General features: G+C 52.7%; 118 protein-coding genes and 1 pseudogene (2 of these 119 cut by a window edge). 49 read left to right on the top strand and 70 right to left on the bottom strand.

The genetic code is table 11. The features are described from left to right. From ACOCF6_RS23055 to ACOCF6_RS23105, 11 genes are all read left to right on the top strand, one after another. A protein-coding gene (locus ACOCF6_RS23055; RefSeq protein WP_482462713.1) for a glycoside hydrolase family 94 protein crosses the window boundary here: on the top strand, positions 1-1,994 show its 3' end. The gene continues 7,180 nt to the left of window position 1, outside the view; the window shows 1,994 of its 9,174 coding nt (coding positions 7,181-9,174); its start codon lies beyond the left edge, outside the window; the stop codon is at positions 1,992-1,994. A 20-nt stretch (positions 1,995-2,014) separates the two neighbouring features. Beyond that, positions 2,015-2,515 carry a hypothetical protein gene (locus ACOCF6_RS23060; protein WP_482462715.1) on the top strand — a complete coding sequence of 167 codons (501 nt, stop codon included), beginning with the start codon at positions 2,015-2,017 and terminating at the stop codon, positions 2,513-2,515. A gap of 196 nt (positions 2,516-2,711) precedes the next feature. Next, positions 2,712-2,915 (top strand): hypothetical protein, encoded by a 204-nt coding sequence (locus ACOCF6_RS23065; protein WP_482462717.1) that lies wholly within the window; start codon positions 2,712-2,714, stop codon positions 2,913-2,915. Continuing rightward, positions 2,912-3,361, top strand: coding sequence for a DUF2147 domain-containing protein (locus ACOCF6_RS23070; RefSeq protein ID WP_482462719.1), 450 nt, complete (start codon positions 2,912-2,914; stop codon positions 3,359-3,361). Before ACOCF6_RS23065 ends, ACOCF6_RS23070 begins: the two co-directional genes overlap by 4 nt. 242 nt (positions 3,362-3,603) lie before the next feature. Next, positions 3,604-3,783, top strand: coding sequence for a CsbD family protein (locus ACOCF6_RS23075; protein ID WP_482462721.1), 180 nt, complete (start codon positions 3,604-3,606; stop codon positions 3,781-3,783). A 186-nt stretch (positions 3,784-3,969) separates the two neighbouring features. Next, positions 3,970-4,593 (top strand): YajG family lipoprotein, encoded by a 624-nt coding sequence (locus ACOCF6_RS23080; protein ID WP_482462723.1) that lies wholly within the window; start codon positions 3,970-3,972, stop codon positions 4,591-4,593. 80 nt (positions 4,594-4,673) lie between these two features. Then, positions 4,674-5,243 (top strand): OmpA family protein, encoded by a 570-nt coding sequence (locus ACOCF6_RS23085; RefSeq protein WP_482462725.1) that lies wholly within the window; start codon positions 4,674-4,676, stop codon positions 5,241-5,243. Between the two features lie 103 nt (positions 5,244-5,346). Beyond that, positions 5,347-7,074 (top strand): SulP family inorganic anion transporter, encoded by a 1,728-nt coding sequence (locus tag ACOCF6_RS23090; protein WP_482462727.1) that lies wholly within the window; start codon positions 5,347-5,349, stop codon positions 7,072-7,074. Between the two features lie 14 nt (positions 7,075-7,088). Then, a complete protein-coding gene (locus ACOCF6_RS23095) occupies positions 7,089-8,156 on the top strand; it encodes an AI-2E family transporter (protein ID WP_482462728.1) in 1,068 nt (355 codons plus the stop codon). Between the two features lie 104 nt (positions 8,157-8,260). Further along, positions 8,261-9,652, top strand: coding sequence for a cardiolipin synthase (gene cls / locus ACOCF6_RS23100; RefSeq protein WP_482462730.1), 1,392 nt, complete (start codon positions 8,261-8,263; stop codon positions 9,650-9,652). A gap of 31 nt (positions 9,653-9,683) precedes the next feature. Then, positions 9,684-10,619 carry a hypothetical protein gene (locus ACOCF6_RS23105; protein ID WP_482462732.1) on the top strand — a complete coding sequence of 312 codons (936 nt, stop codon included), beginning with the start codon at positions 9,684-9,686 and terminating at the stop codon, positions 10,617-10,619. A gap of 579 nt (positions 10,620-11,198) precedes the next feature. Here the strand turns inward: ACOCF6_RS23105 and ACOCF6_RS23110 are convergent. The 7 genes from ACOCF6_RS23110 to ACOCF6_RS23140 all read right to left on the bottom strand — a co-directional run bounded on the left by ACOCF6_RS23110 (position 11,199) and on the right by ACOCF6_RS23140 (position 16,038). Next, complete coding sequence (locus ACOCF6_RS23110) at positions 11,199-11,363, bottom strand: hypothetical protein (protein WP_482462734.1); 165 nt, start codon at positions 11,361-11,363, stop codon at positions 11,199-11,201. Between the two features lie 53 nt (positions 11,364-11,416). Then, complete coding sequence (locus tag ACOCF6_RS23115; RefSeq protein WP_482462736.1) at positions 11,417-11,728, bottom strand: hypothetical protein; 312 nt, start codon at positions 11,726-11,728, stop codon at positions 11,417-11,419. Positions 11,729-11,806: 78 nt separating this feature from the next. Continuing rightward, a complete protein-coding gene (locus ACOCF6_RS23120) occupies positions 11,807-12,442 on the bottom strand; it encodes a hypothetical protein (RefSeq protein WP_482462738.1) in 636 nt (211 codons plus the stop codon). Positions 12,443-12,696: 254 nt separating this feature from the next. Further along, entirely contained in the window at positions 12,697-13,752 is a 1,056-nt protein-coding gene (locus ACOCF6_RS23125) for an iron-containing alcohol dehydrogenase family protein (RefSeq protein WP_482462739.1), read from the bottom strand. Further along, positions 13,749-14,402, bottom strand: coding sequence for an HAD-IB family phosphatase (locus ACOCF6_RS23130; RefSeq protein WP_482462741.1), 654 nt, complete (start codon positions 14,400-14,402; stop codon positions 13,749-13,751). Before ACOCF6_RS23130 ends, ACOCF6_RS23125 begins: the two co-directional genes overlap by 4 nt. Beyond that, positions 14,399-15,529 carry a M20 family metallopeptidase gene (locus tag ACOCF6_RS23135; RefSeq protein WP_482462743.1) on the bottom strand — a complete coding sequence of 377 codons (1,131 nt, stop codon included), beginning with the start codon at positions 15,527-15,529 and terminating at the stop codon, positions 14,399-14,401. The genes ACOCF6_RS23130 and ACOCF6_RS23135 overlap by 4 nt, the downstream gene beginning before the upstream one ends. Next, entirely contained in the window at positions 15,526-16,038 is a 513-nt protein-coding gene (locus ACOCF6_RS23140; protein WP_482462745.1) for a GNAT family N-acetyltransferase, read from the bottom strand. Before ACOCF6_RS23140 ends, ACOCF6_RS23135 begins: the two co-directional genes overlap by 4 nt. Positions 16,039-16,361: 323 nt before the next feature. Here ACOCF6_RS23140 and ACOCF6_RS23145 point away from each other — a divergent pair, with 323 nt between their 5' ends. The 20 genes from ACOCF6_RS23145 (at position 16,362) to ACOCF6_RS23240 (ending at position 40,561) form a co-directional block, all read left to right on the top strand. Further along, positions 16,362-18,401 (top strand): sigma 54-interacting transcriptional regulator, encoded by a 2,040-nt coding sequence (locus ACOCF6_RS23145; RefSeq protein ID WP_482462747.1) that lies wholly within the window; start codon positions 16,362-16,364, stop codon positions 18,399-18,401. 436 nt (positions 18,402-18,837) lie between these two features. Continuing rightward, entirely contained in the window at positions 18,838-19,317 is a 480-nt protein-coding gene (locus ACOCF6_RS23150) for a Spy/CpxP family protein refolding chaperone (protein WP_482462749.1), read from the top strand. A gap of 74 nt (positions 19,318-19,391) precedes the next feature. Next, a complete protein-coding gene (locus ACOCF6_RS23155) occupies positions 19,392-19,730 on the top strand; it encodes a hypothetical protein (RefSeq protein ID WP_482462750.1) in 339 nt (112 codons plus the stop codon). 120 nt (positions 19,731-19,850) lie between these two features. After that, the gene (locus tag ACOCF6_RS23160) at positions 19,851-21,107 is read left to right on the top strand and encodes an AI-2E family transporter (RefSeq protein ID WP_482462752.1); all 1,257 of its coding nucleotides are present in this window, start codon (positions 19,851-19,853) and stop codon (positions 21,105-21,107) included. Positions 21,108-21,126: 19 nt separating this feature from the next. Continuing rightward, positions 21,127-21,753 (top strand): CDP-diacylglycerol--serine O-phosphatidyltransferase, encoded by a 627-nt coding sequence (gene pssA, locus ACOCF6_RS23165; protein ID WP_482462754.1) that lies wholly within the window; start codon positions 21,127-21,129, stop codon positions 21,751-21,753. A 44-nt stretch (positions 21,754-21,797) separates the two neighbouring features. Then, complete coding sequence (locus ACOCF6_RS23170) at positions 21,798-22,646, top strand: sulfide/dihydroorotate dehydrogenase-like FAD/NAD-binding protein (protein ID WP_482462756.1); 849 nt, start codon at positions 21,798-21,800, stop codon at positions 22,644-22,646. Positions 22,647-22,745: 99 nt separating this feature from the next. Next, a complete protein-coding gene (locus ACOCF6_RS23175; RefSeq protein ID WP_482462758.1) occupies positions 22,746-23,390 on the top strand; it encodes a hypothetical protein in 645 nt (214 codons plus the stop codon). 211 nt (positions 23,391-23,601) lie between these two features. Continuing rightward, positions 23,602-25,014, top strand: a complete 1,413-nt coding sequence (gene gltA, locus ACOCF6_RS23180; RefSeq protein WP_482462759.1) for an NADPH-dependent glutamate synthase — start codon at positions 23,602-23,604, stop codon at positions 25,012-25,014. 137 nt (positions 25,015-25,151) lie between these two features. Further along, on the top strand, positions 25,152-27,548 hold the full coding sequence (locus tag ACOCF6_RS23185) for a mechanosensitive ion channel family protein (RefSeq protein ID WP_482462761.1): 2,397 nt from the start codon (positions 25,152-25,154) through the stop codon (positions 27,546-27,548). Positions 27,549-27,615: 67 nt separating this feature from the next. Further along, a complete protein-coding gene (locus ACOCF6_RS23190) occupies positions 27,616-27,798 on the top strand; it encodes a hypothetical protein (protein ID WP_482462763.1) in 183 nt (60 codons plus the stop codon). Between the two features lie 491 nt (positions 27,799-28,289). Continuing rightward, positions 28,290-28,529 carry a hypothetical protein gene (locus ACOCF6_RS23195; protein WP_482462765.1) on the top strand — a complete coding sequence of 80 codons (240 nt, stop codon included), beginning with the start codon at positions 28,290-28,292 and terminating at the stop codon, positions 28,527-28,529. A gap of 175 nt (positions 28,530-28,704) precedes the next feature. Then, positions 28,705-29,991, top strand: coding sequence for a two-component system sensor histidine kinase NtrB (locus tag ACOCF6_RS23200; protein ID WP_482462767.1), 1,287 nt, complete (start codon positions 28,705-28,707; stop codon positions 29,989-29,991). Continuing rightward, positions 29,988-30,380: a response regulator gene (locus ACOCF6_RS23205; RefSeq protein ID WP_482462772.1), complete on the top strand. Its 393-nt coding sequence runs from the start codon at positions 29,988-29,990 to the stop codon at positions 30,378-30,380. Before ACOCF6_RS23200 ends, ACOCF6_RS23205 begins: the two co-directional genes overlap by 4 nt. A 55-nt stretch (positions 30,381-30,435) precedes the next feature. Next, complete coding sequence (locus ACOCF6_RS23210; protein ID WP_482462774.1) at positions 30,436-30,723, top strand: sll1863 family stress response protein; 288 nt, start codon at positions 30,436-30,438, stop codon at positions 30,721-30,723. A 288-nt stretch (positions 30,724-31,011) separates the two neighbouring features. Beyond that, positions 31,012-31,299: a sll1863 family stress response protein gene (locus tag ACOCF6_RS23215; protein ID WP_482462776.1), complete on the top strand. Its 288-nt coding sequence runs from the start codon at positions 31,012-31,014 to the stop codon at positions 31,297-31,299. A gap of 57 nt (positions 31,300-31,356) precedes the next feature. Continuing rightward, complete coding sequence (locus ACOCF6_RS23220; protein WP_482462778.1) at positions 31,357-32,358, top strand: Lnb N-terminal periplasmic domain-containing protein; 1,002 nt, start codon at positions 31,357-31,359, stop codon at positions 32,356-32,358. A gap of 549 nt (positions 32,359-32,907) precedes the next feature. Continuing rightward, positions 32,908-34,044, top strand: coding sequence for an OmpA family protein (locus ACOCF6_RS23225; protein WP_482462780.1), 1,137 nt, complete (start codon positions 32,908-32,910; stop codon positions 34,042-34,044). A gap of 65 nt (positions 34,045-34,109) precedes the next feature. Next, positions 34,110-35,912 carry an autotransporter assembly complex protein TamA gene (locus ACOCF6_RS23230; RefSeq protein ID WP_482462782.1) on the top strand — a complete coding sequence of 601 codons (1,803 nt, stop codon included), beginning with the start codon at positions 34,110-34,112 and terminating at the stop codon, positions 35,910-35,912. Beyond that, positions 35,909-39,901, top strand: a complete 3,993-nt coding sequence (locus ACOCF6_RS23235; RefSeq protein WP_482462784.1) for a translocation/assembly module TamB domain-containing protein — start codon at positions 35,909-35,911, stop codon at positions 39,899-39,901. Before ACOCF6_RS23230 ends, ACOCF6_RS23235 begins: the two co-directional genes overlap by 4 nt. Before the next feature lie 309 nt (positions 39,902-40,210). Next, entirely contained in the window at positions 40,211-40,561 is a 351-nt protein-coding gene (locus ACOCF6_RS23240; protein ID WP_482462786.1) for a hypothetical protein, read from the top strand. Between the two features lie 335 nt (positions 40,562-40,896). Here ACOCF6_RS23240 and ACOCF6_RS23245 read toward each other — a convergent pair whose 3' ends face one another. Then, positions 40,897-41,985, bottom strand: coding sequence for an IS5 family transposase (locus ACOCF6_RS23245; RefSeq protein WP_482459040.1), 1,089 nt, complete (start codon positions 41,983-41,985; stop codon positions 40,897-40,899). Between the two features lie 144 nt (positions 41,986-42,129). Here ACOCF6_RS23245 and ACOCF6_RS23250 point away from each other — a divergent pair, with 144 nt between their 5' ends. Continuing rightward, complete coding sequence (locus ACOCF6_RS23250) at positions 42,130-42,582, top strand: hypothetical protein (RefSeq protein ID WP_482462788.1); 453 nt, start codon at positions 42,130-42,132, stop codon at positions 42,580-42,582. Between the two features lie 289 nt (positions 42,583-42,871). On the opposite strand, the gene ACOCF6_RS23255 is transcribed toward ACOCF6_RS23250, so the two are convergent. Together ACOCF6_RS23255 and ACOCF6_RS23260 are read right to left on the bottom strand one after the other, a co-directional pair. Further along, the gene (locus ACOCF6_RS23255; RefSeq protein WP_482462790.1) at positions 42,872-43,183 is read right to left on the bottom strand and encodes a helix-turn-helix domain-containing protein; all 312 of its coding nucleotides are present in this window, start codon (positions 43,181-43,183) and stop codon (positions 42,872-42,874) included. Further along, complete coding sequence (locus tag ACOCF6_RS23260; protein WP_482462792.1) at positions 43,170-43,490, bottom strand: transcriptional regulator; 321 nt, start codon at positions 43,488-43,490, stop codon at positions 43,170-43,172. Before ACOCF6_RS23260 ends, ACOCF6_RS23255 begins: the two co-directional genes overlap by 14 nt. Before the next feature lie 500 nt (positions 43,491-43,990). Between ACOCF6_RS23260 and ACOCF6_RS23265 the strand changes: the two genes are divergently transcribed. From ACOCF6_RS23265 to ACOCF6_RS23300, 8 genes are all read left to right on the top strand, one after another. After that, positions 43,991-44,317: a type II toxin-antitoxin system RelE/ParE family toxin gene (locus tag ACOCF6_RS23265; protein ID WP_482462794.1), complete on the top strand. Its 327-nt coding sequence runs from the start codon at positions 43,991-43,993 to the stop codon at positions 44,315-44,317. Next, positions 44,310-44,636: a helix-turn-helix transcriptional regulator gene (locus ACOCF6_RS23270; protein WP_482462796.1), complete on the top strand. Its 327-nt coding sequence runs from the start codon at positions 44,310-44,312 to the stop codon at positions 44,634-44,636. The genes ACOCF6_RS23265 and ACOCF6_RS23270 overlap by 8 nt, the downstream gene beginning before the upstream one ends. Positions 44,637-44,690: 54 nt before the next feature. Next, a complete protein-coding gene (locus ACOCF6_RS23275) occupies positions 44,691-44,828 on the top strand; it encodes a cold-shock protein (protein WP_482462798.1) in 138 nt (45 codons plus the stop codon). Continuing rightward, positions 44,825-45,103, top strand: a complete 279-nt coding sequence (locus ACOCF6_RS23280) for a hypothetical protein (protein WP_482462800.1) — start codon at positions 44,825-44,827, stop codon at positions 45,101-45,103. The genes ACOCF6_RS23275 and ACOCF6_RS23280 overlap by 4 nt, the downstream gene beginning before the upstream one ends. Before the next feature lie 100 nt (positions 45,104-45,203). Then, positions 45,204-45,485: a BrnT family toxin gene (locus ACOCF6_RS23285; RefSeq protein WP_482462802.1), complete on the top strand. Its 282-nt coding sequence runs from the start codon at positions 45,204-45,206 to the stop codon at positions 45,483-45,485. After that, positions 45,454-45,774: a BrnA antitoxin family protein gene (locus ACOCF6_RS23290; protein WP_482462804.1), complete on the top strand. Its 321-nt coding sequence runs from the start codon at positions 45,454-45,456 to the stop codon at positions 45,772-45,774. The genes ACOCF6_RS23285 and ACOCF6_RS23290 overlap by 32 nt, the downstream gene beginning before the upstream one ends. 454 nt (positions 45,775-46,228) lie before the next feature. Next, positions 46,229-46,696, top strand: coding sequence for a DUF4124 domain-containing protein (locus ACOCF6_RS23295; protein WP_482462806.1), 468 nt, complete (start codon positions 46,229-46,231; stop codon positions 46,694-46,696). Between the two features lie 137 nt (positions 46,697-46,833). Then, the gene (locus tag ACOCF6_RS23300; protein ID WP_482462807.1) at positions 46,834-47,049 is read left to right on the top strand and encodes a hypothetical protein; all 216 of its coding nucleotides are present in this window, start codon (positions 46,834-46,836) and stop codon (positions 47,047-47,049) included. On the opposite strand, the gene ACOCF6_RS23305 is transcribed toward ACOCF6_RS23300, so the two are convergent. From ACOCF6_RS23305 to ACOCF6_RS23545, 49 genes and pseudogenes are all read right to left on the bottom strand, one after another. Then, a complete protein-coding gene (locus ACOCF6_RS23305) occupies positions 46,982-48,901 on the bottom strand; it encodes a hybrid sensor histidine kinase/response regulator (protein ID WP_482462809.1) in 1,920 nt (639 codons plus the stop codon). The genes ACOCF6_RS23300 and ACOCF6_RS23305 overlap by 68 nt on opposite strands. A 7-nt stretch (positions 48,902-48,908) precedes the next feature. Continuing rightward, complete coding sequence (locus ACOCF6_RS23310) at positions 48,909-49,349, bottom strand: response regulator (protein ID WP_482462811.1); 441 nt, start codon at positions 49,347-49,349, stop codon at positions 48,909-48,911. Beyond that, complete coding sequence (locus ACOCF6_RS23315; protein ID WP_482462813.1) at positions 49,346-50,884, bottom strand: sensor histidine kinase; 1,539 nt, start codon at positions 50,882-50,884, stop codon at positions 49,346-49,348. The genes ACOCF6_RS23310 and ACOCF6_RS23315 overlap by 4 nt, the downstream gene beginning before the upstream one ends. A 122-nt stretch (positions 50,885-51,006) precedes the next feature. Further along, positions 51,007-51,651, bottom strand: a complete 645-nt coding sequence (locus ACOCF6_RS23320) for a response regulator (RefSeq protein WP_482462815.1) — start codon at positions 51,649-51,651, stop codon at positions 51,007-51,009. Then, entirely contained in the window at positions 51,652-52,857 is a 1,206-nt protein-coding gene (locus tag ACOCF6_RS23325) for a PAS domain-containing sensor histidine kinase (RefSeq protein ID WP_482462817.1), read from the bottom strand. It abuts the gene before it with no gap. 117 nt (positions 52,858-52,974) lie between these two features. After that, positions 52,975-53,124 (bottom strand): lmo0937 family membrane protein, encoded by a 150-nt coding sequence (locus ACOCF6_RS23330; RefSeq protein WP_482462819.1) that lies wholly within the window; start codon positions 53,122-53,124, stop codon positions 52,975-52,977. A 126-nt stretch (positions 53,125-53,250) separates the two neighbouring features. After that, entirely contained in the window at positions 53,251-53,568 is a 318-nt protein-coding gene (locus ACOCF6_RS23335; protein ID WP_482462821.1) for a BON domain-containing protein, read from the bottom strand. A gap of 44 nt (positions 53,569-53,612) precedes the next feature. Then, positions 53,613-54,260 (bottom strand): DUF2959 family protein, encoded by a 648-nt coding sequence (locus ACOCF6_RS23340; RefSeq protein WP_482462823.1) that lies wholly within the window; start codon positions 54,258-54,260, stop codon positions 53,613-53,615. A gap of 343 nt (positions 54,261-54,603) precedes the next feature. After that, positions 54,604-56,484 (bottom strand): type I DNA topoisomerase, encoded by a 1,881-nt coding sequence (gene topA, locus ACOCF6_RS23345; protein ID WP_482462824.1) that lies wholly within the window; start codon positions 56,482-56,484, stop codon positions 54,604-54,606. 21 nt (positions 56,485-56,505) lie between these two features. Next, complete coding sequence (locus tag ACOCF6_RS23350) at positions 56,506-57,045, bottom strand: DUF3750 domain-containing protein (RefSeq protein WP_482462826.1); 540 nt, start codon at positions 57,043-57,045, stop codon at positions 56,506-56,508. 53 nt (positions 57,046-57,098) lie between these two features. Next, positions 57,099-58,226, bottom strand: a complete 1,128-nt coding sequence (locus ACOCF6_RS23355; RefSeq protein WP_482462828.1) for a glycosyltransferase family 9 protein — start codon at positions 58,224-58,226, stop codon at positions 57,099-57,101. A 23-nt stretch (positions 58,227-58,249) separates the two neighbouring features. Then, positions 58,250-59,167 carry a class I SAM-dependent methyltransferase gene (locus ACOCF6_RS23360; protein ID WP_482462830.1) on the bottom strand — a complete coding sequence of 306 codons (918 nt, stop codon included), beginning with the start codon at positions 59,165-59,167 and terminating at the stop codon, positions 58,250-58,252. Positions 59,168-59,178: 11 nt separating this feature from the next. Further along, positions 59,179-59,991 carry a class I SAM-dependent methyltransferase gene (locus tag ACOCF6_RS23365; protein ID WP_482462832.1) on the bottom strand — a complete coding sequence of 271 codons (813 nt, stop codon included), beginning with the start codon at positions 59,989-59,991 and terminating at the stop codon, positions 59,179-59,181. 120 nt (positions 59,992-60,111) lie between these two features. Further along, positions 60,112-60,900, bottom strand: coding sequence for a TylF/MycF/NovP-related O-methyltransferase (locus ACOCF6_RS23370; protein ID WP_482462833.1), 789 nt, complete (start codon positions 60,898-60,900; stop codon positions 60,112-60,114). Continuing rightward, positions 60,897-62,177: a glycosyltransferase gene (locus ACOCF6_RS23375; protein ID WP_482462835.1), complete on the bottom strand. Its 1,281-nt coding sequence runs from the start codon at positions 62,175-62,177 to the stop codon at positions 60,897-60,899. Before ACOCF6_RS23375 ends, ACOCF6_RS23370 begins: the two co-directional genes overlap by 4 nt. Before the next feature lie 18 nt (positions 62,178-62,195). After that, positions 62,196-63,419, bottom strand: a complete 1,224-nt coding sequence (locus ACOCF6_RS23380; protein ID WP_482462837.1) for a CgeB family protein — start codon at positions 63,417-63,419, stop codon at positions 62,196-62,198. 31 nt (positions 63,420-63,450) lie between these two features. Further along, positions 63,451-64,302: a glycosyltransferase family 2 protein gene (locus tag ACOCF6_RS23385; RefSeq protein WP_482462839.1), complete on the bottom strand. Its 852-nt coding sequence runs from the start codon at positions 64,300-64,302 to the stop codon at positions 63,451-63,453. Continuing rightward, positions 64,299-65,249, bottom strand: a complete 951-nt coding sequence (locus ACOCF6_RS23390) for a class I SAM-dependent methyltransferase (protein ID WP_482462841.1) — start codon at positions 65,247-65,249, stop codon at positions 64,299-64,301. Before ACOCF6_RS23390 ends, ACOCF6_RS23385 begins: the two co-directional genes overlap by 4 nt. 11 nt (positions 65,250-65,260) lie before the next feature. Beyond that, positions 65,261-66,574: a glycosyltransferase gene (locus ACOCF6_RS23395; RefSeq protein WP_482462843.1), complete on the bottom strand. Its 1,314-nt coding sequence runs from the start codon at positions 66,572-66,574 to the stop codon at positions 65,261-65,263. Beyond that, complete coding sequence (locus tag ACOCF6_RS23400) at positions 66,534-67,298, bottom strand: class I SAM-dependent DNA methyltransferase (protein WP_482462845.1); 765 nt, start codon at positions 67,296-67,298, stop codon at positions 66,534-66,536. Before ACOCF6_RS23400 ends, ACOCF6_RS23395 begins: the two co-directional genes overlap by 41 nt. Beyond that, complete coding sequence (locus ACOCF6_RS23405) at positions 67,295-68,422, bottom strand: DegT/DnrJ/EryC1/StrS family aminotransferase (RefSeq protein ID WP_482462847.1); 1,128 nt, start codon at positions 68,420-68,422, stop codon at positions 67,295-67,297. The genes ACOCF6_RS23400 and ACOCF6_RS23405 overlap by 4 nt, the downstream gene beginning before the upstream one ends. Continuing rightward, positions 68,415-68,852: a cupin domain-containing protein gene (locus tag ACOCF6_RS23410; protein WP_482462849.1), complete on the bottom strand. Its 438-nt coding sequence runs from the start codon at positions 68,850-68,852 to the stop codon at positions 68,415-68,417. The genes ACOCF6_RS23405 and ACOCF6_RS23410 overlap by 8 nt, the downstream gene beginning before the upstream one ends. Then, entirely contained in the window at positions 68,849-69,736 is an 888-nt protein-coding gene (locus tag ACOCF6_RS23415; RefSeq protein WP_482462851.1) for a methyltransferase domain-containing protein, read from the bottom strand. Before ACOCF6_RS23415 ends, ACOCF6_RS23410 begins: the two co-directional genes overlap by 4 nt. An 11-nt stretch (positions 69,737-69,747) precedes the next feature. Continuing rightward, on the bottom strand, positions 69,748-71,022 hold the full coding sequence (locus tag ACOCF6_RS23420) for a glycosyltransferase family 4 protein (RefSeq protein WP_482462853.1): 1,275 nt from the start codon (positions 71,020-71,022) through the stop codon (positions 69,748-69,750). Beyond that, the gene (locus ACOCF6_RS23425) at positions 70,997-72,661 is read right to left on the bottom strand and encodes a hypothetical protein (protein ID WP_482462855.1); all 1,665 of its coding nucleotides are present in this window, start codon (positions 72,659-72,661) and stop codon (positions 70,997-70,999) included. The genes ACOCF6_RS23420 and ACOCF6_RS23425 overlap by 26 nt, the downstream gene beginning before the upstream one ends. 5 nt (positions 72,662-72,666) lie before the next feature. Beyond that, a complete protein-coding gene (locus ACOCF6_RS23430) occupies positions 72,667-73,512 on the bottom strand; it encodes an FkbM family methyltransferase (protein WP_482462857.1) in 846 nt (281 codons plus the stop codon). 20 nt (positions 73,513-73,532) lie between these two features. Beyond that, positions 73,533-74,264 carry an acylneuraminate cytidylyltransferase family protein gene (locus tag ACOCF6_RS23435; RefSeq protein ID WP_482462859.1) on the bottom strand — a complete coding sequence of 244 codons (732 nt, stop codon included), beginning with the start codon at positions 74,262-74,264 and terminating at the stop codon, positions 73,533-73,535. A gap of 10 nt (positions 74,265-74,274) precedes the next feature. Continuing rightward, positions 74,275-75,789, bottom strand: a complete 1,515-nt coding sequence (locus ACOCF6_RS23440) for a B12-binding domain-containing radical SAM protein (RefSeq protein ID WP_482462861.1) — start codon at positions 75,787-75,789, stop codon at positions 74,275-74,277. Next, complete coding sequence (locus ACOCF6_RS23445) at positions 75,767-77,248, bottom strand: aminotransferase class I/II-fold pyridoxal phosphate-dependent enzyme (RefSeq protein ID WP_482462863.1); 1,482 nt, start codon at positions 77,246-77,248, stop codon at positions 75,767-75,769. The genes ACOCF6_RS23440 and ACOCF6_RS23445 overlap by 23 nt, the downstream gene beginning before the upstream one ends. 29 nt (positions 77,249-77,277) lie before the next feature. After that, positions 77,278-78,147, bottom strand: coding sequence for a sugar phosphate isomerase/epimerase family protein (locus ACOCF6_RS23450; RefSeq protein WP_482462865.1), 870 nt, complete (start codon positions 78,145-78,147; stop codon positions 77,278-77,280). Continuing rightward, entirely contained in the window at positions 78,144-78,620 is a 477-nt protein-coding gene (locus ACOCF6_RS23455) for a GNAT family N-acetyltransferase (protein WP_482462867.1), read from the bottom strand. The genes ACOCF6_RS23450 and ACOCF6_RS23455 overlap by 4 nt, the downstream gene beginning before the upstream one ends. Continuing rightward, complete coding sequence (neuB, locus tag ACOCF6_RS23460) at positions 78,617-79,654, bottom strand: N-acetylneuraminate synthase (protein ID WP_482462869.1); 1,038 nt, start codon at positions 79,652-79,654, stop codon at positions 78,617-78,619. Before neuB ends, ACOCF6_RS23455 begins: the two co-directional genes overlap by 4 nt. 39 nt (positions 79,655-79,693) lie before the next feature. Continuing rightward, positions 79,694-80,992 (bottom strand): ABC transporter ATP-binding protein, encoded by a 1,299-nt coding sequence (locus ACOCF6_RS23465; protein WP_482462871.1) that lies wholly within the window; start codon positions 80,990-80,992, stop codon positions 79,694-79,696. After that, positions 80,993-81,850 (bottom strand): ABC transporter permease, encoded by an 858-nt coding sequence (locus ACOCF6_RS23470; protein WP_482462873.1) that lies wholly within the window; start codon positions 81,848-81,850, stop codon positions 80,993-80,995. Then, positions 81,811-82,593, bottom strand: a complete 783-nt coding sequence (locus ACOCF6_RS23475; RefSeq protein ID WP_482462875.1) for a glycosyltransferase family 2 protein — start codon at positions 82,591-82,593, stop codon at positions 81,811-81,813. The genes ACOCF6_RS23470 and ACOCF6_RS23475 overlap by 40 nt, the downstream gene beginning before the upstream one ends. An 81-nt stretch (positions 82,594-82,674) precedes the next feature. After that, positions 82,675-83,460: a glycosyltransferase family 2 protein gene (locus tag ACOCF6_RS23480; RefSeq protein ID WP_482462877.1), complete on the bottom strand. Its 786-nt coding sequence runs from the start codon at positions 83,458-83,460 to the stop codon at positions 82,675-82,677. Continuing rightward, positions 83,457-84,434 (bottom strand): glycosyltransferase family 2 protein, encoded by a 978-nt coding sequence (locus ACOCF6_RS23485; protein ID WP_482463428.1) that lies wholly within the window; start codon positions 84,432-84,434, stop codon positions 83,457-83,459. Before ACOCF6_RS23485 ends, ACOCF6_RS23480 begins: the two co-directional genes overlap by 4 nt. A 2-nt stretch (positions 84,435-84,436) precedes the next feature. After that, entirely contained in the window at positions 84,437-85,285 is an 849-nt protein-coding gene (locus ACOCF6_RS23490) for a decaprenyl-phosphate phosphoribosyltransferase (RefSeq protein WP_482462879.1), read from the bottom strand. Then, the gene (locus tag ACOCF6_RS23495) at positions 85,282-87,003 is read right to left on the bottom strand and encodes an ArnT family glycosyltransferase (protein WP_482462881.1); all 1,722 of its coding nucleotides are present in this window, start codon (positions 87,001-87,003) and stop codon (positions 85,282-85,284) included. The genes ACOCF6_RS23490 and ACOCF6_RS23495 overlap by 4 nt, the downstream gene beginning before the upstream one ends. Further along, positions 87,000-87,866, bottom strand: a complete 867-nt coding sequence (locus tag ACOCF6_RS23500; RefSeq protein WP_482462883.1) for an ABC transporter ATP-binding protein — start codon at positions 87,864-87,866, stop codon at positions 87,000-87,002. The genes ACOCF6_RS23495 and ACOCF6_RS23500 overlap by 4 nt, the downstream gene beginning before the upstream one ends. A gap of 3 nt (positions 87,867-87,869) precedes the next feature. Beyond that, positions 87,870-88,712: a hypothetical protein gene (locus tag ACOCF6_RS23505; protein ID WP_482462885.1), complete on the bottom strand. Its 843-nt coding sequence runs from the start codon at positions 88,710-88,712 to the stop codon at positions 87,870-87,872. Next, positions 88,709-89,512, bottom strand: coding sequence for an ABC transporter permease (locus ACOCF6_RS23510; protein ID WP_482462887.1), 804 nt, complete (start codon positions 89,510-89,512; stop codon positions 88,709-88,711). The genes ACOCF6_RS23505 and ACOCF6_RS23510 overlap by 4 nt, the downstream gene beginning before the upstream one ends. A gap of 84 nt (positions 89,513-89,596) precedes the next feature. Continuing rightward, positions 89,597-90,010: a hypothetical protein gene (locus ACOCF6_RS23515; RefSeq protein WP_482462889.1), complete on the bottom strand. Its 414-nt coding sequence runs from the start codon at positions 90,008-90,010 to the stop codon at positions 89,597-89,599. 32 nt (positions 90,011-90,042) lie between these two features. Further along, complete coding sequence (locus ACOCF6_RS23520; protein WP_482462891.1) at positions 90,043-90,252, bottom strand: type IV pilin protein; 210 nt, start codon at positions 90,250-90,252, stop codon at positions 90,043-90,045. Between the two features lie 235 nt (positions 90,253-90,487). Continuing rightward, a complete protein-coding gene (locus tag ACOCF6_RS23525; RefSeq protein WP_482462893.1) occupies positions 90,488-90,697 on the bottom strand; it encodes a type IV pilin protein in 210 nt (69 codons plus the stop codon). A gap of 123 nt (positions 90,698-90,820) precedes the next feature. Continuing rightward, positions 90,821-92,065 carry a histidine--tRNA ligase gene (hisS, locus tag ACOCF6_RS23530; RefSeq protein ID WP_482462895.1) on the bottom strand — a complete coding sequence of 415 codons (1,245 nt, stop codon included), beginning with the start codon at positions 92,063-92,065 and terminating at the stop codon, positions 90,821-90,823. Between the two features lie 96 nt (positions 92,066-92,161). Next, on the bottom strand, positions 92,162-93,187 hold the full coding sequence (locus ACOCF6_RS23535) for a diguanylate cyclase (protein WP_482463430.1): 1,026 nt from the start codon (positions 93,185-93,187) through the stop codon (positions 92,162-92,164). Between the two features lie 21 nt (positions 93,188-93,208). Beyond that, positions 93,209-93,535, bottom strand: a pseudogene (locus tag ACOCF6_RS23540) (response regulator); the annotation flags it as partial. Positions 93,536-93,639: 104 nt separating this feature from the next. Then, positions 93,640-96,048, bottom strand: coding sequence for a DNA internalization-related competence protein ComEC/Rec2 (locus tag ACOCF6_RS23545; protein ID WP_482462897.1), 2,409 nt, complete (start codon positions 96,046-96,048; stop codon positions 93,640-93,642). A 242-nt stretch (positions 96,049-96,290) separates the two neighbouring features. Between ACOCF6_RS23545 and ACOCF6_RS23550 the strand changes: the two genes are divergently transcribed. The 3 genes from ACOCF6_RS23550 to ACOCF6_RS23560 all read left to right on the top strand — a co-directional run bounded on the left by ACOCF6_RS23550 (position 96,291) and on the right by ACOCF6_RS23560 (position 100,350). Continuing rightward, positions 96,291-98,120 carry an ATP-binding protein gene (locus ACOCF6_RS23550; protein WP_482462899.1) on the top strand — a complete coding sequence of 610 codons (1,830 nt, stop codon included), beginning with the start codon at positions 96,291-96,293 and terminating at the stop codon, positions 98,118-98,120. Beyond that, positions 98,113-99,159: an HD-GYP domain-containing protein gene (locus ACOCF6_RS23555; RefSeq protein ID WP_482462901.1), complete on the top strand. Its 1,047-nt coding sequence runs from the start codon at positions 98,113-98,115 to the stop codon at positions 99,157-99,159. Before ACOCF6_RS23550 ends, ACOCF6_RS23555 begins: the two co-directional genes overlap by 8 nt. 114 nt (positions 99,160-99,273) lie before the next feature. Next, positions 99,274-100,350 (top strand): IS110 family RNA-guided transposase, encoded by a 1,077-nt coding sequence (locus ACOCF6_RS23560; RefSeq protein ID WP_482460223.1) that lies wholly within the window; start codon positions 99,274-99,276, stop codon positions 100,348-100,350. Positions 100,351-100,708: 358 nt separating this feature from the next. Here ACOCF6_RS23560 and ACOCF6_RS23565 read toward each other — a convergent pair whose 3' ends face one another. The 5 genes from ACOCF6_RS23565 to mutM all read right to left on the bottom strand — a co-directional run bounded on the left by ACOCF6_RS23565 (position 100,709) and on the right by mutM (position 104,597). Then, positions 100,709-101,008, bottom strand: a complete 300-nt coding sequence (locus tag ACOCF6_RS23565; protein WP_482462903.1) for a hypothetical protein — start codon at positions 101,006-101,008, stop codon at positions 100,709-100,711. A gap of 2 nt (positions 101,009-101,010) precedes the next feature. After that, a complete protein-coding gene (locus tag ACOCF6_RS23570) occupies positions 101,011-101,955 on the bottom strand; it encodes a class 1 fructose-bisphosphatase (RefSeq protein WP_482462905.1) in 945 nt (314 codons plus the stop codon). Positions 101,956-102,098: 143 nt separating this feature from the next. Beyond that, positions 102,099-102,878 carry an ABC transporter permease gene (locus ACOCF6_RS23575; RefSeq protein ID WP_482462907.1) on the bottom strand — a complete coding sequence of 260 codons (780 nt, stop codon included), beginning with the start codon at positions 102,876-102,878 and terminating at the stop codon, positions 102,099-102,101. 17 nt (positions 102,879-102,895) lie between these two features. Then, a complete protein-coding gene (locus ACOCF6_RS23580) occupies positions 102,896-103,654 on the bottom strand; it encodes a 3',5'-cyclic-nucleotide phosphodiesterase (protein WP_482462909.1) in 759 nt (252 codons plus the stop codon). 112 nt (positions 103,655-103,766) lie between these two features. Beyond that, entirely contained in the window at positions 103,767-104,597 is an 831-nt protein-coding gene (mutM, locus tag ACOCF6_RS23585; RefSeq protein ID WP_482462911.1) for a DNA-formamidopyrimidine glycosylase, read from the bottom strand. 194 nt (positions 104,598-104,791) lie between these two features. On the opposite strand from mutM, the gene ACOCF6_RS23590 reads away from it, so the two are divergent. Continuing rightward, positions 104,792-107,098 (top strand): GspE/PulE family protein, encoded by a 2,307-nt coding sequence (locus ACOCF6_RS23590; protein WP_482462913.1) that lies wholly within the window; start codon positions 104,792-104,794, stop codon positions 107,096-107,098. Between the two features lie 8 nt (positions 107,099-107,106). Here the strand turns inward: ACOCF6_RS23590 and ACOCF6_RS23595 are convergent, their stop codons facing one another. Continuing rightward, positions 107,107-107,295 (bottom strand): hypothetical protein, encoded by a 189-nt coding sequence (locus ACOCF6_RS23595; RefSeq protein ID WP_482462915.1) that lies wholly within the window; start codon positions 107,293-107,295, stop codon positions 107,107-107,109. Between the two features lie 96 nt (positions 107,296-107,391). On the opposite strand from ACOCF6_RS23595, the gene ACOCF6_RS23600 reads away from it, so the two are divergent. Then, on the top strand, positions 107,392-107,496 hold the full coding sequence (locus ACOCF6_RS23600) for an RCKP-type rubredoxin-like domain-containing protein (RefSeq protein WP_309362070.1): 105 nt from the start codon (positions 107,392-107,394) through the stop codon (positions 107,494-107,496). Between the two features lie 84 nt (positions 107,497-107,580). On the opposite strand, the gene ACOCF6_RS23605 is transcribed toward ACOCF6_RS23600, so the two are convergent. Next, the gene (locus ACOCF6_RS23605) at positions 107,581-108,474 is read right to left on the bottom strand and encodes a selenium metabolism-associated LysR family transcriptional regulator (protein WP_482462917.1); all 894 of its coding nucleotides are present in this window, start codon (positions 108,472-108,474) and stop codon (positions 107,581-107,583) included. 108 nt (positions 108,475-108,582) lie between these two features. Between ACOCF6_RS23605 and ACOCF6_RS23610 the strand changes: the two genes are divergently transcribed. Beyond that, the gene (locus ACOCF6_RS23610; protein WP_482462919.1) at positions 108,583-109,224 is read left to right on the top strand and encodes a DUF3047 domain-containing protein; all 642 of its coding nucleotides are present in this window, start codon (positions 108,583-108,585) and stop codon (positions 109,222-109,224) included. Positions 109,225-109,251: 27 nt separating this feature from the next. On the opposite strand, the gene ACOCF6_RS23615 is transcribed toward ACOCF6_RS23610, so the two are convergent. The 4 genes from ACOCF6_RS23615 to rimI are packed head-to-tail and all read right to left on the bottom strand — an operon-like array spanning position 109,252 to position 112,142. Beyond that, a complete protein-coding gene (locus tag ACOCF6_RS23615; protein ID WP_482462921.1) occupies positions 109,252-109,941 on the bottom strand; it encodes a sulfite exporter TauE/SafE family protein in 690 nt (229 codons plus the stop codon). 4 nt (positions 109,942-109,945) lie between these two features. Beyond that, a complete protein-coding gene (locus tag ACOCF6_RS23620; protein WP_482462923.1) occupies positions 109,946-110,860 on the bottom strand; it encodes a dihydroorotate dehydrogenase in 915 nt (304 codons plus the stop codon). A gap of 2 nt (positions 110,861-110,862) precedes the next feature. Beyond that, positions 110,863-111,681, bottom strand: a complete 819-nt coding sequence (locus tag ACOCF6_RS23625) for a dihydroorotate dehydrogenase electron transfer subunit (protein WP_482462925.1) — start codon at positions 111,679-111,681, stop codon at positions 110,863-110,865. Then, on the bottom strand, positions 111,663-112,142 hold the full coding sequence (rimI, locus tag ACOCF6_RS23630; protein WP_482462927.1) for a ribosomal protein S18-alanine N-acetyltransferase: 480 nt from the start codon (positions 112,140-112,142) through the stop codon (positions 111,663-111,665). The genes ACOCF6_RS23625 and rimI overlap by 19 nt, the downstream gene beginning before the upstream one ends. A gap of 116 nt (positions 112,143-112,258) precedes the next feature. Between rimI and ACOCF6_RS23635 the strand changes: the two genes are divergently transcribed. The 3 genes in view from ACOCF6_RS23635 to ACOCF6_RS23645 are tightly spaced (at most 17 nt apart) and all read left to right on the top strand, a layout consistent with a single transcriptional unit that may run on beyond the window. Next, entirely contained in the window at positions 112,259-112,702 is a 444-nt protein-coding gene (locus ACOCF6_RS23635; protein ID WP_482462929.1) for a MarR family winged helix-turn-helix transcriptional regulator, read from the top strand. Then, a complete protein-coding gene (locus ACOCF6_RS23640; protein ID WP_482462931.1) occupies positions 112,683-113,960 on the top strand; it encodes a TolC family protein in 1,278 nt (425 codons plus the stop codon). Before ACOCF6_RS23635 ends, ACOCF6_RS23640 begins: the two co-directional genes overlap by 20 nt. Before the next feature lie 17 nt (positions 113,961-113,977). Then, positions 113,978-114,587, top strand: the 5' portion of a protein-coding gene (locus ACOCF6_RS23645) for an HlyD family secretion protein (RefSeq protein WP_482462933.1). It continues 497 nt past the right edge of the window; 610 of the gene's 1,107 nt are visible here — the first part of the coding sequence; the start codon lies at positions 113,978-113,980; its stop codon lies off the right edge, out of view.

Genomic DNA, 114,587 nt, shown 5'->3' on the forward strand with positions numbered 1-114,587 from the left:
CCTCCGCACGGAGGCGACGGCTTTCCGTTACCTACTATGTGGAACTGACACTGGGCGAGAATCGTGAAAGCAGCCAGATGCACGTCATGACCAACTGGGACAGGGAATCCCGGGCCATGCTGGCCCACAACCACTACCACCCCGAGTACGGAGAGCGGGTCGCCTTCGTGGCCATGACCCCGCAGGCCGACTCCTACGGCGGTGACCGCACCTCCTTCATCGGCCGCAACCGTACGCTGGGCAATCCGGTTGCCATGGAGCTGACCCGTCTGTCAAAACGCGCCGGGGCCGGACTGGATCCGTGCGGGGTACTCCGAACCGCCATAGAAATTGCTCCGGGCGAAAGTCGCGATATTATCTGCATGCTCGGCCAGGCCGGCTCCGAAGCAGCGGCCCGACAACTGCTGCTGAGCTATCAGACGGACCTGGCATTCGAGGAGGCGCTCCTTCAATCCATGGCCTGGTGGGATGGATTGCTCGGCACAATTGTCGTACAGACCCCCGAGCTGGCCGCCGACCTGCTGATCAACCGCTGGCTGCAGTACCAGACCTTGAGCTGCCGCATCTGGGGGCGCTCCGCCTTTTACCAGTCAGGCGGCGCCTTCGGCTTCCGCGATCAGCTGCAGGACATCATGGCCTTCCTGTACACCAGCCCCGGGATTGCCCGCGACCAGATCCTGCTGGCGGCCAGCCGGCAGTTCAAAGAGGGTGACGTCCAGCATTGGTGGCATGAACCTGCCGGCGCCGGAATCCGCTCGCGCATTTCCGACGACCTGCTCTGGCTGCCCTATGTGGTCGCACAATACGTCCGGGCCACTGGTGATGTGGAGATCCTGAAAACAGAACTGACCTTTCTGAACGCCCCCCTGCTGGCGGCCGATCAGCATGAACTGTTTTCCATACCGGAGGTCACCTTTGAACGGGCCACGCTCTTCGAGCACTGCCGGCGCGCGACCGGGCGCGGACTGACGATCGGCCCCCATGGACTGCCCCTGATGGGAACCGGAGACTGGAACGACGGCATGAATCTGGTGGGTGCCGGAGGCAAGGGAGAAAGCGTCTGGCTGGCCTGGTTCCTGTGCGAACTGCTGCAGGGGATGGCGGAGCTTTCCAGCCTGCTGCATGAGCCGGATCTCAGCCGGAACTATCAGGATGACCGGTCGGCCCTGATCCAGCGTGTCGAGAAGGCCGGCTGGGACGGCGAGTGGTATCTGAGGGGGACGTTCGATGATGGCTCCCTGCTCGGCTCTTCGACCAGCAGTGAGGCCAGGATCGACTCTCTGCCCCAATCCTGGGCCTGGCTGTCCGGCGCAGCCGACCCGAAACGCGCCGATCAGGCCCTGGAATCGGCCTGGCGGCTGCTTGTCCGCCAGGATGAAGGGCTGGTGCAGCTGTTCGACCCGCCCTTCGACACATCGGAACCTTCACCCGGCTACATCAAGGGCTATCCACCCGGTGTACGGGAGAACGGCGGCCAGTACACCCACGCCGCTCTCTGGATGGCGATGGCCTTTGCCCGCAAAGGGGATGGGGAACGGGCAGTGCAGCTGCTGCGCCTGCTCAATCCGATCGAGCATGCCCGTGATGCCGAAGCGGTCTGGCACTACCGGGTGGAGCCGTATGTGGTGGCAGCCGACGTTTACCGCCTGCCCGGCCATACCGGCCAGGGGGGCTGGTCCTGGTATACCGGTTCAGCAGCCTGGATGTACCGGGCCTGGATTGAAGAGGTGCTCGGTCTGCAGGTGCGGGGCGAAACTGTGCGGCTTGACCCGGTCATCCCCGGCTCGTGGCCGGGCTTCAGTCTCAGTTATCGGCACGGTGAAGCGGTCTACGCCATCCAGGTGGAAAATCCGCACGGTTTACAGCGTGGTGTCGCCTGGGTTGAGTTGGACGGTCAGCGCGTGGCTGACGGCCTGATCACCCTGGAACGGGACCTGGTGAAGCACCAGGTGCTGGTGATGATGGGGAACAGGGAACAGAAAGTTGAACATTGAAATGACAAAAAGGAACCATCATGGATCGAGTAAGAATCGGCTGCAACTATGTCAAACAACCCTTGTGGAAAGTGATCTTCGGAGTGCCGCTGATCTACCTGCCGATTATTACGACCGTACCCTTCGTAATCGTCGGCGTACTGCTGGTCAGAACACATCTGAAATATGTCGGCGGCATGGATATCAAATCCTATTGGGATTTCGTTCCCGCCTGGCAATCCCATCGCTACCGCAATCAGGATCAACCGGTCATCAACATCCCCTGGTTTCACCTGGCGCACTACAGGTTCTTCTGGATCCTGAACTGCAAGCACTATTGCCCGTTGAGTGTCGCACTCTTCAGGTACGCGGCCTATCTGGTGGAAATCGTGGAAAACTGGTGGTGCCCGTTTAACCATGGCAAAAAGCAGGAATACAGGGGTGCGATCGACAAATCTTTTTGGCACGTGGACCCGGTGGAGCTCGCAAAACTGCATCCCGATGACCGCCAGAATCCGCTCTGGAATGAGAAGGCTGAATAATCCTAAAACCGGCAGTTAACCACAGATACATAGAATGAACACGGATAATACCTAAAGATTATAAATAAATGGTCCTTCACCTTTTTGGCTTACAATCTTTGCTTTTAATTATCTAATTTATCTGTGTTTATCCCATTCATCCCAGTTTCAAATGCTTTTTATTAGATACTAATTCTGTACCAAAAAGGAGACACTCATGCACAAACTTTCACATGAAGCAAAGATGATCATCGCATCAAATCTGACAATCGCAGCCGCCATCAGAGATGCGGCCATGGCCATGAAAAGCGGTCCGCAGCCGACCGATTCCCGGGATATGGTCACGCAGACGTTTGCTGCCATCTTCGCCAACCTGGAGAAGCAGACGCTTGCCCCCCAGGAAACCGGTACGATTGCATGAAGATCTGTGCACTTTTAGCAACATTGCTGCTGACGGCAACCACCGCCTTCGGCGCAGTTCCGGCCAACATCCTCGGTTCATGGAAAACCGATGGGGGGGATTCCAAGCTGGAGTTTTTCAAATGCGGAGAAAAGATTTGCGGAAAAATCATCTGGCTGAAGGTGCCCAAATACATCGACAGCAACGATGGACCGGTCGGCACAACCAAAGTTGACCGAAAAAGCCCTGATCCGGCGCTGCGCAATCGCCCGATCCTCGGTCTGCAGGTCATGAAAGGGCTGACCGCCAGGGGTGCCAACCTGTGGGATGGCGGGATCTGCTACGACCCTGAAACCGGCAAGAGCTATAAATGCAGAATGCGCCTGTCAGCACCCGGCCGTCTGGAACTGCGCGGCTATATCGGCATTTCTCTGATCGGTCGTACCTTCGCACTGACCCGTCAGTAACAACCGGATCATGACGAGTTCCCGCCCGCTATATTTGGCGGTTATGTTACACATGACGGTTTCAACTGACGGATTCTCCTTCCACCGGAACGTTCTCCAGTTGCTTTCTGCGGCATAATCAGCCACTTGCGCACCAACAGCCCTCTTCCCGGCTCTGGCACGTTAGTTGCCTCATATATGCCTGTCAGAACATGGGCAGCATCATGCGTTCTGTACAATCCACGTCACCACAGGAGTCCACCATGAAATCGAGCATCAGGGACAAAGTCGAAGGAACATTGCACGAAGTGAAGGGCAAGCTCAAGGAAGCCGCCGGAAAACTCAGCGACAACCCCAAGCTGCAGGCCAAAGGTACTGTCGAGAAGCTAGCCGGGCAGGTTCAGGAAAAGATCGGGCAGGTCAAGCAGGTATTCGGGAAATAGCCAAATCCGGAGAGTATGCACCTCAACGCCAGTATGCCCTGTATTTAAAGACCCGCTGCTGCGGGTCTTTTCAATTCAGTCCGTGCCCTGATAAACAGGATAAGTGCGTTAACGAAGTGATTTTCTGCCTGAAATGCGCAGAATATCACTTCTAACTTACTAAAAACACAACAAAGGAGTCGGGTTATGAGAACCATTGTTAAGAAGTACAATCTGACAGCACTGTTCTTGTGTATCACCTGTTTCTGCCTGCTGCTGGCAAGCGGGTGTGCCCGCTATTCACGCACGGTGAATACGCTCTATCAGCCGACCGCAAGCGTTCGCGGCGGCTCCGGCGATATCTATATCGTCATTCCGGAAAACCGTCCGGCACATCCATCCGATATCAAATGGGTGCTCGGAAAGGTTAAGGATGACGACAACAATATCATAGACGAGGTATTCAGCCCGCGCGCTCCCGCGGAAATAATCCAGGAAGCCTTTGCCCAGGAGTTCAGGAATGCGGGCTACACCGTTTTGACGGTTACGACACGACCCGCTGCAAAAGAACGGGTACTTGACCTCTCTAAAACAGTCATCGATCTGGACCAGATTTCAGATCTGGCGGATCTCAAGGCAACCTGCCGGATAGTGGTCGGGGTAGATGTGTACAAGGATGGACAGCAGATCAAACGGCTGCAGTATGAATCAATGTCCACCAAAACCGATATCAGGGATCGTGACATGATCGCCAGGAACGTGCTGGAAGATGCCCTGCGGTCTATCATGCGGGAAGCCATGCCTGACCTGCACAACCTGCTCAAACGTTAATTCAGAAGCAACATTGCCCGGAAGAATACTGCCGGATTTTATTGTTGAAACTCAACGTACCGACTAAAGGAGTCGCCCAGATGAATCGTAGAACAATGGTAAACATGCTGCTGATCACCGTCATGCTGTCAGCAATGGGATGTGCCAACAACGATGTTGTCAAGAAGGATGAAGGCCTGGTTCAGTCAGCACCCCAAAAGACAGTGGAAACAAAAAAAGCTCCACCAGTGCAACCCGCACCTGTCTCCGCTGCAACAACAGACGCTAACTCCACGCAAATAGTGCCTGCCGATAACAGCCAAAAAGCCGCAACACAAGACACCGCTCCGGCGGGTGTCGTATATTTCGGCTTCGACTCCTACGTACTGAGCGCCGAATCAGGAAATACCCTGCAGGCGAACTACAATAAACTTGCCGGCAGACCCACCATCCGGATTGAAGGGCACTGCGATGAGCAGGGATCCAGCGAATACAATCTGTCGCTTGGTGAAAAGCGTGCCAAAGCGGCCCAGAACTATCTTGTAACCCTCGGCTACCCTGTTGCCAAAATATCAACCATCAGCTACGGCAAGGAACACCCGGCCGATGCAGGTCATGATGAAGCCGCATGGGCAAAAAACCGTCGTGACGAATTGAAAATAGTCAAGTAGGACATGCTTCTTTACCGTTACCGGACTGGCACTCTGTTCCTGTTCCGCAGCTGTACAGCTTAGTCAGTCCGGCAAACGCCATTATCATGAAAAGGCAGTTTACATGAAAAACCGCATCAAAACAGCTCTTTCAAAGTGGCTTCCCAAATCCGTACTCGCCTTGAAATCATACAGCCGCCAGGATTTTTTTGCCGACCTGGTCGCCGGAATTACCGTTGGTCTGGTGGCTCTGCCGCTGGCCATGGCCTTCGGCATCTCTTCCGGCGTGACGCCCCAGGCCGGTATCTATACCGCTGTAATTGCCGGTTTTCTGATCTCGGCCCTGGGAGGGTCGCGGACCCAGATCGGCGGGCCAACCGGAGCGTTTGTGGTTGTTATTGCCGCAATCATTGCCAAGCATGGTCTCTCCGGACTGATAATGGTAACGATGATGTCGGGTGTCATCCTGCTGTTCCTTGGCCTTACCGGACTCGGCAATGCGGTCAAGTTTATTCCCAGACCGGTTGTGATCGGCTTTACCAACGGCATTGCCGTATTGATCGCCTCGACCCAGATCAAGGATTTTCTCGGAATCACAAGCACTGACAAGGTGCCGAGCGAGTTTCTTGAGCGGATGCGCTATCTCGCTGAGAACATTTCTACCACCGACCTTTTGACCGTGATTCTGGCACTGGTGTCACTGGCCATCATCCTGCTGATGCCGCTGCTGACCAAGCGGATCCCCGGATCGATCGTTGCGCTGCTGGGAGCCACGGCCTGCGTCGGCCTTTTCGGCATACCGGTCGAGACCATCGGCAGCCGCTTCGGCGGCATACCCACCGGGTTTCCCCAGCTCCAGATGCCGGAGTTCCATGCCGCCCTGATCATGCCGCTGCTTCCGGCAGCTCTGACGGTCGCCCTGCTGGCGGCACTCGAAAGCCTGCTCTCGGCTGTTGTGGCCGACTCCATGAGCGGCGACCGGCATAACTCCAACGTAGAACTGGTCGCACAGGGCGTGGCAAATATTACGGTACCGTTCTTCGGCGGCATCCCGGTCACCGGCGCTATCGCCCGGACTGCCACCAATATCCGGGCCGGCGCCCGCACACCGTTTTCCGGCATCATCCATGCCCTGACGCTGCTCTGCATCCTGCTGTTCGCCGCACCGCTGGCAAAATACATTCCCCTGGGAACATTGGCGGCAGTGCTGTTTGTAGTGGCCTACAACATGGGCGAGTGGCAGGAAATTCCGATCATCCTGCGACTGAACCGCAAGGAAATTTCCGTCTGGTTGATCACCTTCGTGCTGACCGTCGTAGCCGACCTGACCATTGCCGTCGAGATCGGCATGATGCTGGCCGCACTGCTCTATATCTACCAGGTTTCACGGACGACCGTCGTGGCACCACTGACAAATGAAAGCATCGGTAATGCGCAACATCATTTTGTTCAAAACCAGTCAATTCCAGATTATCTCAGCATGTTCCACATCCAGGGTCCGCTCCTGTTCGGGGCTGCCGAAAAGCTCAAACAGATCGCCTTTGATATTGACGGCCTGCAGTCGATCGTAGTCCTGCGGCTGCGCTATATGACCGCCATTGACGCTACCGGCCTGTATGCCATCGAACAGTTCTACGAGCAGCTGCATGCCTCCGGGCGGGTACTTCTGTTGTGCGGAATCCGGGGACAACCCAAACGGCTGATCTACACATCCAAACTTCCTCATCTGATGGGAGCCCGCAACATCCTGCCCAATATTCGTTCCGCCATGAGCAGGTCCCGAAAGATCCATGAGAAACCGGGCGGACCAGGCAGTTTTGCAACAGTACATATCGCCCACGCAACGGCCTAGCAGGAGGACAGCAGATGAACAAGAATGTATACCTGAGCATACTGGCGGCCCTTGCCACGGCCGCCGCTGTCTGCCTGATCGCCCTGCTGGCAGCCCCTATCGCCAAGCCGCTGGCCTGGTCGTTGATCATCGGCATCGCCACCCTGCCCCACCATGACCGGCTGGCCAAACGGTTTCCCGGACACCCTGACCGCGCCGCCGGATTGATGGTGCTTGCTATAACCGTCTGCTTCATTCTGCCGGTTGCGGCCCTGATCTTCACGGTCGTTGAAAACGCCGCTGACTGGTACAAGGAAGGTGAACGGCTGGTTCAGGCATTCCGGACAATCGGTGCCGATACCCTCAGCCATCTTCCTTTTGCATCACAGATAATTTCTCTGGGAGAGCGCTTCGGCATCGAACTTTCCGGCGTTGGTGCAAAACTGGCTGCCGGTGCTTCCGGATTTCTCCTGGATGTGACCACCAATACCGCCAAGAACCTTGGCGAGCTCTTCTTCACCCTGGTTGTAGCGCTGTTCATGCTCTTTTTCATCTACCGTGATGGCGACCGGATTGTGTCGACTGCTATTGCCCGTTTTGCCACCAACCAAACCAAAGCCCGACATTATTATTCCGAAATTTGTGCCACAACAACTGCCGTGGCTGTCGGAACCATTCTGACCTGTCTCGTACAGGGCGTAACCGCCTGGATCGGATACTATGTCGCCGGAGTCCCCGCACCGATTCTATGCGCTGCGCTGACGGCACTTGTTGCGCTTGTTCCGGTGGTCGGCACGGCCATTGTCTGGGTTCCGCTGGCTGCACTGGTCGCCATCAACGGTGCCTATCTCAAGGCAATTCTCCTGACAATCTGGTGCATCATTTTTGTGGGCCTGGCCGATAACGCCATACGACCGCTCGCCATGGGAGCAACAGGCAAAATCCCGGTCATAGCGGTTGTACTGGGAGCGACCTGCGGAGTTATGACGCTGGGGGTGCTCGGCCTGATACTGGGACCGGTACTCTTTGCCATTCTCATCACAGTCTGGAAAGACGTAACCGGTGACACGCCGGCAGCTACAGCGGAACAGGATCACTCCTGATTTTACGGGCACGAGGAACTGCGCAGGCAACCAATTCGGCAGCAACTCTTTTGGTAAGGGTATATAATGGTGAAAGATGATATGACGCGAGGTAAAGAAACCTGATGAAACACATCAAGACATTCCTGTTGTTTTTTCTGTCCCTGTCCACCCTGAGTCTCAGCAATGGCTGTGCGGCTTTGCCGGATGTCACCAAGGTGATCGATGAGGCCCCGTCTGCGCAGGGTCACCGCCCGATAGTTTCGTCCAAAGGACTCCTGTCTCCACAAAAAAGCACGGCTATCAGGGAGCGGCTGAAGCAATCGGTCGCCCCGACGGATGTCCTGGGACGCCACACGGTCGTGGTGGAATCGGTTACTGACAGCCCGCTGACCAAGGGCAACAAGGTCACGTTGCTCAGCGATGGTCCGGCTACCTATGCCGCCATGTTCAAGATCATTCAACAGGCCAAAGACCATATCAACATGGAAAGCTACATCTTTGAGGATGATGAAACCGGCCGGAAATTTGCAGAACTTCTGCTGCGAAAACAGGCGGAAGGTGTCCAGGTAAATCTGATCTATGACAGCCTGGGCAGTATGAAATCCCCTGAGGCCTTTTTCCAGCGCATGCGCGATGGCGGGATCCGGATCACTGAATTCAATCCGCTAAATCCGCTGAAGTCCGTCGGCAACTGGGGACTGACACACCGCGACCACCGCAAGATCCTGATTGTCGACGGTAGGTTTGCCATTATCGGCGGCATCAACATCAGCAAAGTATATTCGAGCAGTCCCTTCAAACGTAGACAAAAGAAAACGGCACCTATTCACTGGCGTGACACGGACATCCAGATTGAAGGACCGGCAGTGGCCGAGTTCCAGAAACTCTTTCTTGATACCTGGATGAAGCAGAATGGTGCAAAACCCGCAGCACGCACCTATTTCCCTAAACAGGCAGAAGCCGGTAAAGCCCTGGTACGGGTGATCGGCAGCATGCCAGGACAGACCAACAGGATTCCGTTTATCGTCTACGTGTCGGCCATCTCTTTTGCCGAGCATTCGATACACATGACGAATTCCTATTTCATCCCTGACGACCAGATCATAAAGGCCCTCAGCGAAGCTGCCGGACGCGGCGTTGATGTCAGGATCATCCTCCCCGGGGTCACCGATTCCCAGTTGGCCCTGTATGCACAGAGATATTACTATTCCGACCTGTTGAAATCAGGGGTCAAAGTATATGAGCACAGCACATCCCTGCTGCATGCCAAGACCGCAGTGATTGATAAGGTCTGGTCAACTGTCGGGTCTACCAACATGGATTTTCTGAGTATGTCTAAAAACGATGAAGTGAATGCCGTTATCCTGAGCCCGGATTTTGCAGGAGAAATGGAGCGGATGTTTGCCAGGGACCTTACCAATTCAAAGCAGATTCTATTGGAAGAGTGGGAAAAAAGGCCAATGCTTCCCAAGGCCAGGGAGTGGTTTGTGAATCTGTTCAGCCGATGGCTGTGATCGTTTGTCTACATAATAAGGAGTAAATCACGTGAATCGTACGTATACCATCAGAAGTCTTCCGATAATCTTCAAATCCATTGTCGCTGCAGTGCTGCTGTTTTCAGCCGCTTCAGTGTCATCTGCCGCCTCCCCCGGACAGGGCGAGGCGGCCCTGCTCGACACCTATCACAGGAACACCGCCAGACTGGAGGCAAGCAGTTTCGGTCTTCCTCTCTTCCTGGAGTCTTCCGAGCGAAACGACCGGGTACATGTGGATGTCTACGGGATCTTTGATTACTCCTTCAGCAGTGTAGCCAACGTGCTCAGGGAACCGGCAAACTGGTGCGATATCGTGTCCCTCCATCCAAATGTCAAGGCCTGCACCTACGGCAAACAGCCGGGCGACGGACTATTGACCTTTTACATCGGCAAGAAGGAATACCAGGCACCGGAGGATTCGCGTCCGGTAGTCTACCATTACCGGAATCTCGTTCAGCAGAAGGGCTATCTGGACATCATCCTCAGCGCCAATGAAGGACCGTTCGGCACAAAGGATCACACCATGAGATTCGAAGCCCTGCCGCTGAAGGGAGGAAAAACCTTTGTCCACGTCAGTTATGAATACAGCGACAGCATGGCCCTGCGCCTGGCAGGAAAGGCCTATTTTGCAACACTCGGCCGGAACAAGGTTGGATTCACGGTGACCGGCACAGACGGAAACGACAAGCCGGTCTATATCGGCGGTCCACGCGGGGCAGTGGAACGCAACGCCGTCCGCTACTATTTCGCCATTCAGTCCTTTATGATTGCGCTGCACTCCCCGGAAAGCAGTCTTCTCAGCACGAGAACCAGCCAGTGGTATGATCTTACGACCCGTTACCGGCAGCAGCTTTTCGATCTGAACAGGAAGGACTACCTGGCATTCAAATCCGCAGAGCATAAGAACCAGATGACATTGCAGCAGATGGTCGGGAAAGGCATTTGATAATCGGGCGGGCAATTCAGAGAGGAATTACAATTTGTGAGTATACTCCGAAAAAAAATAAATCAATAGACTGTTATTTTCAATGAGCGATGGTATTATCAACTCAAGTCAAAGGAACTAAATCTTGTAAGTAAGGAGTTGCCGTTATGGAAGATACTCCACCTGAGTGTAACCGATGACAGGAGGCTGTAGCGCTCCGCAGGAACATGCATCTGTAGATAATCATAGTAAAAGGGAGCCGTTTTTTATCACAGATACAGCAACCTACAATAAAATACAGCTTCAAGCAGCATCACTCCGGACGTAACTGGAGCCGGATCACTCCTTGAAAATGGAATCGAATAAGAACAAAAAACAGAAGCCCACCGAACTACCTGGTGGGCTTTTCATTTGTGCCTGTTTTATTCTATAAACGGCAGTTAACCAAAGATACATCGGATGAACACGGATAAAACCTAATGATTCTGACAAATAGTCCCTCACCATTTTGGTTTACAAACTTTTGCATTTAATTATCTGATTTATCTGTGTTTATCCTATCCATCCCAGTTTCAATGTTTTTTTCAGGTTTAATCCTTGTTAGTCCCTGCCGCGGGTGCGGGTCACCCCGGTCAGGATCGCAATACCGATAAGTATGACGACCGCGATCATGATGTAGACGGCGCTCACCTTGGCAACAACAAGGCCCCAGGCCAGGCCTCCAATAACAAAAGCAAAACCGATGAGATAAATTATTAACGACATGTGGCGCCTCCCGGCTGATCAGAATTACTATGTGTAGGTTATTGCATTCACGTTCAGGGTATCGCTGTTTCAACAAGCAGCTCTTCCAAAAGCACGGTTTCCCGCGTAGGCAGCAACTCCTGGAGCAGATCAACCGCTGGAAGCTTGCCATGGGTATGCCTGCTATCCCGCAAGTGCACATGACGGTTGTTTTTCAGCCGTAACGCATCTTTTTGGACGCAGCAATCACGGGACAGCTCCCACCCAATATTCCATAGCTGTTCCGGATCCTGATCACGTTCAAGAGCAGCCGCCGGCCTGTTGAGCGGCGAGCAGGCGAGCAGGAGCTGCAGTGCCAGTACGATTACAATTATGCGTTTCACCATGGAATCCTTTTTCACAGAACATCACAACAGCTTGTTTCCTGAATACACCGGCAGTTCGAAACGGACTTGTCAGCCCGCCTACTCGTGACAGAACTGCAGTGACTGATCCGGTTGACGGAACGACTTCTTGTACAGTTCGGGCTTGGCCCTTCGTTCACAGCCCGGCCACCTGGAGCTCTGGGAAAGCGGCATGCCGTCAATAACCGCGGTCAGATACAGAGACTCAAGGTCATCGCGCGTGTTTATGATTATTTTTCCCAACATGTCCGGAAGATAGCAGCCTATATACAGTGCCTTAGCTCTTTTGAAGTTCTCAAGTGCATCAGCATGATTTTCAAGGGCAAACAATCTGAGTCCTCCGGCAGCAGCGCTGTGGAATTCAAGGGCATCCAGGCTGATCCGCTCCTGATCGAATCTCAAACCATCATCACCCGTGATGAGAGGATCGAAGCCAAGCTCACTGACAAGGAAACTTCTGAGAGGTCCTACAAAGGTCTCCTCCATGCGGAGATTGCTGTCGGTTGTCGCGGGTATATCCCACATGGACCGGCAGATCCGGTCCCAGGAGATGTACAGGTCCAGCGGCGACAGCAGAGAGCAGAACAGCTCTTTCAGTGTTTCACTTGGCCACTCTGTCACGACAGATTTTCCATCAATTGAAAGACTGAAGCGCCCCAGGGTCAGGATGGTCAGCTTGGTATCAGATGCGTTCACGGGACACCTCCTGTAGTGAAAACAAGACTGGTAGTTTCTGCAATGGGCATATCAATGCCCCCATGCTATGCAATGCTAAGTCGCAACTAACATGCCAGAGATGATTTAAGGCTCACTTTCACTGCAACAGCATGATTATAAAAGGGAAAGTTGTTGTATCGGGGGGAGGTAAAACGTAAGGCCGCACTTGGCAACCGTCATGCATAACATAAACTGTCAAATATGACGGGACTTACTGCAGCAGCGGGTAGACGTCAGACAGTGAAACATCCCGCCAGGGCGGAATCGTGTTCCAGCATCGCACGGATCTCTTCCACGCAATCCCGTGTGGAAAGTACCGTATAGAAGCCCTCCTTGATGTCAGGAGCCAAGCGGAGCGCCTCAATCCATTCAGCACTGCTGAAGGGATCGCTCCTGATCATCTCCCAGAAACCGGTCGCAGCGAACAGGCTGCCGATGATGTCCGTATGTTCCCCGCCCTGCAGCCTGCTGACCAGATATGCAGCCACGCCGACCTGGAGACCATGCAGGCGGGGTCTTGCAGAGTTCCGGTCCAGCGCATGGGAGATGAGGTGTTCGCTGCCGCTGGCCGGGCGCGATGAATTGCAGACCTCCATTGCGATGCCGTTCAGCATCAGGGAGGTTCCCAGCAGCCGGACGCCCTCCAGATCCCTGACCGGGCGGGAAATGAACTGAAAGACCGTAGCGTCGGACAGCAGGGCCGCGAAATCATTGAACGGTTCAGCGCTGGCGTGGAAGGCTAGCTTCCAGTCCCGCACAGCGGTCAATTTTGCGGCCAGATCTCCGACCCCGGACAACCAGAGTTGTTGGGGGGCGGCCAGGCAGGCAGCCGTGTCGATGACCACGCCGTAGGGCATGGCTGCCGGAAGTGAACGTTTGCGGCCCGCAACCGTAAGGCTGACACCCGGGCTGCAGAATCCGTCATTGGAAAGCGACGTCGGCACGGCAATATTGGGAATCCGGGCCAGGAAGGCCACATATTTGGCCACATCCAGCGCCCTACCCCCGCCCAGCCCGATAACCGCCGAAACATCGGACGGCAGGGATGTAAAAAGACTCTGCGCCTGTTCAAAGCTGGCTTCAGCACAGGACAGCCAATGTTCGACCTGGATATTCGCTGCCGCCAGCGCAGTTCTTACTGACGCGGCCAGACCGTCCGGCATATCGCTGCTGGCAACGACCGCCACACTGCGGAATCCGCCGCGACTGCAGTAGCTGCCGAGCTTTTCCAGCGCCCCGCTCTTGATCCTGACCAGCTCCGGAATGGCAATGCTCATTCGTGCAGTCATTGAGCCCCCTCCGACAAGCGTTCTGGAATCTCGCACCAGCGGTCGAAACGCACGAATGGTTCGCGAAGTCGTTCCAGTTCATCGGCCAGCCACCCCTTTGCGAAGCGGAACCCTGACGGCACCAGCAGCGCCGGTGCCAGATCCGGGCGGCCGTCTCCGGCAAAAGCGACTTCAATGCCCTGCTGCAGGTAATAGCGGACGACGGCAGCCTTGTCGATCCCGGTTGCAGCCGTATAAAACGGCGACTGCAGGGGCGGTTCCATGAACAGCCCCTGGCCGGGGATAAAGCTCCCCGGATTGGCGTGGACGATCGCCCTAACACCTGTTTGGCGAAGCATCCGCTGTATATAGAACTCACAACCGGCCGAGGCGATCACCAGCGACCAGCCCGACAACCGCAATCGCTCAACCCTCTCGGCCAGGCCGCTATCGAGCTGCATTTCCGCCAGAATCGCATCCAGTTCCTGCCCATCGATCCGCAGCCCGGCAAAAATCTCCGCCAGAGCGGCAAAGTGGCTGTTCAGACCCTGCTCATAACGCTCCCACGGCTCTATTGTGCCGGCCGGCATGCGGTCCAGGGCCACCCAGAAAAAATCGCGTTCGGTCATGGTGCCGTCGAAATCGCTTATCAAAATCCTCTGTTCAATCATAATGTTCCGAGACAGAGGGCCGCATAGATGCGGGCGGCGGCTGAGACTTCGTCAAAGGCCACCCGTTCATCAGGGGTATGGGCGGTTTCCAGGGAGCCGGGACCGAGGATCAGCGGCTTTACCCCGGCCGCAAAAAAGAGATTGCCATCGGAATGGGAGCGGAAGGCATTGATCTGCAGCGGCAGATCAAGCCGCGGATAGACCTCCTGTAAGGTCTGCGCCAGATGGTTCTCAGTGCCGAGACTGTAGCCGGTGGAGGCAAAGTCAAAGGCAACGTCCAGATCCAGTCCGGGTATTTGCTGGTCAAGGTTCGCCACGCACAGACGGATCGCATCCTGGAGCTCGGCCGGGTCATGCCCGGGCGGCAGATGCAGATCAATCCAGGCTTCACAGCGATCCGGAACGACAAAACCGGCCTGTGAGGACCGCATCTCCCTGATGGAATAGACAATCTCCGTTTTGGCCCGGTCAAACAGCGGGTCATTCCCCAGATGCAGCAGCACGCGCAGCATCGATTCAACCGCATTATGTCCCAGTTCGGGCAGCGAGGAATGGCTGCGCAGACCGCGCGTCACGAAACCGGCCTCCAGGTAGCCGTAATGGGCGAAACCGGCCGCCAGGCTGGTCGGTTCGCCGATGACCACCCAGGACGGGCGGCAGGTTGCGAGGAAGACCGCACTGCCATCGCCGTTTTCTTCCTCGCCCACTACCAGCAGCAGCCCGATCGATGGCCGCTCATCCGGTTCCAGCGCTTCGGCCAGTGCCAGCCAGGCCTCGACCATGGCAGCGCAGCCCCCCTTCATATCGGCGCTCCCCAGGCCACAGATGAGACCGTCCTCCTGTTGCGGTCCCGAGTCATCCAGATCCCAGGCCGGAACCGTATCCACATGTCCCACCAGATAGAGCTGCGGCTCTTCCGGCCCCATGGTACAGCGCAGGTTATAGCGGTCCTCGTCCACCTCCTGCCGTTCCACGCTGAAACCGGCCCGGGTCAGGAGCTCTTCCAGATAGAGCTGGATATCCTCCTCCTTGCCTGACGGTGAATAGATGTCCAGCAGTTCAAGGAAGGTTGTGCGCAGCCGCTCCGGGTTGATGGCCTGCCAGACTTTTTCCAGGCGGGCGCTCATGATTTTTTTACCGTTTTTTTTCTGCTCTTGCGGGTCAGGTTCAGGGACATGTAGACATGCTCCTGCACATCGTCAAAGCCCTGCTTTTTGAAGAAGCTGACCGCCGGCAGGTTGTCGGCGGATGTGTCGATAATCATCATCCTTACACCCTGTTCCTTCATGCGATGCTTGATCTCCTTGAACAGACCGCTGCCCACCCCGCCCTGCTGAATGTCCTTGCGGACCCCCAGCCAGACCAGATAGCCGTATTTCCAGGGTGAGTTGTGCTTCGTGACCGTGGTACCCAGCACGAAGCCGAGGATATCATCCCCGGCCTCCGCCACCAGACAGAGTTCGCTGTCCGAATTGAAGAGCGTGGTGATTTCATATTCATCCCAGGTGCGGTAGAGACTCTGGGAATATTCGACGGTAAAGACCTGCTCGCCGATATGAAAGACCTTGGAAAAATCATCGATGGCCATCTCGCGGATGCGGAACATATCTTTGACTGCGGGCACTGATTCTGGCATGAGGCACCTCGTAACTATTAGTAATTAAAGCTGTTCTACTTATCATGGTCAGGGTTTTCGGATTGACATTTGTGATATCGGGTTTTTCAAGGTATAACCATACCCCCTGAACTGACTGTCGTCAAAACTATTCAGGCAGATTTTCGGGGGGCGGTGAAGTCTGTCCTCCGACAAGCAGACGTGATGATTGCACCATAAATAATATATTGCATCCTCTGACAGAATCCTGATACAACTTCTAATGAGAATACAAAACAACGGGCTGTGACACAGAAATGACATACATTCCCCACACTGCCGTTGGGTAAGAAAGAGAGTTCACATTGGATCGTACCGGCAGAGACACGAGCATTTCCACAGCCGCCGCTGAGCTGCGCCATCAGGCGGAAGAGCAATTGCAGGTGAAAGCCGCTGAAGTGCATCCACCGCGCACCAAGCAGGAGACGCAGCGGGTCGTCCATGAGCTTGAGGTCCACCAGATCGAACTGGAGATGCAGAACACGGAACTCCGTCACGCCAGGGATGCGGTCGAGCAAGCCCTTGAAAACTATACCGAACTCTATGACTTCGCCCCGATCGGTTATTTCACCCTCAGCCACGAAGGGACCGTAGAGTCCGCCAACCTGACTGCTGCCAGCCTCCTCAGGATTGAACGTTCCCGGCTGATCGGCCGCCGTTTCGGTCAGTTCGTCTCCGCCGAAAACCAGCGGCAGTTCACTGAATTTCTCAGTGATACCTTACAGAGCCATAGCAGGGAATCTTGCGAGCTGATGCTTGCTTCCGAAGGGAACTCACCGGTATTTGCTCGGATCGAGGCCATCGCCGATCCGTCCGGGCGCGAATGCCGCATGGCGCTCATCGATATAACTGAACGTAAACAGCTGGAGAATCGGACAGCGCATCTCGCATCGTTCCCTCAAATGAGTCCGAATCCGATCCTGGAGGTGGATACCACCGGCCGGATTACCTACTTCAACCTGGCCGCGGTCAACAGCCTGGAAGCCCTGGGTCTGAGTGAAGCGGATATGCTGCTCTTCCTGCCACCGGATTTGAATAACATATTAGAAAATTGGGACATAACACAGCTGGTGGAACTCAGCAGCCAGGTCATCATCATGGAGCGGGTCTTCGGAGAAAAAATCATCCTGACACCTCACTGCAATTGTGCTCGCATGTATATCTACGATATCACCGATCGCAAGCGTGCTGAAGACGAACTGCAGCAGTCTCACGAAGTGATGGAGCTGAAGATCAGGGAACAGACCGGAGACCTGCTCAAAGCGAATCTGCAACTCACCCAGGAAATAGAGGAGCGCAAGAAGGCTGAGAAGTCGCTTCAGGGTACCTTTGCGGAAATCAAAGTGCTGAAGGACCGGCTCCAGGCTGAGAACATCTACCTGCAGTACGAGGTTGACCGTCGCTACAACTTCGGCGAGATTGTCGGCCAAAGCAATGCCCTCACCTGCGTATTCACCCAGGTCGAGCAGGTGGCCCCCATGAATGCCACTGTCCTGCTGCTGGGCGAAACCGGCACCGGCAAGGGGGTGGTGGCGCGCGCCATCCACAGCAGCAGTACCCGCAAGGGGCGGCCCTTGATCACCGTCGATTGTACGACACTGCCGGCGACCCTGGTGGAAAGCGAACTCTTCGGACGGGAACGGGGGGCCTTCACCGGCTCCGATGCCCGCCAGATCGGGCGCTTCGAGCTGGCCGACGGCGGCACGATCTTCCTGGACGAAATCGGCGAGATGCCGCTGGAGCTGCAATGCAAACTGCTGCGGGTCATCCAGGACGGCGAGTTTGAACGCCTGGGCAGTCCCCGCACCATCAAGACCGATGTACGCATCATCGCCGCCACCAACCGCAATCTGGCAGACGAGGTCAAAAACGGCAAGTTCCGCGAAGACCTGTTCTACCGGCTGAATGTCTTTCCCATCACCATGCCGCCGCTCCGTAAGCGCAAGGAAGACATCCCGCTGCTGGTCAATCACTTTGTCAATAAATTCAATCTCAAAATCGGCAAACGGATCGAGACCGTCACAAAAGAGACCCTGAACGCCCTCCAGGAATACCACTGGCCCGGCAACGTGCGCGAGCTGGAAAGCGTCATCGAGCGGGCGGTCATCATCAGCCGGGGCACTGCACTGCAGGTCCTGGACCGTTTCGACACATTCCGCAAGACCGAGGAAGCGGATGGGCAGGACATCAAAGCCCTGGCCGAGTTGGAACACGACCACGTCCTGCAGGTGTTGCAGAAAACCGGTTGGCGCATCGAGGGTAAAAACGGCGCGGCGGTGCTCCTGGGTCTCAACGCCAGCACGTTGCGCGCCCGGATGCGGAAATACGGAATCGTCCGGCAGTAAATATAAATTCCTGATTTGCGATGATCATTCTTACGTCTTTTCACAGTCCCCTCTCCCTCGGGGAGAGGGCCAGGGTGACGGAAACACGTTGATTTCAAACCCGTAATCTCCCTCATCCGGCCTTCGTTCAATCCTTCTCCCACAGGGAGAAGGATTGAACGGAAGATCAGCACTCCTGAGCAAAATTCCACATAGCATCCACATCACAAACAACAATAGACTTTGTCCGTCATATATTGCAGTTATGTCAAACATGACGGATTTCACTGACGGTTTTCCCTTCCCCACGCAGACAGCAGTTCCACCTTTCCCTGTATAATCATTCAGTTGCACTCCAGGCACGCACATATCTCCAGTGGCATGCAAGTTGCGCTGTTCCTGGTAAGGTTGGTCAGCGAGCAATCAGAGACCAGACCATAACAAAAGGAGACAGATCATGAATCGAAGTGCTTTTAAAATTGCTGTACCAGCTACACTTGTTGTGATGGTTGCTTTTCTATCGGCTATCTTTTTCGCCAGTCCGAATGCGGCCTCTGCAGCCACAGCCAAAAAGAAAGCGCCGGAAGTTGCCAGAATGTCTGCGGTCGAGCATACCGAGGCCCGCATCAAACTGCTGCAGGACGCTCTGAAGATCACCGACAGCCAGACAGCATCATGGAATGCCCTTACCCAGGTCATGCGGGAAAATGCGAAGGTCATGGATGCCTTGAGAAAAGACAGGAAAGAAGTCACTGCCAACCTCAATGCTATCGAGCGTTTGAAATTCCACAGCCAGATTTCAGAAATCCAGCTGGACCAGTTGAAGAAACTCATCCCACCTTTCGAATCGCTGTATGTCATCATGTCGGATGATCAGAAGGCCAGCACCGATGCCATCATGCAGACCGGAAGACATGGTAAAAAGAAGATTAAATGAGACCTGACACAGACACTACGACAAGATTGACGCCGATCAGGCGATTGGAATCGACCCAAAAATGGAGCGACGTTATGAAAACAGCAGGCTCATGGAATGTTAGATCCATAGCGGGCAAGGTTATGTTGACGCTTGTGCTGACCACTATGATAGGCGCTATTGGTGTGTTACCTGCCCACTGCAGAGATCACGAAGAGCGATTTGAAAGAAACGACAACGAACGTTACGAACATAGAGAACGAGAGTATGACCGCGGTCGACGTAGTCATGGCCGCTATAATCAAGGTAGACGGTATTACCAGGCTCCTCCTGTGTACCGGGAACGTGTGTATGTCGAACCGCAGGTCATCTATGCACCACCCCGTCCAACGGGACTCAGCATCTTTTTACCACCGTTGTTTTTTGGTAACTGAGCTGTCTGTTTCGCTCGGTCTATGAACCGGTTGTAAATACAACAAGACCATATTCGAGTCGGATTCCCAGCAATGAAGTCCGCCTCGAATTTGGCCCATGCCGGAACGGAGACTACCGAGATGCCTTATCAAGAAAACGTTGAATCCTCCCCCAAAACAATCCGTCCCCGCGTAATTCGTATTGAACCGTCTCCCGGCGCCATCATCGCACTGCTGCTCGTCATCGGAGGCCTATGGGTGCTGAACCGGCTTCTGCCGGTAGTATTGGTACTCGTAGCGGCGCTCGTTATTGTCGGCACCATGAGCCCGGCGGTCAGGTGGCTCGAAGAGCGGCGCATGCGTCGGGGGATAGGCATTGCATTGGTATTCACCGCGCTCATGGTGACAACGGCGCTGATCATCACCATGACAATTCCTTCACTCCTGGCCCAGGCCACGGACCTGATGGACCAGGAACCGGCCCTGCGGTCGCTGCTGGCAAAATGGCTGGCGGGCTCCCACCTGACCAACCCCCTGGCGGAACTGCTGCGCAAGGTGCACTCCGGCGACCTGGTCAGGATGGCCGCCTCGAATGCCTACGAGTACTCTGCCCGCGCCATCGCGATCTTCGCCTATGTCCTGAGCTCCATCTTTCTGGCGCTGTACATCATGATCGACCGGGACCGCTTGCGGGGCGGCCTCTTTCTGGTAGTTCCCCGTTCCCACCATATCCGGCTTTCCCGGATCATGCTGAACCTGGAAACCATCGTCGGCGGCTACATCCGCGGGCAGGTGATCACCTCGGCCTTCATGGCTATCTTCGTGTTCATCCTTCTGAAGTCCTGCGGTGTTGCAAACGCCCTGGCCATAGCGGTGTTTGCCGGCGTTGTCGATGTCCTGCCCTACATCGGCGCCCTGCTTTCGGTCGGGGCAGCAGTGGTGGCAGCACTGCCGCGCGGTCCTGACATCATCATCATCGTGCTTGTTCTGATGCTGGCCTACGAAACATTCGAAAGCCGTCTGCTGATCCCCAGGATCTATGGGCGCGCCTTGCGTCTGCCATCGTCCATCATTCTCTTTTCGCTGTTGGCGGGCAGCGTGTTATCGGGCGTTGTCGGGGCACTTCTGGCCCTGCCGGTAGCTGCAGCGGTTTTGATGTTTATCGAAGAGCTGCGCGTCGAGCTGCCCGGTCAGCAGGAACAGGCTGAAGACGTGGAGATCAGGGAACGGGACGATCGCGGTGAAGAGGAGTATGAGCGCCGGGCCGAAGGCATGCCCGCCGAACAGGCCGCTGCCATCGCCGTCGAGATCGCTACGGATCGCCATAAGGAAGAAAAAAGTCTGCCGACAAAAACCGAAGCAGACGAATGCGAAGAAAACGCCCAACCCCGGATATGAGCAGGAGAACCTGAAGACCATGACGATACCTACACGCAACAAGCCCTTTTCCATGATTCGGGAATTCCAGTTGGCCGACTGGTTCACCCTGGCCAATGCGGTCTGCGGCACCGGGGCACTGTTTTCCATGCTGACCTACCTGCAAACCTACGCGGTCAGGCATGTCTACTTTGCCTGCGGTATGGTTGTCGCCGCCCTGGTCTTCGATGTCCTGGATGGCCGGATTGCCCGGTGGCGGCAGAAGAATTCCGTCATGGGCCGCGAGCTCGACTCCCTGGCCGATGTCATCTCCTTCGGTGTCGCCCCGGCCGTGATTGCCTATGGCTGCGGCATGCAGGGCCTCTACGACCGGATCATCCTGACCTGTTTTGTGGCCTGCGGTGTGTCCCGCCTGGCGCGCTACAATGTGACGGCCGATGAGCTGTCCGGGGATGCGGGCAAGGTAAAATACTTCGAAGGCACACCCATCCCGACCTCACTGCTGCTGGTTCTGGTGTTGTGCTTTGCGGCTTGGCAGGGCGCAGTCCGCGACACTCTCTGGTTCGGTCAGGTCACGATCGCCGGTTTTATTCTGCATCCGCTGGTGCTGATCTTCGCAGTTTCCGGCTCACTGATGGTCAGCCGCATACGGTTCCCAAAGCTTTGAGCTGATGTGCACGCACAAAAGCATCTCTATTTTCTGGAGTCAGCATGTTCAACGTAGTCAGTAACGAAATCCTCGCCGAGAACCTCCACAGGATGGTGGTGTCGGCCCCGCGCATAGCACGCGCCCGCAAGCCCGGGCAGTTCGTCATGGTCAGGCTGGACCAGGGTGCAGAACGGATACCGCTCACCATCAGCGATGCGGACCCGGCAGCCGGAACGATCACCCTCTTCATCCAGGCCATCGGCGCCTCGACCAGAAAGATCGTCGCTACACCGGCTGGCGGAAGCATCCGGGATGTGGCAGGTCCGCTCGGCAAGGGTACCCGCATCATCAACTGGGGGCGCGTGTGCTGCATCGGCGGCGGTGTCGGGACAGCGGTGCTCTTCCCGATGGTGAAGGCGCTGGCAAAGGCCGGGAACCAGGTCACCACAATCATCGGCGGGCGTTCCAGCCGCTTCATCCTGCTCGCCGACGAACTCACCCCGCTCTCTCATACCTTTCTGGTCACCACGGAGGACGGCAGCCTGGGAACCAAGGGCTTCGTTACCGGTCCCCTGGCCAACATGCTGGCCGATCCGGAGCGCATCCCCCAGGCGGTCTTTGCCGTCGGTCCGGTGCCGATGATGAAGGCGGTTGCCGAACTGACCCGCCCGCAGGGGATAGAAACCATCGTCAGCCTCAACCCGATCATGATTGACGGTACCGGCATGTGCGGCGGCTGCCGGGTGCAGATCGGCTCCGAAACAAAGTTCGCCTGCGTGGACGGGCCGGAATTCGATGCCCATCTGGTTGATTTTGACGGCCTGAGCGACCGTTTGAGCAGTTACCGCATCGAAGAGTCCGGTGCACACGCACCCGCAGAGTGCAAAATCGGCCGGGAGGTGGCGCCATGAGCAGCACACTGACAGCAAAAGAACGGATGGCCATTGAACGGGTAGTCATGAATCAGGCAAGATGAGAATCTTGTAAATTGAAAGAAAAGGGAGATTGCTATGAAAAAGTTACTTGTTGCGGCTTTGATGATGTACACAATACTGATGCTGTCCGGGTGCGGAGATGGAGGCAGCAGCCCAGCTCCTGTGGTTGTGACGCAGGTTGTAACGTCGATCCCCAGTACCCTGGCGTACGACGGAGATATCCTGAACGGTATCACGGTATCACCGCTCAATGCCTCAAGTGTGTTTGCCGGCATTGATCCTTTCACACTAAATGAATACCGTGCTTTCCTGGTATTCCCATTGACAGGTACAGGCGGAGTTCCCGGCAGCGCCATCATTGATGCAGCGACTCTCGATATCTTCATCAACAGCATTATTTTACATCCCTCGGCAAGTTCAATCCCAATTCGTATCGAGCTTGTCTCCTACCCCCCCCAGACATTGCAGCCCTCGGATTATTCTCGCATCAGCCTGCCGCCTCTGGCCTTTACGACGATTATACCTCCCATATCCAGTGCCGACGTTCTACGCAACGTCAGGATAGATGTAACCTCATTGATGGCAGAAGCCCAGCGACGTGGATTGAGCAACTTTCAGATCCGCATTTTGGAGGATGATGGGTTCGTTTTCCGGGGTCTTATCGAAATAGACGACACAACAATCAACCGGGCACCTTTGCTGACGGTCACTTATCACTGATGTTTTCTGAGAATTATCCGGCTTGGTTCATGCGGATGCCATAAAAGTCCCCCCTCCCCTGCGGGAGGGGAGGCTAAAAGCAAAAACCGGAAGTCACTGACGTTTTCTGAGCTTGCTGACTTAGACAAAACTGCGGTTATTAAATAGAGGCCTATATGTATGTAAATGCTACAGACTACTCAGAGTGCAGGATCAGCCGGGAGGTGGCAGCATGAGCAACACACTGACGGCAAAAGAACGGATGGCCATAGAACGGGTAGTCATGCCCCAGCTGCCGGCTGACACCAGGAGCCGGAACTTCGAAGAAGTGAACCGTGGGCTCAGCGACAACCAGGCGCTCACCGAGGCGCACCGCTGCCTGCAGTGCACGAACCGGGCCTGTGTTGCCGGCTGCCCGGTCGGAGTCTCAATACCCGAATTCATCAAGGCGCTGGCCGAGGAAGACCTGCCCCGCTCCGCCCGGATCCTGCGGGGCGATAACGCCCTGCCCGCGGTCTGCGGCCGGGTCTGTCCCCAGGAAACCCAGTGCGAGAAACTTTGCATTCGCGGCATCAAGGGCGCAGCGGTCGCCATCGGCTACCTGGAACGCTACGTGGCCGACTGGGCGCAACAGCACCCGGAACAACTGCTGAAAGATCCGACACCCACTGCATCCGGCACATCGGTTGTCGTAGTCGGCTGTGGTCCGGCCGGCCTGACCGCCGCAGGTGAACTGGCCCGGCTCGGCCATGCCGTAACAATCTTCGAGGCCCTGCACGATACCGGCGGGGTGCTGCGCTACGGCATCCCGGAATTCCGCCTGCCCAAGCAGATCATCGACCGCGAGGTAGCCCTGCTGAGCGAGCTGGGGGTTGTCATCGAATGCAATGTCATCATCGGAAAAACCCTTACCATCGCTGAACTGCGCAGTCAGTTTGATGCGGTTTTCATCGCCAACGGCGCCGGGCTGCCGGCCATGCTGAACATTCCGGGAGAAAACCTGAAAGGGGTCTATGCGGCCAACGAGTTCCTAACCCGCGTTAATCTGATGGAAGCCGGACGCAGGGACGACAGCTCGACACCGATCATCAAACGGCGCGAGGTGGCTGTCATCGGCGGCGGAAATACCGCCATCGACTGCGTCAGAACGGCCCGCAGGCTGGGTGCCGAACGGGCCATGCTCGTGTACCGGCGCGGCGAGTCTGAGATGCCCGCCAGGCTTGAAGAAATAAAGCACGCCAGGGAAGAAGGGGTGGAATTTATCATGCTGACCGCCCCGACAGAGGTCCTCGGGACACAGGACGGCTGGGTCTCGGCCCTGCGCTGCCAGAAGATGGAGCTCGGCGAGCCGGACGCATCCGGACGCCGCTCTCCCCGGGCGATTGCAGGTTCCGAGTTCGAACTGCCGGCAGGCGTCGTCATCGACGCAGTCGGCACCAGTGCCAACCCGCTGCTGACCGCATCCGCTCCCGATCTCACCCTCGACAAGCGGGGCAATATCCTGATCAATACAGACAGTGAGACCAGCATTCCAGGGGTCTTTGCCGGCGGAGACATCGTCAGGGGCGGTGCAACCGTTATCCTGGCCATGGGTGACGGCAAGCGCGCTGCTGGAACGATTAACGCCTACCTGAAGCGGGCATGATGTAACGAAGAGGTCTCTGCTTAACATTACATCTAAAGAAAGCATCTACCGTAGAGGAAGCGGCCAAAAGCAGGCACTTCTAAGCGAGAAACGCTGAGGATAATCAGGTGCTTAAGACTCAAAAACGATGCACCATAATGGTGTCAAAATCTTTTTCAATAATTTTGCGGTGCAACTGCCGTTTACTGGCGCTACTACTGCTGGTAAGCCCGATCTTCAGTCCATCTGCCTATGCCCAGATCCCCAAACTGGCAAACATCATGAAGACCGATAAAGCCGGGACCGAAGCGCAAGAAAAACCGGCCAGCCCGGAGCAGCAGCTCGAAATTACGAAAGCTGCGCTGACGAAGGCCCAGGCGGAGCGAGCACTTGCTAACGTCCCTGGAAATGCCCGGCAGGATCTGAAAGAAAAATATCGTCTCCTCGATGGACTGGTTACCCGGCTCAATTCCCAACTCAACCTGATTGCCGAACGGGAAGAATTGCGCTCCTCCCGCACAGTTGCCGAGCAGAAAGCAAAGAGCTGGGCCGGTTTCCCCGAACCTCCCCCCTATTCGATTCTGAAGGTTGATGAACTGATGGGCTCTGTGCTGACAGCCCGTGCCAAGGCACGCGGGCTCAACACGAACCAGGAACTTCTTGCCCGACAGGTTTCGCACTACCGGGAAGCGGCCAAACAATCTCAGGAGATGGGACGCAAGGCGGTCGATGTACTTGAACGCGCCCGGAATGCCGAAGAGCAATCGACTGCTGCCCTGCAAAAGGAGCTGACAGGGCTGCGGACACGTAACGCCGACGCCATGGCTGCCCTGATAGCCCTGCGTTACGAGGTGCTTGGTGAGCGCTGCGGAATTGCAAAAATAGAACTGGAACTGTTGGAACGGCACCTGGCGGAAGCCGGAAAGCGGATGCAGTTCAGCCGGGCAGATCTGGACAAGGCACAGGCCCGTCTGAAGGCCAGCCTGCTAAGCCTCGAACAGGAACTGGAGGCCTCACTGGCTCGCGACACGCGCAGCAGGAGTGCGCAGGCACTGACGCAGCAGGCGTTGGAAGCCTTTGCGCTCAGCAACGCCAAAGAGGACGTCTCATCAACGACAGTAGCGAAACGAGAAGTCCTGGACGCACAAAACCGTGCGGCCCTGGCCTGGGTGGAAAGCACACGCTTTGAGAGCGAAGTTGTCTCGGCGCTGGTTGCAATAAACAAGTCTGACGTGACCGCCTGGGAACAGCGCTTTATCGCTGTCACCGGAACAGATACACAAAAACGGCTCGCCATCTTGGCCGAATTCCGCACAAGCCAGGAAAGCATCAAACCATGGCTGGAGTCCGCCAAACTTCAACTGGAAATGTATCGGGCCGCCGAACATGAGCAGGAGACGCGGCTGGCCAAAATGACTGAGCCCACCCCGCTCCGAACGGCAGAGAGCAATCTGCTGGCGGCAAAATTGTTCCAGAGGGAACTGGCCGAACGCCAGATAGCCGCGATTGAACAGGTTGACAGGGAAAGAGTATCGTGGCTGGAAGATGGTGAACGGGTCCAGAAGTCACGCAGTATTTCGGACAAGGGGCGCGACTGGATGGCTGCCTTTCCGAACATACTCCGCAGCGTCTGGCGCTTCGAACTGTTCTCGATCGAGGACAGCGTTGAGGTTGCCGGGCAGAAAGTCGTCACCTCGCGGGGCGTGACGGTCGGCAAGAGTGTCGGCGCGCTCATACTGTTTCTGTTAGGCTACTCAATAGCGGCATTTATCGGCCGCCGCGTTCAGCAGGTTTTGATAGCCCGCTTCGATATCAGTTCACATCAGGCCAATGTCATACGCCGCTGGCTGATGGCGCTGACCATCTTCACCCTGTTTATCATCACACTGAACCTGGCGCGCATCCCGCTGACCGTCTTCGCCTTTCTGGGCGGCGCTTTGGCCATCGGCATCGGATTCGGCACCCAGACCATTATCAAGAACTTCATCAGCGGGATCCTGATCCTGCTGGAGCGCAATATGAAGGTCGGGGATACCATCGATGTGGATGGCGTTGTCGGCAGGATCGTCACGGTGGACATGCGGGCTTCGACCATCCTCGGTTTCGACGGCGTGGAAACGGTGATCCCGAACTCGACCTTTCTGGAAAACAAGGTCACCAACTGGACCCACACCAACGCCAAACTGCGGCGAATCGTGCGGGTCGGGGTCAACTACGGCGCCCTGACAACCCAGGTGCGTGATGTCCTGGCCGAGTGCGGCAGCAAACACAGCCAGATTCTGAAAGATCCGGCACCTGAGGTGTTTTTTGAGGATTTCGGTGACAGTTCACTGGTCTTTGCCCTCTACTTCTGGATCGATTACGGCCCCAAAGTAAATCCGCTGCAGGTAGCCAGCGACCTCCGTTTCATGATCTATCAGCGTTTCGCCGAAGAGGGCATCGTCCTGGCATTTCCGCAGCGTGACGTGCATCTCGACACCCTGCAGCCGCTTCGCATAGAGGTGCTGCCCCAGTCAACAGCGATCAACAACTTAAAACAATCTGAAACAAATTGAATCAAATTGATTCAATACAAAAGGCGTTTAACTCATTTTTTTCACACCACTTGAAAAGGAGATTCACATGACGAAGATCAGCAGGAATATTATTGCAGTACTGGTGTTGGGCTTACTGATAGCCGGAGTGACCGGCTGTAAAAAAGAAGGGCCCATGGAACGAACCGGCAAGGAGATAGACAAGGCAGCAGAAAAGACCGGTGACAAGATCGAACAGGCCGGGGATAAAATCAAGGACGCGGTAAAATGATCTGAACGAAGGCATCACCATCCAGCATAACTAAAGAGAGAAAGGGCTATCACTGACACATCCGGTGGTGGCCCTTTATGATTTGATACAAAAGCATTCTCCAGCAAAACCCGTCACATGTAACGGTTACGTCAAACGCGACGGGCAATATTGACGGCCTCCCCCCGACCCTCCAGAAGCACATTCCGCAATTACCTGTAAATCAAGCCAGTTGCATCTCTATTATATCACATCATCTCTGGCACTCTAGTTGCTTTGTGCCTACATAGCGGATATGAAGAGTCGCCTGTACATGGGTACTCGGAAAGGGTGATCACCATGCTTAACAATGAAAAGGGAAAAGTCGGCTGGATTTTGCTGTGGCTCCTGGGAATCCCGGTCCCGATCCTCGTGGTGCTGTATTTTCTGCGTGGCTGCACCTGAGATGAACAGTTTGCACAGCTGTGCGCAATCCCGCGCTCAGTATTTTATTAATACCAAGGAGAATCAACATGAGAGTTTTACTTGTAGTTGCAGCAGCAGTAGTTTCCGCACTGGCATTGAGCGCATGTGAAAAACAGCAGGCAGCTCCGCCGGCGCCCCCGGTCGTTATTACCGTTCCCGGCCCGGCCGGACCGCCGGGACCTGCGGGCGCACCAGCAGAAAAGGGTGCTACCGGAGCCCAGGGTGCCAAGGGCGATCAGGGTGAAGGCACGATCGTGGTTGTTCCTGCACCCGTTCAGCAGCGCTGATTGGTACGTTAATTCAGATTGGGTTGCTTCGAAGTCTTGTTGATCATTCAGGATCACGTTGATTGTTTGCATAAATTCAACAATGGGTGCTTCACATTGCATCCATTGTTGAAATTAACTCGATAGCCGGCATTACCACGGTGTTAGCACATTTCAGGTCAAGAAGGCCGTATCAATGGAAATAGAATCAGAAAACAGCTCACCACTTGCCGCCACCGAACTGCACCTCCACGCGGAAGAACGATCGAGTATCAACTGGTCTACAGCGCAACCACTTGCCAGCAGGGAAATCCCTTCCCAGCTTGGCCATGAGCTGGAGATCCACCGGATCGAGCTGGAGATGCAGAATGCCGAGCTCCGCCAAGTCAGAGATGCGCTGGAAACAGCGCTGGAAAAATACACCGACCTCTACGATTTTGCGCCGGTCGGCTACTTCACCCTCCACAACGACGGAACCATCAATTCCGTGAACCTGTGCGGCGCCAGCCTCATTGGCAGCAGTCGTTCACAACTGCTCGGTCGGCGCTTCGGACAATTTGTCACAGAGAAATCGCGTCCGGACTTCAATGCCTTTCTCGCTGCCGTCTTTACCGACCCGGGCAGGAAAAGCAGCGAGATAATGCTTCAGAACAAGGATAATGTAGATATCTATGTGCACTTAGAGGCCGTATCCGTCACATCGGGGCAGGAGTGCAGTCTGGCTCTGATCGACATAACCGGACTCAGACAGGCGGAGAAAAGACAGCTCCGGTCGGGAAAACTTGAAACCATTGGCCAAATTGCCGGCGGGGTTGCCCATGAAGTCCGCAACCCGCTCCATGCCATCCTTTCCATCAGCGAGGCGCTGTTCAAGGAACAGGTGATTGCAGACAATCCGGAATTTGATCCGTACATAAAGCATATCCGGATACAGATCAATCGACTGTCTTTCCTCATGAATTCACTTCTGGACCTGGGAAAAACGGTTCCTTCCGCCAGCTTGCTTCCCGTACCGCTGTATGAGGTCTGCCAGGAAAGCATTGATCTCTGGCAATCATCCGGTTCGGCGCATAAAATCCCCGTGAAACTGACAGTGGACTCCGCAACCTTGAAGACCTGCGTTTTGGCGAACCGGGGACGTTTGATACAGATAATCTTTAATCTTCTGGAAAATGCCGCCCAGCACAGCCTGGTCAGTGACAAGATTATGTTTCGCCTCATCGATAACGATTCATCCAGCCACACCGTTCCCACGGCGATCATCCGGATCACCGACTCCGGTAGCGGCATCTTGCCTGAAAACCTGTCCCGGCTTTTTGATCCGTTTTATACCGAAAGGCCGGAAGGTATCGGACTTGGGCTGGCATTGGTTAAGAGCTTTGTTGAAGAGATTGGTGGCACTGTACGGCTTTTCAACAATGTTCCTCCCCCTGGTTCTTCGGCCGAGGTGCATATCCCCATAGCCTTGGAGAAAAACGCGTGAGACCCAGAATTCTTTTAATCGAAGACAATGAAGGAAGCCGGTTTGGTTTTGTCCGTTACTTTGCAAACAAAGGCTACGACGTCAGCGAAGCAGCTACTCTGGCAGCAGCCGGCAAGTCCCTGAAGCAGCAAACGTTTGTTGCCATTGTTCTGGATATAAACCTGCCGGATGGAAACGGCATTGATTTCATTCCGACAATCCGGGCGCACGCCCCTAGCATACTGATTTTCGTTATTACCGGTGCCGGTGATGACCGGCTTTTAGAAAAGGCTTTGCAGAACGGGGCCGATAACTTTTTCATCAAGCCATTCGACAATGCCGTTCTGTTGGATTTAATTCAAAACATCCCGGAGTGCAGCAAATTCGAGTCTTGCAAATCAACTTTTTAACCACATAACGTACATGGATTACGGGCACATACTATTACCAACGAGGTCGGCCGACATGGACAAGCGAACAGAATACGTCGAGAGACTCTCTGCACATATGGTCGAATGGGATTCACAGATCATGCTTCTCAGGGCCAAGTCAGAACACTCACTGCCCGATACAAAGATGGAATATTCCAACACGATCGCTGAGTTGCAACATAAACGAGATATGCTGGCTCGGAAACTGGACAGTATCTCGGGCTCAAGCGATGACACATGGGAAGAACTCAAAACAGGGACGGAGAATGCCCTGGGTGATATCAGGGCCATTTTTTTCAACGCTGTTACGAAGCTTATTTAACTGCAGCAGAAGCAAAACCGTTGCAAATCCGGATTTGGAATGAACCCGGATTCATACCTGTGGTTACAGGATAAGAAACCTGGAAGTCACTGCGAAACAAAAGGATCTTTATGATGAATCAGGCATTTGGATGGATGGGTGAAGGGATGGGGATGTGGGCGGTGCTGGCTGTTCTGGTGGTCGTTGTCGTTGTGGTTAAGAGCCTGACCAGAAAGAGACGCGGCTGAATCTAACGTCCGCTCAGCAAAAGCAACTCTATTTTGCACAACAAACTACGAGGTGGCCGTCATGAACAAGCAAACAGAATACGTTGAAAGCCTTTCGGCCCTGTTGGTTGCATTGGATGCGCAGATCGACCAGCTCAAGGACAAGGCAAAAAGCGGTGCCTACGAGGTGACGTCCGAAAATTCTCACGCCATTTCCGCCTTGCAGCTCAAACGTGATGAGGCTGCGCTGAAACTGCAGGGGATCGCACCCACCACAGATGATGAATGGGGCGATGTCAAAGCTGGCTCGGAAGATGTTTTGGACGAGGTCAGAAGCATGGTTCAGGACGCTATCACGAAGATCAACTGAAGTGACCGGAACACGCATGCAGCCCGGCGCTAACAACTGGTCCAGCAGGACAACCGTATGACTCCATGGCTCATAGGGTTCGGAACTATCCTGATTCGCATCTGCCTCCTGCTCATGACGGGGTGGGCCACCCTTGCCCTTCTGTATTCAAATCTGCCCGGTTACCTGCGTCCCTGGATCGCCGCTATCTTCGCCATCGGCTCTATGGCAGCCCTGGTCGGCAGGTATAGCAATGGAAAGACGCGGCTGGGATTTCTGATCGCATGTGCCGTCATACTCGTCATGTGGCTGCGCATGCCGCCATCCAACACCAGGAACTGGCAGCCGGATGTGGCTCTGCTGCCCTGGGCTGAAATCCAGGGTACCAGGGTAACGATCCACAACATCCGCAATTGCGCGTACCGCACTGAAAGCGACTACACGGTCCGCCACTACGACCGGACCTATGACCTCACCACACTGAAAACCATTGACCTCTCCCTGGTCTACTGGGGATCACCCCGCATCGCCCACACCATGCTGAGCTTCGGCTTCGAAGGCAGCGGCAAGCTGTGCTTCTCTGCTGAAACCCGCAAACAGGTCGGCGAGGAATACTCGTCCATCAAGGGATTTTTCAGGAACTACGAACTGACCTATGTGATTGGTGACGAACGCGACCTGATCGGTCTGCGGACCAATTACCGGGGTGAGCAGGTCTACCTGTATCGGCTGAAGGAATCAACGGACCTTGTCAGGAAGGTGTTTCTGGACTACCTGCGCAGGGTAAACCACCTGTCGGATCACCCCCAGTGGTACAACGCCCTCACCGCCAACTGCATGACCAGCTTCCGCATCAACACCGCACCTTACAACCCGGATGCCCGCCTCGACTGGCGGCTGATCGTCAATGGCTACCTCGATGAAATGCTTTATGAGCGGAAGGCAATTGATACCAGCCTGCCCTTCCCGGAACTGAAACAGCGCAGTCTCATCAACCAGCGGGCCAAAGGTCTGGATACATCCCCTGATTTTTCGGCTCTGATCCGCGTGGGACTGCCCGGTGCGGAATTGAACCGTTAAGATCGCCCCATGCATTCCGTCATATATGACAGTTATGTTACACCTGACGGATTTCGTTGATGGACTTTCCGGAACCATGCAGCACCCATCCAATTTTACCTCGTATAATCGGGCTGTTGCGCGTACATATCGCTTCCTCTTTACTGGCATGCAAGTTGCGATAGAAAGTCGTACACGCTCAATAACAGGTAGAAGAAAACCATCAACATTCAAGGGAGGAATAACAGATGAAAAAATCACTTTTGGTAAAACTGGCATTTCTGTTTCTGATAGCTTCGTCAGTTTCGGGTTGTTTATGGGTAGCAGAAGATGACGGATATAGTCACAGAGGCGGCAGAGGAGACGGTGGAGGCGACCACGGCGGGGGACATCGCGGTGAAGGGCATGACCGTCGCTAGGATGATGACGAAGAGCATCGACCGGGATCAGGTTTCACATCGTGAGACCATACGGTTACGGCTGAATAGATATACGTAACACACCAAAATTGCATGATTTAACACACAAGACAGACAAGCACTTACTACATTACCAACAAAAGGAGTACCTATGAATGCCTTACCTGCAACAAGAGTACTGTTATCCGCCACTGCCCTGTTATCAATCGGCATGCTGACAGGATGCGCCAATTTAGAGGTGAATACGAAACGTGGCGATATTCCGGGTTACTATATCCGTCATGAAATGCAGGAATCCGACCGGGCCGTGGAAGCTGCCCGCCAGGCCGGAAAAGACAAGACCTGTCCGGCTGAATTTAAAGCGGCTGAGGACGCCAGGAACCATGCCTATGATGTGTTCAGGGCCTGCCACACCGAGGAAGGCGCGGCACTGGCAAAAAAGGCGACAGATCAGGCCAATGCCCTCTGCCCGCCGCAACCGGCCGCAGTCGTAGTGGCACCGGTTGTGGAAGCCCCGCTTGAACCGATCCCGGCCGCAGAACCAGCCGCGAAAAGGATGAAATACTGTGTAACCCTGGACATCGAGTTCGACATCAACAAGGCCGACATCCGCTCCCAGTACCACGTTGAAGTGGCCAAGGTCGGCGACTTCATGATAAAATACCCTACCACCACCGCTGTCATCGAAGGCTATGCCGATGAAGTCGGCAGTGAGGAGTATAACCAGAAGCTCTCCCAGCAGCGCGCCGAGAGCGTGGTAAATACGCTGGTGTCAAAATTCGGTATTGACCGTTCACGCCTCTCTGCCAAAGGATATGGCAAGTCGCGGCCGATTGCTTCCAACGCCACCGATGCCGGCAAACAGAAAAACCGTCGCATCGATGCCATCATCGACTGCGCACTGGATGCCAAGGAACTCACTGCCCCTCCCGAAAGGCTCTGCATGAACCTGAATGTGGAATTCGCTACGGACAGTGCCGTAATCAACGCCAGCTATTATAACGAAGTCAACAAGGTCGGCGAATATATGAAGAAGTACCCGACCACCACCGCCGCTATCGAAGGACACACCGACAATGTCGGCGGCGCTGAGCTGAATATGCGACTCTCCCAGAAGCGGGCCGAAAACGTTGTCAATTACCTGGTGGAAAACTTCGGAATCGAACGCAGCCGTCTATCTGCCAAGGGATACGGCTCCACCCGGCGTATCGCCTACAACAATACTCCCGAAGGACGACAGGCAAACCGCAGGATCACTGCTGTCATCGATTGCGTACTCAACAAGTAACGTGTAGTATCACGTGAAAAAGGGCGCAGATGATGCGCCCTTTTTTTATGTAACGAGGCAGGATCATGACTGATTCCAGATCACAATTCACCCAGTATCAAGCCGAACCTGGCCATGCAGCCATGCTTGCCGCACTGGCATGCTTGCTGTTCTGGCTTTGCCTTGCTCTGCCTGCGCATGCGGCTGACCCGCTGAAAATCGTCGTGAGCGGCATAAAGGGTGATGCGCTGAAAAATGTGCAGGAGTCACTGGCGCTCCCCGCAGGTCTGGTGCGCGAAGGAACCGTTGATCAGCTCTGGCTGGAACGCTTTGCCAAGCAGGCGGTCGATAAGGCCCGGACAGCCCTGGAGCCGTACGGCTATTACAACGCCCAGGTCACGGTTGCGGTTGAACCGGCCGGGAAAGGGTATCGCCTGCTGATCGCGGTAGTTCCGGGAGAGCCGGTGCAGTTGACGGACGTTACCGTAACCCTGGCCGGACCGGGCCGCGAGGAAAAGCGTCTGCAGCGACTGATCGCAGCATTCCCCCTGAAAAAGGGAGACGTGCTGCTGCAGCCGCAGTATGAAGAGGCCAAGTCAGCCATCACATCACGGGCCCGGGATCTGGGCTACCTGGATGCGGATTTCTCACGGCACGAAATCCGTATCGCACGCACCGCCACAACCGCCACCATTGAACTGGTCTTGGAGACAGGGGAACAGTATTCGTTCGGCGAGACCGCCATCCTGGGTGCCCCCAACTATCCGGACGGTTTCCTGGGGCGCCATCTGACCTACAAACCGGGCCAGGTTTTCTCCTATCCCCGTCTCGGCGAAACCCAGCGAAACTTCAGCAACTCGGAGCGTTTCTCGGAAGTCCTCATCACGCCGGAAAAACAGGATGCCGAGGCATTGCGGGTGCCGGTCACGGTGCAGCTGAAAGAAGGTCCGCGCATCACCGTGCGGCCGGGGGTCGGCTACGGCACGGATACGGGGGCGCGTTTCACCGTCCGCTACCGCGATCTGAACATGTTCCACCTGGGACATGAACTGTTTTCGAATCTGTACGTTGCCGAGCGGCTCCAGGGTCTGGTGACCGGCTACATCTTCCCCAGCTCGATAGATGTCCGAACCTCCACGTCCCTGCAGCTGAATCTGCAGCAGGAAGACACCTCGTCCTATAACAGCCGGATACTGGCCCTGGAACTGGCCCGCAACCGGAGTTTCGGCCGCGGCAAGCTGGGCACCGCCTATATCAAGGCCCAATACGAAGACTATACCGTAGGCCTCCAGAATTCCACCGCACGGCTGCTGCTGCCGGGTGTGCGTTTTTCCGATGACCGCTACGACAACCCGCTGCGTCCCCGCCGCGGATTCCGCTATGCCCTGGAGACGCGCGCGACACACCAGTTTATCGGCTCGGATACGGCCCTGGTCCAGTTCCTGGCAGAGGGGAGTCATCTCCAGCCGCTGCCCTGGCGCCTTTCCCTGCATACGCGCGCCAAGGCCGGAACAACCGTGCTGAACGACCCGCTCCGCGACATCCCCCCTTCCCTGCGCTTCTTTACCGGCGGCGACCAGAGCGTGCGCGGATATTCCTACAAATCCCTCGGCCCGCGCGATGCCGGAGGCCGGGTCGTGGGGGGCACGCAGCTGCTGACCGGCAGCATTGAACTGGAGCGGGCGCTCTTCAAGGATTGGGGCGTTTCGGTCTTTTACGATGTCGGCAACACCTTCAACTCGTGGTCTGCGGCCAACCTGGCCCAGGGTGCCGGCGTCGGCCTGCACTACTACACCTCCGTCGGGGCCTTGAACCTTTCCGTGGCCCGTCCGCTCTTTGTGGACAACCCGTCGTTCCATTTCCACTTCACCGTGGGGTTTGAGCTATGACGCCGCTGGCCAAAAGAAGTATTGTTGCGGCGGCGGTTATTGTCCTGACAGGAGCCGTACTAGCGGCCGGTGTCTGGACCGTTGCCACGACGCAGGGCGCCCGCTGGCTGCTGACGACGGCGGTTCCCCTGAGCGGGGTCAGCTTCTCGGCACAGAAGATTCAGGGCAGCATCAGCGACCACCTGCTCCTCACGGGTGTGCGGGTGGGCCTGGCACAGCAGAATATCGAGCTGGATCGCCTTGAACTGCGCTGGAAGCCGCTGCTGCTGCTGTCCGGCACAGTTGCCGTCCAGGATCTGATCCTCAACGGTGTGCGGGTCCAGGATGATGCCCCGCCCGACAACAAGCCGATCAACCTGGCCTGGCCGCGGGTGTCCAATAGCGGACAACTGTTTGACGGCAGGATCGCGCGCCTGCAGGTAACCAGCCTGAGCTATAGCAGCCTGCAGGCACAGCCGCTGCTGGTAACCTCCATTGCCGGTGCACTCACCTGGCAGGACAGCATCCTGTCCGTTAAAGATCTGACAGTGCTGTCTCCATCCACCCAGGTCCAGGGCAGCATCGCGGCCGGCTTCAAGCAGCCCTCCCTCACCTCGGACCTGGCGATTACCTTGACCCAGCCTCTGGCAGAGATGGACCACTTCACGCTGCAGGCCCGGCAAGGCACGACAGCCGGGAAAGAGCCGTTTGTCGGGTATCTCGCAATTGCCGGCAGTGCCGGGACACGGAAACTACTGGAGTTGAGCGGCGATGTGGGGATGGCCAGGGATGCCATCAACCTGCGCCGGCTGACCCTGACCCGGCCGGGCCAAAAGGGACGCATCACGGCCGATGGCGCGCTCTCATTCAAAACAGTGGAGTCGCTGCTGTCGCTGCAGGTCAAAGCGGAGGGCCTCGACCTGGCCCACGAGCTGAATGTGCCAACCGACCTGTCCGGCACCCTCAGGTTCGCGGGTACCCTGAACAGCTATCGCGGTGATTTCTCTTTCGCCAACCGGGCCAAGAATTGGCAGGCGGCCACTGTTTCCGCCTCCTATCAGGGCACCCGTGAAGGGCTGAAACTGGCCCCGCTGAACGCCAAACTCCTCGACGGCACCCTGGCGGGCAACCTGGATATGGACTGGAGCAAAGGCATTGCACTGCAGGGAGTGCTCAGCGGCACGGGCCTCAACCCTGCCAGGCTCGACCCGGCCTGGAAAGGTGTGGCCAATTTCAAGATCAAAGGCTCACTGGCCAGGATCGGCACGGCCCCCCTCAGCGGGAACCTCAGCGGCGCACTCCTGGAAAGCCGTCTGCACGGCCAGGCGCTGACCGGCGATGTCCAGGCAGACTTTAAGGGCGACAACATCTCCCTGGCCCGGCTGGCTCTGCAGGGCAAAGGCTTTGACCTGTATGCCTCCGGGGAGCTGGATCAGCGCATCACACTGGCCGCCAACGTCAGCGACTTTTCCCTGTTGATCCCCGGATCAGCAGGCACACTCCGGACAGATGGCTGGCTGCGCTGGCGCGACAAGCAGCTGAGCGGCGCCGTCACCGGCAGCGGCAGCAGGCTGGCCTATGCCGGCAGCCGGGTTGCAGCCGTCAACCTGACCGCCCGTCTTGAACAGGGCCCGGGTTACCCCCTGCATGTCAACGCTGCTCTCAAGGATGTGATCTATGACGCTTATACGCTGGATGCCGTGACACTTGAGGCGGACGGTACGCTGCAGCGTCACACCGTAAGCGCAACAGTCCAATCGGGCAAAAGCGACGCGCGTCTGGCCCTGAACGCCGGCTACACAAGCGGGCTCTGGAAGGGTGAAATCAGCCGTCTGGCCGGCCGTGACATCAACGGACCCTGGCGGCTGACGGCCCCGGCAACATTTAGCGTCAGTGCCGACACATTCAACCTTGCCACTCTGACCCTTTCTGCCGGTGCTGCGGAGCGGCTCGAAGTTGCCGCGGATCTGTCCCTGAATCCCCTGAGCGGTCAGGTTCGGACGCAATGGTCCGGCCTGAACCTGGCCCGGGCCAATGCATATCTGAAAGACATTCAGCTCACGGGAAGCAGCAGCGGTTCGGCCCGGATAGGCCTTACATCCGGCAAGCTGAGCTCCCTGGCAGGCAACGCCAGCGGCAGCGGGACGTTCACCGGTCAGGGGGGCAGCATGACCCTTCAGAAAAGTACAGTAACCTTTGACGGCAGCCAGCAAGGCCTGCAGATCGGGGTTGATCTGGCCACAGCAGACAGCGGCAGGTTGAAAGGGACCTTTTCCTCACCCGCCCCGCTCAGCCTGAGCATGCCTGAAAAAGGAGAACTGACGCTGGATTTGATCGGGGTTGACCCGGCGCTGCTCAAGCCCTGGCTCCCTCCTGAGACCAGGATTGAAGGACGCATCAGCGGTCACGCCACGGGGATTTTGCTGCCGGGTAAACGCTTTGAACTGGATGGCACTGCCCGGCTTGCCGGTGGAACACTGCACCAGTCACGGCCGGACGGGGAGCTGAACCTGGCCTTCACATCGGCAACAGCTGCCTGGGCCTGGCGGGGGGAAACGCTCTCCGGGAACCTGGCCCTGGCCATGACCCGCTACGGTCAGGCCCGGGGTACCTTTCAGCTGCCGCTGGCCGCACGTTTTCCGCTGGCCTTCAATCCCCAGGGACCTCTGCGGGGGACGCTGGTCGGGCAGGCGCAGGAACAGGGTCTTATTACCACGCTGTTTCCGGGGCTGGTTCAGGAAAGCTCCGGTCTGCTTGACGCAGATCTTACAGTCAACGGAACCTGGGCAGTGCCGCAGGTCGGAGGTAAGCTTCATCTGACCAAGGCCGGCGCCTACCTGTCCACTGCCGGCATCCGCCTCAAGGACGTCCAGCTGGCGGCACGCCTGGAGAAGAACCTCATCCTGATAGACTCTTTTAGAGCCGATTCCGGACCGGGTCATATCGAAGGGACCGCGCAGATCACCCTGGATGGATGGCGGGTGACGGGCTACAAAGGGACCATCAGCGGTGATAGATTCCAAACTGTCAATTTCCCGGAACTCCAGATACTGAGCACACCGAAACTCAGCTTTACAGGGACCCCACAAAAACTCACCCTGCGCGGCGACCTGCAGTTGCCGGAACTGAACATCATCGGCAGCCAGTCCCGCACCGTCGCTCCCAGTAGTGATGTGGTCCGCGAGGGTGTTGTCGTTCCGGTCTCGAAGGGCGCTCCCCTGGCCATGGATGTTCAGGTCCGGGTGCTGCTGGGCGACAAGGTCCATGTCAAGGTTTCCGGCATCAACGCCCAGCTGGGCGGGGCCATTGATCTGTCCATGAGCCGTCTCGACCGGATCTACAGCAAAGGGGAGATCAAGGTCATCAAAGGACAGTACCGGACCTACGGGGTCAATCTGGAAATCGTCCGCGGACGCCTGTTCTTCGCCGGAGGCACCATTGACCGCCCCAGCCTCGATGTACTGGCCCTGCGCACAATCGGCAACGTTCGGGCCGGTGTAACGGTCAGCGGTACCCTCCAGAGACCGATCACCAGACTCTACTCCGAGCCCGCCATGCCGGATGTGGATGTCCTGGCCTATATCGTCCTCGGCCATCCCCTCGGCAGCAGCGGTGAACAGGCCGGCCTCCTGACCCAGGCGGCCGGTGCCCTGCTCACATCCGGCCAGGCCGCGGCTTTGCAGGAAAAGATCAAAAACCAGCTGGGATTGAGTACGCTGGAGATTCAGGGGGGGGTCGGGAAGGGCAATGGTTCCATGGGGTACAAGCCGCTCCAGGTTACCGCTCCCGGAGCCATACCGGCCGATCAGCAGGCCGGCGTCACCGAGACCGTACTTACCGTGGGCAAGTACCTGACCCCGCAGCTCTATATCAGCTATGGGAGGTCACTATTTACCGGAAGCAACCTGTTCCGGCTGCGCTACGATATCTTCAAGAACTGGCAGATCGAAACCCAGACCGGCGGTGGCGAAAGCGGAGCCGACCTGTACTACAAACTGGAGTTCAAGTAGGCGCATACTGCACACAGCAATGCCTGAACCAAAAGCATTTCCACTCAAACCGTGCGAGAATTGTTGACACAGTTGGCTCTGACATGCAATAGGATCTCATTAATTATACGGCGACAACAGTTGCTATGATGAATTAAATGAAATGGTTTGATTGCGCATTAGGAGGATATGATGGTTGCCGCTATATGGGGTCATGTGAGGTAAGGTAAAGCCGCTTCAATCAGCTTATGTCTGATGGGGCGGCTTTTTTGCGTTCTGTCACGAGAATGATCAGTGTGAGGTCATGTGCGGGATAATGAAGAGATAATCATGCTTAAGGAGTTGAAGGCGTATGGCCACCTGAAGCCTGGACAGAAGGGGACACAGCGACTTGTGGACCGGTTTGGAGCTGCGCTGGTCTGTGTCCGATACAGGTATGATGAGCGGACTGGTGACAACCTGACGACGGCTGAGATTATTGTGGACAGAAGGCCCAGGGGGGCGCCCCGCTACCGGGATGCAGACATGGTTGCAGTTGCCGTAGCGTACACCGAAACAACGATACGGGAAAAGCTGAAAGCCGCCGGAGGGCGGTGGAATCCGGATGAACGGGTCTGGAGAGTCAGTTTTGGTTCGATTCGGGGTGATGCTGAACTGGTGAAGCGAATAATGAGAGAGTAGGTAGCAGGTGTTATTGTGATCAAGTCGGCAAGTCGGTATAAAGAGTACAAGTCACCTATACCGGTTACCAGCGCTTGCCATAGAAACAGAGAGAAACCACTTATATATAACTTTAAGGTCACTTATATACGGCACCGTTCACGTATATAGGTGACAAGTCACTTATATCAGGTCTTTGAAATACTCACCGATTCAAGTGATATATCCTGAGCTTGAGTTTTCTCGGAGAGAATCAGCTTCATTTTTTCATTTATTCAACTATGTTATTGCTCTTTGAAGCCATTTTGGCCACTTAATCGGCCCGGATTTCGCCTTTTGGGCGGTTTCCTCCCGCTTTATGTGGCACAGATCCCCAAGTTTCGCATTCGGACCAGGTTGTAAGCCGTTACTGCCAGGGTAAAGTGCCAATCGATCTTCTTGATACCTCGATAGCGAGTCTTGCGGAACAGGCCAACAGTCTTCAGCCAGCCGAAGACCTCCTCAATGCGTTTGCGAAACTTCTGGCTCGCTGCATAGCTGATGTGGCGGGTGGTGCGGCCATCAATTGATGAACGACGTCCCTTCTTAGTGGTGTTTTGCGTAACATGAGGCGTTACGTTCAACTCTCGCATGGCTGCGACGAATCCACGAGTGTCGTAGTTCCTGTCGGCCGCTATGCTGATTCGTCGCTTTCGTGGAGCTACCTTGGCAACCATGGCCTTGGCGGTTTCACGCTCGGCAAAGCCATCAGCGATGGTAACAGCACTCGTCATGACCAGCCCATTCTGGTTCTCAGTCAAAAGATGGGCGGCAAACGACAACCTGGGTTCATGGTTGACACCTTTGCGGTAGAGCCTTGCTTCCGGGTCTGTGCTGGATGCGTGAGTATCGTTGGTCAGTTTCTCACCCTGGTAATCACGAGTCGGGTTCTTGCCGCTTGGGGGCTCATGCTCGTCGTTCTTTGGCTTGAAACTTTTGAGAGAAGCCCATGACTGGATCAGGGTGCCATCAACACTGAAATGATCCTTGGATAGCAGCTTGCCGCGCCTGGCCTGCTCAAGCACTTCCGCAAGGAACTTGGCGGCAATATCGGTCTGAATAAGACGATCCTGGTTCGTAGTGAAGCTGGAATTATCCCAGACCGGCTCATCGAGCCCCATCCCGAGGAACCAGCGGAACAGAAGACTGAAGTGGATCTGCTCAACAAGTTTGACGTTGCTGGGAATTGAGTACAAAACCTGAAGCAGCATGGCTTTAAGCAACCGCTCCGGCGGAATCGAAGGCCGACCGGTATGGGAATACATCTGGCAGAACACCGGTGAAAGATTCTCAAGTGCAGCATCTACCATCTGTCGGATAGGACGAAGTGGATGATCCTTGGGGACAAAGGACTCCGGCGAGAGATAAACGAACAATGCATCAGATGGTAGATCGAAACCGCGCATACTTATTCTCCTGAAATATCAGCAAGATATGCGCGAAATCTTAGCATAAATTGGTGCCAAAATCACCGTAAATACAACGAGTTTTTCAAAGACCTGATATACGGATACCGGTGATTAACGAGTTGGACTGAAAAGGAGATGAAAATGAAACGACCCTTCGGAGTATATTTGATAGCGTTTTGGTTCTTTGTAGGTTTTGGGTCTTTCACTTGGACACCAATCAGCCGAACAGTTTTAGCAAAGATGATCAACAATCCATCGATCATGCAACTTGTATCAATTGCTGGGCTTATATTTATTGTTTACACGATAATTGGGATTATTCAGTTGAAAACAACGCAAGTGTGGATTGCAGTAGCTATGTTTACGATGTCTGCAAATTTCCACTTTATTACTGCGTTAAACTTGTTTGAAGGAGCACTTGCGGACAAATTTACTGCCATTTTATTGTACAAAATATTCGTGGTATTGCCGTCTGTTGGCTGTGTATATTACTTACTTCGATCAGACTTCAGATCATTTCAAGCAAAATACCTTGAGATCAGAAGGCAAGAATCACATGCAAAGTGGGTGCAGAAGAATGCCTCAAAGATCTGACTTTTGATTTTCCCACGGATGTGCAACCAAAGAGGTGTCCAACCAGGTAGAAGCAGCGGCCTAAAACCGCCGCTGTTCTCCCAAACCGTTGGACTACAAAATTGAACTAACAAGAAAACTGCTTATTATTTCAGGATTTCTAGGAGTTGGATTTGTGGCTTTTGCCCTGAGGATGTGGGTATTGGGTGATCGGTCGAATTCCTTAAAGGATGAGCTCAGAAGTAGCCTGATAGCTCTCCTTGTTTTTGCAGTAATTGCCACCATAGTTATTTACATCAATTACTGATATTCAAGCAGCGAGCAGTTCTTTCAAAACATCAGGCTTCTTGATAGCAATGGTGATAAGGGACTTTGCCGCGCCCGACGGCGCACGGCGCCCCTGCTCCCACTCCTGAAGGGTGCGGAGCGACACACCGAGCAGTTTGGCGAACTCGCTCTGAGAGAGACCTATCCTGAGACGGGACGCTGCCAGAGGAGAGACTTCCACCTTAGTTACGCGTCCGACCCTGCCAGCCTTGAGATCCCGCACGGCCTGGAGCAGTTCCTCGCCGATATTGCGCTTTGCATCACGTTCGAGCAGTTCTTTTTCATCTAGTGGCATGTTCCATCTCCTCTTTGAGGGCTTTGAGAATGTGACCGGGAATACTGTCAACGGCACTCTTGGCATAAATCAGAAGCAACCAGATTTGCCCGGCCTCTGTCCGGACAAAATAGAGTACCCTGACACCGCCGCTCTTGCCGGTTCCCCGACGATTCCAGCGTATCTTGCGAACCCCACCCGAGCCGCGCACCACGTCACCCATATCGGGGTTGGCGGCAAGATATTCCTGAAAGAAGCCGTATTCGGTATCTGTCAGGTAATCATGAACCTGTTTCGAGAACAGTGGCGATTCGACAAAGGTGACCATGCGTCAAATATACGGCATTGACGTATAAAGTCAACCGGTAAATTTATATAGAGAGATGAAATGTCCAACCAGACAGAAACAGCGGTGAACCCGCTGTTCTGCCGAACCGTTGAGCTGGAACAAAACATGAAAATGACAATCTATCGCCTTCTCTCAATCGTCTTAATCATGGACCTCATTGCCATCGTTTATTTCTTGTCGGTAAAATATATGAGCGGCGCTTACGCCGCATTCACTCTCGTTGCAACGATTCTCCTAGCCCAAATTTACCTGATCAGATGCAAATGTGGATGTAGACCGGGATTGCGTGTTCTAGTGATTTGGACACTGTTGCTGGACTTTGAACTTTATATTGCCGACTCACTGTTACTCAGACGATGCCCAAACTGCAAGAGAGATTTACAATAGCCACCCTGTAAAATTTAGCCCGCCACTTTCTCAAACAGAAGAAGCAATTGACCTGAGTTAGCAAATATGCTAACATACATAAGACATGAACTATGAACTACACCATCGAATATTTTCATAAGCGAGTCAAAGCAGAGATCGAAGACTGGCCTGTCGGTATAGTTGCTGACTTCGCTCGCATTACAGAACTCCTGATGGAGTTCGGGCCAAACCTCCGCATGCCCCACTCCCGAGCAATGGGAGATGGCCTCTTCGAGGTGCGGCCACGCGGGCGGGAAGGAATCGGCCGAGCATTTTATTGTTTTGTTATCGGACAGCGGATCATAATTCTGCACGCATTCATAAAAAAAACACAAGTCACCCCGGAGCAGGATCTGAAAATTGCCCGGAAAAGATTGAAGGAGGTTCAAAATGGCTGATTTGAAATATCAACCGGTTACTCATGACCATACTGCATTTCTTGATAAAGCCAAGAGACGTGAAGGATTCAAAAAGGTATACGAAGACTTGGAAGAAGAATATGCTTTGGCAAAAGAGATGCTTGCAGCTCGTGCGCGTCTAGGTCTTTCGCAGGAAGCCGTCGCTGAGATCATGGGAACAACAAAGAGCGCGATATCAAGGCTGGAAGCAGCCGGTAAACATGCCCCTTCCTTAACCACCCTCAAAAAGTATGCTCACGCTGTCGGTTGCCACCTAGAAATTAAATTTGTTCCAGAGCATGCCCAACAAGGAAGTTAGACCGGGCCGAACCCCGCCCGGTCAACTCCCATACCGTTGGGCAAAAAGAGATTTATGATCAAACAAGGCAAAATTTCATCGTGGAATGATGACAAGGGGTACGGTTTCATCACCCCAAGCTCTGGCGAAGGTCAAGTATTCGCCCACATAAAGGCGTTTAAGTATAAGGCTCGCCGACCTGAGGTTAGATGATGCCCATAGTAATCTATCCAAAGAAGTCACCATCAGAGAAACTTGCATGTCTCTGTGATGACTGCTGGGAACTTCCCGATCAGGTACCGGTACTTGAAGACTGGCTCTGTGAGAACAAGATGAAGGTTAATTCTGGCGAGTATGTTGTAGACATTGGATTTAAACCTAGAAATGACGCCAGTGGAGGAGGATCGGCCATATCACCCGAATCAATGCGTACCATGGCAGAGCTTGGGATGTGGTTATTTTTCTCGGAGTACTCTGAAATCTCTTGAAGCACGGACGTCCAACAATTCGGCAACAAAGAAACGTACCTCGACTGGATTCGCTACTTTATTCTTTGACGTATTGCTAATTATCGTATATACAATAATTATGATCTGGGACGAAACAAAACGGCATATAAACCTTGAAAAACATCATCTTGACTTTGTTGATGCCGGTCTTGTCCTGTCGAACCGCTACAGGCTGGAGTTTGAAAGTGTACGTAATGGAGAAGTCAGGCGGCAGACGTTTGCATATGTCGCCGAGGTATTGACAGTACTTACGGTTATCTGGGTGCCTGGCGTAAAACGAAGAATCATCAGTTTCCGTAGAGCCCACAAAAATGAAAGGGAGGCTTACCATGCCTGGCTTGAAAAAGAATTCAAAGACTGACTGGGAAAAAGTACAGCATGATGCTGCAACCGACGCCCCTATCACATACGATCCAGATACAGACCTGTATGATCCTAACGATCCGGCACAGGTGCAAAATTTCTTCACATCGGCAAAGATTGTTCGCAAACCCGGCAGGCCGAAGGCAGAAACTACCAAAATACCAACAGCCATCCGTTTATCAACTGATGTAGTTGAATACTTCAAATCAACCGGAGCAGGCTGGCAGTCACGGATTGACGCAGCCCTGCGCGACTGGATGGCCGGACACCCGCTCAAACGGGCATAACAGAATTTTTAATGACAGAGTGCGTAAAACAAAAGGGCCGCGTTTCAACTTCAGAAAATACGAGAGTTGTTATGCGGCCCTTCTGCTTACCAGAGTGAGAATGTCCAACTCTCGGCGGCAGACGGTTGGCGTGACGAACCTGCGCCGCCGCTGCGCCTCATTACCGTTGAACGGAATACAAATATGACACTGCAAACAAAAAAAATTTGGCTGTGGTTGTTTAATGGCCTTGTATGCTGTTTCTGTTCGTCGGCTCATAGCTTTGCGCTTAGGCTTCCTCCAGCCCCCTCCTCGCGGAGACGCCCATGACGGGCGTACACCATCGGCGGCAGACAGACGCTGACGCGCTGGTGCGCCCCCACGACGTTATCAAGAAAACAGAGACTTTGAAAATTTGCCGCAAACATCTGACCCACCCTGGCACTGCCCGGAGTAGCTTTTGAGGAGGCTTGTCATGTATCTTTCCATCCGATTACTTGTTGTTTCTTCTATCCTTTTCTGTTTGGCAGTGCCTCTAACGGTTGGCGCGGAGACGTACCACTGGGTCGATGAACAGGGCATTATGCATTTTTCCGACAACCCACCCAGCCAATCGCGCGCAAAGCGAAACAAGGTTCAAGTGCGGGAGGATATCACCATCAGTAATCCAGGTGTTCGGGAAGCCGTAAAGGAGTCACAAAGCCGGGTCAGCGGGACGGCGCGAGATGAACAGGAGAAGGCGGCACACCAGCGACGATCAAGGGAGGCAGGCGAGGAGCAGGAACGTAAGATCTACCAAGCCCGAGACAAGCGCCTGAAGGAGGAACAAATCAAACGGGAACAGCAGGAGGCTCGGGAGTTGAAGCGGCGCCTGGACACAACGCCGGTGCAGAGGTCAGCAGAAGAACTCGGTGGGTTCTCGCTCAGCAGAGGTTCTACCTGACGCACCCGCCGCCGCTGATCCCGTGCGGATCAAAGAACAGGTTTTCAATCAGGCAGAAGACTAAAAAAGCGAAGTCCCAACCAGCCGGTTAGACGCGGCCTGATGGCCAGTCAACCGTACACTCCGTTATTGTCCCCTTGTTCACCGGAAGCAACCAGTTCCGGCTGCGCTACGATATCTTCAAGAACTGGCAGATCGAAACCCAGACCGGCGGTGGCGAAAGCGGAGCCGACCTGTACTACAAACTGGAGTTCAAACAGGCTCGTTGCGCCCAGCAATTAATGATTATATTCTATCCAGCATCTCCCGAACCTTTGCTAACAGTGTATCGGGTAACACCGGCTTCTGGATGAACACTGTATTTCCGTCAAACGCTTCGCCCCCCACAAAGATGTCCTTAGAGTACCCGCTGACAAAGAGCACCTGCAGTTGCGGGCACACTATTCTCATCTCATCGCACGCCAGCCGGCCGTTTTTAATCGGCATGATCGCGTCCATGATAACGAGATCGATGCTGTCACCAAATTCAGCAAATTTGTTCACCACATCCTGTCCGTCCACCGCCTCGATGACGTTATAGCCGTAGAAGCTCAGCACATTTTTCGACAGACTTCGCAGGGTTTCATCGTCTTCGCCCACCAGTATGGTCTCGGTCCCGCCACGCACAGGGGCCGCCTCAGGTACATCTGTCCTTCCTGCGATAACCAGGGCCTGTACAACAGGCAGATAGATCTTGAAGATCGTACCTGTTCCGGGTTCACTGTAAACCGTGATGAAGCCGTCATGTTTCTTGACGATGCCGTACGCCATCGAAAGTCCGAGACCTGTGCCCTCACCCTGTTCTTTGGTGGTAAAAAACGGCTCAAAAATGTGCGACTGCGTTTCCTTGCTCATGCCAATGCCGCTGTCTGAAACCGAGAATGAAGCGTAAAGGCCGGCGATGCCGTATCCGTGTTTTTCAATAAATTTCGGATCCAGAGTTGCTAGCTGCGTTTCAATGGAGAGCCTGCCGCCGTTCGGCATGGCGTCGCGGCCATTGGCAACGAGATTCATGAGCACCAGTTCTACCTGCCCTTGATCGGCCAGCACAATAAGCGGCTGCTCCGTGCAGGTTATCTTTAGCTCGATATCTTCCCTGATCAGTCTGCGGAGAAAGGTCTCATTTCCCTGTATAATCGAGTTGATATTGATAGCAGCCAGAGATACGGGCTGCTTCCTGCTGAACGCCAAAAGCCCCTTGGTAAGATCCGCAGCTCTTTTGGATGCCTTTACAATCTCATTGGCATATTTATGTATGGGTTCGTTTTCCTTCACTATGTCCAGAATAAGATGAGAATAGCCGAAAATCGCCTGCAGGATGTTATTGAAGTCATGGGCCACGCCTCCGGCCAGCTGACCGACCGCTTCCATCTTCTGAGACTGGCGGATCTGCTCCTCCAGCCTCTTCCGTTCCGTGATGTCACGAATGATCATGCTCGTTTTCTGGATACCATCACATTCAGAAAATACTGCCGATGAAACTTCCGCGGGGAACGTGCTGCCATCTCCCCGCTTCATGGAAATTACACCACGAAACCGCCCGGTCCGCTTACGCTCTTCCAGCAGGATGATAAATTTTGCATCTTCAGCATCCACGAGACCGGAGCGCCCGACCCGGCAGATCTCCGTCTCGCTCATCCCGAATACGCGACAGGCCTCCGGATTTGCCGCAAGCACAGAACCGTCCGTACTGGTCAGCAAAATAGCATCGATACTGTGTTCGTAAATCATGCGGAAGCGTTCGTTGCATTCGCGCAATTCCTCCTCAGCCGCACGTTTTTCCGTGCGATCCGAACAATCCCTGAGGCTGCGCTTTATGGCCGGCACCAGACGGGCCAGATTTCCCTTGAGTACGAAGTCACAGACACCCAGCTTGAGTAGTTCCACCGCCCTTTCTTCGCCCACAGTACCCGTAACCATGATCACCGGCAGACCGGGAAGCCTTGCCTGCAACAGAATCAGGCTTTCCTGGAAATTGATCTGGGGGACATGGTAGTCAGACAGCACCAGATCCCAGCCTCCTCTGTCAATAGCCGCTTCCAGACTGTCAGGAGTATCCACACGGCTGCAGCGGGCTGACAGATCATTCTGTTTGAGATGGCGCTCGACCAACAGGAAGTCGGCATGGCTGTCCTCAATAATCAGGATTTTCAGCGGTTCAGACATATTGTATTCACTCCTGAGGCGGCTTATTGACCGCCAGCCAGTAGATACCGAGTCGCGCCACCGTTTCGGCGAATTCGCTAAAGTCGAGCGGTTTGCAGACGAAACTGTTGGCGCCGTCCTCATAGCTTGCCAGACGGTCGCGTTCCTCATCGGAGGAGGTCAGGATCACCACCGGCTGCAAACGGGTCCTCGGGTCGTTGCGCAGCCTATTGAGGACTTCCAGACCACTGACTCGCGGCAGGCCAATGTCAAGCAGGACAATGGTGGGACTGTCATTCCCTTCGCGGCCAGCGAATTCACCCTCACGAAACAGGTAATCGAGGGCCTGTTGCCCGTCGCGTGCCACATCCACCCGATTGGCCAGATTGACCTTGCGCAGGGCGCGCAGGATCAGTTTTTCATCCTGGGCGTTATCTTCCACCAGCAGTATGGACTTGTCGATGTTCATGGTTCTTCCCGATACAGTTCTTCTCCGTACGGCAGGGAAAAACTGAATGTCGCCCCCTGAAGTGGCGCACCGGTTGCGAAGATTGTGCCGCCATGGCGGTGCACGATGCGCTCGGCCGTGGCCAGTCCGATACCGATGCCGGGGAACTCCTCTTGCCGGTGCAGGCGCTGGAACGGCAGAAAGAGTTTCTCGGAGTGGGCCATGTCGAAACCGGCGCCGTTATCGGCAACACACAGAAACTGATGGTTCCACTGCTGTACGGCATATATACGTATCAGCGGCTTTGCCGTACGGTCGGTGTACTTCCAGGCATTGTCGAGCAGGTTCCTCATAACCACCTCGATCATTCGCTCATCCCCTCCAACAATCAAGCCGGGCTCGATCAGCCATTCCACCCGGCGCTGCGGATCCAGACGCTCCAGTTGACAGAGAATGCGATCCGTCATGGCGGAGATGTCCACCCGGTCGTGATGTAATTCTCCGCGAGTACTGCGCGAAAGTGTCAGCAGTCCGTCTATCAATTGCCCCATATGCCGACTGCCGATAACAATCTCGTCGAGGTAGCCGCGCGCCTCAACTGCCAGCGTGTCGCCATAATCCTCTACCAGGGCCTCACTGAAACCGCTCATGGCCCGCAGCGGCGCCCGCAGGTCATGGGAAACCGAGTAGGCAAAGGCCTCCAGCTCCTGGTTGGCGCCCTGGAGCTGTGAGACGGTCTGGTTCAGTTCCTGGTTCAGCCCCTCAATCTCATCGGCGGCCAGCTTTCGTGCGACAACATCCCGTTCCAGAGCTGCATGGGATTCTGCGAGCTTGCCGGTCATTGTGTTGAAGGCCACCGCCACTGTGGCGAACTCGTTGCTACCTTCGAGCGGGATCGTATAATGAAGATCTCCCGAGCCGATAGCGGCGGCGCCCTGCTGCAGATTCTCTAAGCCTTTGCTGATAATGCGGCTTAGGGACCAGGCAACAGCGATCACAAACAGCGAAACGGAGACGATAATCGAGAGCGAGACCCGCGCGGCAGTCCTTTGGGTGGACACAATCAGCAGGGTGCTGGTCTCCTGCAGCCTGCGTGCATCGGCGATGGTATCCAGGAATTTCAGCAGCAGCTGTGCTACCAGTCTGATTTCAGTCTCATTCGCCTGGGGATGATGACCAGCTGAATCTCTGGTGGTCTCCCGGTTGTCCAGGATCTGCCGAAAAACTGCTGAACTTGCATCAAGGCTTTTCTGTATGTCATCAATGATTATTCTGTCGCTGATGGACTCTAACTGGGAAGGCGCGATCTTCAAAAGGTCGCTAAGCTGGTTCTGTTTCGAAAACCATTGCTGCTTGGCCCGCTGGTTGTCGTTATTGAGATAGTCGTTTCTCAACGTATTGCGTTCGAAGACGCTGCTGACGATCTCGTCCGCCAGGTTTTTGGCTTTGTTGGCTGTCGCAAGCCTCTGTTGCGACCAGTAGAACAGGAGCGCCATAATAACAACCAGGGCAGCCGCAGCCGCGGTCAGGATATGGAGACGGGTCCGGATTTTCATCGCTATATTGTCCCCCGACCAGATTCAACGAAACAGGATACGTATGATTACTCTACGGGATTTTACAGTATGATGTTTCATTGATGATCTGTCTGTCAGGTAAACATTACAGGAACAAATATTTATTGGAGGGAGGTGACACCATGCTGGAGTGCAAATTTAACCAGGTCGGCAACGTTGCAGACGCCAAGTTTCAGCATCAGTCTGCTGCGGTAGGTTTCAACGCTTTTGGGAGAGATATTTAATAACTCAGCAATAGTTGTATTTGAATTGCCTTCTGCCACTAACTGCAGGGTCTCGCGTTCACGGCGGCTGAGACTGTCGAGGGGGCTTTGGGTGAGAACATTGTAAACGGATTTCAGCTTGATTGGTGCCTCAACCCCTTCACCAAAGTAGTGTTGTCCTCTCATGACAGCGCGAACCGCAGCGACAACACTGAAGCCGGCCGACTCCTTGAGCAGGTAGGCCCGGGCTCCGGCCTGCAGTGCCCGAAAGACATGTTCATTGGTCTGATGCATGGAGAGTATGATGACCCGGACCCGCGGCAAACTCTCGCAGATCATGCGCGTTGCCTCTATCCCGTTCAATTCGGGCATGGCAATGTCCATGATGATGACATCTGGTCTCAGCGCCTCGGCTTGTGCCTGTGCGTCGTGGCCATTGCGTGATTCACCGACAACCGACAGATCACTGTGCGACTCGAGTATCATCTTGAGGCCATCCCGTACGACGGCATGGTCATCGGCAATCAGGATACGGATAATCATCTAAACGTCCTCCAGTGGTACTTCGACAGATATTGTGGTGCCTTTTCCCGGTACAGAATCCACCTGAAAATTTCCGCCGATCAATTCTGCCCGTTCACGCATACTGTTCATGCCCCAGCCGGAAACGGTCTGAGTGTGTTTGTATGATGCGGGAGTGAAACCTTTGCCATGATCGCAAACCACGAAATAGAGCAGGCCGTTGTCGCTGCTGACCGTGATCGTCACCGACGCAGCAGCCGCATGTTTTGAGGCATTCATCAGCGCCTCCTGGGCGATGCGGAACAGGGCCATTTCTATCTCGACCATCAGGCTGGGCAGGGGCTCATCAGCCTGAATAATGACCGCTATGCCGGTGCGCTTTGTAAAAAGTTCAGCATGCCAGCGCAGAGCGGCTAACAGGCCATAGTCATCCAATACCGGAGGCCGAAGCATGACCATGATCCCCCTGACAGTGCGGCTTATGCCTTCGATCAGGCGGGACGAATCCGTGAGCCGCGCAATGAGATTCAGCGGCGCAACGTTTATCATGTTTTGACTGACAAATGCCTGATTCATGCCGAGTACGGTCAGATCCCGGCCGATCTCGTCATGAAGCTCCGAGGCTATCTTTTTTCTGAGTCCCTCTTCCATCTCGACCAGACGACGAGCATAACTGCGCAGATCATCTGCGGCTTTCTTGCGCTCACTGATGTCGATCAGGGCCAGGCGGCACTCCTGCCCTGTAGCATTGTCCATGGCTTCCACCTGAACATACAGCGGGTACTCGCCCACTGTAAGGAGCGCTACTTCGCAGACCACCTTGCCCAGGCTAGTATAGACCGTGTCAAGAAAGGCAGAAAAGGCGGGACGATATTCTTCCATGACCAGCAACCCGAAACTCTTCCCTATTAATCGGGAGCGTTCGCCCCCCAGCAGTCGGGCGCCGCAAAGGTTTGCTGCTGTGATGTCCCCGTTGCGGTCGAGGGTAAAGTAGCTGACCGGGGCGAAATCGTAGAGGTCGGTGTACTTTCCCAGGGTTTTTTCCACTTCATTCCTGGCCTGCCGAAGCTCCGCATTCTGCATCTCCAACTCGATCCGGTGTACCTGCAGTTCGTGCAGTAGTCGCTGCGTCTCATCGGCGTTGCGAGGGTACCCTTCGTTTGACTCGAGTTTATGCAGACTCTCTTCCGCCAGGATGCGAAGTTCAGCAGTTGCGGTACTAATCATGTCTGTGACGACCCCCATAGCTACTCATTTCTTGACAATTTTATCTGGACGCGAAAAAGGGCGCATCGTCGTGCGCCCAGATTTCTTAACGGAACTGCTCTATGCGGTTGTAGTTGATTAAAGAACTCTTCGTCCTTGAATAACACGAACCAGCACAACTATTATAGCAATAACTAGCAGTATATGGATCAGACCGCCCATGGTGTATGCGGTAACCATACCCAACAACCACAGCACTATCAGGATCACGCAGATTGTCCACAACATAAAACCTCCTCTAAAAAGTTCTTAATATCAGTAGCATTAGCCACTGTTCTTGCAGCACTCCGGTAACAATCAGAAGTGTTAACTAACCCGCCGGAGCGGGTCTTTGATTTAAACCAGGCTGCACCGCTATTTTTTTACAACCAGGGCGTTTTCCACCAATGCAACGCCAGTTACCCGTCGTGCAACCTCTGCGGCCTTTGCAATATTCTGCGCCGAATCAACGGTTCCTTCCAAGTGCACTACCGCTTTCTTCGTCGTGACATTGATCTGCAAGGTTTTCAGATTCTCTTCTTTAAAGATGGCGGCCTTTACCTTGGTGGTGATGACGGAGTCATCGACATATTGACCGGTGCTTTCGTGTTTTTGTGTGGCTGCGCATCCCATGAAAGAGGCCAGCATCCCGATACAGACAGCTACCTGCAACAAGCGACTAATTTTCACCATAATAATTTCTCCTTTTTATATTCAGCTGCGTAGATTCAGACTTCCTATTTCTTACCGCTGTACATCTCAGCCTTGATCTCATCCAGAGCGGCAACTACCGGGGTAAGCGACGCCTTCAATGAATTCAGGTCCTGAACAGACCGGTTGGCAACGGGTGTTACTGCCTGAACCCCTTTAGGAGTCAGGTCATTGGACAGGTATTTCTGGATTTCCTTCAGGTCGGTCAGGTAGGCGTGATACGAGCCCTTGATCCCTGATCCGGCAGCAGGTACGCGTGCATAGGTTTCTGCCAGTTTGCTGCGGCGCTGTTCACTGAGCTCGCGAATCTCTGAATTTGTAAAGGAGTCACCCTCTTTTTCCCACTCGCTAAAGTATTGATTATTGCGCAGCTTCATTTCATCCAGGCGTTTGAGCACTTTTTTGCCCTCTTTATCAAGCTTTTCTACATTGTCCGTATAGCTGTCGAAGCGTTTTTTCAGGTCACCCTTATCTGCCGCAACCAGGGTATCAAGAGATACTGCCGTTACATCTATCTGGACATTCATTTTCCTGATCTCACTGTCTACGTCCTTGATTGAATTGGAGGCCTTGACGGATCGATCCATGCCGGTGGTGGCGCAGCCGCCCATGACGCTGACAGTTCCGAATAGAAGCATGGCAAACAAGGCTAGTGAGTGACTTCTGAGTTTCATGTTGATCTCCTTTGGTTACACGTGAGTGGTTAATTTCAATAAATGACATGCCTCTTTGCCGCTGACCCATGAAGACGACCACCACGCCGGTCTTCATGTTTACAGGCTTTTATAGCAAATCACCGGCCAATAACAGCCACGCTATCAGCAAGCTGCTTTTACCTTATTAATTACAGCGCGTTAGACGTAAGGAATATACAGCAGGAGATGTCTGAATCGATGTATTCCGCCACGGCATGTGGTGGAACCTCAATATATGAAGGGTATGTATGGTGGGGGGGTGACGGTTTATACAAATGTGCGGATATTCAGAGGCTACAGCCTGTTCAAACGATAATCTGAACTAGGCAGGTTTGGATTTCTTTTTGACCGGCGCCCCGGCAACCGTTGCAGCGGCCTTGGGTGCATCCGGGGCCGGGACCTTGGGAGCGACAAGATCCTGAATCCAGAGGGAAAGCGCCTTGCCGCTCTTCAAGGTCTCTTCGGGGATAACCAGACCGTTTTTTCGGGCCAGGTCGGCTGCGTACTTGAGCTGTCCTTCACTGGGCCCACCACCGGCAGCACGCGCCGCCGGGATGGAGAAGCCCATCTTGTTGTGCACACCCTTGCAGAAGCGCTGCCAGGTTTCCTTGTTCTCCACCACCAGGTCCAGGAAGTTTTCCATCTTGCTGGTCAGCTCATAATCGATCACCCAGGGGTGTTTATCCCGCAGAAAATCGATCAGCGTTTCCCCGGGGGACTGGGGAACCACCCTGCCCATCTCTTCCTTGACGTAGCCCCGGTCGACAATGTTCTTGGTGATGGAGGCGTAGGTGGACGGGCGTCCGATGTCGAGCCGTTCCAGTTCCTTTACCAGGGAGCCCAGGGTGAACCGTCCCGGCGGCTTGCTCTTTTTCTCTTCCAGGGTCTCCCCCAGCTTCGGCACCAGCTCGCCAACCTCTACCGGTGGCAGCAGCTGCAGCTTGTCCTTATCCTCATCACCCTTCTTGTCCTTTTCCTCGTCCACCTCAGCGTAGACCTTGAGAAAACCGTCAAAGATCAGTATGCGGCCGGCGGCCTTGAAGCGCTCTCCGGCCACCTCAAAGATCATGACCGTGGAGTCATAGCGGGCCGCCGCCATCTGGCTGGCGATTGCCCGCTTGAAAATCATCTCGTAGAGCCTGGCATGGTCGGGGGTCAGCCCTTCTTTCCTGATGATGGCAGGAATGTCTGCCAGCGAATGCATATGGGTGGGGCGGATGCCTTCGTGGGCCTCGGCCTGGGAGTTCTTCGACTTGTGCTGATTCGGTTGTGCCGGCAGATAGGAGCTGCCGAGAGTCTTGCCGAGGAACTCACGGATCTCGGCGATAAAGGCCTCACCCATACGGACGGAGTCAGTACGGTGATAGGTGGTGACGCCATGGTCAAACAGCCCCTGGGCCAGCTTCATGGTCTGTTCCGGGGTGAATTTCAGCCGGGCGGCGGCAGCCTGCAGATCGACGGTTGTGAAGGGCGGTTTGGGTGACTGCCTGACCTCTTTCTTTTCGACCTTTTCCGCCCGGGCATGGGTCTGCGCGTGGATGGCATCAACAATAGCCTGGGCGTCCGACTGCTGGGCAAACTTGCCATTGACATGACGGGCCAGGAAGCTCGCACCGTCTTTGTCCAGCTGGATATCCAGCATCCAGTACTTGGCAGAGGAAAAGGCGCGGATCTCCCGTTCACGGTCGACCACCAGGCGCACCGCCGGGGATTGGACCCGCCCGACACTGTAGCTGCTGCGCAGGCTCTTGCTGGCGATCGGGGAAAGAATATAGCCCACCAGGCGGTCGCCGATCCTGCGTCCCAGGAAGGCGTTGTAGAGACCGGTGTTGGTCTGCTCGAACGGTACCGCCTTGGCCAGTGATTCCTTCAAGCCCTTCTCGGTAACCTCAAAGATCTCCATCCGCAGGCATTCCTTGGCGACGGATTTGACCTCTTCGTAGATATGGCAGCTGATGGCATAGCCTTCCCGATCCGGGTCACCGGCCAGCATGACGGTCTCGCCCTGTGCCGCTGCCCGCAGCTCTTTGGGCAGGTTGGCTTTCTTCTCGTGATAGACGAAGGTTGGCTCATAAGTAGCCAGATCTACGCCGATTTGGGCGTCGGGCAGGTCTTTGAAATGCCCCACCGTGGACATGACTTTCACCTTGAGGATTGACTGTATTTTTTTCGCCTTGGTGGGGGATTCAACAATTATGAGCATAGATCCTGCTGTTTTTTTTGATTATCGGGCTGCTGAATGGACATAGCCGCTGCCAATGGCTGAAAGGGGGAGCTCCAGGCCAAGCTCAGGCACCTGTGTGGCGATCCAAACGGTGAAGGTATTGCTGTTCGGTCCCGGAAAGGCCTTGTAGGTGTCCGGCCAGGGGTAGCTCTTGGCTGCCTTGTCAACGGCAGCGATCAGTCTGTCCACCCCGTCTCCCCGGAATTCCTTGAGCAATCTCGGGCGCTCCCCGAACCAGTAACGGTCAGGCAGGTCCTTTTCTATCCGGACAACCGGCAGGCCGCGCCGCTGCCGCCAGCCGATGACTTCGTAAACCGTATAGGCGGTTTCGCCCGTCGGTTTGGCGGCAACCCAGGTATGTACGGCGAACCAGCCGCGCCACACCCAGGCAGAGGCACCGTACACCTGCAGCACCGCCTCCCGCTTGACGGCCGGGTCGGGCGCTATTCCGGCAGACTCGCGACTGGCCGTGCGCCAGTCTCTTGCAGTGCAGCCTGTCAAGCCAAGCAGTATCAAAGGAATCAGTATCAATTTACGCATCTATATTTTGTTACCCTTTTATGCAAAAAATCCATGAGATGTCCGATTCCGGACTATTTGGCTGTTTCAATCCAATCCCGCTTGCAACAGCTGGACGGCATAGCACCCAGACTAGTCAACAGCATGGTAGCGGCATTGACCACTTCATCAACGGAGATTTCCTGCATGCAGCGGGCGTTAATCGGACAGGGGGGTGTCGTGCCGAAAGTCGTACAGGGGGAGCAGGACAGGTCCCTGTTTATCACAATATGGCGATCACCCTGTGGTGCCCATTTTGACACACTGCTTGGCCCGAATAACGATACCGTAGGAATATTCAGCCCAACAGCAAGATGCAGCACTCCCGAATCACCACTGAGCACCAGACTGGAACGGGCTATCACCGCAGCGGTTTCAGGCAGTGTAGTCATACAGGCAAGGCTTATCCCCCCACTCCCAACAATCAGATCACCATCAACGCGGTCCTCGCGACCTCCCACTACAACAACATTAATACCTAATTCGGCCAACTGCTTTGATACCAGGCTGAAGCGCTCAGCCCCCCAACGTTTTTCCGGAATTGATGCTCCGGGAAAAATAACAACAAATGAATCAGAATTGAGCGGTTGAAGCAATTGACTTGCTCTGGAGATGGACTGATGCGGCAACGACAGTGCGACAGCTCCGACCTGCTGCTGGCAATCAATTCCCAGAGGTTTCAGCAAAGCCAAGAAATTATCAGGTTCATAGGCACCTTGATCATATTGTATGACATGCGTGAACATCCGTCGTCGTTCATTTGTGTCAAATCCAATCTTCATCGGAGCCTGTACCATTCGAGCGACCACAGCCGAGAGACGGTACCACTGTTCCGTGTCAATCACGACATCATATAGACCCTGTAGAGCCTGGTAAAATCCGCGGGGATGATCATAGCATAGCGCCACGTCCACGCTGGGAAGTAGTGAGAATACACCGATATTACGCTTTTCGGCCAGGATAGTGATATGACAATCGGGATAGACCTTTTTCAGGGAATTGATCGCCGGGGTAAGCAACACCGCATCGCCGATACCTCCGGGACGGATAAAAATAATTCTTAAAACATTGTCATTCTTACCAACTCGGGGCCGAGGAAACAAGCTGCATAGACACCGGCCCACGATCTTGTCGATTGACTTCAATGAGAATATTTTAGTCACCGACTTTTCTCCAAATAATTGTATTAAAGATAATGGTGGGGTACAGAAAATTTAACAATTCCCTTAATAGATACTTTATTTGAATCCATTTTTTCTTTATGACAATCTTTATTTTTCAATATCACGAAAATATTAGTCTGATGCGATTGAAATATCATACAGAAATAACGATCTAACCAAATTATGAATTCAGCTGTTCTTTCTCCGAATACTATTTTTGTTAACACAATCAACTTATTATAAATTTGCGTAACTATCCTTGGATGCCGCCAATTTTCGTTATGTACGCGTGTCTGGGCATCTATCAGACAAGCAGGAACTACAAGTAAACTATTTGATATTTTTTGTACAAAGACAGAGTGCCCTTCTGATTTAAGATAATCAAAACTGTCTGAATCAAAATGATGGATGTGTGCATGTATTTCTTTAGTTTCCTTATTCCGCTCAATCAATTTATTACTATCTTGTGGAATTGTGATAACAACTGCTTTTCTTGCAACTCGCAATAATTCTGAAGCGGCATGCTTCCAATCGGTAACATGTTCTAAGGTCTCGCTACACATAACAACATCGAACTTGCCATTTTCAAATTTCAAGTTATGTATATCTGATTGACAAGATTCTATGCCAAAAATCTCGGAAGCGCGTTTACACGCTTCCTCAGACAAATCTGTTGATTGTACCGAAACGCCGAGAAATTTCTGTGCAAGATATGCCTTGTAACCTTCAGCACCACCCACATCAAGTAACGATTTGAAATAAAGACGACTCAATGATTCAAGTAACCTGTATGTAATAATGTACCTGCATATATGTCCAGGTTCACTTGGATTTTTCCTGAACCCGTAAATTGGTTGATGGGCAATATAAATCCCTTTATCGTCAGTTGAACTGAAACGTTTATTCAGCCAATCTTTTACTTCTTCAGTATATCGGTCCAATCTGCACTCCATCAATAATTGTTATCTTTAATGGCAAACCATGCTGTTTGACGAAAACCTGAGGCACAATCCAACTTCTTGACGACATTGAAAGGGGAAAGCAGCCGACGTACGAAGCTGTCGCAATGATAAGCACCAAAGTTCTTTTTACCTTCTATGATCTTATCCCGAATAACCAGTTCTCCTGAGTCAAATCGACACTGTTCCTCATCTGTCAAATCATCTCTATAGTGTTCTCCATGGAAAGTTCCGATAAAAAGCCCCCCTGGTTTTAGCAATCTGATAATTTCTGCAACCCACTGATAATGACGTTGTTGTGAAAGATGTGTAAAAACTGAAATGCAGTAAATCACATCAAAGAATTCATTTTCTGCAGGCAAGGGAGGTTCAAGATCATTGTGCAAAAAATGTGTGTCCAAAAACCGCTGCTGACACCAGTATATTGTTTTTTTGTTGTAGTCAGATCCCCAAAGTTCCCAATCACTGTTATCGCGAGATGCCATATGCCGCAGAACACGTGCCGGGCCACATCCCCACTCTAATATTTTAAGTGTTTGATCAGGGCGTTCCGAAGTTATAATTCGGGAAATCTCGTGCGCATGTCCCCGACCACTAGAGTAAAAACCAGAGTAGTCACAATTACCCTGAATATCGTACAGCATCATTGGAGGAGGTATTTTCTCGTTGGGATGCTCCTTGAAAAATTGAACATTTGATTTGTGGTTCATCAAGTAGTCCCGAATGAACCAGAAAAAGTCTGCCAGTTGTAACAGATGAAATTTACGAAGTATGTTAGCAAGTTGTTGGCGAGGTGTTAGGCTCATTTCGTATCCTGGCAATGTATTTGGTGTTATGCTTTTGACGTTAGTGCCGATGATTCAATATCCCAATAAAAACAAGTGCCAACTCAGAGCTCATGTTGAGAATGCCCTTGCCCAGGTTGATCAGTTTTTTATCCAGTATCTAGCTTCACTATCTATATGATTAAAAAAAGAGGAAATTCCTTGTTTCAGCATGAACTCATCCACCGCTTTTCTGCATCCATCATATGCTCCGTAGTCGTCGATTATTACAAATCCTCCTGGCACCACCTTGTCATACAAATATTCCAGACAGATCTTTGTTGACGCATACCAGTCGCCATCAAGTCTTAATATAGCTATATCACCAATGTCGTTAGAGTCTCTCGGCAGGGTATCCTGAAACCAGCCTTTGTGATAATGCAATAAATGGGGATTATATCCGACTAGCATTTCCAAAAGATCCCTGTTTCCCTCTAATGATCCCGGCCCACCAAATGAATCATAAAAACCCTTTACCGGTTCCAGTTTTCCGCTCGAACCGCCGTTTGCCCATTTTTTCACTTCGCTTATTGCTCTTTCACCGTCAACAGAGGCATCCGGCTCACAAATTTCCTGGAAAGCGTCAAACAGGTGGAAAACCCTTGGAGTCTCACCATGTGTCATATTGGCAAGTGCCATCAGGGCTACTGCCCCACCTTTCCATACGCCGCACTCAACAAAGCAACCCGGTATTTTTTGTTGTTCACAAAAAACCACCTGTTGATAGAGTGATAACAGTCTTTGTTTCGGAAGCATCGTATATGGTCGCACTTTGCGTATAAGTTCAACTGCTTCGTTTTCCAGGTCATATCCCAGAAATGCGAGTTCATCAACCTTTCTGATTTCCAATCCAACACAGCCCAGTAATGATTGAATGTATTTTTTAATCACGGGGATACCTTAAGAAGCGAATCAAATAGCGTCCTAAAAGAATCAGCCTGAACTATTGGATGGCACAGCAGCAAACCCAGATTCCGGCACTCTTCTGACATTTTTTCAGCCTTGTCCACCTCGAGATTCAGAATATAGTAGATACCCTTCGCCAGATCAGAGCTGTTTTTCAGTTCCGCACGATATCCTGTTATTCCTGTATGCACAAGGTCGCGGGCTACGCCCATGTCAAAAGATACAACTGGCGTGCCACACAGTATCGATTCATTAATCATCATCGGACCTGAATCCTCAACAGAAGGACAGACAAACAGGTCTGCCGCCTGAAATGCAGCTGCAGTCTGTACATCAGAACCAAGAAAACCGAGGGGCTTGCAGTTAAAAAGCTTACGTATCTCCGGCTCAACTTCAGAAGAATGTCCAGCCATTGTAACCACAATATCGTCGTGAGCGACATTATAGCTTTCTTTTAGGATTTTAAGAGCTTCAATCAGATATTTAATGCCTTTTCGCCTGTCCCAGAAGTAGAGCGCACCGAAATGGAGTATTTTTATATCAGGTGGTAAATCCAGCGATGCGCGAGCGGCGCTTTTACCCTCCTGTTTAAAAACGGTAGAATCAATGCCCAGCATAATTTGCTCTATTCTTTTACCTCGGAAAACGGTAGCGTTTTTTGCCTGTTCAGTGAGCCAGGATGTACAAGCTACAATGGTTAACTTGCTATCCTTTATGCTCTGAATCTTATTTTGAAGCTGAATATATGAATCGTCACGTGGGTTTTTCGAATACAACGCGGGACAATTACCACATTCTTCAGTATAACCCTTGCAGTCCCAAGCATAGTGGCATCCGCCGGTAAGTGGGGCCATGTCCAGCAGGTACCAGATCAACGGGGCATTACATATTCGGCCAAGTTCAAAGAGCGTTTTTGCGGAAATAAAATCAGATATCCAGTGCGCTACTATGATATCAGGTTTGAATGGTAATTTTTTGTAAAGGTCTTCAGCGTTAGTCACGTCAACCTGATTGGAGGGTTTAAACAGGTAGTCAGGATCAGAATTATTAATTTGATGTGAATTTATTATACTCCTTATTTTTTGGCGTATTTGAAGAAGAAAGAAGTTTTTGCAATAAGAAAATGCTTTTGTTTGCTTGTTAATTTTTGCCAGAACTAACATCTCTGAATTCAACCCGGCTTCAAGCATGTTATTGTGAAGCCTGAAAGCTGCTTTTGCAGCACCTCCAATATCATAACTATTAATATGTAGAATGTTCATAAATCCCGATGCCTCGTGTTAACTAAATGAATTAATGGCCCTGTGGATAATATCATTAAGTATTATCGCACGATTTGCAAATGTATGGTCCTTCAATACTCGTTGCTGCCCTGCTTTCGCGATTTCCTCACGTTCAGCCGGGTGGTCCAGTAGCCAGCGTGTTTTTTCTACGCATTCATCCAAGTTTCTGTAGGTTACCACTTCGACTTCCGGCACAAAAAGATCACTAAGATTGTCCCGCCAGTCGGTCATCAAACAGGTACCGACGCCGGTTGCCTCGAAAAGACGCATATTGGATGCAAATAAGGGGGATGAATCCGCATGTATGTTGAGCGATACGCAGGAGTCGCTCAGCACTTGGTACATAGCCAGTCCATAGACATCGTTTTGCAGATATCTACGTAACCCAGGATGGACAGCAAAAAGAGAAGGGGGGCTGGAACTGGCCAGCATGCCGATGCGAGGCAGCGATGTCAGGAACCGCTCATCTACTCCTAAAAGTTTGAGAGCTGCTAAAACCCGATGAATGACGGCAAAAACCGCAGATCGGACATCGGCTATATATCCCAGTCGAGCGCTAGATGAAAAAATAGTTACGTTTGTTGCTCCTGCCAGTTCCAGCAATAGCTGTTCGCGCAACAAATGAAATTGACTGTGTCTAAATAGCTGGCCGATGAACGTAAAATCAAATCGTTTCTGGCGCTGCTCGAGTCGGTAAATGATTCGCGGATCAAATCCGTGGTGCAACTGCTCGGCTCGACATCCCTGTTTCCGCAAACGATCAACGGACTCCTGGGCGCATGAAAGCACAAGATCTATCTGTTTCCAATGGCATGAAGGCGGTATGGCACTTCCAACCCACCCAAGCACCAGCCTGAGGCTGGAGATATCGGCCTTGATCTCCGCCAGAAGTTTTTCATCATAATCGTTAAACCAGAGAATATCTGGTTGAAAACTACGTGCCTGAATCAGGGCGATCTGCGCGAAATTGAGCGTTTGCCACTGCGATATCGAGTGTTCCTTGGCCCATGCCCTCTGCATCGGTTCGATATTGATGGCTATTTCCATAACTTCATAGCCAATATGAGTAAGGGAGTGCGACCAGTGATCGGCCCAACCGCAGGCATCAAAATCAAGTGCCGCTTTTTGTTCCGCATACGACTTCGCAGCCAGGTCTGACTTAGCAGCATATAATGCTGTTACATACTCAGGGGGGAGTTTTGAAATTTTAAGGAGTTTCATGCATTACGCTTTCTCAGCCAGGCTTTCGCCGTTATTTTCCGGCCCCCCTATGCAACGATGAGGAGAAAAGTGCATGTACCGCCACCAGCCAAACCCTTGCGATATTGTACGGTTTCCAGGGCCAGGGAGAGCTTAGTATAATGTACATCGTACCGAACAAGGGGTTCAATGGGGACCGCTTTGAAAATATCTTACGCAGTCTCCCAATAAAAGAATCCGAAGACATCTCATGAAAACCGGTTGTCTCTGCATCAAGTCGTAATCTTACTGTCGGGGCCGTCAGCAGGGTCATCCCCTTACGATGTGCACGAATGGTGAATTCATAGTCCGAGCCATAGTGAGGCAGAAGTCTTGGATGGAATCCGCCAATTTCAAGAAAATCCGAGATTCGCAAAAAGAGTCCTCTAGTCGAAAGGCAGTTGATTCGGGCAGGAGTTCCCGCCTGTTCATAAGACAGGTTGCGCCAGTCTACATGCACCCCCGAATCCATCAAACTTTCAGTCCGGCGACTGTAACTCCATGCCAGTAAAAGAGTCCGGGATCGCTGCCTAAGATACTTTATCCCCTGTTCAAGAAAGTCTGCTTCAAACTCGGTATCATCATTGATTATCAGAACAAGATCGGTGGCGGAACTGTCCTGTTTCTTCAGCCAATGGAATCCTTGCTGTAACGACCCTGCCCACCACCAATTTCCCTTACCTCTGATCACACTCAAACTACTTATGTGCTCACTCACCATCTCTGCCGTACCATCGCTGGAACCGTCGTCGATGAGAACAAGATGGAAATTTCGAAATGTTTGCACTTTGAGGCATTCAATAAACCGTCGGGTAACTTCACAGCGGTTGTGGACAGGAAGCAGTATGTAAATCTTCTCACTCACGGCTTCCTCAGGAAGAAGATGTGGTTATCTCCAACACAAAGCGCATCGAACAGTCGCGTCACAATATGGTTGAACCTGGTGCGGTGCATCTGTGACAGAATCCCAATAACCAGCTTATCACACGTTGCCCGTACAGCATTAGGCGACCAGAACGGAGACGGTTCACCCAATTTCGGAAAAGTCAGCACATGAATCCATTGGTAGTGGAGCCATTCAGAACATGTCATAGTTCTAACACTCTCAATGAGCAACCCAGACTTTTCCGCTGCAATCCGCATTGATGACGGGGAAAAGTGCTGCAGATGGTAAGGTGCGTGCCAATTGATCCAGCGGCGGCCGAACAGCTTTGCCCCCCAACCGTTCGGATTGGGCGTGCTCAGGACAACCATCCCTCCCGGCTTCAGAACCCGGGCAACGCCCCGCAGTACTGCCAGTGGGTCAGTGACATGTTCGACAACCTGATCAAGTGTCACATAATCGAAGAAATTTTGCTCGTAGCGGTCCGAATCAAACAATCCGACGTGTACGTTGAAGTTATATTTATCGGCTACCCGCCGGATATTTTCATCTGCTTCAACACCGTACACATCACATCCACGGGACTTGTGATAGCCGAGCGATTCGCCGAAACCGCAACCGATGTCGAGAATTCGAACGTTATGGGGAACCCAGAGGTATGCAGAGCGGTAAGCACCATTAAGCCATGCAATAAAACCATGAGCACCTTGAAGCGGCCTGTAGCTCGACACATCACGCGTCGAGCGCGGATAGTAGTCGGTGTATTGCCTGACGAGCTGATCTTTTGAAAACTCAATATTAAGGAATCTATGCCCACAACAACGACATTTGAAAAGATCAAAACAACCTTGGTAACCATACCTGTCGTCATAAATCTTATTTTCAAAGTTGATATTACCGCCACATATTCGACAGCACTGAAAAGACATTTAATAGTCCTTCATAATTGGTCAATTCTGTCAATTACCTTGGTAAAATGGCGAGAGAATCTATAATTTTCTTCATAACAACGATAAGCACCAGATTGCATGTGCTGATAATTTTCGAATATTTTACATATTGCATCATACAACTGGTCGGGGCTGTCAATCCCTATTCCGCAAGAGTATTTATCAACAAGCCTGGAAATTCCGGGGTAGGAATTTACCACGACAGGTAATCCGCTTTTAAGATAATGGGCTAATTTTCCGGATGCAGAGCTTATAAGTGTGAAATTTACTCCCAAATCCCTGTAAAGAGCGATGCCAATGTCTGCAGAAGCCAAAAATGCCGATAGCTCTTCATATGGCACCGGCAACATGGAAAATCGTACATTTCTGCACTCAAATCTTCTAATTTTGTTTATATAGTCCTCATTGTTATACCCATGCGTGTGAAAAACCATTACCCAATTTTCCGGCCACAACTGTGCAGATTCCGCAATCTCAAGACACATGGCCCAATCAGCAATGAAACCTGCATACAAAACTATGCGCGTATTCGCCGCCAGCCCAAACATGTCGTGCAGATAACTCGTTTTCTCCTTGAAGGGTTCGCCTTCGGCACACACCGGGACAGTAAGTATAGAATGTTCCTGTATTCCGTTTTCATCTGCAATCAGCCGACCTCGCTCAGCATCCTGAGTTATTGTGAATGATGCGAATCTGTTCAGCTTTTTCTCAATTTTCTTAACGACAAAATCACTTAGGATTTTTTTATCACAATCAATATGAAGTTCCATATTATAATAAACAAATGGAGTGTCAGTTTGTGAACTCAGATGATACGCAGCCATCATACCAAGTGGTTCAACTCCTATATAGCAACTGTATTTTGTAGTATTTATTATTGATTTAACAGATTCAACAAAAGAGACAATTGATTTATAAATAGATTTTTCTTCATTATTTAATCGTATTTCCCATGGCAATTTTCTCGATAAAAGCTTGATTCTGTAATATACAGCCTTTTTTACCTTTGAAAAAAAACCCGAGTTGCCTGATCTATTGTCAGGGTCCGGAATGTTATGAATATTTATGCAGCTATCATCGAATTGTACATTGCCTAGAAAGGTACAACAGGTGAAAAAATCAACATCATACCCATGGCTGGCAAACATTTTTGCTGCATTTATCAGAGAAGGAGAATTGCCAAGACCATAACCGTTCATGACAAAGGCTATTTTCTTCCTGACTTCGTGTTGCATAATTGTATCGTGCATAACCGTCTGATTGCTACATGCTTGACAAGCCAATGCAGATCCCCCAAGTATCACAGTCAGGCTCCCGGCCCGTTCCCCATTCGCAGGTGAATATTTTGTCCATATTGTTGCAGGTACTCAATGCATCCAGCTCCGGCATAAACAGATATCGCATTTGGTGCGTTTCAAGCAGGGTTTCTACTTTGCCGGTCGCCTTTTCGGTTACAGTCAGCTGATAATTCACATCAACAACATTCTGATTGAAATGCATGACCGGCTCGGCAATGCGCAGCACCTCGACAAACTCATCCTCAAGCCGTTTGACTCGAACAACGGGAAGATTTGTAAGAACGGCCGGGCCATACCAGCAATCAAACAGAAACAAACCGCCAGGATTTAGATGGGTTTTCGCTGTTGTAAAGACCGCTTGAAGGTCTGAGTTTGTCGTTTGATAACTCATTACATGAAAGAGCGAGATGACAACATCGAAGGTCCGATTGACTTGAACCGAGCGGATATCACCCTGAAGAAAATTCAAACGAGCGGCGTAGGGGCGAGATGAGAGTTGAGTGGCAGCCGCGGTCAGCATCTCATCCGACTTGTCGACACCAGTGATCTCATACCTAAGCTTTTCAAGTTCAAAGTCGTGCCGGCCTGTGCCGCAGCCCAAGTCAAGGATGCTCTTCGCGCCGGGAGCGTGCTTCTGAATGAGTTCATGGATATAGCGAGCCTCGCCGGCATAGTCCTTATCTTTATAGAGCAGATTGTAGTATTTTGAATAGGCTCCAAAAACAATCATCCTTCATCCCTCATCAGACTAATCATTGCCTCGACAACCTTCTCTATCTGTTTATCTACCAATGCCATGCCGCTGGGTATGTAGAATCCTCGTCGTGCAAGACGTTCTGCTACGGGATAGGTCTCATCTGTAAAGAGGCCCAGTTTGTGAAAGACGGGCTGTTCGTGCATTGGCCAGAAGAAGGGGCGGGTACCGACACCAAGGGCGCCAAGCCGCTTCATTGCCACTTCAGCGTCAAACGGCACCTCATCGTTTAAGACCACACCATACACCCAATAGATGTTCTCAGCATACGGAGTCTTTGGCGGCATCAACACCAATCCTGCAATCCTCAGCAGCTGCTCCGTATATTTCCAGCCCATGGTCCGCTTTCGGGCTGTAAACTCGTCCAATCGTTCAAGCTGCGCAAGCCCCAAGGCCGCCTGCATATTTGTCATGCGATAGTTCCAGCCAAGCTCTTCATGAACAAACCTTTTCCCCCCCTGAAAGCAGAGATTTCGCAAACTGCGACACCGTTCTGCAAGATTGGGGTCATCACAAACCAACATTCCCCCTTCACCGGTCGTAATATGCTTGTTTGGGTAAAAACTGAATGTGCTGATATCACCAAAACTGCCGCACGGTTTCCCTTCGTAGGTCTGACCATGCATTTCAGCAGCGTCTTCGATAATCTTAAGATCATGTGTTCTTGCCAGTTCAATTATCGGGGCCATATCAACCGGCAGACCATAGATATGAACCACCATGATCGCTTTAGTACGGGGAGTAATCCGCTCGGCCACCTGTGTTGCAGCCATGTTCCAGGTAACAGGGTCAGCATCAACCAGTACCGGCACTGCACCAGAACGTATAACAGAAGCCGCACAGGAGATAATCGTAAAAGTTGGCAGGATAACCTCATCCCCTGGTCCAAGCCGCAACGCCTGCACAGCGATATCCAGGGCTCCGGAACCGTTGGCAACAGCAATTCCATGCAATCGCCCTACCCGACTGGCAAACCGCTCCTCAAACTGCCGCACAAAAGGGCCTTCCGATGAAATCCAACCGGAATCGATGCATTCCAATAGATACTTCTTTTCATTGCCGTCCAGCAGAGGTTCATTAACAGGAATGAAATCATTCATTATGCTTTACCACAGCACCAGCAGCAGTTATCCCTGCAAACCTCGTCTTATCGGCCTCACCGGCATATGGTCCTTGTTTCACTTCAATCATCTCAATCTCTTCCAACACTTCAAAACCATGCCCACCGGAAGCGAGTAGAATTGTATCACCTGCATCAAGAATCCTGCTTTCCAGATAGTTGCGGTCATCATCATAAAAATCAACCCGTAACTTTCCACGCTTGAGAAACAACACTTCCAAAGTATAGAAGACTTCTCGTTGGACAGGATTATGAACGTGTGGCGGAATAAGTTTGCCGGTCGGGTGATTCATGTAGGCAAGTTGTTGGGAAAAATCATCCGGAGTAAAAAAGTGTATCCCGGATTTGCTGTAATCATGCCGGATTATGACGGCAAGAAGGCTGTTATTGTGTGTTAATTGCTCCATCATTGACAAACCTCTTTAACTGATGGAATTATTTGTTCATCAGAGGACAACTTTTCAAACACACCAATCCACGACAAATAAACATTGCTGCCAACAGATTCCGCATTGATAATTTTGTAAAGATTAAACAGCATATTTCCTTTTACATTTGCAAGAATACGCTTACAAAAAGCATCCACACTGTAAAAGCGAGCAAATGCAACGCCCCAAAAGTCCTTTCTATAAATCAAAACAGAACCTTCATCTATATCGGGCTGATTTCTTCTTGTATTTTTGGGGTCTCGTAACACGTGATGAATTTCATTCATATATAAAGGGATGATTACCACCTTACCTCCTGATTTTAAAACTCGGGTGGCCTCTTTTACCAAGTTTATGTCATCATTACCCTCAAACATCTCAAGAGCACAGTGAATGGTTATTAGGTCAACTGACGCATCTTTTATGGGGAGACTGCAGGCATTACACCCTATACGAGTGTGCCAGCTTTCCACGACAAACTCCCCTGGTGCGAAAGCAAGGTCATTACTGATAACCCTGCATCTAAACAGATCATAAATAATTCCAGGGAAAGATGAACCTGCATTCGCGACATCGACGACCAGCGAATGCTTATTCAAATCGGAAAACTGGAATGAGAGAAAATGTTCCAGCGATTTCTCGCTAAAGTAATCTCCGTATGCGCCGGTCCTGTAACGCGCCTTTCCCACAAACTGCCTGTACGCATCTACGTTGATGGAATACGGGGCCGGGGTAATCCCTTGTTCGATGAAGGCACGTTCAACTCTTTCCTTTTGGTAAGGAAGATCTCCATGAATGGCTTGCGCACCCGACAGAAGATAATGGGTAAAGTTTATTGCGGAGAATAATTTTTCAGAAACTATCATGGGCTGAGTCGCTACTCCCTTGTGATCAGATAATCAAGAACAGCTTGCCCTTCACCGGCCAAAACATCGATTGAAAATCTTCTGGAGACAAGCTCCTTCAGATTCAATCCCAAATTTTCGGCCAACTGACGATCACGGATGACCTTGATGATTGCTTGTGAAAAATCTTCCGGAGTATCGGCTATGAGAATATCCCTGCCATTTGTTGCAGGGATGCCCTCGGCCCCGAGTGTCGTTGAAACAACTGGAATACCGCAGACCCCGGCTTCGAGTATCTTGAAACGAGTACCGGATTCAAACCGCAGCGGAACAACCGTTACCGTGGCATTGGTGAGATAGGGGAGCACAGAGGACAATTCTCCAGCTATTGTCACTGCACTATCATGTATGTCGGCAAGAACTTTAGCAGAACCACGGCCGGCAATATAAAAATGGATCTCCGGAACTTCCCGTTTTAGAGTTGGCAGAACATGCTCCAGCAACCAACGGGCTGAATCCTCCATTGGGCTACCGGCCCAAAAGGTCCCCGCAAGGTAAATGCAGGGGGTGGTAAATTCTCTCGGAGAAGGGACACATTTATAGGAGTTGAGGTCTATCACATTTGAGAAGATGTGAACACTTCCAGGATTGTCGGTCAAGCCGCGATAATATTCTGCATCCACTTCAGACACCGACGTCGTGACATCGGCAAGGCATGTCCCCCAGCGTTCTTCCTCCTTTTTAACCTCACCTTCCTTCTCTATCCGTTGGCGCTCGATTTCATCCTTTGCATACGGAGCTCCCCGCAGGACAAACCGCGACCAGACACTATCCGTGTCAACCACGACAGGTATGCTGGAATGTGCCTTGATATACTTGAGCAACGGATAAGAGATATTACCGTAACCAAGCCAGATAACATCTGCTCCAACTTCAAGTGCAGTCTCGACAACATTTCGATAGTCATTTCCACTTTCCACAATGGTAGAACTACGACCGAGAAATTTACTCAATAACAGATTGCGAATGCGTGCAATAAGAATAGAGGGGGTTTGTCGGCAAAACGGAGCAAAGCGGATTGTATCGACATACTGCATAAGGTACTCAAATGCTTCACTCCCACCCATTTTGGCGAGTGATGTCCGGCAATACAATGTAACGCTAGAAATCCGTGCAAGCGCCTTTATTGAATTTTCTATCCGCAGTTCAGGTCCTCCTTTGGGCGGGTAACCGAGAACCGGGGTGACAAATAGAATTTTTGGGGAGTTATGCACTGTTCCCTCAACTTTCCTCAGGCCAACGGTCATCAGATACGATCGGAAGTCCTGCCATAACACTGTCAGCTATATAGTCCAGATGCCTGTTAATACCCGCTCTAATTTCATCAAGTGATTTCACCTTGAGCCGTGGCGTTTCACCCCATTTGTAATCCATGATATCAATCTTTGTATAGTAATGGAAATGTTGAAAAAGGATAAATTTGTATGCCAATTCAATCTGTTTTTCCCGATCCAGCAATTTCTCACCGTTCAGAACGCGATCGAGGGTTTCAAAGTAATCAACCCTGGTGGCGGCGTCTAACGTGAAACCGAAAGCACGGTACGGCGAGCGGGCTGTCGTAATAACCGGAATCCCTCGTGCCGACATCTCTAAGCCGACGGTTGTGGTATGCATGAGGCCCACGTTCACCAAAGGAAAAAGCTGATAGATCGTCACAGCGGATTTCGGCGTAAGCATTGCGACATTTTCGGGAATTACCACGCCTCGCTGTTTGAGAGCTGTAATCACTCTCTCTTCAGTCTCGGGAATTGAGGGGTTCTGTTCCGCGGGATGCGGTTTGACGATAAGCTGATACTCCGGATGTTTGCCAAACCAGGCAATAGTTTCGACGATCCATTCGATCATGTCATTAAATACGACCTGTTTGTTCAGAGCTGCCAGATCCCAGATAACGTTTGCCGCAAGTAATGCTGTCGGTTTCCCTTCCTTGATCTTTGTCAGATCTATCTCATCGGTACAATGGGCAGCAAGTGAAGCCGTATCGAGAATCATATCCTTGCCGGAGAGTCTTCCAGCCAGCCAGCCATCAACTGTGGATTTTTGCTTGTTGTTCAGTACCGGTGCAGAGAAGTTCGGCCATGCCGGGCGATAGTCCAGGTTCATTGAGGCATCATTGTACGCATAGCACCAAGCACTTGGCCGATTGCCGCTCCAATGTGAATAAAATGGTATCCCCCTGCGTTCGCACAAATGCTGCAGGATGGCCCACATTCCATAATAACTGTCATTGGCGACGACACGGTCAGGACAGACAACATCTAAAATCCGTTCATATGCAGCGTGTACGACCAGCAGGTTGCGCAGGTGTGAGCGCCCCAGTTGCTCGTAGCCCTTAATCAGGCGATAGTCCCCGACAACATAATTGTTGACCAGTATATCCTTTGCCCATTGACCGAACGGGAGGTCATAGGCGGAATATGACAGCCAGGCGTCATCCGGCAGGGCGGAGACAACACTGTCTATCTGCTGCACCTGATTGCTGTCGAGGTGCGCTGAGAACGTCAGAGGTGAAAGACCTACCCCTGTCCACATATCGTGTGAAGTTGTGCAACAATTTCGACAAATTGTCTTGAATTTAGCCCCTCCACCCCAAACACCGCCAAAAAAATTGCATTCAGTATGCTGTACGCTGTCGCAATACATCGGAACGATTTCAGCCCCTCGAATTTTAAGAGCCGCTGAAAATATGATGTCATGGGCATGGCAGGGTTGATAAACGCTGAAACTTGGTCCGTAGAGAATTTTAATGCGTTTTGTTCCCTGTTCATTACCCGTTATTCTGAAAGCCTCCAGGCCGATCTTTATCAAGGTGCGGGCAAACACCGCGTCGCCGGACCTCTTGCTTCCGCTTAGTATTGCCAATATTTTTTCAAAGATCATAATCATCGATATCACCAGGCAAAGATCATATATGGCCGCGGCGGACTAAACCAACCGTACATTCCACGGAATTCTATTGTATAAGATGGATTTGCTGCCTGGATAATCTGTGCACACAGGGTGGCATTATCATAGCCGTGGTAGACGGAAACAGCAAGTTTAGGCTTGTACTCTTGCAATAGTCGCGTGGCGCCGCGCAGGGCATCCATCTCCGCTCCTTCGATATCCATCTTTATTATCCCGCCCACTTCAAGGCTGTATCGTTCTCCCAACTCGTCGAGCGTGGTCAATGTGACCAGCTGTCCGGTGTTTGTCGTGACAACGGTCGCATCGCAGGCATGCAGGTGGTCAAGGCTGAGGTGTGCAGTGCCGGACGCCATTCCAAGCGCCCCTTCGAAAAGTGTAAAACGGCCGGTAGCGCTATGCTCAGCAAAGGTATTGTGCAGAGCTGGCCACAGCAGTCCCAGAGGTTCAACCGCAACGACCAACTGTGCTCCTTGCTCAAGTGCAAAGAGCGAAAAGAACCCCTCACAGGCGCCGGCGTCAACAATCCATTTGGCATTGCCGATATCAAAGGCTGGATGATTATAAGAAGAGGGATTGCCTGACCATGGAGAAAATACTTCTCCAAACAGCCAGCTTAATTCGTTATATGCAATCGGCGTTGGCCAGAATATGCGACGGCCACCTATTTCCAGCAGCAGAAGATCATCGCTGTGGTCAGAAATGACGTCAATAAAAGGGTGCTTACTATAGTAACGTTCATTGAGGTAGAGAAAAAGGTCGTTGAAAGTAAACGTGTACGCACCTCTCCATCGAGAGGCAAGTAAAGAAAATACCGCTGAAGATATACGCATGACTCCAGAAAGGCTGAACATCAAGACAGAACCATGGTGGCATCCATACGCTCTTGAATAAGAAGTTCACATAGTTTCAGATCCAGGCCAGTATCTATATCGACTGATTTTTCCTGCGGCATGATATGAGCGAAGATGTTATTTTTTATAAAAAAGGTTTGTTCAGCCAGTAAGCAGGAAACATTTATGATGTAAACGGCACCGTTAACTCGATAATATCGGTCCAGCTCCTGTCTTCTTTTGAATTTGACGTCGTCCCTTAAAAAACCCTCCATCGACAGGTTAGTTGGCAGTGTATTGCACCATAATGGTGTGTGATCAGGCTCGCAGACAGAAACAACAGCATCCGCTTTATTTTTGTGCAGCAACTCCATGGCGGATTCAATTTCAACCGCATCCCGCAAAGGAGAAGTAGGCTGCAATAGCACAATAAATTCAAACAACCTGCTTTTCTCGTTTTTATAGTAATCAATCACATTACGAACAACCTCAAAGGTGCTCGTATCATCCTGTGCCAGGGCGGAAGACCGCATGAATGGCACGTTGGCGCCATATTCAATCGAAACCCGCGCTATTTCAGAATCATCCGTTGAAACCATCAATTCATCTATACAGTGAGATTGCAGTCCGGCTTGTATAGTGTATGATATCAAAGGTTTTCCAGCCAACGGCAGCAGATTTTTGCGAGGCAGGCGTTTGCTGCCTCCCCTGGCGGGAATAATTCCGAGAACGCCGCCACTGTTTGAATTCATATCCTGAACCTCAACTAACGAATAAAGTTTTCTTGCCTTCCCGTTTTTCGCCGACATTTACTGAACAAATAAGATTATCGTCAGGAATATCAAGCGATAAGACATCCCTGATCTGCTTCAAATGATTTACAGTACTTGAATATAGCTGATCATCGGTCAAGCCGGTCATATTAATTTTGAGATACTGCTGTTCACCTATACCAAAGATGTACTCTTTTTCGTTCTTTATGTAACCTTCCCGAAGTGCAAATTCATACATTTCAGATCCAGGTATTGGCAGGAGAAAGCATACACTGGGCAAAATTCCATTCTCGCGACACACGTTAAATGTCTGGGCAATATCATCCTCTGATTCAGTTGGGTAGCCAATAATGACATTTGTGCCGGAAGTTATACCGACTGCATCCAACACACGCTTCTGGGCAGAAAAGGCCTCAATGGAAATTTGCTTATTCATAAGCTGCAGAATTCTAGGGCTGCCGGATTCAAGCGAATAAAAGAGCCGTTTAAAGCCGGCAGCCTTCATTCGCCGGGCCAGCGCCAGATCATCTTCACCGAGCAGGCCTACTCTGCATATGGCTTCAAAGGTAACATCCAGATGTATCTGATCCAGTTCATCAAGCAGGTGCACCACATCGGTCTTATTCAGAAAGGAAAGTTCATCCAGAAATTTGAAGTGATTGATGGCGTAGCGATCATGCAGTTCTTTGATCATGGCTGCCACAAAGGCGGAAGAGTGACGGCGATAGGGATTATGCGCTTGAATAAGCTGGTTGTTACTGCAAAATGTGCATCGGAACGGGCAGCCCCGCGTGGTAATAATCGAAAAGAACCTTTGATTACGAAGTACTCCCAAATGATGGCTGACAAGCTTGGAACCTGACTGGATATATGCCTCTACATCAAACAGATCCCAATCAGGAAAGCCCATCAGGTCAAGCGGCTGGTCTGGCTTTCGTATGGCAGCGGGGTGTATACCCCGCTGGTCTTTATATGCTACTCCCGGAATACCATCAAAATCTCTGCCGTACTTTATCCGCTCCAAAACTTCCACCAGGGCGAATTCGCCCTCTCCTCTGATGGCAACATCTGCACAGGTCCATCGCAACAAAGCATCGTTCTCGAGCATGGTTGCGTATCCGCCGACAACAATGCAAGTGTCCTGATTTACCGACTTGACCAGGGCAACTATCTCTTCCATTTGCCACAGTGTGTGCACCATTCCATTAAAAGCAATAACATCATAACGTCCCTGAGACACATGGCCGACAAACGCATTCTTGCTCATAGGATTGACTGAAAAATCAAGAAGATCGAAATCATAGCCTGACTTTTTTACATGCGTCATGACCTGGCAAAGACCTAAATTGAAATAAATGAGCGTCTTATCCCGAGTCCAATCGGGCCGGGGATTTATATTGATAAACAAAATACGAGGGCTAGTGGGACGTGACGCAACTAACACTAAGCAGCCGCCTCGACCGGGGGTGTAATAATGGTCATCATGAGTTCTGCCTTGTCTCATATTTTCGGAAGATGCTTTTGTTATTCATGACTGAACGGATAACCGCACAAACCTTATCCACATCTTCCAGCTTGATATTGTTTGAGGTAGGTAAACTTAAGCCGCAGGCCGACAGCCAGTCCGCATTAGGAAAACATTTACCGGCTTCTGCAAGAAATGGCGGTTGCTGGTGAAGCGGATAGAATAATGGTCTCGTATCGATACCGTGTACGGCAAGATGCCCCATTAACGTGTCGCGGTCAATTCCTGTCGTCTCTTTATCCACAAGAATAGAATAGAGCCAGTATATATTTTTGGCCCAATCCTCCTGAGGCGGGAGAATGATTCCATCAATATCCTTCAATTGAGCGGAGTAGCGACTCACCACTTCTTCACGGTAGCTCAGGAAATCTTCAATTTTCTCCAACTGGGCAAGACCAATAGCCGCTTGAAGGTTGGTAAGGCGATAATTGAAACCAGTGACAAGATGCCAATATCGCTTTTCACGGGTCATGCCATGGTCCCGAAGCAACCGCATATTGTTATTGAGTTCGGGGTTATTGGTTGTCACCATGCCGCCTTCACCCGTCGTTATCACCTTATTTGCAAAAAAACTGAAGGTTCCGACATCCCCGATAGAGCCGACTTTACGCCCTTTATATGTCGCTCCCAAGGCCTCGGCACAGTCTTCAATGACGAAGAGTCCATGACGTTTTGCAATCTCCATGATCGGATCCATATTGCAAGGATGACCATAGAGATGGACGACAATTATTGCCTTTGTTTTTGGAGATATACAGCCTTCGATAGCCCGCGGGTCAATAGTCCATGTAGAACGGTCAACATCTACGAATACAGGTCTGGCACCACAGAGCACGGTCATGCTGGCCGGAGCAATGAAGGTCAGATCTGGAATAATGACCTCATCACCGGAACCGATACCCAGAGCTGCCATGGCCAGGTGTAGGGCGGCCGTCCCGTTTGAAACACATAACGCATGATCGGTCGACACGTAGGAACAGAATCTGTCTTCAAACTGCTCAACATATTTTCCCTGTGACGAAATCCAGTTGGTGGTCAGGCAATCAAGAACTAATTCAACTTCTCTCCCCTTGAGAACCGGCTCCATTACGGGAAGCCGCCATAAATCAGTCAACCGCAGCAGATCAGCCACATGACCCGCGGAATCCAGGATGGGCAGAGTGCAGATCTTCTCATTCAAGAGCGCAATATTTTCAGAAGTATCCTTGGGTAACGTTCCAGACACAAAATTACGATTCATATACAATTCTGCCGGATCAGAAATTAATGCCCCTCGTAACAAAGCGCGCCGAACGTCACTGTCAGTGAGCAATCCCTTCATGACCTGAGCATGGTCAACCAAAAACACCACACCCTTCCCGTTCTTATCGAGCGCAGCCAATACATCCCTGAGTGTCACGTCTGTAGAAATAAGGAGCATACTGAAATCTATTCCCATAAAACATCAGCTCCGATCACAATGATAGTTCAATCAAGCAGATTCATTAGCAGACTTCGCTGGTCCGCTATTTCCGAACGTGAACAGTTATACACCTCTACCACCATCGGCATGGATTCATATTTTCTCAAATAGGTAACGAACCATGAGCTAGAACTAAAAGGACGGTTGTTATCCCGTCGACCGTCATTGTCACTCAGATGCAGGCACTTGATAAACGGTTCCAGCTCATCGAAATATAATCGCGGATCAACTTTAAGAGATTCAGCGCTTACCTTTGCGTGCCCCGTGTCAAGCAAGAGCCCAACATCCGGGCGGAACAGATCAATAAAAAATGTCTTTATCTCTTGAACATCTGCCAACAATAAAGGAAACGTACCATCATTGCATATGTTTTCAACCGCAACCACATTGTTTTCCACAAGCAGATCTACCTGTTTCAAAGCTGCAAAATCTGCAAGCGTGCGTATGGTATCAACAAATATCCGGTATGATTTTTCTCGATCTATTTTGGCTGTTACACAAGCGTGCTTCTGCAATCGGGGATTTCCAAGCATGCACGGACTCATCTCAATTGCAAAACCGGCATGGACGCTGTAGCTAGGCACCCCAAGGTCGGCACATAGGCAGATTGCCTCCTTGCAATGATTGACGCTTCGGCTGTGAGTATCAAGGTCATTTGATGCAAGATTAAGCACAAAAGGAACTGAAGGCGGTGGAAAATAATTATGAATAAGATAATTAAGCTGTGATTTTGCCTTGAATAGTGAATCAAGCATGGCGGGATAAAAAGTAAGCGAGGAGCTGAGTTCGAGGTCAAAACCATGCTTACAGGCAATCGCCAGAATCTCATCCAGGCTAGTGGTCTGGAAACAACCTGTTGAAATATGGCATCTCATTTCCCCTCGCTCCAGCGTTTCTCCATGACCGTGTGCCCTGTTAGCGGGCAAGTGCCAATAACCGTAAACCCTGCTTTTTCGTATGATCGTCGTGCGTAGCGGTTGTCGGGATGCACCTTCAGCATCATTGCCTCAATGCTGTTTATTCGGCACCAGCTCATGCAGTAGTCAAGAGCAAATCCGGCAAGGCCCTTTCCAGAATAGGCACCGGCGATGTACACACCGAAAGAGGGCCGTACATATCCTTCGTCAAAGCCGCGCAACATGAAAAAACCGGCCAGAATAGAATCCTTAAACCAGATCCCCCAGTAGCGATCCTCGCGTGCCGAAGCAAGCCTTTTCTCCAGTCTTGTAATGCCGGTGCTGGCAAATGGTACGAAGTACTGCCGATAATCCTTGTCGTCTGCCGTCAGCAGACTGGAGAGCGGCGATGCATCAGCAGGAGACAATCTTGAAACAGAGAGATCATTCATGTGCGATCTCTACATATATCCCAGGTTATTAGTTCGTTGCTTTGAATCTCCTGAGTTGCAACACAGCCGACAACTTCCGGCAACATATCCGGCCGAATGCCGGTGCCGGGGCGCTTACAGGCAAGCATATCCTCCCTGATGATTTCTCCGGCCTTGATCAAACGCGAAGCCACCAGGCTGCGTCTCATGCAACGCGCATTTACAACCTCTGCCTCGCACGGTTCTTTTATACCTGAGCCGAGAGCCAATTCAGCTTCACGGACTGCTCGGCAGAGGCGTGTGAGCTCTTCAGGGGTGGCTGAAGCAGCATGGTCTGGACCAGGCAGACTTCTGTCGAGAGTAAGGTGCTTCTCAATCACCCTGGCCCCCAAACCGATTGCAACCATGCAGGCGGTGTCCGATGTGGTGTGATCAGAGTAGCCCATAGTTGTTCCAAAAGCGTCTGCCATGGTCGGAATAGCGAGCAGATTGGCATCCTGAAGGCGAGAAGGGTAATTGGTTGTGCATTGCATCAGAACAAGTTGATCATTACCGGTTGAACGAATTGTCCTGACTGCGGCGGCTACCTCTGCAAGGGTCGCCATCCCGGTGGAAAGATACATCAATTTGCCGGTTTCGGCGACGGCTCGAAGAAAATCAGGTTCAACCAGTTGCCCGGAAGCAACCTTGTAGGAACCTGCACTCAGCTTTTCTAGTAACGTGATATCCCTGATATTGTAAGGGGTGGACAGGAATTCAATGCCAACGTTTCTACAGTGCTCAATCAGCTCCTGATGGGCCGCAAAATCAAGCTCAAGTTTTTTGAGCATCTCAAGTTGTGATTCATTCTTATCAGTAACCTCAAGCTGGTAGTGTGCTTTCGGTGCACTCGCCGTTACTATATCTTCAGCCCTGAATGTCTGAAACTTCACGCAGTCAGCACCAGCCGTTTTTGCAGCATCAACCAGTTTTTTTGCCAGGCTTACACTGCCATTATGGTTGACGCCTGCTTCGGCGATTATAAATATTTTATTGCTATCGATCATGGCGTGCATATTCCAAAAGTCAACGCTGCTTTCTAATAGTAATCCCGTTCAGTCACCAGGAATTGGCTCTGATTTCAACTTTGGCTCTGTCACCCTCATTTTTATAGCCATCGGCCCACCACTGACACCAAACTGCTGATATGCCGGTCTCCATGTTCCTTCTGCGGTAATCTCAAATGGAAACGGCTCGGGATGATGAAAGTAGCAGGTGGGGCTTCCAGCACCGCAAGCAATGAAATAACGCCCCGGCCGCAACACATTCGCGGGCACAACCCATTCGCACGTCCATATGCCAGGTTCTCGTCTGTTAAGCAACTGAGGATGCTCCTCCCAATCCGCCATACTCCAGAGTGATTCCTGAACACTTGTCGTGATGTTGATTGCCAGAGAAATACCGGCTAACTGACGTTTTACTTTATAAGTTACCTGTACTCTGACATCTTCATCACTTCTGAAAATTGAACTCATTGTTCCGTCTGCACGTTCAAGTCGTGCTGAAACAAACTGAATATCGTCATGTTCTCCACCGCTGAAGGCAACCTCGGCGGCCTGTCCAGTAAATCCTGTTTGTATATACTCTTCAACAATCTGCGCGGAGGGTCCAGCACTTTCAATCTGCCCGTTCCGCAAGAAGATGCAGGTATGGCAGAGACGGTTTATTACTCCCATGTTATGGCTTACCAACAACACCGTCCGTCCTTCCCTTACCACATCCTCCATTTTTCCCAGACACTTCTTCTGAAACTGAGCGTCACCCACCGCCAGCACTTCATCTACAATCAGTATTTCCGGTTCCAGGTGAGCTGCCACGGCAAATGCAAGGCGAACATACATGCCCGAAGAATATCGCTTTACTGGTGTATCGAGGAAACGCTCCATCTCGGCAAATGCCACAATCTCGTCGAGCTTGGACTGGATCTCCGCTTTGTTCATTCCCAAGATTGCACCATTGAGAAAGATGTTCTCCCGCCCCGTCAATTCGGGATGAAAACCGGTTCCAACCTCCAGCAGACTGGCAATGCGTCCTTTGTAACGGACTTCACCTCTTGTTGGGGATGTAACCTGCGAAAGAATCTTAAGCAGCGTTGACTTTCCTGCACCATTCCGACCTATGATTCCAAGGATGTCGCCCTGTTTGACTTCGAAGGAGACATTCTGAAGCGCCCAGAAACGGTCATCAGGCTGCGTGACTTGTGTAATGTCAGAGCCGATCTGTGAGTTTGGATCCTCCTTGCCACGCACCATGGCCCACCAGCTTTGCAAGTCACGGGAGAGGGTGTGGTGATTGATTGCACCCAATCGGTACTCTTTCCAGAGATTATCCACCTGTATGACCGTGTTGCTCATTTAAACCGTATCCACGAAAGTTTTTTCCACTCTGCTGAACATGATGATCCCTGCAAAGAGAATGCATGCCGTGATTGCCAGACTGATCAGCCAGCTGTGCATGTTGATTGAACCGGTGCCCAGAAATGCGAAGCGAAACGCCTCGATAACCGGGGCCATCGGGTTAAGAGCCAGAACAAAGCGCCAATTTTCTGGCAGAGATGAAGCCGGATACACAATAGGAGTAGCAAACATCCAGAGCTGAACGCCAAAACCGACCAAGTGAGCTAAATCACGATAGCGGGTAGTCATTGAAGACACGATAATTCCAAAACCGAGACCAAGAGCAGCCATCTGAATTATCAGGATTGGCAGTAGCATAATTGCCGGTTTCGGGTGAATGACAGAACTGTTTTGCCAGTAGTAAATAAAAAAAATAAGAAAAAGGCAGAATTGTATTCCGAAAGCGATCAGATTGCTGATTACGACTGATACAGGAACCGTCAATCGAGGGAAATATACCTTGCCGAAGATATGGGCATTACCGATAAATGTGCTGGATGTGCCGTTAAGACAATCTGCGAAATACCTCCAGGCAATGACACCAGAAAGATAGAAAAGAAAAGGAGGGAGGCCGTCTGTTGGAAGTTTGGCTACATTACCAAATATAATCGTAAAAACCAGCGTAGTGAGTAGCGGCTGTATAATGAACCAGAGCGGCCCCAGAATTGTTTGCTTGTAAATCGAGACAAAGTCACGCCAGACAAAGAGACCGATCAGGTCGCGATACTTCCAAAGCTCCGAGAGGTTCACGTCAAACCAGCCCGATTTTGCCTTGATTACTGTGGTATAAATTTGTTTGGTAGATCTTTCTGACAATTAGGCTCCTTCTTACCGAGAAGCATATTTAACACCTTTTTAACAAGCAAATCAAGATTACGAAGATAAAGACATTTATGCCGCAACACTATTAGAGACATCATGGCGAACTTCTGCCGGAATCGAAGCGAATGGTCGCGGGAAGTGTTCCGTATTCTATAAAAAAACAACGGCTCCTGAATCTTAACAACCTGCTTATTAAGCTCGGAGAGTGATATCCAAAACTCCCAGTCTTCCCAGCCGTAGATCATTTTTTCGCTGTAGCCGCCGACTGTTTCCCAGTCGGTCTTCCTGAAAAGAGCAGCGGGGCAGATACAGTTGTCGAACAGCAGCGCAACAGGATCGTAAGCAGGCAGTGGTGCCGCCCCTTCCCGCTCACCGAATAAAACACGCTCGCAGTATACAACCGCAACGCCCGGGTTCATATCAAGCTGTCTGACGGTCTGCTCAAGGAACCCGGGTCCAACTTTATCATCTGAGTCAAGAGGGAGAATGTATTCGCCGCATGCCTCTGAAATCCCCCTGTTCCTTGCGACCGACACCCCGCTGTTGAAGGTGTGAACGACCCTGGTCCCGGGCTGTTCCAGACCCTCCAGCAGCCTGACGGTCGCCGCATCAGTTGAGCCGTCATTCACCACGATGATCTCAAAGTCCGTGTAGGTCTGCGCCTGCAGGGAGGCCAGCGTCTCCGGAAGATACGCACCGTGATTATAGCAGGGGATGACTACGCTGACTTTTGGCATGGCATTCCCTGATTCAGAAAGATGATGCGGACTGTTTTTGCCGGAAAGCTCATAACCTGACAAATGCCTGGAAATGATCACTCACGGTCTGATGGCTGACAGAAGTCTTCTGTAATGAAACCTGTTATACAGGCGCTTGATCTGATAATCGAGATAATAATAGGCCGTGGAACGGCCCCTGCTCTGCAGATAGCCCATCCTGACACGAAACTCCTCGGCGTATGCCTGCTCTGCGTGGGAGACCGAACGACTGCCGGCATGTGCCCGGAAACAGCTTAGCAGTTTATCGACCACCAGCGGCGGCATGATACTCCCCAGCCGGAGAAAAAGATCATAATCCATGCAATACGATAGTGACAGATCGAAGCCCCCCGCCGCGTTGAAAAGCTCCCGTTTTATGAACGTAGAGGGATGCAGAAGGATATTGCCGCGTATCAGGCGCCTGAACGAATATCTTCGCACCCTGATGTCCCGTATAAAGGCACCTTCCTCGGAAACAAAGGTAAAACCAGCCGTAATCCAAGATTCCGACGGATTGCGCGCGAAACAATCCTGAACAGCGGCAAGAACTCGGGGATCCGGGTAATAGTCATCTGAGTTGAGATGGGTGATGACATCACCGGTCGCCATCGCAACACCCTTGTTCATCGCATCGGAGATTCCCCTGTCCGGCTCCGAGATCCAACGGACACGGGGGTCAGCGGCAGCGTGCCTCCTGACGATCTCTAGTGTCTCATCACCGGATCCGCCGTCGACTATGATGTGCTCATGGAGACTGTCACCTTGTGCCGCGACGGAAGCAAGGCAGTCCTCCAAAAACCGCCCCGAATTGAGGGTTACGGTTATGACAGATATCCGCAGGGTCATGTCAATTCCGCTTTGCTGCCGCCATTCCTGATCAAACGATAGACCATCCCGGCAAGATCCCACCTGCCCACCAGCAAACGAACCATCATCTCCAGTATCAGGCCGAGATAAATACCCGGCAGGGCCTGCGGGCAGTATCGGCGCGTGAAAACGAGACGGTTGCGCAGGCTGTAGAAATCGCATATATAGCTCTTCCGCAGGGGATTTGTGGCTGTCCCGATGCTTGCCCCCACCTTGTGATACACGACGCTCAGCGGAGCATAGGCAAGGCTGTAGCGGCCCCGCCCGCGACAGATCCAGTCAATTTCTTCAAAATAAATAAAATAGTCTTCCGCCATTAGCCCGACTTCTTTCAGATACGCAGAGCGAACCAGCAACGAAGCCCCGATGATGTAATCCATCCTTTTTTCAACCACAGCTGCGTCCGGTAACCTGTCTCCGCGAATAGTCCTGCCGATATGCCAGGCAAGCCCAAGCCACTTGAAATAGACGGCTCCGCCCAATGCCTGTATCTTTGTCCGGTCATTGAATTCACGCAGCGTGGAGCCGCACATGCAGGCTTCCGGCTTTTCATGCAGCCGTTTGACCAGTTCAGTCAACGCGAACGGATCGGCGACCGTGTCGTTGTTCAGCAGCCAGCAAAAATCGGAATCACCGCACGCCAGTGCATAGCGCAGACCGACGTTTGTACCGCCGCCAAAGCCCAGATTTGCCGGATTTGTTACCAGTGTGCATATGGCTGCTGAAGTGCCAAGGCCTTGTTCAGCTGCCTCAGCTGTTAATTCCTGCCAGCGGCCGGAGCTTTCGCAAAATGTCTGTGCACCCCACTCCCGCAGTTTAAGCAGCGATTCATCATGAGAATCATTATCACATACAACAATTCTGTACTCGGGGTAGGCAAGTTTCAAAAGCGAGTCAAGACACTCAATCGTGTCTTTCCAGTCATTCCAGTTAACAACGATGATAGAGACCATGCTCACAGATAGATGCTCCATCCCACGATAAGCACCCACAGCACACTCACACAGAGCAATGAAACGTCTTTAAACAGCGACTCGGTCGGATCACCGCTTTTACCGGCCTTTATCCGGATGATATACCGGAAAAGCCCGAAGGCGCACAGCGGAACGGTATATACGAGCGGCGGATGAATCAGGGTATACATCGAGTAGGTTACAAGTACCGTAGCTGCAGATATGAGAAGCATGGCATCCAGAGCACCTTCAGGGTACCCGCACAGACTGGATCTGTGATCCGATGCATGCACCCCGAGAAGATTCTGCTCTGACAAGCGTTTACCGCAGCTCAAACAGAGTGACAGAAAAAACACACTCAAAAACAGCCATTCGGAGATTGTAACCTGAAACAGCGCGCCTCCGGCCTGAAGCCTGATCAGAAAACCGCTGGAGATGCAGAACAGGTCAAGAACCGGCCGGTTTTTCAGCCATTTCGAATAGACAACCGTCACCACGGCATACAGCAGCAGATACGGGATCAGCGAGTGCGCATAAAAAAAGGCGGCAGCAAAACCTGTCAAACCGGACATAATCGTAATCACAGACGCGGCTGTCAGCGATACCTTACCGGATGCAATCGGCCGCAGGCATTTGACCGGATGCATGGCATCCTTCTCAATGTCGGTAAGATCGTTATAAATGTAGAGCGCGCTGGAAACAGAACAGAATGAGAACAGGGAAATCAGGCCGGCCGCCGACAGGCATGACGAAGAAAGGAGTGCGCCGCTAAGAAACGGCGGGAAGAAGATCATCAGGTTCTTGATCCACTGTCGCGGCCGCAGCATGATCACATATGGCATCAAGTTCATTCGGCACCTAATTTTTCAGCCAGCCTCCTGGCCGGTTCCCGGTAATAGGCATCGGGTTGAGCGCTGAGATATGCTTTTTTGAACAATGCCGCGGCAGTTTTACGATCTTCGATGGAAAGCGCCAGCTGCCCGGACCTGTAGAGATAGAAAGTATCGTGTGTCTTCTGATACAGGATCTCATTGGTTTCTATCATATCTACCACAAGCTTTCTTTTGCTTGTCAGAGAAGATTCTTTAACAAGTAAATCTTCATTACAGCTGTTAATGACCTTCAAAAGCTCCGGGTCTCCGCCAGTCTTGGTGCCCATTTCTGACGTCAATATCCTTTTCGCTTCGTCAGTCGGCTTGCCTTGAATCTTCATGCCGATCAGATTCAGATGGATCATTCGATCCACATTTTTCCTGTTTTTTTGTGCGGCCGCTATACAAAACTGTTTCTCCGCCTCGACAAAACGCTTGTCCATCTTTAGCAGAATACCATATTCGTTGCGGACTACGCCAAAGTTAGGTGACTTTGCGATAATATCTTCCAACATTGCTAGATTGTCCCCCCAGAGCTGACCACGCTGAAAGGTTGCAAAAGAGGACAGCACAACGATTGCGCTTACAATCGGTACAAACAGCCTCTCAACGTTCCATCGTTCGAGAATCCGGCTTAGAAGGACAAGGCTTCCAATCACCGCAAAGGCGGATGGGATGTACAGGTAGCGTTCTCCAAAGGGTGTCCATGCAATCGGTGTTGCGGCCACAGCCAGGGCCGGAAGTATGAACAGAATCGGCAGTGCGAAAAAAAGCGCGGGTATGCCAGGGCGCCGGAATGTGGCGATCACCGCACAGAGAGCGGCTATACCGGCGATCGCATACCAGGGGCTGACATCAACAACAGCCGCATTCAACGGCAGCGGCAGAAACATCTTCCGTACATAGAATCCGAACGCTACCAGCAATCGTAACAGAATGCCGGGCCCGCCTTCGAACATGGCAGAAAGCGCGGTATATCCGGGGCGCTTCACATTTACCATCAGCATCAATGCTGAGACAAGAACGGTGGAGATTACAACCGGCAGCAGAAAGCAAGGGGAAATCAATCTCCTGAACCGGGACATGCCCGGCTGCAAACCTGGCCAGCACACGGTAACAAGAAACGCTGATGGAATAAACATGACGGCCGTCTCTTTTGTCAGCATACCGACAAAAGCTGCCACAAATGCCAGACAGGAGAGACGTGAAGATGGCTCCTGCAGGGCCCGGATCAAAAGGTATACCGCCAGAAGCACGAATGTACAGGCGAACACATCGGTTCTGCCGGCGATCCAATTGACCGGTTCGCTGTTGATGGGATGAACTCCGAACAAAACCGCAGCGGCATATGGCAGGTATTTGTTTTTTGAAGCAGTCGGGATCAGGGAGGTGATCAGAAAGACCAGAATCACATTCAGAAGATGCAGTAAAACGTTCTCCAGGTGCATGAACGATGGTTCAATCCCCCACAGCTGGAAATCGACCCAGTACGAGAGGTTGACCAGCGGGCGGTAGTAGAAACTGTTACCAGGTGTGATTACATCCAGCCACGTTATCGTGCTGTTGAGGCCGAAGTATTCGACAATAAACGGATCATCAAATCGGCTGAGAGGGTGGCCGATTGTTTGGAAATAAATCGCCATGACAAAGAAAACTGAAAAAGCGATTTTCAATCCCGGCCTGACTGAGATTTTCATGTCCTTGACACAACAGAAAGGAAGAAAGATTCCATATCCTTTCTCTTCGGCTCTACGGCCTTGATAACGGACCTCGCCTCCAGCAACTGCCTCATCGTGGAATCAAGATCCTCCCGGGACACGAGCTTTTCCTCGTCTGTTCCGTCCGGGCGGGAGAAGGTGATCAGATACCCGACAACGCCCTTTTCAAGAATACTGTCAACGCTGTCAAGGGTTTCAAGGACCCCTTGAGAGATAACCCCGACCCGGTCGCAGACAGCTTCCACATCTGCCGTGATATGGGTACTGAAGAAAATCGTCTTTCCACGCTGTTTCAGATCACGGATGATGTCTTTCACCAAAGCACGACCGATCGGGTCAAGCCCGCTCATCGGTTCGTCCAGGATGTACATATCGGGATCATGAACCAGGGCCTGCCCGAGGCCAAGCCGTTGGACCATCCCTTTGCTGTAGCCGCGGATCGGTCGATCAGCGGCGTGGCTGAGATCCAGCAGTTCGAGAGTGCGCTCCGCGCCCGTCTTCAGAGACAAACGATCCATCCCATAGGTGGACCCGACAAACACGAGGTATTCCCGGGCGGTCATATAATCAAAGAATGACGGGTTTTCCGGCAGGTAGCCGATCCTGCGGCGGGACGCCGGGTCTGTCACGGGAATGCCGAATACCGTCACCTGACCGGCTGTCGGCTTGATCAGGCCCATGACGGACTTGATCGTCGTGCTTTTCCCGGCACCATTCGGACCAAGAAAACCAAACACCTCACCGGCGGCAATATCCAGGTTGAGGTCTACCAGAGCCGTCACCTTCTGAAGTTTTTTTCCGCGATACGTCTTACTCAATCCCTGTATTGAAAGCGCACTCACTCTTTAACGACCCCCGAAAGCAAATTTACTTGTTGTCCGGACGGTACCCGTATCATCGAGAAAAAAGCGCCCACCATACGGGTCTTCCGGCAGTTTCTTCAGAAGACCGTGTTCGACAAGTTCCTCGATCCGTACAGGCTGATGCCCGGTCTGCTCCTTGAACGTCTTCACCGCGGACTGTATTTCCAGTGCAGCCTGCAGAGCCGTCCGGCGCAGCTGGTACAATCCACGCAGCTTTTCGTCCTTGGCACCCTTTTCCATCATCTCAAGAAACTGAATTCCAAGTTCACTATTATTGGATTCATAATAATATCGTGCGGCCAGGTTTATCAGCAAAGGGTTTCCGGAAATCTCGGCTGCCTTCTTCATGTAACGGGCAGCTGGCTCATATTGTTTTAGAAAATATGCCGAATTGAACCCGGCATAGAATGGAAGGGTAAAATCCCAGGCCCTGTATTTCATACCGTAATCGAGCATCAGATTTACTTCCTTAGCCCGACCCACTTCCCATGTAAATGCGGCCTGTGCAAAATAATAGGCATCACTGTTATAAGGATCAAGTTTTACGGCTGTCTGGAGTGTCTTGTACATATTAAGATATTCGGGAGGTAGAACAACCTTGTTTTTAAACTTTTCCACAAGAGTTCCAAAATATACAAGCACCTTGACAACGGCAAAATGCGCAACCAGCAGTTTTTGATCGGCAACCGTTACACGAAGCACTTCAGCACTAGGCAAATATCCCAGTTTTACGGCTATGGGCCTGTTCTCCATATAGCTTGAAAAGGGTGCCATTCCTAAAACATAACAAGTCAGTAAGAGAACAAATAAAAGGCGACCAGTCACGCCAGTTCCCTCCTGTTAAATGACCACACTGCGACCATCAGGATAATACTTGTATAAATCAAAAAATACGTTCCTGTGAACACTAGTCCTTTCAATGAGACCGGAAGTGCATACACAGCCTGAACCTTGAAGTCAAAGGCAGAGAAATTCGGTATACAGAAATAAATCGCGCTGATAACACCACGCGTTATGCCGGTCAAGGTTTTACCGTAATCGCTCAAAATATATTCATACACCTCTTGCGAGGCGCTTCCACAAAAATAAACAGCCAAAGTGGCAACAAACGGCAAATAAAACGAGGTGCTCAAGGACGAAAAAAGCAGTGCAACCGCAGCGACCATAATGAACTTTAGCCCATCCGAAAGAATTGCCACCCAAATTGCAAGCCATCTGACAGAAATGTCGGACGGATACTTTGCCGATACCAATGCAATGTCAACCGTAGCCGCAATGCCGAGTAGCAGACACCCAATCATGATAAAGACAAGGATACCGGCAAACTTGCCAAGTATGTAACTGGTGCGAGAGACTGGAAGACCAAGTACAGATGCAAGATATCTGCGGTCAAGATCACGCCAGACAGATGAAGAACCAAGTATAACGGTCAGTATCAGGAGAATGAATGATATTGCGGACAACGATAGCGTTACGGAAAGTTCCTGAACCTGACGCATGGAAAACAGGCTGAGTGCCGGTACCACCAGAAATATAAGCAGAGCACACACCAGCAAGAACTGCAACAACCGGTCCCGAATGAAACTTTTAAAAGTCGCTCCAAATATCACGCAAAAGTTATTCACTTGATGACACTCCATTCTGTTAATAAAAACGGGATGAACCGAAAAGGCGCATCCCGCAATTTCATATCAAAGAGGTAGGCTAAATTACTTCGAAGCTGTCCACCCTGCGCCCCAAGAAATACCTGAAGTTGCATCTGCAGGAGTAGCAGGGCAGTTGACTCCCGTACCGTTATATCTCCCGGTGGTCAAGCCACACGTTTGAGAAGCATTGGCATACCTGTAGATATTGGTTTCGGTAGATGTGGTTGCATAGGTAAAAGTACCTGATGAATGCAGAGCGGCCAGACCATAGGCTACACCGGTTGTCTCGAAACCGTAACCGAGCCAAACATTGGCAGAAGGCTTCACTGATAGTGGTTGAATAGAAGTAGTAACGGGAAATGGAAAACTGCCGTCAGCTTGCTTATCAAGCCAAGCCATTGTGCCAGCTGCTGCAAAAGCGTTTGCAGAGACACCCAGAGTAAGAACTGTAGCGAGCAAAATTATATTTCTTTTCATTGTTAACTCCTTTCAATAAAATAACTGTTTAATTAGTACGGATATTTTTGGTTATCTGCAAAATAAGACTCAAGATTGGTCTTCGTGTTTTTCAGATCGCTGGTCGCCGCGCTGTTGTAAGCCTTTGCACGGTATGCAGAGAACTGGGGAATGGCGATAGCCGCCAGGATGCCGATGATCGCAACAACGATCAAGAGCTCGATCAGGGTGAAACCTTTTCTGTTTCTAATCATGTTTAACATAGATCCTTCTCCTTTCTTTGATTGTACGCCTGTAAACAGGCGGTTAGAAAATCATAAAACATATAAAATTCTAAAATTTATTTACGCAATTTTTAAGCCATTAATCACAATCTCGCCTAACCAGCTTGAATCAAACAATTTACAATAAAGGATGTATCATTTTCGGCCAAGTTACGACAATTGTTTGTCACACACCACTGACATTTTTTGACACTTTGAAATTTACGGCCCAATCTTAATGAGGGTATGTCTGATGTTCAGTATAATAAGATTCCAAACTGGTTTTAGCATTTTTTATGTCACTTGTTGCGGCACTATTATAAGCCTTCGCACGGTAAGCAGAGAACTGCGGAATTGCAATCGCAGCCAGAATCCCGATTATCGCTACGACAATTAGAAGCTCTATTAAAGTAAAACCTGCTGTTGATATTATTTGTTTTCTCATGGCTCAATCCTCCGTTTCATTGGAACACAGCAATACTTGTGCCACAAGACAGGGCAAGTATGTGGATTTCTAAAACGTTAGAATTGCAACACAGCACACTTTAATTATTTTCAATGAAATATCTTAACAAATTATCGTGAAAATTTCCCCTGCTTCAAGAACCACTTCCACCTGCTCCCCATCAGCCATACGCTTGAACATCGCCCTGCCCGTCGCCACCTCGTTTCCCCCGATGACAACACTGTAGCGCGCACCCAGCTTGTCGGCCCGGCGCATCTGGCTTTTGAGGCTTTTGCCCTCGTAGTCCATCTCCACCCGTACACCCATCTGCAGCAGGTCATGCATCAAACGGAAGGCAAAGGCGCGCTCCCCTGCCCCCATGGTGGCGATGAACAGGTCCGGTTGCTGCGAGAACTCCTTGTCTCCCAGCAGCAGCGCCACCCGCTCGACCCCCATGGCAAAACCGATTCCGGGAATGGACGGTCCGCCCAGTTGCGAGATCAGCCCGTCATAACGTCCGCCGGCAGCCACGGCCGACTGGGAACCGAGCAGGGATGTGACCATCTCGAAGGTGGTGCGGGTGTAGTAATCCAGACCACGCACCATGCGGGAATTAATGCTGTAGGGGGTAGCAGTGGAATCGAGATACCCCTTGACGCTTTCAAAATGGTCGGAGCAGCCCTGGCAGAGGTTGTCCAGCACCGACGGCGCCCCAACCGTGGCCGCGATACAGCCCGGCACCTTGCAGTCCAGGGCGCGCAGCGGGTTGACCGTCAGCCTGCGGCGGCAGTCTTCACAGAGGGCTTCGCGGCGCTGTTCCAGGAACGCTATCAGTGTGGCACGATAGGCCGGGCGGCAATCAGGACAACCCAGTGAGTTGATCTGCAACTGAGGTTCATCCAGCCCGAGCCCACGGAAGAACTGCACCAGCATGTTCAGCACCTGGGCATCGGCCAGCGGATCGTGCACACCCGTAATCTCGGCGCCGATCTGGTGAAACTGGCGGTAGCGCCCCTTCTGGGGACGCTCGTAGCGGAACATGGGGCCCAGGTAATACAGTTTGGCCACCGGGTCCTGGGCGTAGAGCTTGTGCTCGATGAAGGCGCGCATGACTCCGGCCGTACCTTCGGGGCGCAGCGTGACCGGGTTTTCACCCTTGTCGACAAAGGAATACATCTCCTTTTCAACGATGTCGGTGGCATCGCCGATGGAGCGACAGAAGAGCTCGGTCTTTTCCATGATCGGAACGCGAATCTCGGAAAAGCCGTTCATCTCGAAAACGCGCCGGGCAGCCTGTTCGATATGCTGCCATCTGCCGGTTTCCGTAGGCAGGATATCGTTAAAGCCTTTGATTGCAGTGATTGCCATAAGTTCCTCGTTTTTTTACAGGGGGATCAAACATAAAAACGTCCGTCGTCCGGGACAGGCTCGGACAGAACGGACGTTCAGGTAGTTGTCGGATAATCAGTCTGGTTTTACAAAACGGCCGGCACGGTTCTTTCCACCGGCCTTGCCGATATACATGGCCTGGTCGGCCATATCCAGCAGATCCTGCTTTGACATGGTATCATCCGGACAGCAGGCATAGCCGATGCTGCAGGTCAGGCGGATATTGAAGCCCTCCGATGCCAGGAACACATGGGATTCTACCTGGGAACGGATACGCTCGGCCACAATGCCGGCTGTTTCGGCGCCGGTTTCCACCAGTATGATCGTATATTCGTCGCCACCGTAGCGGATGACCACATCCACCTCACGGGTCGACAATTTCAGCAGATCGCCCATCTCCTTGAGTACGCGACTGCCCACCAGGTGCCCATGGGTATCATTGACCCGCTTGAAGGAGTCCAGGTCCAGAAACAGGACGGCCAGATGTGAGGCATACCGCTCGGCCCTTTTCAGCTCGCGGTCAAGGGCGACTTCCAGGTAGCGGTGATTGAAGAGACCGCTCAGATCGTCGATGAACAGCATATCCTTGGCCAGGGAGTAGTTTTCGGCATTCTGGAAGGCTCGGGCTGACTGCTCCAACAGAAAGCGGATATTCTTCTTGAAGGGACCAAACTCGGGCAGCTGCTGTCCGGGATTGTTAAACACAACGATCACCCCCAGCAGAACACCCTTGTTGATCACGAAGATAAGGTAGGCCTCGTGTATATCGGGCTTGACTTCCACAGACTGCAGATCAGAGAGCTTGACCTTGATCATCAGGCGGTTATTGAGCTGGTGTTTGGATATGATCTCCTGAAGATTGCTGCAGTACTGCTGTGCCGCAGCGATCGTAAGGCCCTTGACCTCTTTAGGCTCAAGACGGCCGTCCACCTGAAACAGACCGATCGCCCGCTTGACCCCGACCTCACGGGCCACCGCATCCACCATCAGGTGATACACCTTTTCAAGTTCAAGGCACCCGGCGATCGTCTGGCTGGACTGGAACAGGTTGAGCATGTTCTTGAGCTCTTCGTTCTCATCCAGCAGGCGGCGCTGCTGCATGCACTGGGCAACCGAATGCCGGAATTCATCATGGTTGACCGGTTTGATCAGATAATCCCGGGCCCCGTGCTTCAAAGCAAAGATAGCAGATTCGAGATTCGCATTGCCGGTCACCATGATGACGTCAATGCTCGGGTCAGATTCCCTGACTCGCGAGAGGATCTCCATGCCGCTGATATCAGGCATGATCAGGTCCGTAATCACCAGGCCGTAGCGATTATCGGACATCATCTCGAACGCTGTGGAACCACAGGAGGCCGCATCGACCTCATACCCCTCGGCTATGAGAATTTCTGTGAACATCTCCCGGAAAAAGAGATCGTCTTCTACTATCAGAATCTTATCCATTGAATTGGCCGGTTCTTTTTAAAGAAATTGATTTAACGTATCTTTTTACCGCATCTACGCGGGATATGTCAAACGGTCTTTGGCTGTAACACCGGAAGATAATCCTAATCACGACGATAAGGTGTGAAGACTTTCCAGCTTGAACCATCGCTGATCAGCTCGATGGTGCCATCCCGGTCGGTCCGGTAGGTCCGGACCGACCGCCCGGCCAGCAGGTCCAGTGTTTGGGATGAGGGGAGTCCGAAGTTGTTGCCGCTGCCGGCCGAGATCAGGGCGATCTTCGGGGCGACCCGGTCAAGAAAGGCCGCTGAGGTGGAATTGCGGCTGCCGTGATGCCCCACTTTCAGCACCGTGGCCTTCAAGGCTCTGGCAGTCGGGTCAACATCTTCAGCCAGCATGCGATCCTCGGCCGGAAAGCCGGCATCGGCAGTGAACAGCATACTGAAGCTGCCGTAGTTGAGGCGAAACACCAGGGAATCCTCATTCATTGCCATGTCATTCACCCCGGTTTCCGACCGTTTCGGTGTTGTGTGTGGCGACAGCACCTGCAGATCGACATCGCCAGGCAGGTCAATACGATCTCCGGCCGCAAGCATGCGGACAGGAACCCGTTTACCATCCAGGGCTCTTCGCAACTGGTCATAGTCATCACCGCTTCCGCCTGGAGCAGCCTCCCAGAACCTGCCGACCGGAATCGTGCGGGCAATATAGGGCAGCCCACCGATATGATCAGGATGGCTATGGGTCAGGATCAGATGATCGACGCGCCGTACGCCGAGCTTGTAGAGTGCCGGCGCCAGGGTGCGTTCGCCGAAGTCGCGTCCGTTTTCGTGCAGATACCCGCCGCCATCCACCAACAGGGTGCTGCCGTCGGGCAGCCGCACGAGCAGCGACTCAGCTTGCCCCACACTGAGCATGGTGATATGCAGGCGTCCGTCGGCTGCCGCAGGAACGAGCAGGTGGGAGCCGATCGCAATCAATGGCAGCACAGCGCACAGGAAGACCCTGGCGCCCTTGTGTCGAATAAATGTCAGTACACACATACAGGAAACAAACAACAGCATGTCAAGGGCAGACATCCCCCGGAACTGCACGACCGGCAGACGTGCGAAAAAAGTGATCAACCAGTTGGACAACTCTACCAACGTGGCAGCAGCACCGATTAACAGATGGGCGAAGGACGGAAACAGGGCTATGAAGGGTACTGCGCAGAATCCTGCCAGCACGGCACCGTACCCCAGGAGCGGAACTATCAGGAAGTTGGAGAGTATGCCGTTCAGGGATGCCTGGTTAAAAATGAACAGCACCGGCACCATCGTCGCGAACGAGGCCGCACAGGAAGCGACAACAAACTGGATCAGGGTGCGCAGCCAGCCATGCTTGATTGTGCCTAACCGCTCCATGACCGGCGGAACAATGACAACAATCCCCCACAGAGCCAGAAAGGACAGCTGAAAGGAAACATCGAAAAGGGTGGGAGGGTGAATCGCCAACAGCAGAAATGCCGATAACAGCAGCGTGTTGACCGGATCGGTTTCACGTTCCGCGCACAGCGCCAGCGCAAAGGCGGCCAGCATGATGACCGAGCGGCCCGTAGCCGGCGCAGATCCGGTCAGGAGCAGGTACAGCAGCATGGCGGGTACCGTGAGTATCAATACCATTTTGCGGAGGTTGAAGCGCAGGGCAAGTTTTTCGGAGCGGGTGGCCAGCAGCACGGCAACCAGCACGATGAAGCAGGCGATGATGCCGACGTGAAAACCGGAGACAGACAGGATGTGATTGACACCGGCCCGGGTATAGGCCGCGGCCAGATCCGCCGGTATCCGCTTCTGGTCGCCAAAAAGGAGAGCATTCAACACCGATGAAACATTGACATCCGGAACAGCCCTCCGGACAAAATCACCCAGATAACGTGCCATCAGATCGGCACGGCGCAGTACCGATTCCCTGGCAGCCGCCCGGATCAGGACAATCCCGTCCTGTGATGCTACCCGACCGCTGGCTGCTATCCCCTGAAAGCTGAGATAACGGGGAGAATCAAACTCTCCCGGCAGCCCAAGCCGCCGTGGGAGGAAAATTCGCGTTACGCAGCGAATCCGATCCCCCCTGGCAACGGTCACATCACCTTCAGCTACATGCAACAGCAGATCACCGCACACCGCTTCGGCCTGTTTGTCGCTGATGATAGATTCTGTGCGAAGCACAAGGCTGCTGCCGGCTGGAGAGACCATCGGGCGCGACTGAATGATGCCTTCCACGACTATTGGTACAGAAGCTGTTCGAAAGGCAATTGAGCGGTGAGATGTCGGGGGGGATTTCCAGGCGGACAGGGCGCACAGCCCCCATGCGAAGAAGAACAGGGCTGTGCAGATGACAAAGGGAAGTCGACGCCTGATCAGGCTTGAAAAGATCAAACAGACCAGGGTTGCAGCCAGTGACGAGTACGGCAGCAGAAATCCGCATTGATCAGAAATGACCAGTCCTGCGGCCATTGCCAGAATAGGGAGCAGCAATGGCCGTTCCTGGAGCATCATTCACCACTTTCAGATTGGGATTCAGTACAGGTGCCGACTGCTGAAGAAAGCAGCTCAACATCCAGCAGAGATCGCGGTAACGACAACAGATTGAAATCAATGGTTAAAAATATATCATAGATCATGCCACTTGAAAACATGGCAATTGGGTGGTAGGTTTTACAAACACGCCGCATCAAACTGAACATACCCTGTATGCAAGAAAGTAGCTGCTACGCATCATGCCCCAGGAAATCACGACAATCAAAAACGGTCTCCATCAACCCGTGTCCGAATTGAGCACGTTCTATCAGGCGACGGAGGAGCACCAGCAGCGCAGTCTGATGCTGTCCGAATCCATTAACGCTGCAAACCTGCGTTTCATCGAAACCGGCAACATCAATCAAATGGCCCAGATTCTCATCGACGCCTGCATGACGGTTACCAACTCACCCTTTGGCATCCTGTATGAACTACTTCCAGACGGGCATGCCGGTATCCTAGCTCTATCGCTGGCATCCTTCGATTCCATTTCCGAAGAGCCGGTATTCCAAAACATCAGGTATGAAATCCGCCGCCATGGCACCTACCTTCTTCCCCGTCATAGCTCCCTGCTTTTTGCACCGGTTTTAGAAGATACGGTCATCATCGTTGACTCTCCGGAAGAAAATCTCTGGGCAGGATGTGCCTGCGACATCTGCACACCACAGATAAGCTGTTTTGCAGGGATACCTCTCAAAATCGGATCAGTTACGGTCGGTATGATCGGATTGGCCAATCGCGCCGACGGCTACCGTACAACACACATCCATGAATTGGAAAACTATGCCCAGACCTGTTCATTGGTCATAAAAAGCGCTCGGGCGGACCTCGACCGCAAGGTTGCGCAGGAACATCTCCGCCAGGCCCAGAAGATGGAGGCAATCGGTCAATTGGCTGGCGGCATCGCCCACGACTTCAATAATCTGCTGACGGTTATTAACGGTTACAGCACGCTTATTCTGCAGAAGATCGGCGATAACGGTGAAATCCGTAAAGAGGTTGAACAGATACTGAATGCCGGCGAACGTGCTGCCACGCTGGTCCGCCAGCTGCTGGCATTCGGACGTCGCCAGGTACTCGAGCCGCGCCAACTCAATGTCAACAGCCTGATTGCCAGCCTGCACAAAATTCTGTGTCGTCTGATTGGTGAAAACATCACATTCTCCACCCGTCTTTCTCCGGATATCGGCCTTATCAAAGCCGACCCGAGCCAGATTGAGCAGATCATCATGAACCTGGTCATCAATGCCCGTGATGCTTTCGAACGTGGTGGCACCATTACCATCGAGACCGCCAACCGAGTGCTGGACGAATCTTTTGTCCGGACAAACCGGGGATCCATGCCCGGTTCATACGTCATGATCGCCGTCCGGGATAGCGGCATGGGCATGTCACAGGAGTGTATCGATCGCATATTCGAACCATTTTTCAGCACGAAAGATCAGGGAAAGAGTACCGGGCTGGGACTGGCCACCGTGTATGGCATTGTCAAGCAGAGCTGTGGATATATCCAGGTCCAGAGTGAAATCGGGATCGGTTCGGAATTTCGTGTATTTTTCCCCCGGATGGAGAACATTGAGCAGGAAACCCAGATCACCGCTCCTCCCCAGCCGCCCCAGCTCTCGCCCGAGTCCGGACTGATCCTGGTCGTCGAGGATGAAAAAACCGTGCTCGATATGGCGGCGATCACACTCAGGTCCCAGGGATACACGGTCTTGACCGCTTCCGGTCCACTGGAAGCATTGAGGATTTTCGAGCATTTTTCCGACGACATCGACCTGCTGTTGACCGATATCATGATGCCCGATATGACCGGCCCTGAAATGGCCAAATTGATGCGGGGCATGCGGCCTGACCTGCGGATCGTGTATATGTCCGGATATGCGGACGGACACATCAAGGACAGTGATTTTCCTGGTGAGCGGATTCCATTCATCACGAAACCGTTCAATCCTGCTGAAATGAAACGCATTGTAAAAAAAAGCATCACCCGGACGGACACAACCGCTACGGAGAATATCCATGAATGAGCATATACTGGTGGTAGATGATGAGGAAATGATCAGGGAACTACTCTCCTCAGCTCTCCAGCAGGAAAACTACCACTGCCACATGGCGGCCAATGTGGACGAAGCCTTCGCGATCCTGGGAACACAGCGGATCGACCTGGTAATATCCGACATTATGATGCCCGGCAGAAGTGGTGTCGATCTCCTCAGAGATCTCAAGAAGGTTGATTCGGAGATCGCTGTCCTGATGATTACCGGTCTATCAGACATGAATACCGCCCTGGAATGTATCCATCTCGGCGCCGATGACTACCTTACCAAGCCTTTTGGTATCAGCAGGGTCATGCTGACGGTCCGGAATCTGCTCGAGAAGCGCTGCCTGGCTATCGAAAAAAAGAACTATCAGGTCAGCCTCGAATTCAAGGTCATGGAACAGACCGAGCAGTTGCGCCGCACCATGAACGAACTGAATGAGGCCTACCACACCACGCTGACAGCACTTGTCAAAGCGCTTGACGCCCGGGAAAAAGAGGTCGGTTCGCACTCGGAACGGGTAATGAATTTTTCCGTTTTGATCGCAGGAAAGCTGGGCATCAGGGGAGCGGAACTGGAGCAGCTTGCCAAGGGCGCACTGCTTCACGATATCGGCAAGATCGGTATTACCGACAATATCCTCCTCAAACCGGGCAAGCTCAATGACGAGGATTGGATTGACATGCGCAAGCACCCCCAGATCGGTTATGCCATCCTGTCTGAAATCGCATTCCTGAAAGGTCCGGCCGAAATCATCCTCAGTCACCATGAACGCTATGACGGAACCGGATATCCCAAAGGCCTCACGGGCGAACATATCCCGATCGGCGCCCGCATCTTTACCCTGGTGGACACGCTGGACGCCATGACTTCCGATCGCCCCTACCGCAAAGCGCTACCTTTCGAAGCAGTGACCTGTGAAATCAGGAAATTCCGCGGAACCCAGTTCGAACCTGCACTGGCAGACCTGTTCCTCTCCATATCGCGCAGCCAGTGGGAAGAGTGCGCCGGCAAACGCTTCATCTAGAGCGCACATCCCTGCGGTAAGCCGAATTCGTGTTACAAAAAATACCATGCTGGCTATCTAAGTTTTGTATGATTGGAAGTGTCAAAGCACCAATCAAAAAACAAGGAGGCCAACATGGCAAGGAACAGTTTATCAGGTTTGCAATGTTTTGTTACCGGTTTTGAACAAGACCTGTTCTATGTCGGTATAGATGTGCACAAGCGCAGCTATCATGCTGCTCTTCGCCGGTCTGACGGTCGCGCTCAATCTATGGTGATTCCCGCCTCACCCCAGTCTGTAGTTGACCTGCTTACCGGTTTGGGCATTCAGATCGGCGCTGTTGCATATGAATCCGGTCCTACTGGTTTTTCCCTCGCCAGAGCACTCAATGATGCCAGTATTCCGGTGATCGTTGCCGCACCGAGCAAGATTCCCCGTTCGGTAACTCCTAGTGCCAAGTGTGATCGACTCGATTGCCTGAAACTGGCTGAATATGCTGCCAAGGGAATGTTGAGGTCGATCGCCATACCAACACCTGAGGAAGAAGCCCGTCGGACACTGTTGCGCCGCCGCCATATGGTAGTCGATACCGTAAGACGCTGCAAGCAGAGGATTAAAGGATTACTTCTCTTCATTGGCATCAACGAACCGAAAGAATTGGAGCATTGGCAGCAGGGCGCAGAGACTGCACTGCGTGCTCTGCCAACCGAACCATCTGCACAGGAAACACTGGAAAGCTACCTGCGCGAGTTGATATTTAACCAGGAAGAACTGCGCAGGGTCGAACACCAGCTGAAATCACTGCCGAAACCGCAAGAAGTGGCCATCAGCATAGCATGCCTACAGTCAGTTCCCGGTGTAGGTCCGACAGTCGCAACCACTTTTGCACTTGAGTTGTTCAGGCCTGATCGGTTTAAGAGACCTGAAGAAGTAACCAGTTATCTCGGACTAGCTCCTGTCGTACGGCATAGCGGGAACAAGACACCCTCCGGACGGTTGGTTCCGGTCGGCCAAACCAGGTTGCGCAGCTTGTTGATTGAAGCCGCATGGATGTGGAGGGCAAGAGATGACTATGCCGACAGTATATACCGGCGTCTGTTAGGCAAAACCGGAATTGCCCAGAAAGCCATCGCAGCTTTAGCGCGACGCCTGGCAATTATCCTCTGGCGTCTTTGTATCGAACATCGCCGTTATCGGCAGGCTACGGCCTGAATCAGTAAAGTCGCGACGGCCCTTTTGCCATACCAGTGGCGGACAAAAAATGGCGAACCTTCTCTTGGTACCGGATCGGTACTTGGCGTGAAATCGGCGCGAATAAGAAAAGGCATCCACATATGTAGATGCCCAGGGAGAAGGTAAGACTAAACCAAAACACGCTCTTTGAAATAAGCTTGACAGATAGCCACATAAGAAAAGGGTGCGAAATAATCCGCACCCTCCTGGCAAGTAGTCTCTCAGTTTTATATACTAAGCCGTCGGAATAAAATAACTGTTACATCTTCCATGCAAGAACGGCATAAGGAGCCGATACGAAACAACCGGGAATGTAACAGTTATTTCGTAACGGCTCCTAATCATCATACTCCGCTTCTTCGCCATACCCCTCGTCGTCAAAGGCATCGTCATATTCTTCTTCGAAGCCATCCTCGTCCTCATCCGGATCCCCGGAGCCAAAAACCTCGGGACGAATCGTTTCAGCTTCAGATATCTGTTCAAATTTAGCCAGATATTCAGCATGGGTACAGAATCTTCCATCCTTGAATGAACAGGTCTCCCGGTCGCACAGATCAAAGAGCTGAATTTCATTGCACAGGCGCTTAACCGGCAATTTTGCTGCAAGCATGTCTTTAGCGGCTGCGTCCAAGGACATTCCTAACAATCCCCGTTCAGGAATTCACCAGCCTTGCCCACATCCTCGCGGCAGCCGATGTACACGGGGCAGCGTTGATCCAATCCTTCCGGCACGATATCAAGAATCGGAATATCACCATTTGTTGCTGCTCCACCGGCCTGTTCCAGCAAAAAGGCCATGGGGTTGAGCTCGAACAGCAAACGCAACTTGCCGTTGGGACTGTCATTAAGAGCCGGATACATGAAAACACCCTTGCCCTTCATCAGGATCTGGTTGATATCCGGCACGAAACCGCCCGAATAGCGCAGTTTCGAACCCTTATCCTCCAGGTAGCGGATAAAACGCTCATTGCCTTCACTGTATTTCTTGCGGAGACCGCCGGGAGAATAGATATTACCAGACGGCTCCATCTTGATGTTCTCGCGGGTCAGGGTGTACTCCATCAACTGGTTCATGGTGAATTCATAAACACCTTTTCCCACCGAATATACCATGGAAACCCGCGGTCCATAGAGGATATACATGGCGCCGACCATATTGCGGCCCGGCTGCAGCAGATCATCACCCTGGTAGATACCAACAATGGTTCCCACGGCAAGATTGACATCCACCAGTGACGAGCCGTCCAGGGGATCATAGGCAACCGAGAACATGCCCTTGGGATTGCTGGTCACCTGAAAGATCTCCTCCATCTCTTCGGAAGCGATGTTGCAGACCACTCCGGAATGCTGCAGCCGCTTACGCATGATACGGTCGGAAAGCACATCCAGGGCCAGTTGCTCCTCACCATACAGATTGGATGTACCGGCAACACCCAGATCACCGGTACGAACCGCGTTGATTACGTACTTGCTGGCTTCGGCGATCTCACAGATCAGATGTACCAGATTGCCGCTGATATTCTGATCACGCAGATGCTGGCGTAAATCGACCTGAAATTTTGTCTTGCCCGGTTGACTGTACATCTTTTCCTCCGCACTAAATTGAATTTATTACTATTTCGGAGCTGGAACAATACTCCAAACTGGCTGTTTTAGCAAGACTAAATACGATTTCAGCGACAGTATTTATCCTGCTCAGCTGAAATTGAGTCGGAAAATCCAGATCATTAAAACGCTATGGCAGACAGATAGGTCAGCAGACCGTCCAGAATAAACACGGCTATCAGGCTCGTCATTACGGCCCTGGTAGCTGCCTGGGGGATTTCGGTTACACTCCGGCCGACACTCAGCCCGTAACTGCAGCAGGTCGCAGAGATGCAGAGACCAAACAGGATACCTTTGCTAAACAGCACAACAATCTCCCTGACCCCCAGCACCGATAGAATCCCCTGACTGAACTGCTCATAGGAAATGTGCCAGCCGAGCGAGGCTATGATGAAGCTGGAGAAAAATGAGACCATGACAAAATAGATCATCAGGATCACAAGCGAGCAGGTAACGCCGATAATGCGGGGCAGCAGCAGATAGCGCTCAGCCGGAATCCCCATCATTTCAAGCGTGTCAATTTCTCCATTGATCTTCATATTTCCCAATTCAGTGGCGATGGCAGTTCCGCTGCGTGCAATGACGACAATTGCCGTCAGCAGCGGGGCCAGTTCCCTCAGCACCACCCAGACCAGGATTTTGCCGGTCAGCGATCCGTTCGTGCCCACCAGGCTGACTACCTGGGTTATGACAACCGTTCCAAGAATCACGGCAACGGTGACAATAATTCCGGACGCCTCCAGGCCGGTAAAATAGAGCTGCTTCAGGAACACCGAACGGATGGCGCTGTTCCTGTAACGCAGCGCTGGCAGAACATTTTTCAGGGCCGTAGCGATCATCGCAGATATATCTGCGGCAATCGACAAACGTATGATGGACCAGCGTCCCAGGGCAATAAACATGGCGTCTCGAGTGGGTGTCAGATATCAAACACCGCGCCGTCGTGCAGGAGTTCAATGCCCCGCAGGCCGAGAGAATTGATCTCTGCGCGGATGACATCGACATACTGCGGTTTCGGGTGAGTGATGAGGATCCGCTTCGGTAATACGGCAATTTTATCCAGCTCCACTTTCAATAGGGAGCAGGTCAGATGCTTTGTCAACAAAGCCAGTGATTCCATGGAATTGGGGAATGAGACCTCTACAATCAGTGCATCAATTCCGCTTGCATAGCGCCAGAGCTCTTCGGTCGGACCGGTGTCGCCGCTGTAGACCAACGTTGTGGCACCCTGACAGACTCGATACCCGACCGCCGGAACGGTATGATTGACCGGAATCGCTCGGATGCTGTAATCGGACACGGAATACTCCCTGTTGGATTCGATCGTCTCAAATGCTATCACCGGGCTGTCCGGGGTAGGAATTACGGTAAAGTCCGGCCAGATGATGTTGTTGAACAGGTGATTCCGCAGGGCAGAAACCACATCCTGGGTACTATAGACCGTAACCGTATGCCGGAGATTCTTGATGATGATGTTATCCGCCAGGGCAGGAATGCCGCGGATGTGGTCAAGATGGGAATGGGTAATACAGATGTGCTGCAGCTTCCACTGCTCTTCTTCGCTCAGTGCGGCTCCGATTGTGCCAGCATCCAGCAGCAGGTGATCGTTTATCAGAAACGCCGGTGGCCTGAAGTCGGGGAATTCCGCTCCGGCACTGCCCAACACCCGTAACTTCATGAACTACCCTCCCATGCAGATGCTGCTGCGTTATGCGTCACCCAAGCGTGCTATCTTGTAACACCGGCAGCGACAAAGTCAAGTTCCACAACGCTCTCACATTCAGCGCTTGTTATTTTGCAGCGCCTGGCAATAAGACCTGGCAATGCGGACAATAATGGGTACCACGCTGCCCGACCCTGATTTTGCTGACAGCCGTACCGCAGACCCGGCAGGGTGCCCCTTCCCTGCCGTAGACACTGACAACAAAACTGCCGGCCTTGAAGACACCATCGATATTGGCCCCCTGGGCCTCAACCGCTTCCGCCAACACCGAGGTAACAGCGGCATGTAAGCGACGAATGTCAGCGGGCGTTAGTTCCGAGGCGATCACAAGCGGATGCAATCCGGCCCGGAAGAGGCTTTCATCGGCATAGATATTACCTATGCCCGCCACACAGGACTGGTCCAGCAAAAGCGGTTTGAGTCGGCGGCGGTGACCTGCCAGGCGTGCAGCAAACTCTGCATAACCCAGCGTCAGGGCATCCGGCCCCAACCCTCCGATGACAATTGCCGGATCATCCACCAGCCAGACCCGGCCGAACTTGCGCGGGTCGTCAAATCGCAGCGCCAGACCTTTATCCAGCATCAGCACCAGACGCGTATGCCGCTCAATGGCTAAGCTGTGCGGCACCAGGAAAAGCCGGCCGGTCATGCGCAGATGGATGATCAGTACGCGCGTCTGCTTGCGGGGAGATGCCAGGTAAAAGAGCAGATACTTTCCATGCCGGGCAATGGAGGTGAAACAATATCCTTCAAGCGCTGCATCAGCAATCTCACCATAACCATCTGCAACAACTCCATTCCAGACAACAGTAACAAAAGAAATCCGTAACCCTCCAAGGGCCGGAATACCATCCCGCAGGGTACGGACAACACTCTCAACCTCCGGCAATTCCGGCATTGCACATCTCCTTATTGCGGTTGACTGATTTCACAGCTCAATCCAGCTGGCATTGCGTGACAGGGCCGGATTGTACCAATATATTAATGAGAGTCAACCGGAAAGGTCCCTGATCATAATTCAGCATTTCACTTGTGAAATACATGGAATCTGGTAACATTCCAACACTTTCACTACATCCTCAGGACAATACCATGCCCCAGGAATCGAATTCCCTCAAACAGCAGCTCGAATATCGCAAGCGGTTGATGGACAAGATCAACGAGCTGCATTCGGCCGACAACCTTAATACCATCCTGATCCAGATCAAGGACAGCATAGCCACGCTGTTCAGTGCCGAGCGGATGACCATTTACGTGGCCGATGCCAAACGCAATCTGCTGATCTCCAAGGTAAAGTCCGGGGTTGAACTCCAGCAGATCGTTGTTCCGATCAGCGATACCAGCCTGGCCGGTTACTGCGCCCTGTCAGGGACCGTGCTTCACATAAGAAACGCCTATGATGCCCATGAACTGCACATGGTCTGCAGCAACCTCAAATTTGACGACAGCTGGGACAAGAAGACCGGCTTCGTAACACAGCAGGTGCTGTGCGTCCCGATGAAGTTTCAGAAATCACTGATCGGGATCATCCAGATCATCAACAAAAAAGACGGCACACTCTTCAATGACATCGACATCAGCTATGCCATGGAACTGGCCGCATCGCTCTCCGTAGCCATCCACAATATCTATCGCATCTCGGCCACCACCAAGGTGATCCGCCAGATGCCGCGCTACAACTATCTGCTGGACAAGAACCTGATCGACGACAAGATCCTTGAAAAAGCCGGCGCCCACCCGGATATTTCCCGAATCGGCCTCGATTGCGTCCTGATAAGGGATTTCGGGGTCACCAAAGAGGATATGACCAGGAACCTGTCCCTGTTCTTCGGCACGGAGTTCATCGGCTATGATCCTGCCACACAACCACTGGACGAGGATTTGCTAAGACGGGTCCGGCCGGACCGGCTTGCAAAGGAACATTGGGTGCCCTTCAAGATCGAGAACAGCATCTTGCATATCGTCATGGACGACCCCAGCGATCTGGGCCGTCACGACACCATCAAGTTCGTGTACCCCGAATACAAGCGCATCAGCTACATCGGTGCCTTCCGTGAGGACATCCAGAACTACATCAACCTGTTCTACCACCACGGCGCGTCACTGGCAGCCGGCGGCAGCATCAACGACCTGCTTAACAAACTGGATACAAGCGACGAACCGGAGGTCGATTCCGAGTCGCAAAAGGTATCTGAACAGGACAGTGTTATTGTTCAGCTGGTCAACAAAATCATCATGGACGCCGTCCAGAGAAAGGTCTCGGATATCCACATCGAACCCTACCCCGGCAAGGAAGATGTCCAGGTCCGCATGCGCATCGACGGCCGCTGCCAGCTGTACCAGAGAATCCCCTACAAGTACAAATACGCCATCCCTTCCCGCATCAAGATCATGTGCGGACTGGACATCTCCGAGCGGCGCAAGCCCCAGGACGGCAAGATCGATTTCAAGAAATTCGGACCGCTCGATGTTGAACTGCGTGTCGCCACGGTCCCGACCGCCGGTCAACTGGAGGATGTGGTCATGCGCGTCCTGGCATCGGGAGAGGCGGCGCTCCCCTACAACAAGCTGGGGCTTACCGAGCGCAACGCTCGCGTGCTGGAGGCCTGTATCAGACAGCCCTACGGACTGATCCTGGTCGTCGGCCCGACCGGTTCCGGCAAGACAACCACGCTGCATTCCGCCATCTCCGTCATCAATACCCCGGAGACCAAGATCTGGACGGCAGAGGATCCGGTGGAAATAACCCAGCGCGGACTGCGCCAGGTGCAGGTGCATCCAAAGATCGGATTTACCTTTGCCGCCGCGCTGCGTTCCTTCCTGCGGGCCGACCCGGACGTGATCATGGTCGGCGAGATGCGCGACCAGGAAACCGCTGAAATCGGGATAGAAGCATCCCTGACCGGTCATCTGGTGTTCTCGACGCTCCATACCAATTCCGCCCCGGAAACGATCACCCGCCTGCTGGACATGGAACTGGATCCGTTCAGTTTTTCCGATGCCATCCTCTGCATATTGGCCCAGCGCCTGGCGCGGCGGCTCTGCAGCGACTGCAAGAAGGAATACGCACCCGCGCGCAAGGAAATCGAGGATCTCATCATCGAGTACGGCCTGGAGGATTTTAAAAAGACCGGCATCAAACCGGCCGATATCAGACTGCATAAGGCCGTCGGCTGTTCCAAATGCGGAGAGTCGGGGTATAAGGGGCGTCTCGGACTGCACGAACTGCTGGAAGGAACCGACCCGATGAAGTCACTGATCAAGCACAAATCAGAGGTCGAGAACATTCGCCGCCAGGCCATCCATGACGGCATGACTACGCTCAAACAGGATGGAATCTTGAAATGTATTCAGGGGTTGACGGATTTGAAGGAAGTGCGCAAGGTCTGTATCAAGTAGCCCTCACATCAGACGGGAGGGTTGTCCCGCTTCTTATCAAGTGGTTTGTGCTGCATCTTGAGCACCAGCAGGAAAAACGGGAAGATGGCGCTTAAAAAGCCCCACAGATACGGATTTTTCCCCCGCTTGCGGGCCATGATGAAACCGAAGATGCCCGGTATTCCGAAAAAAAGCAGGATAAAGACAAGTTCACTCATGAGATGAAATCCTTGTGTGGTGAGGTAATCGACGGAAGGAATGTAGCATTACTTTTCAGGATATGCAAACAACCCGACAGACAAGGAGGTGACAACATGGCAACCTGGAAATGCACCTGTGGATTTACGAAGGAAGGTCGCTGCAAACCGCAGAAATGCGAGAAATGCGGTGAAAAAGGGCAGTTCGTCAAGGCGGAGTAAACCTTTCACGAAGCCACTCACCATGATAAAAGGGCGATGGGATCGATTCCCATCGCCCTTTTTATGTGGCCTTTTGTCACGTGACTACACAGGATGGGACAACATCAACGACAGAAAGGCCGTTGCGGCAGGTGACTGTTCGCGGCCGGAACGGTAGGCGGCATAGAATTTACGGGTGATCTTGAGACCGGGGATCCTGACGGTTGTCAGGCTGCCGTTGGCCAACTCCTCTCCGATTGACATGCTGGAAACAAAGGCATACCCGGCACCCTCCAAAAGTGCTCGTTTGACGGCTTCACTGCTGCCCAGCACCGCGACAATCCGCAGCGCATCCCTATTGATCCAGGTTTTTGCCAGGGCCTCATAGACCGCCTTCTGGGTGCCGGAACCCTGCTCGCGCACCACCAGCGGCACCTTGCACAATTCCGCCTGGCTGAGTCCCGCTTTTGCGGAAGCCTGCCTGTCGCGCGCTACGGCACAGACAATCGTGTCCTCACCCATTTCCTCGAAATGAACCCGTTCATCGTCATAGCGCCCGCCGATGAATCCGAGTTCAATCTCTTCAGCCACCAGCTGCTGAACCACCGACCTGCTGTCGCCCTGGGACACCTCCAGCCGTACCCGCGGACACTCGGCCTGAAACCGCCCCAATGCGGCAGGAATCAGGCAGGTACCGGGAATATTGCTGGCGCCGACCTTCAGGATCACGTCCTCCATACCCAGAAAACGCCGCACAGCTGAACGTGATTCATCACACTCCGACAGTATCTTTAAAGCACGGCTTAAAAACAGCTTGCCCGCCTCAGTCAGCAGCGCCCCTCCCCGGCCCCGGTCAAAAAGGCGAATACCCAGCTCTGCTTCCAGGCCTTGAATATGCTGGCTGGCGGTTGACTGCGTGATGCAGGTTTTTTCGGCGCCCTTGGAAAAACTGTGTGCTTCTGCAACGGCAACAAATACCTCCAACTGCTTTAATGTCATGACATTCCACCTTTATCGTCTGAATCGATGCCCCGGATCGGTAATCTACATATTTTGGATTTTCGTTTCAAGTCAATAATGCTATTACTATACTCACGTGGAGATACTATGAAACTATCTGTTTTACTTATCGTAGTAACAGCATGCATGAGCAGTATCGCAAACGCCGATACAATAGCCGTCAGCAACTATGCAGCCGAAGGGCTTGCGGGCTGGAATGTCAAGAGTTTCAAGGGGATGACGGAATACACGCTTGTACAGGAGGGGGGACGAACGGTAATCAAGGCTCATAGCGCCGGTTCGGCATCAGGTTTGTTTAAAACTGTCAAACTCGATCCGGCCCGTTTTCGTCACCTGCGCTGGTCATGGAAGATAGCGGCCATCATAAAAAACGGAAACGAAACAAGCAGGAACGGTGACGACTACGCAGCACGGATCTATGTTGTTTTTCCGGGCCGATTTTTCTGGCAAACCAGGGCCATCAACTACATCTGGGCCAACCGGCTGCCCAGGGGAGCATCCATTCCCAATGCGTTTACCGGAAACGCCATGATGCTGGCCGTCGAATCCGGGTCCGATAAGTGCGGAACATGGCTAACGGAAGAACGCGACGTACTGGCTGATTACCGGCGACTGTTTGCCGAGGAACCGCGCGAGATCGGCGCCATTGCAATCATGACGGACACGGATAATACCGGAGGCGAGGCTACTGCGTGGTACGGAGACATCACTATCTCCACCGCGCAGTAGCGGGAAATGTACGGTAAAAGGGCTTTATCACCACAGGCGCAGAGGCGGCACCAGCCCCAACATATTCAGCGCCTTGAGAACACCACCGGCCCCCAGCAGCGCAACTACGATCCCCATTACCCGCATTAACATTGAACCGGCCATTGCAGAAAGTGCTGTCGCTACCTGTCCGTATGCCAAAAGCACCGGGATCGTACCCAGTCCAAAGGCCAGCATCTGGACCCCGCCCTGCAGCCAGGAACCGCGGGTGGCTGCCGTGATCAGGACCCCGTAGACCATGCCGCAGGGGATCAGTCCCATGACAAGACCCGCGCCGACAAAAGCCGACACAGAAGCCTGTGCCGAGGCCCGGCGCAGCGCATGCGACATGAACCCCCATCCGCTGCCGTCCAAACGTGACAGACTTAAGCCCCTAAATCCGAATGCTGTCGACAATCCGATCACAACCACCATGATGTTGGCAGCTGCAAACAGCCAGTACAACGGCGGCTTGATGATGCTGAACAGCGCCAGCTGGGAGGCGGCCCCCGCCAGCAGGCCAAGCAGGGTGTAGGTAATCACACGCCCGCTATGATAGGCCAGATTCAAGCGGACGCGCTGACCATATGACGCGCCCGGGCTGGCTACGGCCAGGACAGCCACGATCCCGCCGCACATCCCCAGGCAATGGCCGCTGCCGGCCAGACCGGCCATGAATGCCAGCCATAGTTCCGTCACGCGGTCATGTTTCCAGTGCGCCGATCATGCTTTTTATATCAACAATGTTGTTGGCAACCAGCCAGGCCTCCATCTCCTCGGCGATACGCTGGGCAGCGCCGGGGTTGATGAAGCTGGCGGTGCCGACCTGAATTGCCGTGGCACCGGCCAGGATGAACTCCAGCGCATCGGTGGCGTTCATGATCCCGCCGATGCCGATAATCGGGACCTTGACAGCTTTTGCCACCTGCCAGACCATGCGCAGGGCGATCGGCTTGATGGCCGGACCGGAGAAACCGCCGGTGATATTGGCCAGCACCGGACGGCGTTTGTTCAGATCGATGGCCATGCCGGTCAGGGTATTGATCAGCGAAAGCGCATCCGCCCCGGCATCCTCACAGGCCCTGGCCATGACGACCACATCGGTGACATTGGGGGAGAGCTTGACGATCAGCGGCTTGATGGTTGCCCTGCGGCAGGCTGACACGACATCGAAGGCGCAGGCCGGGTCGGTGCCGAAGACGATGCCCCCCTGTTTGACATTGGGGCAGGAGATATTGATTTCCAGCCCTGCCACCTCCGGGATTTCATCCAGGCGACGGGTCATTTCAACATATTCATCGATCGTATTGCCGAAATAGTTGGCAATGGCCGGCGTGTTGACGCTCCGCAGAAAAGGGACCTTCTTGGCGATAAAGGCCTCGATGCCCACATTCTGCAGTCCGATGGCGTTCAGCATCCCGCCGGGGGTCTCGACAATGCGCGGGGTCGGATTGCCGGCCCGCGGCTTGAGCGAAAGCCCCTTGGTGACAAAGGCGCCGATGGATTCCAGATTCACATATTCAGCAAACTCCTCGCCATAGCCGAAGGTGCCCGAGGCGGTCATAACCGGGTTACGCAGCGGGATTCCGGCCAGGTTGACAGTCATATCAGGTTTCATGTTCAATCCCTCCACTTCAGTTCGCCTGATTCAAAGACCGGCCCTTCAGTACAGACACAGCGGAAATCGGGTGTGTCGGTTGAATGAGCGGCTCCGGGCGCGACACACCCCAGACAGGCCCCCACCCCGCAGGCCATATATCCTTCCAGCGAAACCTGGCAGGGGATATTCCTGTCCGCTGCGATAGTGGCGACAGCGTTCAGCATGCCGTGCGGCCCGCAGGCGTAGATGGTTGCCCTGCCCTTGAGTTCGTCCAGACGGCGCAGCAAGGCCTCGGTCACCAAGCCCCGTTCCCCCAGTGAACCGTCCTCGGTGGCGGTGTAGCATTCCACCCCCAGCCGCTCGAACTCGGTGATGCAGAGGATGTCGTCCCGGGTCCTGCCGCCGGCAAACAGCCGCACAGGTGATTTTTTCACCAGTTCCCTGGCCAGCAGATAAAGCGGCGCCAGCCCGACCCCGCCCCCTACGATCAGCTTCTCCTCGTTCGGAGTGCCGAGGTCGAAACCGCTTCCCAGCGGGCCGAGGATGTCCAGCAGGTCGCTGGTGTGCAGGGTCGAGAGCATGGCCGTTCCCTTCCCGACCACCCGGTAGAGCATCTCGAAAAACGGCTGCGCTACGGCACCGCTCTGGGCCGGCGAATGGACGCCGACGTCGAAAATGCCGAAGGGGCGCCGCAGCAGCGGGTCGATCGCGCCTGCCACCCGCACCATCACGAACTGCCCGGGTGAAGCAGCGGCAAACTCCTGCGGGGCGGTCATGCGCATGCGCCAGTAGCCGGGCGAAACCTCCGCATTGGAAAGAATCATGGATGTGAACTGCATGAAGAATCTCCTTGTAGTTTTTTTTCCATCAATACCGCATCATCCCTGCCTTCATAATACCTGGAGCGACAGCCGACGCGGACAAATCCGATCTTTTCGTAGAGGGCGATTGCAGCGCTGTTGCTGTCCCTGACCTCCAGTGCCATATATTCGGCACCTTTTTCCCTGGCCAGCAAGCAGGCATATTCCATCAGCAGCCCGGCAACGCCCCTGCCCCTCGATTCCAGCGCAACGGCGATATCAAGAATCTGCGCTTCTTCGAACAAAGCGGTCAAACAGACGTACCCGGCCACCACCCCGGCGCATTCGGCAACAAATGGATATGAATGGGGCGCAGCTATCTCGTGCAGAAAATGATCGCGATTCCAGGGTGCCGGAAACGATGCCTGTTCTATGGCCAGAACAAGGGGAAGATCAGACTCTTTCATGGGGCGGATGACCGGTTCGACTGTTGTCAGCATGGCTGGACATGATATGCAAACATGCTGCGGTTGTAAACGCTTTTCACTCAGATACATATTGACAGCATACTGATTATATGCATAATGATTAAACGCACCAAGGAGGTATCTAACGCATGTATGACATCAATAAAAGCATCGGCTTTCTGCTCTCCAAGGCCTATCAGCGCGCCTGGGCGATCATGCGCAGTGAAATTGAAACCTACGACCTGACACCGCCGCAATTCGGGCTGCTGGCATTTCTGTGGCAGCAGGACGGCTTGACACAGGTCGAATTGTCCGAAAAGGGTCAGATCGACCGGACCACAATCGGTGGACTGGTCGATCGACTGGAAAAACTCGGGCTGGTGGAGCGTCGCCAGCACCCCCAGGACCGGCGGGCTTACAAAATCCACCTTACCGAACGGGGTAAAGGGATGGAAGGCCCTCTGTCCGAGTGCGCCGACCGTACGCTGAAAAAGCTCACCCGTGGGCTCACGCAACATGAAGTCAGTGAACTGCGCCGCATGCTTGAAATCCTGCGTGAAGAAGGGAGCGTGTATGAAACTCCATCGTGTTAGCCTGCTGACAACTGCTCTTGTGCTGTTCACCTCACTGGCCTGGAGCGCGACACTTTCCCTGCATGAGTGCCTGCAGCAGGCACGGGACAACAACCCGGCCCTGAAGAGTTCCGGCTGGGACAGCCGCATCGCCCAGGAACGTGTCCGCCAGGCGAAAGCGGCCTATCTGCCGCGCATCGACGCCCAGGCCGGCTATACCATGCAGCTTGAACCCCAGGCGGTCATCATCAGCGGCCGCACAGTCGAAACCCAGGAGGCCGACTTTGCCTTTGCCGGTCTCTCGGCCAACTATACGCTCTACGATTTCGGCCGGCGCGAAGCACGCACACACCAGGCCGGTGCCCAGGTTGACGCCGCAGCCCAGCTGTTTGAGGCCAGACGCAGCGATGTTTCTCTGCAGGTGATTGAGACCTATTTCGGCCTGCTTGAAGCCGGAAAACTGATCCAGGCCGCCAGCGAAGAGGCCGCCCAGGTGGATGAGCACCGCCGCGTGGCACAGGTGCTGTTTGAGGAGGGGGTCGTCACCCGCAACGATGTCCTCCAGGCCGAGGTGCGCCTGGCTGCTGCCCGCCAGAAGCTGCTGGCAATCAGGAACCGCCGTGAAAACATCTGGCTGCAGCTTAATTTCCTCACCGGTAACGGGTCAGGCTTCCGCGCCGAACTGGATGAATCAGCTGCCGTTTCGGGCGCTGGACAGCCCGATCCGGGTAACAGCGGCATCGACCTTTCGCTGCGTCATGATATCCGGGCCCTGCGCCATAGCCTGGAGGCCGGCGAATCAGAGGTCCGGGAGAGCCGCAGCAATTTCCTGCCCGAGCTGTACACGCGCCTGGCGCTGGATTACGTACAGAACGACAAGGTACGCGAGCAGGCCATCATGTCGGCGGTCATCGGCATCAAGGTCAACCTGTTCGATGGCTTTGCTTCTACGGCAGCCCGGGAAACAGCGCTCAAAAACCGCTCAAAGATCCAGGCAACACTCCAACTGGCGGAGCAGCAGGCCCGGCTGGAAGCAGACACCGCCAGCAATGATACAGCCGTTGCACAAGAGCGCATCAAGGTAGCAGAGACCGCCATCCGCCAGAGTGAAGAGAACCTTCGCATCAACCGGGAACGGTACCGGGAGCGGGTCGGTACTGCCACCGAAGTTCTGGATGCCCAGACCCTGGTAACCCAGGCCAAAACCGATTACTACCGGGCCTTCTATGATCACCAGACCGCCGCGGCACGTCTGAACAAATCACGTGGAGAACTGTAAGCATTGTGGAGACAGATATGACAGATGAACATTCAGCGGCACCCCAAACAGAAACAACGGCAGCAGAACTTCTTCCTGAAAAGAAACCGGGCAGCAGAAAATACAAGGGCATCATTGTTCTGTGCATCCTGATCGCCGTTGGCGGGTGGCTCGGCCTAAAGATGTTCATCGCCGGCAAAACCCGCATCGAGACCGACAATGCCTTTATCGAAGCCCGCATTGTACAGGTCTCATCCAGGGTTTCAGGGACGGTCACCCGGGTGCTGGTGGGCGACAATCAACCTGTTAAGCAGGGTGACCTGCTGCTGGAGATCGACCCGCGGGATTATCAGGTCCAGATTGCGAAGGCTGCAGCCGGAGTCGGGGTGGCTGAAAACGAGACCGGCGGAGAGTATCTGAAGGCCGAGGCGGCCCAGGCGGCGCTGCAGACAGCCAGGGCCAGGCACGACCAGGCCCTGCTGGATCAGGAGCGCGGAGAAAAGCTCTATGGCCGGGAGGTCATTCCCAAAGAGCAGCTTGACCGCCTGAAAACGGCCCGTCGCGTGGCAGAATCGCAGTTGAAAGAGGCCGAAGAAAACCTCAAGCGCTCCCGGACTGAAGCAGGGCTGGGCAACAAAGGCGGTACAA

It is taken from the genome of Geobacter psychrophilus (assembly GCF_056821595.1).

Coding starts and splice junctions, on each gene's coding strand:
- ACOCF6_RS23060 (WP_482462715.1), top strand. CDS start 2,015: ATGGATCGAGTAAGAATCGGCTGCAACTATGTCAAACAACCCTTGTGG.
- ACOCF6_RS23065 (WP_482462717.1), top strand. CDS start 2,712: ATGCACAAACTTTCACATGAAGCAAAGATGATCATCGCATCAAATCTG.
- ACOCF6_RS23070 (WP_482462719.1), top strand. CDS start 2,912: ATGAAGATCTGTGCACTTTTAGCAACATTGCTGCTGACGGCAACCACC.
- ACOCF6_RS23075 (WP_482462721.1), top strand. CDS start 3,604: ATGAAATCGAGCATCAGGGACAAAGTCGAAGGAACATTGCACGAAGTG.
- ACOCF6_RS23080 (WP_482462723.1), top strand. CDS start 3,970: ATGAGAACCATTGTTAAGAAGTACAATCTGACAGCACTGTTCTTGTGT.
- ACOCF6_RS23085 (WP_482462725.1), top strand. CDS start 4,674: ATGAATCGTAGAACAATGGTAAACATGCTGCTGATCACCGTCATGCTG.
- ACOCF6_RS23090 (WP_482462727.1), top strand. CDS start 5,347: ATGAAAAACCGCATCAAAACAGCTCTTTCAAAGTGGCTTCCCAAATCC.
- ACOCF6_RS23095 (WP_482462728.1), top strand. CDS start 7,089: ATGAACAAGAATGTATACCTGAGCATACTGGCGGCCCTTGCCACGGCC.
- cls (WP_482462730.1), top strand. CDS start 8,261: ATGAAACACATCAAGACATTCCTGTTGTTTTTTCTGTCCCTGTCCACC.
- ACOCF6_RS23110 (WP_482462734.1), bottom strand. CDS start 11,363: ATGTCGTTAATAATTTATCTCATCGGTTTTGCTTTTGTTATTGGAGGC.
- ACOCF6_RS23115 (WP_482462736.1), bottom strand. CDS start 11,728: ATGGTGAAACGCATAATTGTAATCGTACTGGCACTGCAGCTCCTGCTC.
- ACOCF6_RS23125 (WP_482462739.1), bottom strand. CDS start 13,752: ATGACTGCACGAATGAGCATTGCCATTCCGGAGCTGGTCAGGATCAAG.
- ACOCF6_RS23130 (WP_482462741.1), bottom strand. CDS start 14,402: ATGATTGAACAGAGGATTTTGATAAGCGATTTCGACGGCACCATGACC.
- ACOCF6_RS23135 (WP_482462743.1), bottom strand. CDS start 15,529: ATGAGCGCCCGCCTGGAAAAAGTCTGGCAGGCCATCAACCCGGAGCGG.
- ACOCF6_RS23140 (WP_482462745.1), bottom strand. CDS start 16,038: ATGCCAGAATCAGTGCCCGCAGTCAAAGATATGTTCCGCATCCGCGAG.
- ACOCF6_RS23150 (WP_482462749.1), top strand. CDS start 18,838: ATGAATCGAAGTGCTTTTAAAATTGCTGTACCAGCTACACTTGTTGTG.
- ACOCF6_RS23155 (WP_482462750.1), top strand. CDS start 19,392: ATGAAAACAGCAGGCTCATGGAATGTTAGATCCATAGCGGGCAAGGTT.
- ACOCF6_RS23160 (WP_482462752.1), top strand. CDS start 19,851: ATGCCTTATCAAGAAAACGTTGAATCCTCCCCCAAAACAATCCGTCCC.
- pssA (WP_482462754.1), top strand. CDS start 21,127: ATGACGATACCTACACGCAACAAGCCCTTTTCCATGATTCGGGAATTC.
- ACOCF6_RS23170 (WP_482462756.1), top strand. CDS start 21,798: ATGTTCAACGTAGTCAGTAACGAAATCCTCGCCGAGAACCTCCACAGG.
- ACOCF6_RS23175 (WP_482462758.1), top strand. CDS start 22,746: ATGAAAAAGTTACTTGTTGCGGCTTTGATGATGTACACAATACTGATG.
- gltA (WP_482462759.1), top strand. CDS start 23,602: ATGAGCAACACACTGACGGCAAAAGAACGGATGGCCATAGAACGGGTA.
- ACOCF6_RS23185 (WP_482462761.1), top strand. CDS start 25,152: ATGGTGTCAAAATCTTTTTCAATAATTTTGCGGTGCAACTGCCGTTTA.
- ACOCF6_RS23190 (WP_482462763.1), top strand. CDS start 27,616: ATGACGAAGATCAGCAGGAATATTATTGCAGTACTGGTGTTGGGCTTA.
- ACOCF6_RS23195 (WP_482462765.1), top strand. CDS start 28,290: ATGAGAGTTTTACTTGTAGTTGCAGCAGCAGTAGTTTCCGCACTGGCA.
- ACOCF6_RS23200 (WP_482462767.1), top strand. CDS start 28,705: ATGGAAATAGAATCAGAAAACAGCTCACCACTTGCCGCCACCGAACTG.
- ACOCF6_RS23210 (WP_482462774.1), top strand. CDS start 30,436: ATGGACAAGCGAACAGAATACGTCGAGAGACTCTCTGCACATATGGTC.
- ACOCF6_RS23215 (WP_482462776.1), top strand. CDS start 31,012: ATGAACAAGCAAACAGAATACGTTGAAAGCCTTTCGGCCCTGTTGGTT.
- ACOCF6_RS23220 (WP_482462778.1), top strand. CDS start 31,357: ATGACTCCATGGCTCATAGGGTTCGGAACTATCCTGATTCGCATCTGC.
- ACOCF6_RS23225 (WP_482462780.1), top strand. CDS start 32,908: ATGAATGCCTTACCTGCAACAAGAGTACTGTTATCCGCCACTGCCCTG.
- ACOCF6_RS23230 (WP_482462782.1), top strand. CDS start 34,110: ATGACTGATTCCAGATCACAATTCACCCAGTATCAAGCCGAACCTGGC.
- ACOCF6_RS23235 (WP_482462784.1), top strand. CDS start 35,909: ATGACGCCGCTGGCCAAAAGAAGTATTGTTGCGGCGGCGGTTATTGTC.
- ACOCF6_RS23240 (WP_482462786.1), top strand. CDS start 40,211: ATGCTTAAGGAGTTGAAGGCGTATGGCCACCTGAAGCCTGGACAGAAG.
- ACOCF6_RS23245 (WP_482459040.1), bottom strand. CDS start 41,985: ATGCGCGGTTTCGATCTACCATCTGATGCATTGTTCGTTTATCTCTCG.
- ACOCF6_RS23250 (WP_482462788.1), top strand. CDS start 42,130: ATGAAACGACCCTTCGGAGTATATTTGATAGCGTTTTGGTTCTTTGTA.
- ACOCF6_RS23255 (WP_482462790.1), bottom strand. CDS start 43,183: ATGCCACTAGATGAAAAAGAACTGCTCGAACGTGATGCAAAGCGCAAT.
- ACOCF6_RS23260 (WP_482462792.1), bottom strand. CDS start 43,490: ATGGTCACCTTTGTCGAATCGCCACTGTTCTCGAAACAGGTTCATGAT.
- ACOCF6_RS23265 (WP_482462794.1), top strand. CDS start 43,991: ATGAACTACACCATCGAATATTTTCATAAGCGAGTCAAAGCAGAGATC.
- ACOCF6_RS23270 (WP_482462796.1), top strand. CDS start 44,310: ATGGCTGATTTGAAATATCAACCGGTTACTCATGACCATACTGCATTT.
- ACOCF6_RS23275 (WP_482462798.1), top strand. CDS start 44,691: ATGATCAAACAAGGCAAAATTTCATCGTGGAATGATGACAAGGGGTAC.
- ACOCF6_RS23280 (WP_482462800.1), top strand. CDS start 44,825: ATGATGCCCATAGTAATCTATCCAAAGAAGTCACCATCAGAGAAACTT.
- ACOCF6_RS23285 (WP_482462802.1), top strand. CDS start 45,204: ATGATCTGGGACGAAACAAAACGGCATATAAACCTTGAAAAACATCAT.
- ACOCF6_RS23290 (WP_482462804.1), top strand. CDS start 45,454: ATGCCTGGCTTGAAAAAGAATTCAAAGACTGACTGGGAAAAAGTACAG.
- ACOCF6_RS23295 (WP_482462806.1), top strand. CDS start 46,229: ATGTATCTTTCCATCCGATTACTTGTTGTTTCTTCTATCCTTTTCTGT.
- ACOCF6_RS23305 (WP_482462809.1), bottom strand. CDS start 48,901: ATGTCTGAACCGCTGAAAATCCTGATTATTGAGGACAGCCATGCCGAC.
- ACOCF6_RS23310 (WP_482462811.1), bottom strand. CDS start 49,349: ATGAACATCGACAAGTCCATACTGCTGGTGGAAGATAACGCCCAGGAT.
- ACOCF6_RS23315 (WP_482462813.1), bottom strand. CDS start 50,884: ATGAAAATCCGGACCCGTCTCCATATCCTGACCGCGGCTGCGGCTGCC.
- ACOCF6_RS23320 (WP_482462815.1), bottom strand. CDS start 51,651: ATGATTATCCGTATCCTGATTGCCGATGACCATGCCGTCGTACGGGAT.
- ACOCF6_RS23325 (WP_482462817.1), bottom strand. CDS start 52,857: ATGATTAGTACCGCAACTGCTGAACTTCGCATCCTGGCGGAAGAGAGT.
- ACOCF6_RS23330 (WP_482462819.1), bottom strand. CDS start 53,124: ATGTTGTGGACAATCTGCGTGATCCTGATAGTGCTGTGGTTGTTGGGT.
- ACOCF6_RS23335 (WP_482462821.1), bottom strand. CDS start 53,568: ATGGTGAAAATTAGTCGCTTGTTGCAGGTAGCTGTCTGTATCGGGATG.
- ACOCF6_RS23340 (WP_482462823.1), bottom strand. CDS start 54,260: ATGAAACTCAGAAGTCACTCACTAGCCTTGTTTGCCATGCTTCTATTC.
- topA (WP_482462824.1), bottom strand. CDS start 56,484: ATGCTCATAATTGTTGAATCCCCCACCAAGGCGAAAAAAATACAGTCA.
- ACOCF6_RS23350 (WP_482462826.1), bottom strand. CDS start 57,045: ATGCGTAAATTGATACTGATTCCTTTGATACTGCTTGGCTTGACAGGC.
- ACOCF6_RS23365 (WP_482462832.1), bottom strand. CDS start 59,991: ATGAGCCTAACACCTCGCCAACAACTTGCTAACATACTTCGTAAATTT.
- ACOCF6_RS23375 (WP_482462835.1), bottom strand. CDS start 62,177: ATGAACATTCTACATATTAATAGTTATGATATTGGAGGTGCTGCAAAA.
- ACOCF6_RS23380 (WP_482462837.1), bottom strand. CDS start 63,419: ATGAAACTCCTTAAAATTTCAAAACTCCCCCCTGAGTATGTAACAGCA.
- ACOCF6_RS23390 (WP_482462841.1), bottom strand. CDS start 65,249: ATGTCTTTTCAGTGCTGTCGAATATGTGGCGGTAATATCAACTTTGAA.
- ACOCF6_RS23400 (WP_482462845.1), bottom strand. CDS start 67,298: ATGATTGTTTTTGGAGCCTATTCAAAATACTACAATCTGCTCTATAAA.
- ACOCF6_RS23405 (WP_482462847.1), bottom strand. CDS start 68,422: ATGAATGATTTCATTCCTGTTAATGAACCTCTGCTGGACGGCAATGAA.
- ACOCF6_RS23410 (WP_482462849.1), bottom strand. CDS start 68,852: ATGATGGAGCAATTAACACACAATAACAGCCTTCTTGCCGTCATAATC.
- ACOCF6_RS23415 (WP_482462851.1), bottom strand. CDS start 69,736: ATGATAGTTTCTGAAAAATTATTCTCCGCAATAAACTTTACCCATTAT.
- ACOCF6_RS23420 (WP_482462853.1), bottom strand. CDS start 71,022: ATGACCGTTGGCCTGAGGAAAGTTGAGGGAACAGTGCATAACTCCCCA.
- ACOCF6_RS23425 (WP_482462855.1), bottom strand. CDS start 72,661: ATGATTATGATCTTTGAAAAAATATTGGCAATACTAAGCGGAAGCAAG.
- ACOCF6_RS23430 (WP_482462857.1), bottom strand. CDS start 73,512: ATGCGTATATCTTCAGCGGTATTTTCTTTACTTGCCTCTCGATGGAGA.
- ACOCF6_RS23435 (WP_482462859.1), bottom strand. CDS start 74,264: ATGAATTCAAACAGTGGCGGCGTTCTCGGAATTATTCCCGCCAGGGGA.
- ACOCF6_RS23440 (WP_482462861.1), bottom strand. CDS start 75,789: ATGAGACAAGGCAGAACTCATGATGACCATTATTACACCCCCGGTCGA.
- ACOCF6_RS23445 (WP_482462863.1), bottom strand. CDS start 77,248: ATGGGAATAGATTTCAGTATGCTCCTTATTTCTACAGACGTGACACTC.
- ACOCF6_RS23450 (WP_482462865.1), bottom strand. CDS start 78,147: ATGAGATGCCATATTTCAACAGGTTGTTTCCAGACCACTAGCCTGGAT.
- ACOCF6_RS23455 (WP_482462867.1), bottom strand. CDS start 78,620: ATGAATGATCTCTCTGTTTCAAGATTGTCTCCTGCTGATGCATCGCCG.
- neuB (WP_482462869.1), bottom strand. CDS start 79,654: ATGCACGCCATGATCGATAGCAATAAAATATTTATAATCGCCGAAGCA.
- ACOCF6_RS23465 (WP_482462871.1), bottom strand. CDS start 80,992: ATGAGCAACACGGTCATACAGGTGGATAATCTCTGGAAAGAGTACCGA.
- ACOCF6_RS23475 (WP_482462875.1), bottom strand. CDS start 82,593: ATGCCAAAAGTCAGCGTAGTCATCCCCTGCTATAATCACGGTGCGTAT.
- ACOCF6_RS23480 (WP_482462877.1), bottom strand. CDS start 83,460: ATGACCCTGCGGATATCTGTCATAACCGTAACCCTCAATTCGGGGCGG.
- ACOCF6_RS23485 (WP_482463428.1), bottom strand. CDS start 84,434: ATGGTCTCTATCATCGTTGTTAACTGGAATGACTGGAAAGACACGATT.
- ACOCF6_RS23490 (WP_482462879.1), bottom strand. CDS start 85,285: ATGAACTTGATGCCATATGTGATCATGCTGCGGCCGCGACAGTGGATC.
- ACOCF6_RS23495 (WP_482462881.1), bottom strand. CDS start 87,003: ATGAAAATCTCAGTCAGGCCGGGATTGAAAATCGCTTTTTCAGTTTTC.
- ACOCF6_RS23515 (WP_482462889.1), bottom strand. CDS start 90,010: ATGAAAAGAAATATAATTTTGCTCGCTACAGTTCTTACTCTGGGTGTC.
- ACOCF6_RS23520 (WP_482462891.1), bottom strand. CDS start 90,252: ATGTTAAACATGATTAGAAACAGAAAAGGTTTCACCCTGATCGAGCTC.
- ACOCF6_RS23525 (WP_482462893.1), bottom strand. CDS start 90,697: ATGAGAAAACAAATAATATCAACAGCAGGTTTTACTTTAATAGAGCTT.
- hisS (WP_482462895.1), bottom strand. CDS start 92,065: ATGGCAATCACTGCAATCAAAGGCTTTAACGATATCCTGCCTACGGAA.
- ACOCF6_RS23535 (WP_482463430.1), bottom strand. CDS start 93,187: ATGCAGCAGCGCCGCCTGCTGGATGAGAACGAAGAGCTCAAGAACATG.
- ACOCF6_RS23550 (WP_482462899.1), top strand. CDS start 96,291: ATGCCCCAGGAAATCACGACAATCAAAAACGGTCTCCATCAACCCGTG.
- ACOCF6_RS23555 (WP_482462901.1), top strand. CDS start 98,113: ATGAATGAGCATATACTGGTGGTAGATGATGAGGAAATGATCAGGGAA.
- ACOCF6_RS23560 (WP_482460223.1), top strand. CDS start 99,274: ATGGCAAGGAACAGTTTATCAGGTTTGCAATGTTTTGTTACCGGTTTT.
- ACOCF6_RS23565 (WP_482462903.1), bottom strand. CDS start 101,008: ATGTCCTTGGACGCAGCCGCTAAAGACATGCTTGCAGCAAAATTGCCG.
- ACOCF6_RS23570 (WP_482462905.1), bottom strand. CDS start 101,955: ATGTACAGTCAACCGGGCAAGACAAAATTTCAGGTCGATTTACGCCAG.
- ACOCF6_RS23575 (WP_482462907.1), bottom strand. CDS start 102,878: ATGTTTATTGCCCTGGGACGCTGGTCCATCATACGTTTGTCGATTGCC.
- ACOCF6_RS23580 (WP_482462909.1), bottom strand. CDS start 103,654: ATGAAGTTACGGGTGTTGGGCAGTGCCGGAGCGGAATTCCCCGACTTC.
- mutM (WP_482462911.1), bottom strand. CDS start 104,597: ATGCCGGAATTGCCGGAGGTTGAGAGTGTTGTCCGTACCCTGCGGGAT.
- ACOCF6_RS23590 (WP_482462913.1), top strand. CDS start 104,792: ATGCCCCAGGAATCGAATTCCCTCAAACAGCAGCTCGAATATCGCAAG.
- ACOCF6_RS23595 (WP_482462915.1), bottom strand. CDS start 107,295: ATGAGTGAACTTGTCTTTATCCTGCTTTTTTTCGGAATACCGGGCATC.
- ACOCF6_RS23600 (WP_309362070.1), top strand. CDS start 107,392: ATGGCAACCTGGAAATGCACCTGTGGATTTACGAAGGAAGGTCGCTGC.
- ACOCF6_RS23605 (WP_482462917.1), bottom strand. CDS start 108,474: ATGACATTAAAGCAGTTGGAGGTATTTGTTGCCGTTGCAGAAGCACAC.
- ACOCF6_RS23610 (WP_482462919.1), top strand. CDS start 108,583: ATGAAACTATCTGTTTTACTTATCGTAGTAACAGCATGCATGAGCAGT.
- ACOCF6_RS23620 (WP_482462923.1), bottom strand. CDS start 110,860: ATGAAACCTGATATGACTGTCAACCTGGCCGGAATCCCGCTGCGTAAC.
- ACOCF6_RS23625 (WP_482462925.1), bottom strand. CDS start 111,681: ATGCAGTTCACATCCATGATTCTTTCCAATGCGGAGGTTTCGCCCGGC.
- rimI (WP_482462927.1), bottom strand. CDS start 112,142: ATGCTGACAACAGTCGAACCGGTCATCCGCCCCATGAAAGAGTCTGAT.
- ACOCF6_RS23635 (WP_482462929.1), top strand. CDS start 112,259: ATGTATGACATCAATAAAAGCATCGGCTTTCTGCTCTCCAAGGCCTAT.
- ACOCF6_RS23640 (WP_482462931.1), top strand. CDS start 112,683: ATGAAACTCCATCGTGTTAGCCTGCTGACAACTGCTCTTGTGCTGTTC.